Genomic DNA, 111,502 nt, shown 5'->3' with positions numbered 1-111,502 from the left:
TCGGCCCCGCGGGCCGCAGCTAGGAACGTCGTGAGCTTGGTAGGAGGGAGGAAACGCCATGCTGCTCCGGGTGGATGACGCCAGGGCCTTCGTCTTCGACCCGCGCGGGCGGGTGGAGAGCGCGGCGACGCCGCTCGCCCCGCGGCGGCCGCGGCTCGACGGGCTGCGGCTCGGCGTGCTCGACAACAGCAAGTGGAACGCCAACAAGCTGCTGCGCGGCGCCGTCGCGGCGCTGGGCGAGCGCTTCGCCTTCGGCGCGGTGAGCTACTACGTCAAGCACAGCTTCTCGAAGGATGCGGCGCCGGAGCTGATCGAGCGCATCGCGACGGAGTGCGACATCCTGCTCACCGCCATCGGCGATTGCGGCTCCTGCTGCTCCTGCTGCGTCCGCGACAGCATCGCGCTGGAGCGACGCGGCCTCGCCGCCGCCTGCATCATCACCACGGAATTCGCCCGCGAGACGGAGCTGACCCGCGCCGCGCTCGGCATGCCGGCGCTGCAGCCGGTGGTGATCGACCATCCGGTGAGCTCGATCACCGCCGAGGAGGTGGCAGCGCGGGTGCGGCAGATCGAGGCCCAGGCGGTGGCGGTCTGGACCGGGGCCGAGGCCACGGCGCGAGGCTGATACGAACGGCATGAATGGCCCATTCATGCCGAGCGCCCGAACGGGCGCCGCGCCAAGTGGCGCGTAGCCAAGGTTTGCGGAGCAAACCGCCCGGCGACTGAGGGGCCGTTGATGGGTCACCATCAACGGCCGTTCGTATGAGCCGGCCCGGCCGACCCACCGGACCGCACGCCAAAGGTCCGGCCCTTCGACCGGTCCGAGGCCCCCATGCGGTCACGCATGAGGGCCTCGGATATCAATGGAAAACCCGGCCGGCGTCGATCACCACCGTCTGGCCGGTCATCGTCTCCGAGCGCGCCATGGTCACCACCATCTCGGCGCAATCATCCTTGTCGGCGGCCTTCTTCAGCAGGGCGCCCGAGGCGGAGCGCTCGATCTGCGCCGGGCTGAGATTGGCCGTGGCCCGCGTGCCCTCCAGCAGCCCCGGCGCCACGCAATTGACCAGCACCTCCGGCGCCAGGGCGACCGCCATGCAGCGCGTCAGGTGAATCAGCCCGGCCTTGGAGACGGCATAGGCGATGGAGGAGCCCTGCGGCCCGAGCCCGGCGACGGAGGCGATGTTGACGATCCGCCCCCGCCCCTGCGCCTTCATCACCGGCGCCACCGCCTTGATGAGGCGCATCGGCCCGGTGAGGTTCACCGCCATGATCCGCTCCCAGAGCTCGATGGTCAGCCCGTCGAGATCGGCGAAAGGGACGGATTTGTTGTAGGCGGCGTCGTTCACCAGCAGGTCGATGCGGCCATGGCGCCGCATCACCGCCTCGACCAGCGCCGCCACCGAGGCCTCGTCGGTGACATCGCAGCGATGCGCCGCCGCCTCGATGCCGTATTGCGCGGCGAGCTCGCCGGCCACCGCCTCGGCCTCGGCGCGGCTCTCGGCATAGACCACGGCGATGCTCGCCCCCGCGCGCGCCAGGGCATGGCAGATGCGCTGCCCGAGCCCGCCATTGCCGCCCGTCACCACGGCGACCGCCCCCTTGAGCTCCATGGCCCATCCCTCCCTGCGGAAGCCGCGAGACTGCGGCCTCCGCCAGGGGGCGGGCAAGCCGGCGCGGCTCAGCCCGTCCCGAGCGCCAGGGCCGTCGCCACGCGCTGGGCGAAGCCGGCCGGGTCGCGCGGCGGCTCGCCATCCTGGATGCGGGCGAGGTCGAAGAGCAGCCCGGCCACCTCGCCCAGCTCCGCCTCGGCCTCCGGCCCGGCGAGGCGGCGGAGCAGCGGATGCCGCGGGTTGACCTCCAGCACCGGCAGGCCGGCCCCCATCTCGCGCCCGGCGCGGCGCATCAGGCGCTGCAATTGCAGGTCCGGCCCATGCTCCGGCGCGGCCAGCACGGCGGCGCTGTCCACCAGCCGGTCCGTCGCCCGCACCGCCGAGACGGCGTCCTTCAGCGCCTCCTGCAGCCGCGGCAGCAGGGCGGTGAGATCGGCCGCCTCCCCGCCAGCCTCCCCGGCGCCGCCCTCGCCGAGCTTCGAGAGGTCCACCGTGCCCTGGGTGATGCTGCGGATCGGCTTGCCCTCGAAGGCGTCCAGCCGCTCCGGCCAGAAGGCGTCGATCTGGTCGGTGAGCAGCAGCACCTCGACGCCGCGGGCGCGGAAGCCCTCGAGCTGCGGCGACTTGGCCAGGGCGGCGGGGTCCTCGCCGACCAGGACGTAGATCTGCTCCTGCCCCGGCTTCATGCGGGCGACGTAGTCGGCGAGCGAGGTCCAGCCCTCCACCGCCGAGGAGCGGAAGCGCAGCAGCGCGGCGACATCCTGCCGGTGCTCGGCATCCTCCCAGACGCCCTCCTTCAGGATGGGGCCGAAATTCTCCCAGAACTTGGCGTAGTCCGCGGCATCCTTGGCGCGGGTCTTCAGCTCGGACAGGACGCGGCCCGTCACGGCGCGGCGGATGCGGGCCAGCACCGGCGTCGCCTGCAGCATCTCGCGCGAGACGTTGAGCGGCAGGTCCTCGGTGTCCACCACGCCATGCACGAAGCGCAGCCAGGGCGGCAGCAGCGCCGCCTGGTCGGTGATGAACATGCGCCGGACATGCAGCCGCACCCGGCTCTCCCGCTCCCCCTCCACCGCCTGGAAGGGCTTCATGCCGGGGATGAAGAGCAGCGCCGCGAAGTCGAGCGCCCCCTCGGCGCGCCAGTGCAGCACCGCCCAGGGCGTGTCGAAGACATGGCCGAGATGGCGGTAGAACTCGGTGTAGCTCGCCTCGCTGACCTCGGCCTTCGGCTTGCGCCAGAGCGCCGTGCCCTCGTTCGCCGGCTCGTCCTTGCCGTCATGGGTGACAAGGATCGGGATGGTGATGTGGTCCGCCCATTTGCGGATGATCGCCTGCAGGCGGAAGGGCTCGAGGAATTCCTCGGCCTCCGGCTTCAGGTGCAGCACCACGTCGGTGCCCGGCTCGGCGCGCGTGGCGGGGGCGAGGGTGTAGTCCCCCTTCCCCTCCGAGGCCCAGGTCCAGGCCTCCTCGCTGCCGGCGCGGCGGGAGGTGACCTCCACCCGCTCGGCCACCATGAAGGCCGAGTAGAAGCCGACGCCGAACTGGCCGATCAGGCTCGGCCGCTCCGCCGCCGGCCGCTCGGCCAGGGCGCGGGTGAAGGCGAGGGTGCCGGAGCGGGCGATGGTGCCGAGATGCTCGGCCAGCTCCGCCTTGCTCATGCCGATGCCGGGGTCGGCGATGCGCAGCGTCCGCGCCGGCTTGTCCGGCACGATGCGCAGCGCGGTCTCGGCCGGCATGCCGAGCGCCGGGTCGGTCAGCGCCTCGAAGCGGCGCCGGTCCACGGCATCGGCGGCGTTCGCCACCAGCTCGCGCAGGAAGATCTCGCGCTCGGTGTAGAGCGCATGCACCACCAGATCGAGGAGGCGCCCCACCTCGGCGCCGAATTCGTGCCGCTCCAGGGTCTCGCCCATTCCAGCCCTCTCATGCGTTGCGGTCAGGCAGCGGCCGATATGTGCGCACGGCGGGAGGCTTGCAACGGTTGCCCCGTGGCGCCGGAGCGCGGCCGGCGGCGGCGACCGGGCGCAGGATGCCGCCCCTCCTGCAAAAAAGGGCTTGTTTTCGACTAGTCTTAGATATATCTAAATCCAGTCTTAAACAGGAACCAAGACATCATGCATTCCCATCACCACCGCCGCTTCCCGCCGCAGGGCGACCACCGGCAACGCTTCGCCCGGCACGAGCACGAGCTGCATCCCTTCGGCCGGGGCCGGCATGGCCGGGGCGGCGGCCGCTCGGGCCTCGGCCGCCTCTTCGCCCATGGCGACCTGCGCCTCGTCATCCTCGACCTCATCGCCCGCAAGCCGCGGCATGGCTACGAGCTCATCAAGGCGATCGAGGACCAGGCCGGCGGCGCCTACAGCCCGAGCCCCGGCGTGATCTACCCGACGCTCACCCTCCTCGAGGAACTCGGCTACGTCACCACCAGCCTCGCCGAAGGCGGCGCGAAGAAGCTGCACGGCATCACCGCCGAGGGAGAGGCCTTCCTCGCCGCCAACCGGCCGGCGGTCGATGCCCTGCTCGCCCGCATGGCCGAGACCAGCCGCCTGCATGCCGGCGGCCAGGCGCCGCAGATCCTGCGGGCCATGGAGAACCTCAAGCTCGCGCTGCGCATGCGCCTCGCCCGCGGTCCGCTGACCCCGGAGCAGGCCGATGCCGTCGCCGCCGCGCTCGACGCCGCCGCCCTGGCGGTGGAGCGGAGCTGAGGCCCATGCCAGGCGCCGAGGCGCGGGTGCCGACCGCCGGGGCGGACCGCCACCTGCTCCAGCTCTGCCGGCATTTCGGCCGCGCGCTGCCGACCCGCCTCGAAGCGGCGCGTGGCCGGATCGCCTTCCAGGGCGGCCGATGCAGCCTGGAGGCGGCCGGCGAGACCCTGGTCCTGCGCATCGCCGCCGAGGATCCGGCGGCGCTGGTACGGCTCAAGACGGTGCTGGCGGAGCATCTGCAGCGCTTCGCCCCGCGCGAGCCGCTCGCCATCGACTGGCGGCCGCTCGGCTGAGCGGCCGGCGCATCGCCCGCCGGCCCCGGCCTCAGGCCACCAGCGCCGGCCGCCGCTGCCGCCAGGGCGTCGCCCGCTCATAGGCATCGCCGGCCCGCAGCACCGTCGCCTCGTCGAAGAGCCGCCCGACGATCTGCAGCGAGAAGGGCAGGCCCGCGGCATCGAAGCCCATGCAGAGCGCGAGCGCCGGGTTGCCGCCGACATTGAAGGCGGTGGTGTAGCTGCGCTTGGTGAACAGCGTCTCCGGCGGCACCGGCTGCAGCGGCCGGGCCGGCTCGCCGGTCGGCAGCATCAGCACGTCCACCTCCGCGAAGGCGGCCTGCATGCGCCGCGCCAGCAGGCTGCGCTGCCGCATGGCCTGGACATAGGTCTCGGCGCGCACCAAGCCGCCGGCGATGATGCGCCAGCGCAGGCTCGCCCCGAACAGCTCGGGCGTCTCGCGGAGCTGCCGCGCATGGATCGAGAAGAGCTCGACGACGGCGATGATCTTCTTGCAGTCCTCGTACTCCTGCAGCGGCGGCAGCGAGACCGGCTGCACCGTGGCGCCGAGGCCGCGGAACACGTCGAGCGCCGCCGTCAGCGCCACCCGGGTCGGCGCCGAGGCGGGCAGGTCCTCCTCGATCCAGCGCCAGGGCACGCCGATGCGCAGGCCGCGGACATCGCCGGTCAGCGCCGCCCGGTAATCCGGCACCGGCCGGTCGGCCGAGCCGGGATCCCGCGGATCATGCCCGGCGGTGATGCCGAGCAGGATCGCCACATCCTCCACCGTCCAGGCCAGCGGCCCGGCATGGTCGTGCGAGAAGCAGTTGGGCAGCACGCCGCGGCGGCTGACGCGGCCATAGCTCGGCTTCAGCCCGGCGATGCCGTTGGCCGCCGCCGGGCCGCGGATGGAGCCGCCGGTGTCCGAGCCCATGCTGGCCAGCACCAGCCCGGCGGCGATCGAGGCGCCGGAGCCGGAGGAGGAGCCGGCCGGGTCCCGCGTCAGGTCCCAGGGGTTGCGGCAGGGCGGGAACAGCACGTCCCAGGCCGGGCCGCCATGCGCGAACTCCCAGGTCGCCGCCTTGCCGAGCAGCACGCCGCCGGCCGCCTGCAGGCGTTCCTGCGCATCGCAATCAGCCGCCGGCACATGGTCGGCGAGCTGCCTCGACTGCGCCGTGGTGCGGATGCCCCGCGTCTCGAAGATGTCCTTCAGGTTGTAGGGGATGCCGTGCATCGGGCCGCGGTAATCCCCGGCCATGATCGCCGCCTCGGCCGCCCGCGCCTCGGCCAGGGCGCGCTCGCGCGTCAGGGTGACGAAGCTGCACAGCCGCTCGTCCACCGCCTCGATCCGCCGCAGGCAATCCGCCAGCAGCTCCACCGGCGAGAGGTCGCGGCGCTCGATCCGCCGCGCCGCCTCGGCGAGGCTCAGCATCGCCGTCATGCCTCAGCCCTCGGCCCCGAAACGGGTCGGGTCGAAGACATGCGCCGGCTCATCGGCATAGGGCCGGGCCGCCGGGATGCGGGCGGCCATGCGCTCGACATGCCGCCAGGCCGCCAGCAGCTCGGCGCGGTAGGCCCCGGGCAATTGGTCGAGCCCGGCCTGCCGCGCCAGCACGGCGAGCGCCTCGGGCGTGGTCTCCTCGGACGCTCTCTCCTCGGACATCCTTTCCTCCTCAGGACAGCAGGGTGGCGCGGGCCCAACCGGGCTCGGCATCGATCACCGGCGCGCAGGCCTCGGCGATCGCCAGCAGCCGCGCATCGCCGAGCCGCGGGCCGACGAGCTGGATGCCGACCGGCAGGCCGCGCGGCCCGCGGATGCAGGGGATGGCGAGGCAGGGGACGTGCAGCAGCGTCCACATGCCGTTGAAGATCCAATCGCCGGTGGTGTGCAGCCCCTCCGGCGCCTCGCCCGGCGCCGCCGGCGTCAGCACCACGTCGAGCCGCGGCCCGAACAGCGCGTCGAAGGCCGGGCGGCAGGCATCGGCCAGCGCATAGGCGGCGAGCAGCCCGGCGGCATCGAAGGTCTCGCGCAGCTCCACCCGGGCCCGGATATCGGGCGCCAGCAGCGCATGCGCCGCGAGGTATTCCGGCAGGAAGGCGGCGCTGCCCTCATGCCGGGCGATGACGTCGCGCGCCGCGGTCAGCCCGGCGAAGGGCGCCGGCAGCTCGAGCGGCTCGACGATCGCCCCCGCCGCCTCCAGCCGCCGCGCCGCCGTCTCCAGCGCCGCCGCGCCGGCCGGCTCGATCCGCTCCCAGACCGGGCTGCGGCACAGCCCGACGCGCAGGCTGCGGACCCCCGGCGCGGGGCCCGCCCCGAGACCATGGGCACCGAGACCATGGGCGCCGAGGCCGGGCAGGCGGAAGGCCGCGGCGACCAGCGCCAGATCCGCGACCGAGCGGCCGAACCAGCCGAGCGTGTCGAGCGAGATGGCCGACATCCGCAACCCCTCGCGGCTGACCAGGCTCCAGCTCGGCTTCAGCGCATAGAGGTTGTTGAAGGAGGCGGGGCGGATATGGCTGCCCGCGGTCTGGGTGCCGAAGCCGAGCGGCACCATGAAGTCGCCCACCGCGGCGCCGGAGCCGGAGGAGGAGCCGCCCGGCGTATGCGCGGGGTTGAAGGGGTTGCGGGTCAGCGCCTTCCGCCCGCCGGCGGCGAACTCCACCGTATCCGTCTTGCCGAGGATGAGCGCGCCGGCCGCCCGCGCCACGGCGACGCAGGCGGCGTCGCGGCCGATCTGCGCCCCGGCATAGATCGCCGAGTTCTGCGTCGTCGGCATGTCGGCGGTGTCGATCACGTCCTTCACGCCGAGCGGCAAGCCGTGCAGCGGCCCGAGCGGCAGCCCCGCCGCCTGCCGCTTGTCGGCCTCCCGCGCCCGCCGCAGGGCGAGATCGGGGTCGAGGAACAGCCAGGCGCGGATCAGCGCCTCGCGCGCCGCGATGCGGTCGAGGCAGGAGCGGGTCAGCTCCTCGGCCGAGAGGCGGCGGTCGCGGATCAGGGAAGCCGCCTCGGCGGCGGTGAGCGCATGCGGCTGCATCAGGCGATGTCCACCGTGGTGAGGTCCTGCGACCAGCTCTGCGCCTGCACGAAGCCCCTGAGCCGCGGCCCCAGGGCGCGCGGGTTCAGGTCGTGCACGATGAAGGCCCAGAGCGCCTGGTCGACGAAGCCGGCATGCAGCTCGGCCAGCAGCATGTCCTGCCGCTCCGGGTCGAATTCGACCTCGCAGCGGGCCGCCAGCGCGTCCATCTGCGGGTCGTTGAACCAGCCCCAGTTCAGCCCGACCGGCGGCGCCCGCTTCGACCAGATGGCATCGATGATCGAGGAGGGCTCGGCCGAGCCGAGGGAGTTGTTCAGCCCGTGCATGCCGCGATTCTCCGGTGCCGCGGCGCCGGACCGGCGACGGCCGCGCAGCGCCTCCCATTCCAGCACCTCGAAGCGGAGGTTGATGCCCACCTCCTCCAGCCCCTGCTTGATCGCCTCGTTCATCGGCAGGGGCTGCATCTGGCCGGAGCCGCTGGTCGAGATCAGCATCGTGGCGTTGCAGGGGTTGCGCGGCCCGTAGCCGGCGGCCTGCAGCAGGCGCTTCGCCTCGCGCGGGTCGTGCCGCGCCTGGAAGCGCGGCGTGCCGAACCAGGGATCGTTCGGCGGGACGACGCCGGTCGCCGCCATGGCGGTGCCACCGAGCAGCGCGACCAGCCCCTCGCGGTCGATGCCGAGATTGATCGCCTGGCGGACGCGGACATCCTTGAACGGGCTGTCCGGCAGGCAGCTCAGCAGATAGGGCCAGACATGCGGGTAGGGGTTGGTGACGATCTGCATCCCCGCCTGGCGCAGCCGCGGGATGATGTCCGGCGAGGGCGCCTCCACCCAGTCCACCTGGCCGGCGAGCAGCGCCGCGGCGCGGGTCAGCGCATCCGGCATCGGCTGGATCACCATGCGGTCGCAGCGCGGGATGCGGGCGGCCTCCCAGTATTTGGCGTTGCGGGAGAATTCCACCCGCTCGCGCGGCGCCACCTTCTCCACCTTCCACGGGCCGGTGCCGGAGGGGTTGAGGGCGAAGCGCTCCCAGCTTCCACCGAGCTCGCGCCAGCGTGCCGGCGAGGACATGAAGACCGAGACCAGCTTGTAGGGCAGGGTCGCGTTCGGCTCCCGGGTCACGATCTCGACCGTCGAGCCATCCACGGCGCGGTAGCTGGCGATGGGCGCGACGAAGGTGGCGGCCTGCGCCGCCTGCGCGGAATCGAATTGCGGCGCCGCCTTGTTCATCACCTTGTCGAGGTTCCAGACCACCGCCGCGGCGTCGAATTCCGAGCCGTCGTGGAAGGTGACGCCCCGGCGCAGATGGAAGGTCCAGCGGGTGCGGTCGGCGGGGTCGGTCTCCCAGCGCTCGGCGAGGCCCGGGCGGAGCCGCGCCTTGATGTCGCCCCGCGACAGGTCCCAGGCGGTCAGCGCGTCATAGGCGGTGATGCCCATGAAGCGGATGCCCTCGGCGCCCTGGTTCGGCTGGCCGGTGGTGGAGGGGATGTCGGCGGCGGTCATCGCCACGCGCAGCACCTTCTCGGCGGCCTGGGCGCGGCGCGGCAGCGCCCCGGCGAAGGGCAGGGCGGCAAGGCCCGCGGTGAAATGACGACGCTCCATGGCAGCCCCCGGCGGCGGGTGGGGCCGTGTGGATGCTGCCGGCGCCTCCGGGCGCGCCATCCGCGGGAGGTGCCGGCGGCGACGTGCCGATCCCTCGGCCATGGCTGGTCCCCACGGGGCGGCGAAGCCCCGGGGCGACAGACGGCACGGCCATCAGGATCTTGGGGCAGCCCCGCGCCGTGAGAGCGCGCGCCGGGATGCCCGATGGGCAAAGCTTATTCACCCATCATGCTGCGCCGCAATAGGGCGCGGCCGGGAAAATGCCCCGGCCGCGCCGCCCTCAGCCCGCCGCCAGCGCCGCGACGGCGGATTGCGTTCACACGTGAACGCCAATCCGCTGTCGCTCCGTGTTCGTAGAGCCGATTCACGCTCCCGGGCGTTCACGCCCGTCCGCGATCTGCTCCAGCCAGACGACCGCGGCCGCCGCGCCGGCATCCGGCGTGCCGAGCGTCCGGTCGCCGAGATAGCTGGCGCGGCCAAGGCGCGGCCGCATCCCGGCGGTTGCCGCCGCCCCCTCGCGCGCCGCCCGCACCGCCGCCACCCAGGCGACGGCAGGCGGGCTGCCCCCGGCCAGCGCCGCGGCGAAGCCGGCGGCCGCCGGTTGCAGCGCATCCAGCATGGTGCGGTCACCCGGCTTCGCCCCGCCCAGCTCGGCGATCGCCGCCACCGCGGCCTCGAAGGCGCGCGCCCAGTCGGCGGGCTGCGGCGGCGCGCCCTCCGGCAGGCTGCGCGCGGCGCGCAGCAGGGCCGTCGCGTAGAAGGGGCCGGAACTGCCGGCGATCGCCCGGCGCAGCGCCTCGCCCATGGCGGCGAGGGCGCTGCGGGCATCCTGCCAGGCGCCGTCCGGCAGGGCGCGGATCGCCGCCGCGCCGCGCGTCATGCTGAGGCCGAGATCGCCGTCGCCGGCGGCGCTGTCGAGCTCGGTCAGCCGCGCCTCCGCCGCCTCCAGCGCCGCCGCCGCGGCCAGCGCCGCCCGCCGCACCGCCGCGCCATCCGGCCGCGCCGCGCCGCGCGGGGCCGGCGCGCGTTCCGGGGCGCGTTCCGGAGCGCCGCCCCCCGCCACCACCTGCCGCCGCGGCGGGATGCGGCCAGGGCCCGGCCAGGCCGGCGCCGTGCTCGGCGCATCCAGCCGCGCCAGCCGGGCCGCGTCCACCTGCATCACCGTCAGCGAGAGGCCCGGCATCTCGAGCGCCGTCAGCAGGTTGCCGCACCAGGCGCGCTCGACCACGAGGCCGCGGGCGCGCAGCCCTGCCAGCGCCGCCCTGGCCGCGACCGCCAGCTCCATCGGCGGGGTGCCGCCCAGCCCGTTCACCAGCAGGACGACCGGGGTGCCGGCGCCGAAGCCGCGATCGGCGAGGATCACCCCCAGCATCTCCTCGACCAGCGCATCGACCGGCCGCAACGGGCCGCGCCGCACGCCCTGCTCGCCATGGATGCCGAGGCCGAGCTCGATCTCCTCCGCCCCCAGGGTGAAGCCCGGCCGCCCGGCCGCCGGCACCGTGCAGGCGCCGAGCGCGACGCCCATGCTGCCCATCGCCGCCGCCGCGGCCTGCGCCTCCGCCGCCACGGCCGCGAGCGGCAGGCCGGCGGCGGCCGCGGCGCCGGCCACCTTGTGCACCAGCACCGTGCCGGCGATGCCGCGGCGGCGCGCCGGCTCGACCGTGTCGCGCAGCGCCACGTCATCGGCGACGACGACAAGCTCGGCCGGGATGCCCTCGGCCCGCGCCAACTCTGCGGCCAGGCCGAAATTCAGCCGGTCGCCGGTGTAGTTCTTCACCACCAGCAGCGCGCCCGCCGGCCCGGCGGCGGCGCGGAGGCCGGCCAGCACGGCATCGACGCTCGGCGAGGTGAAGACGTCGCCGGCGATGGCGGCGTGCAGCATCCCCTCGCCGACATAGCCCGCATGCGCCGGCTCATGCCCGCTGCCGCCGCCCGAGAGCACCGCCACCTCCCGGCGATCGGCGGGCGCCGGGAGGCCGGCGCGCACCACCACATCGGCCTCCGCGAGCAGCGCCTGGCCGGGGCAGAGATCGACCTGGCCCTCCAGCATCTCGCGCACCACGCCGCGCGGGTCGTTCAACAGCTTCTTCATGCGATCCGGGCCTTTCCTCGCCGTGGCGGGCCGCATGCTTGGCCAGCCATGGGCCGGGCACAAGCCGGGCGGCTCCTGGCGCCGCCGCCGCCCCGCCGGTAAGCTCGGCGCGGCGGCAGGGAGGGAAGGCGCGGGACCGCGCCAGGAACCGGCGTGATCGAAAAGCTGGAAATGCTGCTCGCCCTTGCCTCGGAACGGCATTTCGGCCGGGCGGCCGAGGTGGTCGGGGTGACGCAGCAGAGCCTCTCGGCCGGCATCAAGCAGCTCGAGGAGCGGCTCGGCGTGCTGCTGGTGCAGCGCGGCTCCCGCTTCCAGGGCTTCACCGCCGAGGGCGAGAAGGCGCTGGAATGGGCGCGGCGCATCGTCGGCGACGCGCGGGCGATGCGCCAGGAGGTGCGGCGCCTCAGCCGCGGCCTCGCCGGGCATCTGCGCATCGCCGCGATCCCGACCGCGCTGCCGGTCGTCGCCTCGCTGACCACGCCCTTCCGCGCCCGCCATCCGGAGGTGCGCTTCACCGTCCGCTCCACCACCTCGGCCGAGATCCTCAGCCTGCTGGCCAATCTCGAGGCGGATATCGGCCTGACCTATCTCGACAACGAGCCGCTCGGCCGGGTGACCGCCCTGCCGCTCTACCGCGAGAGCTACCGGCTGATCACCGCCGCCGATGCCCCGCTCGGGCGGCGGGAGTCCGTCACCTGGGCCGAGGCGGCCGGCGTCCCGCTCTGCCTGCTGACGCCGGACATGCAGAACCGGCGCATCGTCGACGCGCATCTGCGCGCCGCGGGCACGGAGCCGGCGACGGCGCTCGAATCCAACTCCATGATCGTGCTGATGACGCATGTGCGGACCGGCCGCTGGGCCAGCATCCTGCCGACCGTGCTGGCCGGGCTGCTCGGCCTGACGGAGCCGCTGCGCGCCATCCCGATCACGGCGCCCGAGGTCTCGCACGCCATCGGCCTCGTTGCCTTGCAGCGCGACCCGGCCCTGTCGCTGGTGAGCGCCTTCGTCGCCGAGGCGCGGGAGGCGGCGCTCGGCCTGTCCGGCAGCGAGGAGCTGCCGATCTGAGACCAGGGGCGGCACGATCGACCATGGCTGCCTGTCGGGCGACCGATCTGCTTGATTGACCCGCCGCACGACCCGGTCCCTGATCCAGGGCAAGGGAGTCCGGGAAGGAAGACGTGCCGGGTCATACCGATTGGGATGCCGCGCGCGCCGCGGCGATCATCGCCGCGCATCGGCACCGCGAGGGGGCGACCTTGCCCATCCTGCACGCGCTGCAGGACGCCTTCGGCCATGTGCCGCAGGAGGCCGTGCCCCTCATCGCCGAGGCGCTGAACCTCTCCCGCGCCGAGGTGCATGGCTGCCTCAGCTTTTATCACGATTTCCGGCGGGAGCCGGCGGGGCGCCATGTGGTGAAGCTCTGCCGCGCCGAGGCCTGCCAGGCGGTCGGCGCCGATGCGCTGCATGCCGCGCTGCGCGCCGCCTATGGCGTGGACTGGCACGGCACCACCGCGGATGGGCAGGTGACGCTGGAGCCGGTCTTCTGCCTCGGCCTCTGCGCCAACGGCCCGGCGGCGCTGGTGGATGGCGAGCCGGTGGCGCGGCTCGACGCCGCCCGCCTCGCGGCGCGGCTGGCGGCGGCATGACCCGGCTGTTCCTGCCGCGCGACAGCGTCGCCGAGGCGCTCGGCGCCGGCGCCGTCGCCCGCGCGCTGCTCGAGGGGGCCCGGCGCCGCGGCCGGCCGGTCACGCTCACCCGCACCGGCTCGCGCGGCCTGCTCTGGCTGGAGCCGCTGCTGGAGGTGGAGACGCCCGCGGGCCGCATCGCCTATGGCCCGGTCGCGCCCGAGGATGTGGAAGGGCTGCTCGATGCCGGGCTGCTGCAGGGGGCGCCGCATCCGCTCCGCCTCGGCCGGCCGGAGGAGATGCCCTTCCTGGCGCGGCAGCAGCGCCTGACCTTCGCGCGCTGCGGCCTCATCGACCCGCTCTCGCTGGACGAATACCGCGCCACGGGCGGGCTGCGCGGGCTGGAGGCGGCGCTCGCCCTCGGCGGCGCGGCGGTGGTGGAGGCGGTCGCCGCCTCCGGCCTGCGCGGCCGCGGCGGCGCCGGCTTCCCGACCGGCATCAAGTGGCGCAGCGTCCGCGCCGCCGAGGCGGCGCAGAAATACGTGGTCTGCAACGCCGATGAGGGCGATAGCGGCACCTTCGCCGACCGCCTGCTGATGGAGGGCGATCCCTTCACCCTGATCGAGGGGATGGCGATCGCCGGCCTGGCGACCGGCGCGACCCAGGGCTACGTCTATATCCGCTCGGAATACCCGCTGGCCTGGCGCAGCCTGAACGCCGCCATCGCGGTCGCCGAGGCGGCGGGGCTGCTCGGCGCCTCGGTGCTCGGCAGCGGCCGGGAATTCCGGCTCGAGGCGCGGCTCGGCGCCGGCGCCTATATCTGCGGCGAGGAAACCTCGCTGCTGGAGAGCCTGGAGGGTCGGCGCGGCATCGTCCGCGCCAAGCCGCCGATCCCGGCGCTGCGCGGGCTGTTCGGCCAGCCGACCCTGATCAACAACGTGCTCTCCTTCGCCGCCGTGCCCTGGATCCTGGCGCATGGCGCCGCCGCCTATGCCGAATGCGGCATGGGCCGCTCGCGCGGCACCATGCCCTTCCAGCTCGCCGGCAACATCCGCCGGGGCGGGCTGGTGGAGCTCGGCTTCGGCCCGACGCTCCGCGCGCTGGTGGAGGAGTTCGGCGGCGGCACGCGGAGCGGCCGGCCGCTGCGCGCGGTGCAGGTGGGCGGGCCGCTCGGCGCCTATTTCCCCGAGCGCCTGCTCGACCTGCCGCTCGACTACGAGGCGCTGGCCGGGGCCGGCGGCATGCTCGGCCATGGCGGCATCGTGGTCTTCGACGACACGGTGGACATGGCCCGCCAGGCGCGCTTCGCCTTCGAGTTCTGCGCCGCCGAATCCTGCGGCAAATGCACGCCCTGCCGCATCGGCGCGGTGCGCGGCGTCGAGGTGATCGACCGGGTGATCGCCGGCCGGCAGCCGGCGCGCAACCTCGCCTTGGTCGAGGATCTCTGCGAGGTCATGCGCGACGGCTCGCTCTGCGCCATGGGCGGGCTGACGCCGCTGCCGGTAATGAGCGCGCTCACCCATTTCCCCGAGGATTTCCGCCGCGGCGCCGCGCCGCTGGCGGCTGAGTAAGGCGACGGCGATGGGCCTGATCCGCGAGACCGATTACGGCACCCCGCTGCGCAGCGCGGCGGAGAGCGTCACCCTGACCATCGACGGCCAGGCCGTCACCGTGCCCGCCGGCACCTCGGTGATGGCGGCGGCGATGCGGTTGGGCACGAAGATCCCGAAGCTCTGCGCCACGGATTCGCTGGAGCCCTTCGGCTCCTGCCGCATGTGCCTCGTCGAGATCGAGGGGCGGCGCGGCACCCCGGCCTCCTGCACCACCCCGGCCGAGGCCGGCATGGTGGTGCGCACCCAGGGCGAGCGGCTCTCCCGGCTGCGGCGCGGGGTGATGGAGCTCTACATCTCCGACCACCCGCTCGACTGCCTCACCTGCGCCGCCAACGGCGATTGCGAGCTGCAGGACACCGCCGGCCAGGTCGGGCTGCGCGAGGTGCGCTACGGCCAGGAGGGCGCCAACCATGTGCGGCCGGACTCGCCGCTCGCCCTGCCGAAGGACACGACCAACCCCTATTTCACCTACGACCCGGCGAAATGCATCGTCTGCAACCGCTGCGTCCGGGCCTGCGAGGAGGTGCAGGGCACCTTCGCCCTCACCATCGAGGGCCGCGGCTTCGACAGCCGGGTCTCCGCCGGCGGCACCGATTTCTTCGCCTCGGACTGCGTCTCCTGCGGCGCCTGCGTGCAGGCCTGCCCGACCGCGACACTGATCGAGAACACGGTGATCGAGCAGGGCCAGCCGGAGCATTCGGTGGTCACCACCTGCGCCTATTGCGGCGTCGGCTGCTCCTTCAAGGCGGAGATGCAGGGCGACACCGTCATCCGCATGGTGCCCTGGAAGGCTGGCCGCGCGAATGAGGGGCATTCCTGCGTCAAGGGCCGCTTCGCCTGGGGCTACGCGCACCACAAGGACCGCATCACCCGCCCGATGATCCGCGCGCGGATCACCGATCCCTGGCGCGAGGTCTCCTGGGAGGAGGCGATCGCCCATGCCGCCGGGGAGTTCCGCCGCATCCAGGCGCGCCATGGCCGGGACGCGGTCGGCGGCATCACCTCCTCGCGCTGCACCAACGAGGAGACCTACCTGGTGCAGAAGCTGGTCCGCGCCGGCTTCGGCAACAACAACGTCGACACCTGCGCCCGGGTCTGCCACTCGCCCACCGGCTACGGGCTGAAGGCGACGCTCGGCACCTCGGCCGGGACGCAGGATTTCCGTTCGGTGGACAAGGCCGATGTGGTGCTGGTCATCGGCGCCAACCCGACCGACGGCCACCCGGTCTTCGGCTCGCGCATGAAGCGGCGGCTGCGGGCGGGGGCGAAGCTCGTCGTCATCGACCCGCGGCGGATCGACCTGGTGCGCTCGCCGCATATCCGCGCCGCGCACCACCTGCAACTCCGCCCCGGCAGCAACGTCGCCGTGGTCAATGCCATGGCGCATGTCATCGTAACCGAGGGGCTGGTGAACGAGGCCTATGTGCGCGAGCGCTGCGAGCTCGGCGATTTCGAGGTCTGGGCCCGCTTCATCGCCGATCCGCGCCATGCCCCGGAGGCGGTCGAGCCGATCACCGGCGTGCCGGCCGGCGAGCTGCGCGCCGCGGCGCGGCTCTACGCCACGGGCGGCCGCGCCGCCATCTATTACGGCCTCGGCGTCACCGAGCACTCGCAGGGCTCGACCATGGTGATGGCGATGGCCAACCTCGCCATGGCCACCGGCAATATCGGCCGCGAGGGGACGGGGGTGAATCCCCTGCGCGGGCAGAACAACGTCCAGGGCTCCTGCGACATGGGCTCCTTCCCGCACGAGCTGCCGGGCTACCGGCACGTGGCGGACGACGCGACGCGGGAGGCCTTCGAATCGCTCTGGGGCGTGACGCTGGAGGCCGAGCCGGGGCTGCGCATCCCGAACATGCTGGACGAGGCGGTGGAGGGCCGCTTCAAGGGCCTCTATGTCCAGGGCGAGGACATCGCCCAGTCCGACCCCGACACCCAGCACGTCACCGCCGGGCTGCGCGCGCTCGAATGCCTCGTCGTGCAGGACATCTTCCTGAACGAGACCGCGAAATACGCGCATGTCCTGCTGCCCGGCTCCTCCTTCCTGGAGAAGGACGGCACCTTCACCAATGCCGAGCGGCGCATCAACCGCGTGCGCAAGGTGATGGAACCGCTGGGCGGCCTGGCCGATTGGGAGGTGACGATGGCGCTCTCCAACGCCCTCGGCTACCCGATGCGCTATGGCCATCCCTCGGAGATCATGGACGAGATCGCCGCCCTGACGCCGAGCTTCGCGGGCGTCAGCTATGCGAAGCTCGAGGCCCTTGGCTCGGTGCAATGGCCCTGCAACGCGGATGCGCCCGAGGGCACGCCGATGATGCATGTGGATCGCTTCGTCCGCGGCAAGGGCAAGTTCATGATCACCGAATTCGTCCCGACCGAGGAGCGCACCGGGCCGCGCTTCCCGCTGATCCTGACCACCGGCCGCATCCTCTCGCAGTACAATGTCGGGGCGCAGACCCGGCGCACCGAGAACAGCCGCTGGCATGCGGAGGACGTGCTGGAGATCCACCCCTTCGATGCCGAGGCGCGCGGGGTGCGCGAGGGCGACCTGGTCGCGGTGGAGAGCCGCTCCGGCGACATCGCCCTGCGGGCGCGGATCACGGAACGGGTGCAGCCGGGCGTGGTTTACACCACCTTCCACCACGCCAAGACCGGGGCCAATGTGATCACGACCGACTATTCCGACTGGGCCACCAATTGCCCGGAATACAAGGTCACCGCCGTGCAGGTGCGGCGGACCAACCGGCCCTCCGACTGGCAGGCCCGCTTCTTCGAGGAGGACACCGCCCTGACCCGCCGCGCCGCGCCCACCCCGGCCCATGCCGCTGAGTGACACCCTTCCGGCGGGCGCGGTCCCGGCCGGGGCGGTGACGCTGCCCTTCGACGGCGCCCCCAGCCCCGGCCAGCGCCTGGTGCCGGAGGAGGTGCCGGTCAACCTCACCTACGCCACCGTGCCCTTCGCGGTGATGATGGCGACGCCGGCCGATCTCGAGGATTTCGCCTATGGCTTCAGCCTGACCGAGGGCGTGATCGCCGCGGCCTCCGAGATCCGCGGCGTCTCGGTCGCGGCCGAGGAACGCGGGCTGCGGCTGCAGGTCGATCTCGTCCCGGCCCGGCTGCACGCGCATCTGGCCCGGCGCCGCTCCATGGTCGGGCGCACCGGCTGCGGCCTCTGCGGCATCGAGGATCTGGACGACCTGCCGCAGGCCGCCTCCCCCGCCGGCCCGGCGCCGATGCTCTCCCTCGCCGCCCTCCGCCGCGCCCTCGCGGCGCTGGAGACGCGCCAGGCCCTCGGCGACGCGACGCGCGGCGTGCATGCCGCCGGCTTCGCCACCGCCGCGGGCGAGCTGGCGCTGCTGCGCGAGGATGTCGGCCGGCACAACGCGCTCGACAAGCTCGCCGGCGCCATGCTGCGCGGCGGCATCCCGGCGGCCCCGGGCTTCGTCATCGTCACCAGCCGCTGCTCCTTCGAGATGGTGGAGAAGGCGGCCGCCATGGGCGCACGTGCCCTCGTCGCCATCTCCGCCCCCACCTCCCTCGCGCTCGAGCGCGCCCGGCAGCACGACATGATCCTGCTCGCCATTGCCCGCCGCGACGCCGTCACCGCCTTCCACGGCGCCGAGCGGGTGCTGGCCGGAGGCGCCGCCGCATGAGCGCGACGCCCGAGAAGCTCATCCGCATGGCCAACCAGATCGCCACCTTCTTCCGCCCCTATCCGGAGGCGGAGGCGGTGGCCGGGACGCGCGAGCATATCCAGGCCTTCTGGACCCCCGGCATGCGCCGCGCCCTGGCCGGTCTCTGCGCCGCCGGCGCGCCGGGCATCGATGCCGTGGTGCGGGCCGCGATGCGGGACGGCGCCATCGCCGGCAGCCCGATCCACCGGGAGATGGCGGGACCCGAGACGCTCGGGCCGCTGGAGAGCGATGCCGGCTGAGGGCGGCGCCGGCCGGCCGCTGGCCCCGCGCCGCCTCGCCCCGGCGCCCGCCGCCCGCCTCTCCGTCGCCGCCGCCCGGGAGCGCGTGCTCGCCCTCGCCGCCCCCGTCCCGGGCCACGAGACCCTGCCGCTGATGGCGGCGGCAGGACGGGTGCTGGCCGAGGACCTGCCGGCCGCACGCGACATGCCGCCCTTCGACACCGCGGCCATGGACGGCTTCGCCATCGGCCCCGAGGCGCTGGACCGGGAGCCGCCCCTCCCGCTCCGCCGCCGCGCCGCGATCCCGCCCGGGCATCCGGATGCCCGGCCGCTCGCCGCGGGCGAGGCGGCCCGCGTGCTGACCGGCGCCGCGGTGCCGCCCGGCACGGCGGCGGTGATCTTCGAGGAGGGCTGCCGGCTGGAGGGGGAGCAGGTGGTGCTGCTCCGCCGGGTGTCGGCCGGGCAGCATATCCGCCCCCGCGGCGAGGATGCGGCGGCCGGAACAGTGGTGCTGCGCGCCGGGCGGCGGCTGGGCGCGGCGCGCCTCGGCCTGGCCGCGGCCGCCGGCGCCGGGCCGGTGGTGGTGCGGCGGCAGGCGCGGATCGGCATCCTCTCCACCGGCAGCGAGCTGCTGCCCCCCGGCGCCATCGGCCCCGATGGCCGCATCCCGGCCGGCACCATCCCGGATGCCAACCGCCCGATGCTGCGCGCGATCCTCGCCGATCCCTGCGTCGCGCTGCGGGATCTCGGCATCGCCCGGGACGACGACGCGGCGGTGGCCGCCTGCCTGGCGGCGGCGCGCGACCTCGACCTCGTGGTCTCGACCGGCTCGGCCGCCGGCAGCGAGGCGGACCGGCTGGGGCCGGCGATCCGGGCGCTCGGCGGCGATGTCGCGCATCTCGCCCTGGCCCAGCGCCCCGGCAAGCCGCTGCTGCTGGCCCGGCTCGGCGCCCTGCCGCTGCTCGGCCTCGCCGGCAACCCGGTGGCGGCGCTGGTCGGGGCGCTGCTCTATGCCCGGCCGCTGGTAGAGCGGATCGCCGGCCTGGCCCCGTCCGCGCTGCTCGGCCAGCCGGCCCGTCTGGCGCAGCCCCGGGAGGCCGGGGAGCGCACCGAATTCCTGCCCGCCCGGCTGGCGGGCGAGGCGGCGGGCCTGCCGCTGCTGGAGGTGCCGCGCCGCTTCGGCTCCGCCCGCCTCACCCCCTTCGCCGAGGCGGATGGGCTGGCCGAGATTCGGCCGGACGGCGCGGTGCGCTTCCACGCCTTCGAGATGCTGGCTGGCGGCTGAGGCCCCGAGAGCCCAGATGCAGACGAACCCCCTGGACCGGAGCGCGCCATGTCGAGCCAGCCCCCCCGCCTGACCGAGCTTGCCCATGGCGGCGGCTGCGGCTGCAAGCTGGCGCCCGCGGTGCTGCAGAGCCTGCTGGCCGACCAGCCGGCGATGCGGGGCTTCAGCCAGCTCCTGGTCGGGGCCGAGACCGCCGACGATGCCGCGGTCTGGCAGGTGCGGGAGGATCTCGCGGTGATCGCCACCACGGATTTCTTCATGCCGATGGTCGATGACCCGGAGGATTTCGGCCGCATCGCCGCCACCAACGCCATCTCCGACATCTACGCCATGGGCGGCACGCCGATCATGGCGCTGGCGATCCTCGGCATGCCGATCGGCAAGCTGGAGCCGGCGGTGATCCGCCGTATCCTGGCGGGCGGCGCGGCGATCTGCGCCGAGGCGGGCATCCCGGTCGCCGGCGGGCATTCCATCGATTCGCCCGAGCCGATCTACGGGCTGGCGGTGATCGGGCTCGTCCATCCGGCGCAGATCCGCCGCAACACCGGGGCGCGGCCGGGCGATGCGCTGCTCCTGACCAAGGGGATCGGCGTCGGCATCTATTCCGCCGCCATCAAGCGGGGGGCGCTGGCGGCGGACGACTATGCCGACCTGCTCCGCTCCACCACCCTGCTGAACCGCATCGGCACCGAGCTGGCGGGGGCGGAGGCGGTGCATGGCATGACCGACGTGACCGGCTTCGGCCTGCTCGGCCATGCGCTGGAGATGGCGCGCGGCGCCGGGGCGACGCTCGTCATCGAGGGCGCGGCGGTGCCGCTGCTGCCGCGGGCCGCGTCGCTGGCCCAGGCCGGCTTCGTGACCGGCGCCTCGCAGCGCAATTGGGCGAGCTATGGCGAGGCGGTCGACCTGCCGGCGGGCTGCGAGGACTGGCAGCGGGCCCTGCTCACCGATCCGCAGACCTCGGGCGGCCTGCTCGTCGCCTGCGCCGCGGAGGCGGCGGAGGGGCTGCTGGCGCGCATCGCCGCCGCCGGCTATCCCGCGGCGCGGCGCATCGGCAGCGTCGCGGCAGGGCCGGCGCGCATCCGGGTGGCATGAGGCTCCGGCAATGACGGGGCGACGGAGGCGGCGCCGCGGCGTTGGGACCGCGACCGCGATGCCGCAGAGGACGCTTCCATGCTGGCCAGACCCCTCCTCCTCGCCCTGATGATCGGCCTGCCCGGGGCCGCGCCCGGACTGGCGCAGCAGCCGACGCCCTCCGGCGCCCGCGCCGATGGCTGCCCGCCCGGCGCCCAGGCGGAGGCGGCGACGCCGCCGGCGCGCGAGAGCCGCGACGGCACCGCCCCGGGCAATGCCGGCTCGACGGGCTGGAGCGGCGGCACCGGCGGCTCGCAGATCGGCACCAACCCCCAGGGCGCCGTCTCCACCTCGCGGACCTGGCAGCCGCCGACCGCGCGCGGCCTCGACCCGCTGGCGACGCCGGCCAGCGCCCCGCAACGCTGCTGAGCGTCGTTGGAGCGTGATCGCCTGAGGTGGACTCACCGAAAAGCGTGGATCACGCGGCCAGACAACAAGCCAGACCATGGTCCGCGAACCTGTGTGAGCGGATCTGCTCTGAAAACAAAAGCCTAGGGCGCTTCCCCTGAACCGGTGTTCAGGGCAAGCGCCCTAGCCGTCTCGTGCCTCGATCCGCAGCCGCAAGCCGTCGCGGTTGAAGAACTCGCCCTCGCCCACCAGGGAACGGTCCTCGTGCAGCCGGCGCGTCAGGGCCGCCAGGCGCTGCCGGGCGAGCGCATCCTCCACCAGCCCTTCCCGCCCGGCGCGGTAGAAGACGGCGCCGGACCAGGCAACCCCGGCCTTGTCGAGCAGCGCCGCCATCTCTGGCCAGCGGGTCTCGTCGCCCATCACATGCAGATGCGCCGCGCGCAGGGGCTCGACCGTGTGCTCGGTGATGCGCAGCAGCACGATCAGCAGGGTGAAGGGACCGGTCGCGGCGAAACCCGCGGTGATCCAATCGTCGAAATCGGTCTCGCAGGCCGCGCTCATGCCGCATCCGGGGATGGCGGAAGAGAATGGGAGTCGAACCCACCCGGGACAGCCTCACTGCCCCACCCGGATTTGAAGTCCGGACGCCCCACCGGGGACGCATCCCTTCCAGAGGCCGGCCCGCCGGAGACTGGCCCTTCCGACAGGCTGAACAGATCGGCGCGGTGCGGGTTCATGCGCCGCAGATCGCCCCGGCGCAAGGTGACGCCCTGGCGGTCGAAGAAGTCGAGGATCTGGATCGCCACCTTGCGGCCGTTGTCCATGCGGTCGCGGAAGGCGGCGGCGGTGAAGACCCCGTCCGGCGCCTGCGCGGCGACATCCCGGGCGATCGCCGCCATCTCCGCCGTGGTGCGGCGGTCGAAGAAATGGTCATGCGCGATCTGGTCGACCCGGCCGAGCCGGGCGCAGGCCTTCAGCAGCCGCCGCACCTCCGTCTCCGGCACCTCGAGATCGCCGGCGAGGTCGCGCACCCGCGGCGGCCGGAAGCGCGCCGCGCCGCCGAGCCGCGGCAGGATGCGGGCGAAGAGCGCCTCATCCGCCGGGTCGAGCCGCACCGCATGGCCCGGCAGCCGGACGAAGGCCCCCTCCAGCACCAGCGCGCCCTCCCGCGCCAGCCGGGTGAGCGCGGCGAGGAAGGCCGGCCCCGGCAGGCGGGGCGTGAGCAGCAGGCGCAGCCGCTCCCGGCCCAGGCCCTGCTGGTCGGGAGTCTCCTCGTGGAAGCGGGCCAGCGTCGCGGCGAGGTCGCGCGCGAGGCCCTCCCAGCCGGGATGCGACAGCGCGTGCCGCAGCCCGCCAGCCTCCAGGATGACGGGCTCTTCCGCGGCGGCCAGCGCCGCCGCCTCACCCTCCGACAGCGCATGGTCGCGCGCGAAGCCGGTGAGCTCGACCAATCCGGGCGGCGTGGCGAGCAGCCGCGCCAACGCCTCGCCAGGGCTCGGCGCGGCCAGGGCCTCGAGCTGGGCGAGGCGTTCCGGCCCCTGGCGCCGTCGCGCCGGCGCGCGCAGGTCCAGGAATCGGCCGCCGCCGATGGTGTGCTGCGCCGAGACGTCGCGCAGGACGAAGCGGTCGCCCACCGCCGCGGCGATCGGCCGGTCGAGCACGATCTGCACCAGCCCCTGCCCGCCCTGCTGCACCGCCTCGCCGAGCGGCACCAGCCGGGCGCCGACCTCGGCGCTGGCATGGTGCAGCCGCGCCGGGAACCAGGTGCCGACCGGCTTCGGGGCGCTGGCGAGCAGGCGAAGCCGGGCATCGATCCGGTCGGTCGGCGCGTGCAGCACCGGGTCGAGCACCATGTCGCCGCGGGCGATGGCGTCCCGGCCGATGCCCTCGCCGGTGAGGTTCAGCGCGCAGCGCTGCCCCGCCAGGCCCCGTTCGGCCGGGCGGTTCTGCGCATGGATGGAGCGCACCCGCACCGGCAGCCCGCGCGGGCTCACCACCACCGCCTGGCCGGTGGCGACGGCGCCGGAGAGGACGGTGCCGGTCACGATGGTGCCGGCGCCGGCCAGGGTGAAGCAGCGATCCACCGCCAGCCGGAAGGCGCCGCCGGCGGCACGCGCGCCGGTCTCGGCGGCGAGGCCTTCCAGCGCCTCCCGCAGCGCCGGCATCCCTTCGCCGCTGCGGACCGAGACCGGCAGGATCGGCGCCGCGCCGAGCCCGCTGCCGGCCAGGGCGGCGCGGATCTCTCCCGTCACCGCCACCCGCCGCGGCGCATCGGCGAGATCGGCCTTGCTGAGGACGACGAGGCCGCGGGCGATGCCGAGCAGGTCGAGGATCGCCAGATGCTCCAGCGTCTGCGGCTTCACCCCGTCATCGGCCGCGACGACCAGCAGCGCCGCATCGATCCCGCCCGCCCCGGCCAGCATGGTGTGGACGAAGCGCTCATGCCCCGGCACGTCGACGAAGCCGATCACCGGTCCATCCGGGCGGGTGGCGAGATAGGCGAAGCCGAGCTCGATGGTGATGCCGCGCGCCTTCTCCTCCTTCAACCGGTCGGTGTCGATGCCGGTGAGCGCCTGCACCAGCGCCGTCTTGCCATGGTCGATATGGCCGGCGGTGCCGATGATCATGCCGCCGGCTCCGACGCTGCCTCGGGCAGCGGCGCCGCCGCGCACGCCGCGGCCTCCGCCTGCCCCGCCGCGTCGAGCGCCGCGCGGGCGGGGCCGAGGAAGGGCCGGGCGAGCTGGCTGCCGCCCGCCTCGGCCCGCAGCAGCCAGGCGAGCGCCGCCACCGGATCCGCCGCGATGCCGGCGCCGAGATGCAGAGCGGCGCCGAGCATGGCCTGGCCATCGGCATCGCCGCGCGCGGCGGCCTGGCACCACCAGCGCACCGCCGCCGCCGGGTCGCGCGGCACGCCCATGGCATGATGGTGCAGCATGCCGAGCCGGGTCATGGCGGCGGCGACGCCCTGGGCCGCCGCGGCCTCGGCCCAGCGCCGCGCCTCGATGGGATCGGGCGGCATCACCTCGCCCTCCAGCAGCATCCAGCTCAGCATGTCCTGCGCCAGCCCGTCCCCGGCCTCCGCGGCCAGGCGGTAGAGCGCGGCGGCGCGGGCGAAATCCGTCTCGATCCCCGGCCCGCCGCGCAGCAGCAGCCCGGCGAGGTTGCGCTGCGCCGGCGCGTAGCCGGCCTCGGCCGGCGGCGTCAGCCAGCGCAGCGCCAGGGCGGCATCCGCCGGCACGCCGAGCCCCTCGGCGAAGCAGGCGCCGATATTGCACTGGGCGCGCGGATCGCCGGCCCGCGCCGGCGCCTCCCACAAGGCGAGGGCCTGCGCATGGTCGCCGCGGCGGAAGGCGGCGAGCGCCGCCGCCATCGGGTCCTCGGCCGGCCGGCGCGGCGCCGCGACGCGGCGCAGCCGCTCAAGCCAGCCCATGCGGCACCGCGAGGCTTGCGAGATTGGCGGCAAAGCCGGCCTCGTCCTCGAGGCAGCGCAGGTCGAGCAGCAGCGCCCCATCCTGCAGCCGGCCGATCACCGGCCGCGGCAGGGCGCGCAGCGCGGCGACCAGCGCCTCCAGATCGCGCCCGCGCGGCGCCGTCACCCGCAGCCCGGCACTCGGCAGGGTCTCGAGCGGCAGGGCGCCGGAGCCGATCTGGCTGCGGCAGTCGCAGGGCGCGACGGCGAAGCCGGGCGGCAGACGCGCGGCGAGGCCGGGGGCGAGACGGCCGGCCATGGCGCCGATCTCCGCCGCCGGGCGCGTCAGCAGGCGCAGGCTGGGCAGCCGCGCCGCCAGCCGGTCCGGGTCGCGGTAGAGGCCGAGGGTTGCCACCAGCGCGGCGATGCGGATCTTGTCGAGCCGCAGCGCCCGCTTCATCGGGTTGCGGTTGATGGCGGCGATCAGGTCGCGGCGGCCCACGAGGAAGCCGGCCTGCGGCCCGCCGAGCAGCTTGTCGCCGGAGAAGGTGACGAGATCGGCGCCCTCCGCCACCGCCTCGCGCACCGTCGGCTCGCGCTGCAACCCGTAGCGCGCGAGGTCGATCAGCGTGCCGGAGCCGAGATCGTTCAGCAGCGGCACCCCGGCGCGTTTGGCGAGGGCGGCGAGGGCGGTGCCGCCGACCGCCGCGGTGAAGCCCTCGATCCGGTAATTGGAGGTGTGGACCTTGAGGATCAGCCCGGTCTCCGGCCCCAGCGCCGCCTCGTAGTCGCGCGCATGGGTGCGGTTGGTGGTGCCGACCTCGACCAGCCGGACGCCGGCGCGCGCCATGATGTCCGGCATGCGGAAGGCGCCGCCGATCTCGATCAGCTCGCCGCGCGAGACCACGGCCTCGCGGCCGGCGCCGAGGGTGTTGAGGGCAAGCAGCACGGCGGCGGCGTTGTTGTTGACCGCCGTCGCATCCTCGGCGCCGGTCAGCTCGCAGAGGAGCGCGCGCAGATGCTCGTCCCGCTCGCCGCGGCGGCCGGTGCCGAGGTCGAATTCCAGCGCCATCGCCTCGCGCATGGCGGTGGTGGCCGCCTCGATCGCCGCCTCGGCCAGCAGGGCGCGGCCGAGATTGGTGTGCAGCACCGTGCCGGTGAGGTTGAAGACCGGCCGCAGCCCCGAGGCCTGCCGCGCCGCCAGCCAGTCCTCGGCGCCGGCCAGGATCGCGGCCTCGGCGGTCGCGGCCTCGGCGCCGCCCGCGGCGCGCAGCCCGGCCAGCGCGGCGCGGATGGCGGCGGTCGCCTCGGCGCGGCCATGCGCCGCGATCAACGGCGCCGCCGCCGGGCTGCCGAGGACGCGGTCCACCGAGGGCAGGGCGCGCAGCGCCGCCTTCTCCACCATGGCCCTAATAGCCGATGAGGAAGGGATCGAAGCCGGCGCGGCGATACTCGGTGCCCTGCATCAGCAGGTCGAGGCCAAGGCTGCCGACATCATCCGCCAGCGGGTCGAGCGCCGGGTTCCTGTCCTGGTAGAGGATCTTCACCCAGGACCGGCAGGCATCGCAGGTCTCGGCCTTGATGGTCGCCGCCTCGTCCTCCGGCGCCCGGTAGCCGATGCCCTTGGTCGAGCCGCAGGCGAGGCATTTGATGCGCACCTCGTTCCAGTCCGTGCCGCAGAAGCCGCAGGCGGCATAGCGCGCGCCCTCGGCGCCCGGCCGGCCGGTGACGCAGGAGGCGAGGGGCGGGCCGCCGCAGACCGGGCAGAGCCCCGTCCCGACCGGCACCAGCCGCGCCGGGTCGAGCGCCGCCGCCTGGCGGGCGGCCTCGATCTGCAGCGCCGCGGAGAGGAAGAGATGCTCCGGCAGGGCATCGGTGGGTATGGAATCGGCGAGGACGTTGCGGCACATCGCCGCCCGTTCGGCCGGCTCGGCCAGGCGCAGCGCCGCCAGGGCCTCGGCCGCCGGCGGCGGCATGGCGAGATCGCCCATCGCCTCCAGCACCTGCGCGACCAGCGCCGGCAGACCCGGCGCATCGGCCATGGCCTGGCGGTCGAGCAGCGGCATGGCGGCGGCCCGGGCACGCTCGAGCCGGGCCTCGGGGAGCGGCGGGGCCGGCGGCAGGGCGGCGGCAATGGCGTGCTGGCGGGCGCAGAGCCCGGCGAGGAAGCGGAGATAGGGGGCCAGGTCGGACCCCGCCGCCAGCACCTCGAAGCGCTCGGCGCGCCGCCGGAATAGGGCGGCCGGGTCGGGCAGCAGCGCGAAGGGGGCTTTCGCCAGGCGCCCGATCGCGGCGGGATCGGGCTGCGGGCCTTGGAATGCGGACATGGCACCTCGGCGGGCCGGACCGGCCACGGCAGGATGTTGCGTTATTTCGCGGGCCTGGTCTTCCGCTGGCCCGCCAGCTCGCGCAGCCATTTGCGGTGGTGCCGCCAGGCCCAGCCGCCGGTGACCGTGCCGCGCGTCATCGCCCGCAGCGTGCCGCGCGTCCAGATGGCGGCGTAGACGTGCAGGATGAAGACGCAGATGATCAGCACGGCGGCGATGGAATGGACGAGCACGGCGATGCGACGGGCCGTGATCGAGAAATAGCCGGCGAAATACTGGTCCCAGATGCCGATGCCGCTGACGATCAGCAGCAGGATCAGCCCGGTCATCGCCCAGAAGATGAATTTCTGGCCAGCGTTGTATTTGCCGAGCTCGGGCAGCCTCTCCTCATGCCCACCAAGGACGTCGCGGATGCGCGACAGCCAGACGATGTCGACCCTGGAGGGCAGGTTGGCGCGCCAGAGCTGGAAGAAGAAGACGAAGAAGCTGACGAACAGCAGCACGCCGATCCAGGGATGGAAGGCGCGCGTGTTCTGGCCGCCGCCGAACAGGCCGGTGAGGAAGAACAGGCCCGGCCAGAACAGGGCCAGGCCCGAGATCGCCAGCAGAATCAGGCTGGTGGCCGTGACCCAGTGATTGAGGCGCGCGAGCGGCCCGTAGCGGTTCACCGTGACCGGCTTGCCCGGGACGATCGCGTCGCCGGGCTGGATCTCCTCGACATGGTCGCTCATCGAGGCTGCCCCGGTGGCGGCGGCGGCACCGGCCGCCCCTCGACCAGGTCCTCGGCGTGCCGCTCCTCCTCCTCGGAGACGCGGTTGGGCCGGGCGAACACGCCGTGGACGACGCTGCCCACCGCCATCAACCCCATGGCGGCGAGGCCGATATACTTGGTCACGCCCTTCCAGCTCTGCACCAGCGGCGAGATGCGCGGATTCTCCGGCAGGTCGGCATAGATGCCGGGCTTGTCGTTGTGGTGCAGCACGTACATCACATGCGTGCCGCCGACGCCGGGCGGGTCATACAGCCCGGCCTTGTCGTAGCCGCGCGACTTCAGGTCCTCGATGCGGCCGGCGGCGTGCTTCTTCATGTCCTCCTTGGTGCCGAAGACGATCGCCTGGGTCGGGCAGGCCTTGGCGCAGGCCGGGCCCTGGCCCACCGCGACGCGGTCCGAGCAGAGGGTGCATTTGTAGGCGCGGCGGTCGGTCTTGGAGATGCGGGGGATGTTGAAGGGGCATCCCTTGATGCAGTAGCCGCAGCCGATGCAGTTCTCGTGGATGAAATCGACGATGCCGTTCGAATACTGCACGATGGCGCCGGGCGCCGGGCAGGCCTTGAGGCAGCCCGGATCGGCGCAGTGCATGCAGCCATCCTTGCGGATGAGCCATTCGAGGTTGTCGGTCTCCGGGTTCACCCATTCGGTGAAGCGCATCAGGGTGAACATGTTCTCGGTGAGGTCGTGCGGGTTGGTGTAGACGCCTACATTCTCCCCGATCGCCGGCGTGGTGTCGTTCCACTCCACGCAGGCCGACTGGCAGGCCTTGCAGCCGATGCATTTCGAGACGTCGATCAGCTTGGCGACCGGCGTGAGCTGCCGCTCGGGCGGCGGCAGCCTCTCGGTCGCCGAGCGGCGCACCAGGTCGCCCGGCCCCAGGTTGCTGATCATCGACTGCGTCGGCGGGTTGCTGACCGCCGTGCGCGGGCTGTCGATCATGCCACCACCCCCGCCGGCGCCGTGCTCGGCTCGATATTGACGAGGAACGCCTTGTAGCCCGGCGTCTCGATATTCGCCTCGCCGACGAAGGGCGAGAGCGAATTCGGCCCGAAGCCCTTCTTCGCCGCGCCGACGAAGCCCCAGTGCAGCGGGATGCCGATGACATGCACCACCCGCCCGTCGCAGTGCAGCGGTCGGATGCGCTTGGTGACCACCGCCTTGGCCTTCACCGAGCCGCGCTTCGACCACACCCGCACCCAGCCGCCGGGCGTGATGCCCTTCTCCGCCGCCAGCTCCTCCGACAGCTCGACGAAGAATTCCGGCTGCAGCGCCGCATTCACCCGGTTGTGCTTGGTCCAGTAATGGAAGTGCTCGGTCAGCCGGTAGGAGGTCGCGGCATAGGGGAACTCCTCCGAGGTGCCGAATTGCGCCACGTCGTTCTGGAAGATGCGCGCCACCGGGTTGCCGCGCATCTTCGGGTTGAACACGTTCGGCACCGGCGATTCGAAGGGCTCCATATGCGCCGGGAAGGGCCCGTCGCGCATCATGCCGCGGGCGAAGAGCCGCGACACGCCCTCCTGGTTCATGATGAAGGGCCCGACCTCCTCCGGCTTTGCGTTGGGCGCGATATCCGGCACGTCGTAGCCGGTCCATTTCGCGCCGTCCCATTCCAGCAGCTTGCGCGACGGGTCCCAGGGCCGGCCCTGCGTGTCGCAGGAGGCGCGGTTGTAGAGGGTGCGCCGGTTCAGCGGCCAGGCGAAGGTCCAGCCGAGATAGGCGCCGGTCTCGTCCGGGTCGTGGTTGTCCCGCCGGGCCATGTTGTTGCCGGCCTCGTTGAAGCAGCCGGAGTAGATCCAGCAGCCGCTCATGGTGGAGCCATCGTCGCGGAGCTGCGAGAAATTCACCACCTGCTTGCCGGCCGGCACGAGGACCTTCGAGGGGTCGTTCGGGTCGGTCAGGTCCCGCAGGGCGCGGCCGTTGATCTCCTTCGCCAGTTCCTCCGGCTCCGGCTCGGTCGGGTCGTGATACTCCCAGGACAGGTTGAGGATCGGGTCCGGGAAGGCGCCACCCTCCTTGCGGTAGAGCTCGCGCATGCGCAGGAAGATCTGCGCCATGATCCAGGTGTCGTGCTGCGCCTCGCCGGGCGGCGTGCCGGCCGCCCAGTGCCACTGCAGCCAGCGCCCGGAATTGGTGAGCGAGCCCTCCTCCTCCGCGAAGCAGGTGGTGGGCAGCTGGATCACCTCGGTCTGGATGCTCTTCGTGTCGACGTCGTTGAACTCGCCATGGTTCTCCCAGAACCGGGCGGTCTCCGTCTCCAGCGGATCCATGGTGACGAGGAATTTCAGCTTCGACAGGCCGGCGACGATCTTGCCCCGGTTGGGGAAGGCCAGCACCGGGTTGAAGCCCTGGCAGATATAGCCGTTGACCCGCCCGTCATTCATCAGCTCGAACATGCGCAGGACATCGTAGGAGGGGACGTCGAGCTTCGGGATGTAGTCATAGGCCCAGTCGTTCCCGGCGGTGGCGGCGTCGCCCCACATCGCCTTCTGGAAGCTCACCATGAACTTCCGGTAGTTCTGCCAGTAGCTGGTCTGGCCCGGCCGCAGCGGCTTGAACTGCCGCGACTTCATGTAGGTCTCGAAATCCGTCTCCTTCTCCGTCGGCATGTTGAGATAGCCGGTGAGGAGATGCGACATCAGGCCGAGATCGGTCAGGCCCTGGATGTTCGAATGCCCGCGCAGCGCATTCATGCCGCCGCCGCGCACGCCGATATTGCCCAGGATGAGCTGCAGCATCGCCATGCCGCGGATGTTCTGCGCCCCATGCGAGTGCTGGGTCCAGCCGAGCGCGTACATCGAGGTCATGGTCTTGGTCGGCGAGGAGCACTCGCCGATCATCTGCGCCACCTTCAGGAATTTCTCCTTCGGCGTGCCGCAGATCCGCTCCACCATCTCGGGCGTGTAGACATCGACATGCTGCTTCAGCAGGTTCCAGACGCAGCGCGGGTGCTGCAGCGTCGGATCGGTGACGGCATAGCCGTCCTCGTCGATCTCATAGTCCCAGCTCGTGCGGTCGTAGTCGCGCTTCTCCGGGTCGTAGCCGGTGAACAGCCCGTCCTGGTAGCCGAAGCCCTCCTTGACGATGTAGGCGGCGTTGGTGAAGGCCTTGGTGTACTCCCACTGGACCTTGTCGTTCTCCATGCACCAGCGGATCACGCCCATCAGGAAGGCGATGTCGCTCCCCTGGCGGATGGGCGCGTAGAAATCCGCGACCGAGGCGGTGCGGGTGTAGCGGGGATCGACCACGATGAGCCTGGCGCCGCGATGCGCCTTCGCCTCGGTGACCCATTTGAAGCCACAGGGATGCGCCTCCGCCGCGTTGCCGCCCATGACGACGACGAGGTCGGTGTTCTTGATATCGGTCCAGGCATTCGTCATCGCACCACGACCAAAACTCGGGCCCAAACTGGACACCGTGGGGCCGTGTCAGACGCGCGCCTGGTTGTCGAAGCCGACGATCCCGAGAGCCTTGGCGACCTTGAAGGTGCACCAGGCGGTCTCGTTGGTGGTGGCGGAGGCGGCCAGCATGCCGGTGGTGGTCCACCGGTTCACCGCCGTGCCCTCCTGGTTGGAGGCGAGGAAATTTGCGTCGCGGTCGTCCTTCATCAGCCGCGCGATGCGATCGAGCGCCGCATCCCAGGAGACGCGCTCGAACTTGTCCGATCCGGGTCGTCGTACCATCGGGTATTGCAACCGCGTCGGCGCGTGCACGAAATCCTTCAGCGCCGCGCCCTTCGGGCAGAGAGTGCCAAGGTTCGTCGGGTGGTCGGCATCGCCCTCGATATGGACGATATCGGCCCGTTCCCCTTTCCGGACATCCCCCTTGGCGTAGATGATGACGCCGCAGGCGACCGAGCAGTAGGGACAGGTGTTGCGGGTCTCGGTGGTGTTGGCCAGCTTCATCGGCCGGACATGGGCGGCGACCGCCGCCTCGGCCTCGCCGAAGCCCATGGCGGCCAGCGAGGTGCCGGCCACCCCGGCTCCCGCGCCCTTCAGGAATCGGCGCCGAGATACTTCAACGTTCATGCGTTCTTCCCCGCCCCTGGGCACTGCCACTGGGATTGGCTTCGTACGACGGCGTACGTAGTAACACGGACAAATTAGCAAGCGGTAGAAGGCCCGGTTTCCGGCTTTAGGAGGGGATGGCGGGTTCGTGAACCGCCAGCCGGAAGCCCTGGATGGGGTGCCCGCCGGGCTGGACGCGGGGCGCCGGCCCCGGCACCCTGCCGCCATGCCAGGCTGGACCGTCGCCTCGGAGACCGGGCGCCTCGCCGAGGTGCTGGTCTGCCCGCCCGACCACTATCGCTGGATCCCGAGCAACACGATCGTCCGCCGCACCCTGGCGTCCGGGCAGCAGCCGGACCCGCAGGGACTGCAGGCGCAGCATGGCGAGCTGGTCGCGGCGCTGGAGCAGGCCGGCGCCCGGGTGCACCGCCTGCCGCCCGAGCCGCATCTGCCCTACATGGCCTATACCCGCGACAGCGTGGTGGTGACGCATCGCGGGCCGGTGCTCTGCCAGCTCGAGCGGCCGCAGCGCCGCGGCGAATACGCCCCGCTGCTGGACTGGCACGCGGCGCAGGGCGCCCGCTTCTGGCGCAAGAGCTCGGCCGGCACCCTGGAGGGTGGCGACGTCCATATCCTCCGCCCCGGCCTCGCCGTGATCGGCGCCAGCGGCGGCCGCACCGACCTGGCCGGGGCGGAGCAGCTCGCCGCCTGGCTCCGCGCCGAGGGCTGGGAGGTGCGGGTCGAGCCCTTCGACGAGCATTTCCTGCATCTCGACGTGCTGTTCTGCATGGCCGCGCCCGGCCTCGCCGCCGCCTGCCTGGAGGCGCTGCCGGAGGCGTTCACGGACTGGCTCCGGGCGCGCGGCATCCGCTGCCTGCCCGTCCCCTATCGGGAGACCATGCGCCTCGGCTGCAACATCCTCGCCCTGGGCGGGGACCGGGTGATCTCCGCCGCCGAGAGCCGCGACCTCAACGCCGCGCTGCGGGCCGAGGGGCTCACCGTGCTGGACCCGCCGCTCTCGCTCTTCACCGCCGGCGGCGGCGGGCCGCATTGCCTCACCTGCCCGCTGGCGCGGGAGGGGTGAGACCGGCGCGGCCGGCAGGGCCGGGCCGCGCCCGCCGGCATTTCCCGCGCCCGCCCGGCATGCTACCCGGGGGCGAGCGCGAGGAACCGCCATGAACACGATCGCTCCCCGTCCCGTCGACGCCGTCATCGCCGCCCTGCGCGAATTCCTCGGCGACCGCCTCTCCACCGCCCAGGCGGTGCGCGAGCAGCATGCCCGCGGCGAGGACCAGACCCCGCCGACCCTGCCCGACGCCGTCGCCTTCGTGGAGAGCACGGAGGAGGTGAGCCGCATCCTCACCCTCTGCCACCATCACGAGGTGCCGGTCGTCGCCTTCGGCGCCGGCACCAGCCTCGAGGGGCATGTCAACCCGGTGCGGCGCGGCATCTCGCTCGACCTCTCGCGCATGACCCGGGTGCTGGAGGTCAATGCCGAGGACATGGACTGCCTGATCGAGCCGGGGGTGACGCGGCAGCAGCTCAACGACTTCCTGCGCGACCAGGGCATGTTCTTCCCGGTCGATCCGGGCAGCGTCTGCACCATCGGCGGCATGTGCGCGACGCGGGCCTCGGGCACCAATGCGGTGCGCTACGGCACGATCCGCGAGAACGTCCTCGGCCTCGAGGTGGTGCTGGCCGATGGGCGGGTGATCCAGACCGGCGGGCGGGCGCGCAAGGGCGCCAATGGCTACGACCTGACGCGGCTCTTCATCGGCTCGGAGGGCACGCTCGGCGTCATCACCAGGATCCGGCTGCGCCTGCACGGCATTCCGGAGGCGATGAGCGCCGCGGTCTGCCAGTTCCCCGACCTCGCCGCGGCGGTGAACACCACCATCGTCACCATGCAGTCCGGCATCCCGGTCGCCCGCATCGAGCTGCTCGATGCCGACCAGATGGAGGCCTGCATCCGCTATTCGAAGCTGGAAGGCTTCCGCAACACGCCGACCCTGTTCCTCGAATTCCACGGCACCGCCGCCGCGGTGGCCGAGCAGGCCGAGGCGGTGCAGGCGATCGCCGCCGATTTCGGCGGCGAGGGCTTCACCTGGGCGACGGATACCGAGACGCGCAACCGCCTCTGGCAGGCGCGGCACGACGCCTATTGGGCGGGCATGGCGCTGAAGCCCGGCTTCCGCGGCATCACCACCGATGTCTGCGTGCCGATCTCGAAGCTGGCCGATGCCATCCTCGGCGCCAAGCAGGATGCGATCGAGGCCGGCTTCACCACCTGCATCGTCGGCCATGTCGGCGACGGCAATTTCCACCAGATCATCCTCTTCGACCCGAACGACCCGCAGGGCCTGGACAAGGCCTGGGAGCTGGACCGGAAGATCGTCGCCCGCGGCCTCGCGCTCGGCGGCACCTGCTCGGGCGAGCATGGCGTCGGCATCGGCAAGCGGGAATTCCTCGAGGTCGAGCATGGCGCCGAGGCGCTGGCGGTGATGCGCAGCGTCAAGGCCGCGCTCGACCCGAAGGGCATCCTCAACCCGGGCAAGATGTTCCGGAACTGAGGCGGCGCGGTCCCGGCCGCGCCCACAGGCAAGACCAAGGGGGAAACGTGCCGCGACCACGCGGCCCCGAGCTGCCGATCCTGGCGCTCACGCTGGGCCATGTCTTCTCCAACGCCGTGCGCACCCTGCCGGCGATCGCCGCCGACGTGCTCTCGCGCGATCTCGGCCTCACGCCGGAAAGCCTGGCGGCGCTGACCGGCGCCTTCCCGGCCGCCTTCGCGCTGGCCATGCTGCCGGTCGGCATCGGGCTCGACCGCTGGGGGGTGCGGCGCACCGCGCTGGTGCTGCTCGGCATCGGCGCCCTGGGCTGCGCCATCGCCGCCTTCGCCACCGGGCCGCTCGGCCTGCTGGTCGCGCAATGCGTGCTCGGCATCGGCTGCTCCGGCGCGCTGATGTGCCCGATGACCTATGCAGCGCGGGCCATGGACGGCCACCGCTTCGCCCTCTGGTCCGGCATCATCCAGGCCTTCGGCAATTCCGGCATGCTGCTCAGCGCCTCGCCGCTCGCCCTGCTGGTGGAATGGCAGGGCTGGCGCGCCGGCTTCTGGGCCTCGGGCGGGCTGGCGCTGCTCGCCTTCCTCGCCGTCGCGCTCACCGTGCAGCCGGCGCCGCCGCCGCGCTCCGCCCGGCGCTCGCTCTGGCAGGATGCGCGGGAGATCCTGGCGATCGCCGCCTCGCCGCGGCTGCGGGCGCTGATGGTGATCGCCTTCGCCAGCTTCGCCGCCGTGCTCGGGGTGCGCGGCCTCTGGGGCGGGCCCTGGCTGATGGAGGCGAAGGGGCTCAGCCGGGTGCAGGCGGGCAATGTGCTGCTGCTGGTGGCGGCCGCCCTCGTCATCGGGCCGGCGCTGGCCGGCGTGGTGCAGCGGCTGGTCGGGCGGCCGGTGCTGCTGCTGGCCGGCAGCCACCTGGCGGTCGCCGGGCTGATCCTGCTGCTGCCGGCGGGCGGGCCCGGCGGCTGGCTCTCGGCCCTGCTCGGCGTCCCGGCCCTGCCCGCCGGCTTCGACGCCGCCGTCATGGTGGTCTTCGGCCTGGTCATCTCCTTCCAAATCCTGGTCTTCGCCCAGGTGCGGGCGGCGGTGCCGCCGGAGCAGACCGGCCGCGCCCTCTCGGCCAACAACGTCGCCTTCTTCGGCGGCGCGGCGGTGCTGCAGGCGGTCTCCGGCCTCGCCGCGCGCTGGGGCGGCATCGGCGCGGCGCTCTCGAGCTTCGCGGTGGCGCTGGCGGTCTGCGCGCTCGGCTATCTCTGGCTGCGGCGGACGGGGCGCTGAGACGACCGCGGCCGCCCCGGGCGGCTCATAGCAAGCGCACGAGGTTCCGACCTGCGACCCGCAGGGCCGAGCGCCCGAATGGGCGCCGCGCGTCGCGCCGTCAGGCGCGCCTGACGGCGCGAAGGCCCCGGCAAACCGGAGGGTTGCACCCGGCGCTTGAGGGGCAGGACGGTGCAACCGTCCCGCGCTCGATCTCAGTGGAAGAGCCGGGGCAGCCAGAGCGACAGGGCGGGGATGTAGGTGACCAGCCCCAGCACCACCAGCATGGCGAGGTAGAAGGGCCCGCTGGTCTTGGTCGCATCCCACATCGAGACCTTGCCGACGGCGCAGGCGACGAAGAGCGCCGGGCCGACCGGCGGGGTGATCAGCCCGATGCCGAGATTGACGATCAGCACCACGCCGAACTGCACCGGGTCCATCCCCAGCGCCTTCACCACCGGCAGGAAGATCGGCGTGCCGATCATGATCAGCGGCGCCATGTCCATGAAGGTGCCGAGCACCAGCAGGATGACGTTGATCAGCAGCAGGGTGAGGATCGGGTCCTCGGTGATGCCGCGCATGACGGCGACGGTCTGCGCCGGCACCTGCAACAGCGCCATCAGCCAGCCGAAGGCGGTCGCCGTGCCGATGATGAGCATGACCATGCCGGTGGTGCGCACCGCCCCGCCCACCGCCTCCCGGAACCCCTCCCAGCCCAGGCTGCGATAGACCAGCAGGGTGACGAGCAGGGCGTAGATCACCGCGACGCAGGCGCTCTCGGTCGCGGTGAAGATGCCGCTGCGGACGCCGGCGAAGATGATGACGATCAGCATCAGCCCCGGCAGGGCGCCGATGGCGAGCCGCAGCAGCGCCGCCCAGCCCGGGAAGGCCTCGCGCGGATAGCCGCGGCGGATGGCGACCAGCCAGGCGACCACCATCAGCGCCAGCATCATGACGAGGCCGGGGATGATGCCGGCGGTGAAGAGGTCGGCGACGCTGATCGCTCCGCCGGCAGCGATGACGTAGAGAATCATGTTGTGGCTGGGCGGGATCAGCAGGTCGATCAGCGCCGCATTCGCCGTGATGTTCACCGCATAGTCCGGCGCATAGCCGCGCGCCTTCATCTGCGGGATCATGACGCCGCCGACCGCGCTGGCATCGGCGACCGCCGAGCCGGAGACGCCGCCGAACAGCGTCGCGGCGAGGATGTTCACCTGCCCCAGCCCGCCGCGCAGATGCCCCACCATCGCCGCCGCCAGCGCCACCAGCCGGTCGGCGATCTGGCCGCGCAGCATCAGGTCGCCGGCGAAGACGAAGAAGGGGATGGCCAGCATGGAGAAGACGTTCATGCCGGAGGCGAGCTGCTGGAACACCACCACCGGCGGCAGGTCCATGTAGAGCACGGTGGCAAGGGTCGCGGCGCCGAGCGCGAAGGCGACCGGCGTGCCGATCAGCAGCAGCAGCGCGAAGCCGCCGAGCAGGACGGTGAGTTCCACGGAGGCGTCCTTCTGGCTGGCGGGGCCGGGATGCCCGGCGGGCCGCCTCAGGCGTCGGTGAGGATCGTGTGCTCCGGCATTCCGGCCGGTGCCTGGCCGGTGACGGCATGCGCCAGCAGCCGCTCCAGCCCGAACAGGGCGATGAGCAGCCCGCCGAGCGCGAGCGGCAGGTATTCCACCGTGCCCGGCAGGCCGAGGGTCGGCAGCGTCGCGTCCCAGACCTCGAGCGCCAGGTCGCCGCCATACCAGGCCATCGCCGCGCCGAAGAGGGTGACGGCGAGGTCCGACAGCACCCGGAACAGCCGCGCCACCGGCGCCGGCAGCGCCTCGCGCAGCGTGTCGAAGCCCATATGGAAGCCCTCGCGCACCCCGACCGCGGCGGCGCCGAGGATCACCCAGCCGAGCAGCAGCAGCGCCGAGGCCTCGGCCCAGGCCGGCGTGTCGTTCAGCACGAAACGGCCGAAGACCCCCCAGGCGACGATGAGCACCATGGCCACCATCGCCACGCCGGAGAGGAGGATGGCGCCGCGCGCCACCAGGGCGAGCGCGCCGCCGAGGCGGCGATGCAGCGCCTGCATGGCGCTCAGGCCGCCCGGATGCGCTCGACCAGCGCCTTCAGCTTCGCGTCCTTGACGAACTGGTCGTAGACCGGCTGCACCAGCCTGGCATAGGCCGCCTTGTCCGCCTCGACGATCTGCGCGCCGCCGGCGACCACCTTGGCCAGCGCCTCCTCCTCCATCGCCACCCAGAGCTTGCGCATATGCGGCACGCTCTCCTTCGCGGCCTGGCGGATGATCTCCTGGTCGGGCTTCGCCAGCTTGTCGTAGCTGCGCTTGCTCATCGCCAGGATCTCGGGCGAGAGGCTGTGCTCGGTCTTGGTGTAGTACTTCGCCACCTCGAAATGGCGGGAGGTGTAGTAGGTGGGCACGTTGTTCTCGGCGCCGTCCACCACGCCGGTCTGGATGGCGGAATAGACCTCGCCGAAGGGCAGCGGCGTGGCGTTGGCGCCGAAGGCGCGCATCAGCGCCACCCACATGTCGCTCTGCTGCACGCGGACCTTCAGCCCCTTCAGCGCCTCCGGCTCGGCCACCGCGCGGGGCCTGGTGTAGAAGCAGCGCGCGCCGCTGTCGTAGTAGGCGAGCGTCACCAGCCCGTGCGAGGCGGTGTCCTTGCCGATATCCTCGCCGATCGGCCCGTCCATCACCGCCTGCATATGGGCGGTGTCGCGGAACAGGAAGGGCAGGCCCACCACCAGCGTGGCGGGGACCAGGTTGTTCAGCGGCGCGGTGTTGACGCGGGTGAAGTCGATGACGCCGAAGCGGGTCTGCTCCAGCGTGTCCTTCTCCTCGCCGAGCTGGCGGGAATGGAACATCTGGATCTTGATGCGCCCCTCGGTGCGCTCCTCCACCAGCCGGCCCATCAGCTTGACGCCCTCGATGGTGGGATAGCCATCGGGGTGGATGTCGGCGGCGCGGAGCGTGATGCCGGCCGCCGCGGCGCGGTTGGCCAGGAAGGGCGCGGCCAACGGGGTGGCGAGCGCGGCGCCGAGCAGGGCCCGGCGGGATGCGGTGATCGTCATCGGACCTTTTCCTCCTCGGCCGGGATGGTCTTCCGCCACGCCGGATCCGAGCATCTGCTATATCAGATAGCAGAGCCTTTCGAAACAGGCATTCACGTCATGCGGCGGCGTCGCGCCGGAGCAGGCCCCAGCCGGCCAGGAGGTCGCGCAAGGCGGCCGCCGAGCCGGGCGGCAGCGGCCAGGCCGCCGGCGGCCGCGCCGCCCCGACATCGATGCCGGAGAGGGCGAGCGCCGCCTTCACCACGGCGACATTGGCGCCGTTCTGCTCCTCCGCCCGCAGCGCCTCGAAGCCCTGGATGGCGGCGATCCCGGCATTGGCCGCGGCGAAATCGCCCTTGCGCAAGGCGGCCAGGATGGCGACGGACCGCTCCGGCAGCAGGTTGATCAGGCCCGAGGTGAAGCCCTGCGCGCCGAGCGCGGTCATCGGCGGCGCCCAGGGCTCGGCGAGGCCGCAGATGAAGGACACCTCCGGCCCGGCGCGGCGGATCGCCTGCGCCAGCACCATGAGGTTCGGCGTCGCCCATTTCACCCCGACCACGCCCGGGATCCGCGTCAGCGCCTCGATCGCCGGCAGGCCGAGGCCATCGTTGCGAAGATAGAGCACGACCGGCAGACCGGCCGCCTCGGCGATCGTCGCGACATAGGCGACGACGCCGCGCGGCGCGACGAAGGGATCGGGCGGCTGGTGCACCATGACGGCGTCGGCGCCATCGGCCCGGGCGCGCCGCGCCAGGGCGCAGGCCTCGCCGAGGCTGCGGCCGACCCCGGCGACCACCGCGGCCCGGCGGCCGACCAGCGCCGGCACCTCGGCCTGCATCCGCTCCGCCTCGGCATAGCTGAGGCCGTAGAACTCGCCGGTATTGCCGTTGATCGTCAGCGCATCGACGCCGGCGGCCGCGGCGCGGGCGATGATGGGCGCGAGGCGGGCCGGCGCGAGGCGGTCCTCGGCATCCATCGGCGTGACGAGGATGCCGGAGATGCCGGTCAGCGCGGCGCGCAGCCGGTCGGGCGGGAGGGTCATACGGGCGGCGTCCTCGTCTTCGGGCCTGGGGTCTTCAGGCCTTGGGTCTTCAGGCCGTGCGGCAGCAATCCGCCGACCTCGAGCGAGCGCAGGACATGCGCCCGCATGCGCGCCTCGGCCGTCTCGGGATCGCGCGCCTGCAGGGCGGCGAGGATGCCGGCATGCTCGGCGAGCGCCCGCGGCAATTCCTCGGGCGTGGCGTTCAGGGCACGGACGCGCCCGAAATGGTCATAGGCACGCAGCGCGGCGAGGGAGCGGATGAGGAAGACGTTGTCCGTTGCCGCATGGATCAGGGCGTGGAACCGCTCATTCGCCTCCGAGACGCGCTCCGGCCGCCCGGCCTCGGTCGCCGCCCGCATCGCCGCCAGCTGGGTCGCCAGCGCGGCCAGTGCCGCGGCATCCGCGCGCTCCGCCGCCAGCGCCGCCGCGGCGCCCTCCAGCGCGGCGCGAATCCGTCCCATCTCGGCCTGCCGCGCCGGGCCGAACTCGGCGACCACGGTGCCGCGGCGGGGCAGGGTGATGACCATGCCGTCCTGTTCGAGGCGCCGCAGCGCCTCCCGCACCGGCTGGGCGGAGATGCCCAGCGCCTGCGCCAGGCTGCGCTCGGAGACGCGGCTGCCGGAGGCGAGGGTTCCCTGGACGATGGCGTCGCGCAGCCGGCGATAGGCGCGCTCGGCGAGCGAGAGCGTGTCCTCCTCGGCCAGCCTTTCGACCGGATGCGGTGCGGCGGCGCTCATGGCCTCTGCCATAGCAGATGGCAGGATGTGAAGAAACCCACGCCGTCGTGCGAAACCCCTGTGTCCGGGATTGGCTAAAGCCGCTGGGGCAGAGTGGAGGCCACCATGGCCGAGGATATGGACGAGATGGATGGAGAGGACGGCTTCATCCTGTGGGAGGGCTGGATGTTCGGCGTGGTGATGTTCCCCGTCGCCCTCGACCAGATCCGGCAGTACCCCCCCATCAACGACAACCAAGCGGAGCGCTGACCCGCCGCCGGAACCGCCAGGGGCGTGCCGGCTTGCCGGCCTGGCGCGGCGGCGCCAGCATCCGCCCATGCAGCACATCGCCGACGCCGCCGCCGCCCTTGCCAGCGGCCGCCTCTCCGCCGCCAGCCTGGTCGATGCCGCGCTCAACCGCATCGCCGATCCGTCAGGCGAGGGAAAGCGCGCCTTCACCGCCGTGCATGCCGAGGCCGCCCGCGCCGAGGCGCGCGCCCTCGACGCGCTGCGCCATGCCGGCCGCGCCCCGAGCCCCTGGGCCGGCATCCCGGTCACGGTGAAGGACCTGTTCGACGAGGCGGGCCACCCCACCCCCGCCGGCTCCGCCGTGCTGCGGGACGCGCCGCCGGCCGCGGCGGATGCGCCGGCGGTCGCGCGGCTGCGGCGCCTGGGCTTCGTGGTGATCGGCCGCACCAACATGACGGAGTTCGCCTTCTCCGGCCTCGGCGTGAACCCGCATCACGGCACGCCGCTCAGCCCCTGGGACCGGGCGACCGGGCATATTCCCGGCGGCTCCTCCGCCGGCGCGGCGGTGGCGGCGGCCGACCATATGGGCTTCGGCGGCCTCGGCACGGATACCGGCGGCTCCTGCCGGGTGCCGGCGGCGATGTGCGGCGTGGTCGGCTTCAAGCCGACGGCGCGGCGAGTGCCCATCGCCGGGGTGCTGCCCCTGGCGCCGAGCCTCGATTCGGTGGGGCCGCTCGCCCGCAGCGTGGCCTGCTGCGCCCTGCTGGATGCGGTGATCAGTGGCGAGGAGCGGCCGCAGCCCCTGCCGCAGCGCCCCGTCGCCGGGCTGCGCCTGGCGCTGCCCCGCGGCACCTTCCTCACCGAGGAGATGGACCGCACCGTCAGCCATGCCTTCCAGCGCGCCCTGGCCCGGCTGGCGACGGCGGGCGCGCGCATCGAGATGCTCGATATCCCCGAGCTCGCCGAGTTGCCGGTGGTGAACGCGACCGGCGGCTTCGCCGCCAGCGAGGCCTGGGCCTGGCACCGCAAGCTGATCGCCGAGCGCGGCAACGCCTACGACCCGCGCATCCTCGCCCGCATCCGGCGCGGCGAGCGCATGTCGGCGGCCGACTACATCGAGCTTGTGGGCCATCGCGCCCGGCTGATCGCGGCCATCGCCCGCCGCACCGCCCCCTTCGACGCGCTGGTGACGCCGACCTGCCCGATCGCGCCGCCGAGCCTTGCCGATGTCGAGCCGGAGGCGGGCTACAACCGCCTCAACCTCCTTCTGCTGCGCAACACCGCGGTCGGCAATTTCCTCGACCGCTGCAGCATCAGCCTGCCGATCCATCGCCCCGGCGAGGCGCCGGTCGGGCTGATGCTCACCGGCGAGACGATGGGCGATGCCCATCTCCTCGCGGTGGCGCAGGCGGTGGAGACGGCGCTGGCGGCGTGAGCCGCCGCCCCGCGGGGGCTCCTACTGGGCACAGGAAGGCTTCACCTTCCTGCGCCCGCCATCAGGCCAGGACGTAGTCGCCCCAGAGCGTGACCGAGGCGACGCCGAGCAGGGTGATCGATTCGCCCGCCGCGAAATGCAGCACGGTGTTCGCGCCGGCCTGGGTCACGCTCATCCCGGGCAGTTCGGCATGGAAGGCCGAGAGCACCAGCCGGTCGGCGCCGGCGCCGAAATCGGTGACCACGACATTGCCGCAGCCGGGGGCCAGGACGAAGAGATCGGCCCCCGCGCCGCCGGTCAGGGTGTCGCTGCCCGCCCCGCCCTCGATCCAGTCATCCCCGGCGCCGCCATCGAGGCGATTGGCGCCGGCATTGCCGAAGATGCGGTTGGCCAGCGCATTGCCGGTGCCGTCGAGATTGGCGGTGCCGGTGAGGATGAGCTTCTCCAGATTGGCGCCCAGCGTGTAGCTGATGCTGCTGCGGACGACATCCATGCCCTGGTCGGCAAGCTCGACCACCAGGTCGCGCGCATCGTCGACGGTGTAGCTGTCATCCCCGGCACCGCCGCTCATGGTATCGGCGCCGCTGCCGCCATCGAGCTGGTCGCTGCCCGCGCCGCCGACCAGCGTGTCGTTGCCGCCATAGCCGTAGAGGCGCGAGCCGGCGGCATTGGCGGTGAGGCGGTTCGCCAGCTCGTTGCCGGCGCCGCCGATCACCGCCGTGCCGGTCAGCACCAGGTTCTCGAGATTGGCGCCCAGCGTGTAGCCGATCGAGCTGCTCACCGTGTCGGTGCCCTGCCCGGCCAGCTCGACCACCCGGTCGCCGAGGGCATCGACGATATAGGTGTCGTTGCCGGTGCCTCCGGTCATGGTGTCGTCGCCCGCGCCGCCATCGAGATAATCGTCGCCGGCGCCGCCATCGAGGCGGTTGGCGCCGGCATTGCCGAAGATGCGGTTGGCCAGCTCGTTGCCGGTGCCGTCGAGATCGGCGGTGCCGGTGAGGATGAGCTTCTCCAGATTGGCGCCCAGCGTGTAGGTGATGGCGCTGCGGACGAGATCGCCGCCCTGATTGGCGAGCTCGATCACCACGTCGCGCGCATCGTCGACGAAATAGGTATCGTCGCCGAACCCGCCGATCATCAGATCGACGCCGCTGCCGCCATCGAGCTGGTCGTTGCCCGCGCCGCCGACCAGCGTGTCCTCGCCGCCATAGCCGTAGAGGCGCGATCCGGCGGCATTGGCGGTGATCCGGTTCGCCAGCTCGTTGCCGGCGCCGCCAAGCGCCGCGCTGCCCGTCAGCACCAGGTTCTCGAGATTGGCGCCCAACGTGTAGCCGATCGAGCTGCTGACCGTATCGGTGCCCTGCCCGGCCAGCTCGACCACCCGGTCGCTGAGGTTGTCGACGACATAGCTGTCATCGCCCAGGCCGCCCAGCATCCGGTCCTTGCCGAGGCCGCCATCGAGGGTGTCGTCGCCGGTGCTGCCGATGAGGTAGTCGTCGCCGGCCAGCCCGAACAGCGCCGCGTGCCCCGCCTTCGCCACCAGCCGGTTGTCGAGCGCATTGCCGGTGCCGGTCAGCGTCCCGGTTCCGGTCAGCATCAGCGTGTGCAGGCCATCCGGCAGCACGGCGCTCACCGCGCTGACCAGCGTGTCGCTGGTATCGACATGCGCGGCGATGGTCTCGGCCGAGTAGGAATAGGCCCGGACATAGTCGATGGACATGTCGGCGCTGGCCCCGGCCGCCGCCGTCGCATCGCTGACGGCGAGGTTGAGCAGCATGTACATCGGGACCTGCATGTCCGCAGGCGTCAGGGTGCTGGCCACCTCGACGCCGTCGATATACCAGCGGATCTCGTCCGGCAGCCAGCTCACCGCATAGGTGTGGTAGCCCGAGGCGATGTCCGGGAAGGCGACCGGGATGCTGACCGAGCTGCGCGTCGCGCCGTTGCTGGTATGGGCGGTGACCTGGGCGGTCGGGTCCCCGGTGCCGAAGCTCTCCAGGATATCGAGCTCCGGCGGCCAGCCGCCGGTCGCCGGCAGCATCCAGAAGGCGGGCCACCAGCCCGTGCCATCCGGGATGTCGATCCGCGCCTCGAAATACCCGTAGAGCTGGCTGAAGGATCCCTGGCTGGTGATCAGCCCGGAATTATAGGGGAGGTCCAGCGCATTCTCGCCGGGCGAGGCGGTGATGACGAGGGCGCCGTCCTCGAGGCGGAAGGGCGACTGGCCGAGCGTGGCGTCGGTGAAATACTGCTTGTCGCCGTTGCCCGGATAGGCCCTGTCGCCGCCGGTATAGGTGGTCCGCCAGCCTTCGCTGCCATCCACCGACCAGACGAAGCTATCGAATTCCTCGGCGAAGGTGAGCGTCATCGCGACCGGATCGGCCGGCAGCAGGAAGTCGCCTGCGGAGAAGTCGGCGACGCTCCGGTTCAGGAAGGTGATGCCCTGCCCGCCGCCGAGATCGAGCTCCACGGTCTCGCCGTTCTGCCGCAGGGCGGCGAGGACGGCCGCAGCGGTGGCGAAGCCGTCGAAGGCGGCAAGGTGCAGGCGGTCGGTGCCGGTCTCGAAATCGGTGATCACGTCCCAGCCGCCGCCGGCCAGGAGCTGGAAGACATCGGCGCCGCCGCCGCCCGTCAGCAGGTCGGTGCCGCCGCCGCCGTTCAGGATCTGCGCGTAGTCCCCGCCCTCGATCCGGTTGTTGAGCTCGTTGCCGCCGCCATAGCCGCGATCGGCCTGGACGATCAGGTTCTCGACAGCCTCCGGCAGCGTGAAGGCATCGGCCGTTGAAATGACCGTATCGATTCCCTCATCGACCACCTCATGGACGAAGTCATAGTGGTTGCCGACCTGATAGGTGTCGTCGCCGGCGCCGCCCTCGAGCGTGAGGCGGGCGCCGGTGTCGGGCCCGGCCAGCCCGTCATCGGCCGGGCTTCCGGTGACGAGGAGCGCCTCCTGCCCGCCGATGATCCACTGCGTCGGCGTCCCGGTCCGCGGCAAGGCCAAGGCCGTCAGAAGAGCCGCGTCAGCCACGCTGATATTGGCGTCCGCCATAACGTCACCCCGAGCGGTAAGCCCCACTGCCCCCCGATGGGCCAGGCGGGCTCTCCCGTTTTGTTTCGTTCATAACGGCCTGGACACCTTATGCTGGCAATACAGTTCGTGTTCACAACGATGAGTTGTAACATCCTGAACAGCAGAAGGTCTGTCGCGCCCTGTTTCGCCCTTACGGTCCCGGCTCTGGAGCTGGACCGACCAGGCGCGGCCCCGGCGGAGAAGGTCGGACCGGCCGGTGGCAGGGCCGGCCATGGGCCGGACCCCTCGCCGCCCGCGCTGCCGCGCCATCCGGGCCGCCGCGCCCGCAGCCGGCCGCCATGGCGAGGCCCCTGGCGGGACGGGCCCGCGGGACGCATTGCTCGATTGTAAGCAGCCTCACATCTCCCGTTGAGACGGGTTGGGCGATCTTGCGCATGTCGTCCTGAAGCCCCTCGGGGTTCGGACGGACGGCGTTCGGCGGCGGCTATTTCCCGGCAAGCCGTCGCCAGACTGGTGGCCTCCGGGCCGCCAACGGGCCGGCTGGATTCGTCCGGCCGGCCCGTTTTTTTAGCTGCGCGATGGCGGGCCCTGCGCCTCCAGAAGGGCCAGCAAGCCCTCCAGCAGGCGCGTCGGGGTCGGCGGGCAGCCAGGGATGATCAGATCCACCGGCAGGGCCGCGGCGACGCCGCCCTCCACCGCATAGCTGTCCTTGAACAGGCCGCCATCCACCGCGCAGTCGCCGACCGCCACCACCCAGCAGGGATCGGGCGTGCAGGCGCGGGTGCGCAGCAGCGCCTCCTTCATGTTGCGGCTCAGCGGCCCGGTCACCAGCAGCACATCGGCATGGCGGGGCGAGGCGACGAAACGCAGCCCGAAGCGCTCCAGGTCGTAGAGGACATTGCCGAGGGCGTTGATCTCCAGCTCGCAGGCATTGCAGCTTCCGGCATCCACCTGGCGGATCGCCAGGCTGCGGCCGAGCCGCGTCTGGGCACTCTCCTCAAGCCGCTGGGCCAGCGCCTGCACGACCTCGGACGAGACGGTGGGCGGCGGATCGGTCAACGGCCGACGGGCCAGGTTGCGGGCGAGGCGCGGCCAGAGCGTCATGCGCCGTCCTCCGCGGCGGGCGGCGACGGCGCATGGAAGGTCAGCCGGTTGCCGAAGGGATCGGTCACGCTGAACGCATGCTCGCCCCAGGGCTTGGATTCGATCCCCGGCCGCGCATGGCGGTAGCGGGCCGCTGCCAGCGCCGCGTGCAGCGCCTCCAGCCCGCCCTCGCCCGACACATGGATGCGCAATGCCGCGCCCGGGCAGGCATCGCCGTGATGCTCGCTGAGATGCAGCACCAGCGCGCCGCGCGAGACCTGGGCATAGAGCGGCAGGTCCGGCGCGAAGCGATGCTCCCAGTCCCAGCTCATGCCGAGGAAGCCGACATAGAACTCCCGCGCCTTCGCCTCGTCGAAGATGCGCAGCACCGGCACGGGCGGAGAGAAGGTGACGGTCACAGGTCCACTCCGCTGTAGGAGCAGTTGAAACTCTTGTTGCAGAGCGGGAAGTCGGCGACGATGTTGCCCTCGATCGCCGCCTCCAGCAGCGGCCATTGCAGCCAGGACGGGTCGCGCGGGAAGGCGGCGCGCAGCAGCCCGGCCCCGTCGAGCGCCACCCAGTGCAGGCACTCGCCCCGGAAGCCCTCGACCAGCCCGATCCCCTCGCCGGCGCGGCGCGGCAGCGCCGTGGTCAGCTCGCCCGCCGGCAGGTCGCCCAGCCAGGCGCGCACCAGCCGCAGGGATTCACCGAGCTCGGCGACGCGGATGCGCACCCGCGCATCGACATCGCCCTGCTCGCGCACCGGCACCTCGGGCGGCAGCGCGTCATAGGGCGCATAGGGCGCGGCGGTGCGGGCATCGAAGCCGCGGCCCGCGGCGCGGCCGACATAGCCGCCGGCCGCGAAGCGGGCGGCCAGCGGCGCCGGCAGGATGCCGGTGCCGACCACCCGGTCCTGCAGGCTGGCATGGCCGTCATACACCGCGACCAGGCCGGGGATCGCCGCCTCCACCAGCGCGAGGGCGGCGAGGATCGCCTCCGCGCCGCCGGGCGCGAGATCCTCGGCCACGCCGCCCGGCACCACCCGGTCCATCATCAGCCGATGACCGAAAGCCGCGGCAATGGCGCGCAACACCCCCTCGCGCAGCACGCCGCATTGCGCATGCGGCCAGGCGAAGGCGGCGTCGTTGCAGACGAAGCCCCAGTCGTTCAGGTGGTTGTGGATGCGCTCCAGCTCCGCCATCACGCCGCGCAGCGCGATGGCGCGCGGCGGCGGCGTGACGCCGAGCGCCGCCTCCACCGCCCGCGCGAAGGCCCAGCCATGCGCGACGGTGCTGTCGCCGGAGAGCCGCGCGACGAGCCGCGCCGCCGCCGCCGGCGGCTTGCCCAGCATCAGGCCGATCAGCCCCTTATGGACATAGCCGAGCCGCTCCTCGAGCCGCGCGACGGTCTCGCCCTGGACATGGAAGCGGAAATGCCCCGGCTCGATGATGCCGGCATGCACCGGCCCGACCGGGATCTGGTGCACCCCCTCGCCCTCGACGCCAAGGAATTCCGGCTGCGGCACCGGCGCGGCATTCGCCTCCGGCCGCGGCGCGAGCGGCGCCGTGACGGGCCAGCGGCCATGGTCCAGCCAGGGGCGGAGATCGACCGCCCCCTCGGCGACATGCCCCCAGAGATCGTGCAGCATGCGCTCGAAGCGCACGGCGCCCGGCCGGGCGGGCGAGAGCGCGGGGAAGCGGCCATCGGCGGCCGGGCAGGAGGCGAGCAGCATCGCCCCCTCCCCCGCCAGCCAGAAGCCGGCATGCACCATGCCTGGCTCGGCCCAGAGCGCCAGCAGCGCCGGTTCCGGCGCGGCGGCCAGGGCCTCGGCCATGGCGCCCCATTGCGGCCGGGTCAGCAGGAAGCGCGGCCAGGGACGGCACTCCTGCGGCGCGCCGCGGCGGATGATCTCGACGGCGCTCATCCCGGGATCCTCGCCGCGGCGGCGAGCAGGGCGGCGAAGGGCGCCGGCAGGGCAAAGCCGAGCAGCAGGGCGAGGCCGAGATGCGCCCAGATCGGGCCGAGCGTGGTGCGCCCCGTCCAGCCCGGCGGCGCCGTCGCCGCATCCGGCGTCGGCTCGCCGAGGCAGAGCGCCTGCAATATCTGCAGCTTGGCCGCCGCCGCCGTCAGCAGGCCGAGGCCGAGCGGCAGGATCAGCCACCAGCGCGAGGCGGCGGCGTCGGAGACGATGAGAAATTCGCTGGCGAAGAGCGCGAAGGGCGGCAGGCCGGCGACGGCGCCGATGGCCAGCGCCAGCCCCCAGCCGAGGCCGGGATGGCTGGCGGCGAGGCCGCCGATCGCCGCGGTCTTCTGCGATCCCTTGAGCTGCGCCGCATGGCCGACGCCGAAGAAGACGGCGGATTTGCAGAGCGAATGGCCGAGCATGTGCAGCAGCCCGGCGAGGTTGGCGGTGGGCCCGCCGAGCCCGAAGGCGAAGGCAGCGAGGCCCATATGCTCGATGCTCGACCAGGCGAAGAAGCGCCGCGCGTCGCGCCGCCGCCACAGGGTGAAGGCCGCGAGCAGCAGCGAGGCGAGGCCGAAGGCGATAAGGAAGGGCCCCGGCGACACCGCGCCGGGATGCACCCCGACGACCGCCTTGGCGCGGATCACCGCATGCAGCGCCGCGTTCAGCAGCAGGCCCGACAGCACGGCGGAGATGGCGATCGGCCCCTCCGCCTCGGCATCCGGCAGCCAGGAATGCAGCGGCACCAGCCCGGCCTTGGTGCCGTAGCCGACGAGGAGGAAGACAAAGGCGAGGTTCAGCACGCCGGGGTCGCAGCGCTCGGCGAGCCCGTGCAGCACCGTCCAGGACAGGCCGGAATCGCCGTGCCCGACGAAGGGCTGCGCCGCGAGATAGAGGATGATGGTGCCGAAGAGCGCGAGGGCGATGCCGACGCCGCAGAGGATGAACAGCTTCCAGGCCGCCTCGATCGCCGCCGGCGTGCCGTGCACCGCGACGATGAGCACGCTGGCGAGCGTCGCGATCTCGATCGCCACCCACATAACGCCCATGTTGTCGGCGAGCAGCGCCAGGGCCTGCGCGCCCATGAAGACCTGGAAGGCGACATGGTAGGCGCGCAGCCGCAGCGCATCGAACCGCTCCGCCCCGACCGCGCCGAGCGAGAAGATGGCGGTGGTGAGCCCGATGACGAAGGAGAGCAGGACCAGCGGCAGGTTCAGCGCATCGACATGCGTCCAGCCCTCGACGCCGCCCGGATGCCGGAGCAGGAACAGCGCGAGGCCGAGGCTCGCCGCCGAGACGGCGATGTTGGCGAGCGCCGCCGGCCGCTCCCGCGGCAGCAGGGCGAGCAGCAGCGCCCCGGCCCAGGGCAGGAAAACCACGGCCCAGGAGAGCGGCATCACTCCGCCTCCCCGCGATGCCGCTCGAGGAAGCCGGTGTCCACCGTGTCGAAGCGCTCCCGGATCTGGAAGACGAAGACGCCGCCGACGACGAGCAGCATCATCACCAGGGCGGCGGTCGAGAGCTCGACCACCAGCGGCATGCCGGCGACGCCGACCGCGGCGAGGATCAGCCCGTTCTCCAGCGTCATCAGCCCCGCCACCTGCAGGATGGCGTTGCGGCGGGTGATCATCATCAGCATGCCGAGCAGCACCACCGAGAGGGCGAGCGCCAGGTCCTCCCGCGCGATGGCGCGGCTGCCGGCGGTGATCGGCAGCACCACCAGGATGGCGAGCGCGACCAGCGCGACGCCGGCGACGAGGCTCGGCCCAATGCCGAGCGCCGTCTCCACCGTGCGGTGCAGGTCGAGCCGGCGCAGCAGGGTGCGGAGCGCGAGCGGGATCAGCACCGCCTTGGCGCCGAAGGCGATCAGCGCCGTCAGGTAGAGCTGCGGCGCGCCCTGCACCAGCGCCTGCCAGGCGGCGGCGAGGGCGAGGATGCCGCCCTGCAGGGCGAGGGCGTTGATCACCGCGCCGACGCGGCGCTGGTAGAGCAGCACGAAGGAGAGCAGCAGCATGCCGCCGCCCAGCAGGTGCGAGACGTCGTAGGGAAGCTGGCCGAAGCTCATGCCAGCCCCGTGCTGACGAAGAGCAGCGCCGCGCCGAGCAGGGCCAGCAGCAGCGCGGCGCCGAGGAACTCCGGCACCCGGAACACCCGCATCTTGGCGATCGCGCTCTCGAACCACGCCAGGGCGAGGCAGAGCACGCCCATCTTCAGCAGCCAGGCCAGCAGGCCGATCGCCCAGGCGAGCGGCCCGCTGCCCGCCGGCGCGGCGCCGAAGGGGACGAAGATGGCGGCGATGAGGGAGAGCCAGAGCGTCAGGCGCAGCGCCGCGCCATAGTCCCAGAGTGCGAGGTGCCGGCCGCTGCTCTCCAGCAGCATCGCCTCGTGCACCATGGTGAGCTCGAGATGCGTCGATGGGTTGTCGACCGGGATGCGGCCATTCTCGGCGATGGCGACCGCCAGCATGGCCATGGCGGCGAGGCCGAGCGAGACGCGCAGGCCGAGCGCGCCGTCGCGGAAGGTGGCGGCGATCAGGTCGAGATTGGTGTTGCCCGCCAGGATGGTGAAGTTCAGCACCGAGAGCAGCAGCGCCGGCTCGGCGAAGGCGGCGAAGCTCATCTCCCGCGCCGCGCCCAGCCCGCCGAAGGCGGTGCCCACATCCATGCCGGCCAGCGCCAGCGCCATGCGGGCCAGCGCCAGCAGCCCGGCCAGCAGGATGAGGTCGGCGAAGGGGGCGAAGGCCATGCCGTGGCTGAAGCTCGGCACCAGCGCGGCGGCGAGCAGGCAGGCGGCGAAGGCGACATAGGGCGCCGCCTCGGAGACGATGGAGGCGTTCTCCGCCAGCACCGGCCGCTTGCGCAGCAGCTTGTCGAGGTCGCGCAGGGGCTGCAGGGGCGAGGCGCCGCGCCGCCCCATCAGCCGCGCCTTCAGCCAGCGGGTGACGCCGAGCAGGAGCGGCGCCGCCGCCAGCATGAGCAGCAGGTGCAGGAGCTGCGTCAGGATGGCCCCGAAGACCTGCACTCAGCGGGCCTCCAGCCAAGCCAGCAGCGCCAGCAGCCCGACCAGGGTGGCGAAGCTGAGGGAGAGGCAGCGACGGATGGTGAGGTGACGCAGCCGGTCCGCCTCGGCGGCGATGCGGTCGCGCAGCCGCGCGACCGGCGCCAGCAGCAGCGGGCCCGAAGGGTCGGTGAAACCGGCGGCATAATGGCCCGGCCGCGTCTCGCCCGGCGCCGGCATGTCAACCGTCTCCCCGGCCCGCAGCAGGGACTCGCCGAGCATGCGGCGGAGGGGCTGGGCGATGCCGGCCGCCCCCGGCTGGGTCAGCGGATCGCCGAAGGGCAGGTGCGGCGGCGGCTCGACGAAGCCGCAATTCCAGACCGGCCCGCGCGCGGTCGCGGCCGGCGAGCGGCGGCGCACCAACATCCAGGTGATGCCGAGCAGCAGCGCCAGCAGCAGGGCGATGACGAGCGGCGCGTAGCCGGTGGCGCCCTCCCCGGCCGCCAGCCAGGTGCCGCGCGCCGGCACCCGGATGACGGGCCCGACGAGCCCCTGCAGCGCCGGCGCGGCGAGGCCGAGCACGAAGCCCGGGAACAGGCCGAGCAGCACGGTCAGCCCGGCCGGCAGCAGCAGGGCGGCGCGCTCGAAGATTGGGGCCTCGCGTGCCCCGGCGCCGCGCGGGCTGCGCGGCCGGCCGAGGAAGACGAGGCCGAAGAACCGCAGCATGGCCGCCGCGGCGAGCGCCGCGGCCATCGCCGCGACGGCCGCGCCGGCGGCGGCCAGCACCTGGAAGCCGATATCGCTCACCCGCCAGCCGGCGAGCAGCGCCTGCAGCAGCAGCCATTCGCTGGCGAAGCCCGAGAGCGGCGGCAGCGAGGCCGCGGCCGCGACGCCGATGAGCGCCGCGAGGGCGGTGACCGGCATGGCGTGGATCAGCCCGCCCAGCCGGTCCAGCCGGCGGCTGCCGGCGCCGTGCAGCACCGCGCCGGCCATCAGGAAGAGGCCGGTCTTGAAGACGCCGTGGTTGAGCGCATGCAGCAGCGCCGCCCCGGCGGCGAGCGCCGCCAGCGGGCCGAGATCGGCGCCGCGGAAGGCCAGCGCCAGGCCGAGGCCGATGGTGATGAGGCCGACATTCTCGATGGTCGAGCAGGCGAGCAGCGTCTTGGCGTCGTCCTCGAGGTTGGCGCGCAGCGCGCCGAGCAGGGCCGAGGCGGCCCCCAGCACGAGCAGCGGCACGCCCCACCAGGAGGGCTGCGCCGGGCCGCAGAGATCGAGCAGCAGCCGCGCCAGCACGTAGAGCGCGATCTTGGTCATCGCCCCCGACATCAGGGCCGAGACATGGCTGGGCGCCGCCGGATGGGCGAGCGGCAGCCAGGCATGCAGCGGCACCAGCCCGGCCTTGGCGCCGGCGCCGAGCAGGCCGAGCAGCAGCACCGCGGCGGCGCGCCAGCCCTCCGGCGGCGCGGCGCGCATGGCGGCGAAGTCGAGCGCGCCCGCGCTGCCGGCCAGCAGCCCGAAGGCGGGCACCAGGCAAGCGCCGGCGAGCACCGCGAAGCCGAGATAAAGCCGCGCCGCGGCGCGGTTCTCCGGCCGCTCATGCTCGGCCGCGACCAGCGCCCAGGAGGCGAGGGACATCAGCTCGAAGCCGAACAGCAGCAGGAAGGCGTCGGTCGCGGCGAGCGTCAGGGCCATGCCGGCCAGGAAGAGCGGGAAGGGCGGCAGCGCGCGCGGCGGCAGCGGGTGGCCGCTGGCCCCGTCATCCATGGCGAAGAGCGAGGCGGCGCTGCCGGCGATGCCGAGCAGCAGCAGGAACCAGGCCGACAGCCCGTCGAGGCCGAGGCGGGTCGGCGCCCAGGGCGGCCCGAAGGGCAGGGGCTGCGACTCGACCGGCTCGCCGGTCAGCAGCACGCCCAGCGCCACGGCGACAAACCCGAGCGATGCGATCAGGCATCCCGCATGGAGGACCAGCCCCGCCCTGGCATGGCGACCGAGCGGCACCGCCACCGCCGCGAGCAGGACCAGGACCCAGAGACAGAGCGCGAAGAGCGTCAGCACGGGAACGGGAGGCGGGCCATCACGTCCACGAGCTTAGTCCTCCATCGCCGCTGCGGCGAGGGGGGATCGGCCCAGAAACGGCACGATTCCCGCTCTTAACAAGCACGCAACAAGAGGTTAGTTAGGCCGGTCCCGCTTGCCGTCATGGCGCGGGCGCAGCGGGAGCCAGCACAGACACATGGATCGTCGTGGATTCATCGCCGGCGGGGCCCTTGCCGGAACCGCCGCCTTGGCTACTCCTGCCCTCGCGCAGGGCGCGCTGCCGGAGGTCCGGTGGCGCTGCGCCTCCTCCTTCCCGCGCTCGCTCGATACGATCTTCGGCGCGGGCGAGCATGTGGGGAAGCGCGTCGCGGCGCTGACCGACGGCAAGTTCCAGATCCGCGTCTTCTCGGCCGGCGAGTTGGTGCCGGGGCTGCAGGTGGCCGATGCGGTCCAGGGCGGCACGGTGGAATGCGCCCATACGGCGAGCTACTACTTCGTCGGCAAGGACCCGACCTTCGCCTTCGACGCCACCATCCCCTTCGGGATGAACACGCGGCAGATCAATGCCTGGCTCTATGCCGGCGGCGGCCGCGAGCTGCTGCAGGAATTCTTCGCCGGCTACAACATCCACTCCATCCCCTGCGGCAGCACCGGGGCGCAGATGGGCGGCTGGTTCCGCAAGGAAATCAAGACGGTCCAGGACCTTTCGGGCCTGAAGATGCGCATCGCCGGCATCGCGGGCAACATCATGCAGAAGCTCGGCGGGGTGCCGCAGCAGATCGCCGGCGGCGACATCTACCCGGCGCTCGAGAAGGGCACGATCGACGCCGCCGAATGGATCGGCCCCTATGACGACGAGAAGCTCGGCTTCAACCGCGTCGCGCCCTACTACTACTATCCGGGCTGGTGGGAAGGCGGGCTGAACCTCTCCTTCTACGTGGCCAAGGCCAAGTACGACGAGCTGCCGCAGGTCTACAAGGACGTGCTGGAGAGCGCCTGCCGCGACGCGACGCTCGAGACCATGGCCAAGTACGACGTGCAGAACCCGCAGGCGCTTCGCCGCCTGGTGGCGGGCGGCGCGCAGCTTCGCGTCTTCCCGCGCGAGGTGATGCAGGCCTGCTACAAGGCGGCCTTCGAGCTCTACGAGGAGACGGCGGCGAAGAACGCCGCCTTCAAGAAGGTCTACGAGCCCTGGAAGGCCTTCCGCGACCTCGAATACCAGTGGTTCCGGGTGGCCGAGAGCACCTTCGACAATTTCGTCTATCTGATGCACGCTCAGGAACAGCAGCCGCGCCGCTGAGACGCTGCGTCCATAAACGCGCCCCATCCCTTTTCGCCAGTGGGTGGGTGCGCCAGGGAGGTAACACGCGCCCATGGGTCCCCTGCTCGCCTTCAGCCGTGGCGTGGACAGGCTGAACGCCGCGATCGGCAAGCTGGCCGACTGGGCCGTGCTGCTGTCCTGCGCCATCTCCGCCGGCAATGCCTTCGTGCGCTACGGCATCTCCTACTCCTCGAATGCCTGGCTGGAGGTGCAGTGGTACCTCTTCGGCGCCACCGTCATGCTCGGCGCCTCCTACACGCTGTTCCGCAACGAGCACGTCCGGGTGGACCTGCTCTATTCCAGCCTGTCCGAGCGGGCCCGGCTCTGGGTGGATGTCTTCGGCTTCACCTTCTTCATGCTGCCGGCGGTCACGCTGCTCGCCTGGATGACCTGGCCCTTCTTCCTCGACAGCTTGGTGCGGTCGGAGGGCAGCCCGAATGCCGGCGGCCTGCTGCGCTGGCCGGTGAAGATCCTGCTGCCGATCGGCTTCTTCCTCCTGATGCTGCAAGGCATCTCCGAGCTCATCAAGCGCGTCGCCCTGCTGCGCGGCGTCTCCCCGCAGGCCGAGGTGGTGGTCGAGTACCACCGCCCCGAGCAATAAGACCCTCGCCAGGACCCGCGCCCCTATGACCATCGACATGGACGTGATGGCGCCGCTGATGTTCGGCGGCCTGGTCGTCTTCCTGCTGATCGGCTTCCCGGTCGCCTTCAGCCTCTCCGCCGTCGGCCTGTTCTTCGGCTTCCTCTCGATCGAGCTCGGCTTCTTCACGCCGGCCTATCTCGGCAACCTGCCGCTGCGGGTCTTCGGCATCATCGCCAACGACCTGCTGCTGGCCATCCCCTTCTTCACCCTGATGGGGGCGATCCTCGAACGCTGCGGCCTGGCGGAGGATTTGCTGGAGGGCACCGGGCAGCTCTTCGGCAAGGTGCCGGGCGGCCTCGCCTATGCGGTGATCCTGGTCGGCGCCGTGCTCGGCGCCATCACCGGCACGGTCGCCGCCTCGGTCATCGCCATGGGCATGATCAGCCTGCCGATCATGATGCGCTACGGCTATGACATGCGCATCGCCACCGGCGTCATCGCGGCCAGCGGCACCATCACCCAGGTGATCCCGCCGAGCCTCGTCCTCATCGTGCTCGGCGACCAGCTCGGCAAGTCGGTCGGCGACATGTATGCCGGCGCCATCGGCCCCAGCATCCTGCAGGTGCTGCTGTTCATCGGCTTCATCGTCGTCGTCAGCATCTTCCAGCCGCATCGCGTGCCGCCGCTGCCGGACGAGGCGCTGACGCAGCGCGGCTGGGCGCTCTGGTGGCGGGTGCTGAAGGGCATGGTGCCCTCCGTCGTCCTGATCTTCCTCGTGCTCGGCACCATCTTCCTCGGCCTCGCCACGCCGACCGAGGCGGGAGCGATGGGCGCGGTCGGCGCCGTCGTCCTCGCGGTGGTGAACCGCCGCTTCAGCTGGGACCTGCTTTGGCAGGCCACCCAGAACACCATGCGCATCACCGCCATGGTCATCTTCATCCTGATCGGCGCCACGGTGTTCAGCCTGGTCTTCCAGGGCGTGGACGGGGCGATCTGGATCGAGCACCTGCTCTCGAAGCTGCCGGGCGGCCAGGTCGGCTTCCTGATCTTCAGCCAGATCTTCATCTTCTTCCTGGCCTTCTTCCTCGACTTCTTCGAGATCGCCTTCATCATCATCCCGCTGCTCGCGCCGGTGGCGGCGAAGCTCGGCATCGACCTCGTCTGGTTCGGCGTGCTGATCTGCGTGAACATGCAGACCAGCTTCATGCACCCGCCCTTCGGCTTCGCCCTCTTCTACCTCCGCGGCATCGCCCCGAAGGAGGTGCGCAGCCGCGACATCTACTGGGGCGCCATCCCCTGGGTCGGGCTGCAGCTCATCCTGGTCGCCATCGTGATCTTCTGGCCGGCGAGCGTGACCTACTGGCTCGACAAGAGCACGGGCGTCGACCCGAGCACGGTCCGCATCGAGGTGCCGCTGCCCGACCTGCCGGAGGATGACGCGCCGCCGGTCTTCAAGTAGCGCCGGCGCCGGCGGCGCCCTCCCGCCGGCCCCCTCCCACCGGTTCCCAACCCGGGCGGCCCCGAACGGGGGCCGGCCACGGGCGTTGCCCCCCCCCGGGGCGCCGGCCAGGCGCCGGCCAGGCTCAGCCCGCGGCCGGTGCCGGTCGCGGGTCGATCGGGGTCGGCATGGGATAGGCGGCCTCGATCGCCTCCGCCGCCGCCAGCGCCAGGTCCTCCCGCCAGCGCGGCGCCACCACCTGCACCCCCATCGGCAGCCCCTCGGCGAGGCCGGTCGGCACCGAGACGCTCGGCAGGCCGAGCAGCACGGTCGGGAAGAGCGGCGCCTGGGCCCGGATCACCCGCGGGAAATCCCGCTCGTCCAGCGCCTGCGGGAAGGGCGGCTCGGCCGAGACCGGGATGACCAGCAGCGGCCGCTCCTGCAGGAACTGCGCCCAGGCGCGCTGATGCGTGGCGCGGCGGGCCAGCAGCCGCATCCAGTCGGGCAGCGCCGGCAGCGCCCGCTCGCCCATCTCGGCGAAGATCGCCCGGGCGGCGGGATCGGCGAGCTGCTCGAAGCCCGCCTTCATGAAGACCGTCGCCTCGGCATGGATGAAGGCGTCCCAATCGGCCGCGACCTCGGCGAAGCCGGGCGGCTCCGCCTCCTCCACCGCATAGCCGGCGGCCGCCAGCGCCTTGCCGGCCGCCTGCACCGCCGCGGCCACCGCCGGATGCACGCCCTGGTGGGACGGGTCGGCGCAGAGGGCGACGCGGATCGGCCCCGGCAGCGGCGGCCCCTCCAGCAGCACCGGCGCCTGCCAGGGGTCGCGCCAGTCGGGCGCCGCCATGGCGGCCAGCGCAAGCCGCAGATCGGCGACGCGCCGGGCCAGCGGCCCCTGGGTGGAGAGCAACTGGCCGGAGAGGGAGCGCTCCTCCTTGGCCGAGGGGTTGAAGGCCGGGATGCGGCCGGCCGAGGGGCGCAGCCCGGCGATGCCGCAGGCATAGGCCGGGTAGCGGATGGAGCCGCCGATGTCGTTGCCATGGCCGATGGCGCCGATGCCGGCCGCGGTGGCCGCGCTCGCCCCACCCGAGGAGCCGCCCGGGGTGTGCCCGGCGCTCCATGGGTTGAGCGTCCGGCCGTGCAGGGCATTGTCGGTGAACCAACGCCAGGAGAAGGCCGGGGTGTTGGTGCGGCCGATGACGACCGCGCCGGCCTTGCGCATGTTGCCGATGACGGCGCTGTCGGCGGGCGCGATCATGTCGCGGAAGGCGACGACGCCGTTGGTGGTGGCGCGGCCCGCCATGTCGGCATTCACCTTCACGGTGACCGGCACGCCGTGCAGCGGCCCGAGCGCCTCGCCGCGGGCGCGCGCCGCATCGGCGGCATCGGCGGCGGCGAGCGCCAGCTCGGGCAGCGGATCGACCACGGCGTTGATGGCCGGGTTCACCGCATCGAGCCGGGCCAGCGCCGCCTCTGCCGCCTCGCGGGCGGACAGGGCGCCGAGGCGGATGGCGCGGGCGATGTCGACGGCATCCCAGCGCCAGGTCTCGGAGGGCAGATGCTGCATGGCGGCTCCTTCGCGTTCCGGCGGCGAGGGTAGAGCCGTTCGCCCCGGCCTGCGAAGCCGCTGCCGCTATGCCTCCGCGGCGGCGAGCCGCTTCCAGGTGATCACCAGCACGTCGCGGCAGGAGGGCAGCGCCGGATCGGCCGGCTGCACCGGCGTCACGCCATGCATCACCCGCCGGTCATCCATGAAGGCGCAGTCGAGCCGGTCGAGCAGGGTGAAGCGCGCCAGCGCCTGCCCGGCCTCGTCGGTGACCAGCGTCTCGCCGCCGGTGAGGTTGGTGCGCGCGATCATGCCGATCAGCACGTAGTCGACGCCGTCATGGTGCACGCCCTCCGGCGTCGGGAAGCCCGGCGCGCCGGCCACCGCCTCGATGCGGAACTGGTGCGCCTCGACGAACCAGTCCGTGCGCGGGCTGCGCGCATCGGCGACGCCGCGGCCGAGCGCGAGCAGCGCCTGCAGCGGTGCGCTCTCGGCCACCGCATCCTCCATCGGCCCGAACCAGCGCTCGACGCCGCCATTGAGGCTGTTGTGCACCACCGCCTGGAAATGCGGCCGGTGCGGCCCGCGGACATGCCCGGGCTGGCCGGCGCGGGCGGTGAAATTGGCGTGCCGCCGGCGGCGATAGCGGCCGCCATCGGCCATGAAGCGGTCCGTCTCCAGCCGCTCCCAGCTCGCGGCGAAGGCATCGAGCGCGGCCGGCATCCCGGCCGGGCCGAGCCGCGCCGCCATCTCCGGGCCGCGCAGCAGCGCGAAGCCCTCGGCCTCGATCGCCCCGAGCAGCGGCTCGGTCGGCGTCACCTGCAAGGCTGCGCTCATTCCGTGTCGCCGATCGCCGGCGCCTCCCCGGTGCGGCCGGCCAGCACCTCGGCGACATGGCGCACCTTCACCGGCGTGCCTTCGCGCTTCAGCCGGCCCGCCATGTTCAGCAGGCATCCCATGTCGCCGGCGAGCAGCGTATCCGCCCCGGTGGAGGCGATGGAGCGCGTCTTGTCGGTGACCATGCGGGTGGAGATGTCGGGATACTTCACGCAGAAGGTGCCGCCGAAGCCGCAGCAGATCTCGGCATCCGGCATCTCCTTCAGCGTCACGCCCGGCATGGAGCGCAGCAGCTTGCGCGGCTGCGCCTTGACGCCGAGCTCGCGCAGCCCCGAGCAGCTGTCGTGATAGGTGATCACGCCGTCATAGCGGGCCTTCACGGCGTCGAGCCCCAGGGTGTCGGTCAGGAAGGAGACCAGCTCGTGCGTCTTCGCCGCCAGCGCCTCGGCCCGGCCGCGATACTGCGGGTCGTCGGCGAAGAGGCCGGGATAGTGGTGCGAGATCATGCCGCCGCAGGAGCCGCTCGGGACCACGGTGTAGTCGTAGGGCAGGAAGGTATCGACCACGCCCCGCGCCAGATCCTGCGCCGTCGCCCGGTCGCCGGTGTTGTAGGCGGGCTGGCCGCAGCAGGTCTGGGCGTCCGGCACCTCGACCAGGCAGCCGGCCTCCTCGAGCAGCGCGATGGCGGAGAAGCCGACATTCGGCCGGTAGAGATCGACGAGGCAGGTGACGAACAGGGCGACGCGCGGCCGGGTCTGGAGCATGCGGGCAATCTAGCAGATGGCGCCGGCGCGGAAATGGCCTGGACCAGGATCCGCCCGCAGGGGGGCACGGACCATGGTCCAGGCCGTTCTTCGATCGCCGGATGTACGCCCTTCGGTGATGCCGCCGCGCGCGGGCCGGCGACGGTGCGACGGAGCCGGAATGCCTCCCCCAGCCCGCCGGGGAACGGGAGCGCCGCCGGGCCCGGCAGCCCGGCACCCGACGCCACCGCCTGCCGCGACGCCGGCTCAGCGGCGCTCCGCCAGCAGGACGGGCCCGCCCGGCTGCGGATCGGCATAGGCGACGATGGGCTGGCCATCCATGGCGCCGATCACGGTCAACGGCCCGCGACCGACGCTGCCGCGCGGCAGGCCGGAATAGGCGACGCCATAGCCCGTGCCGGAGGCGACCAGCCGCGCCGCGCCGTTCTGCCAGCCGCTGCCGCCGTCGCGGACCGCGGCCTGCCGCATCGCCTCCGCGACGCCCTGCAACCCCTCACCCTCGCTGCCCTCCGCCCGGCCTGCCAGCGGCGCGAGCAGGGCGAGGCCCAGCACCAAGGCCAGGTTTCCGATCTTGCGCATGTCGTGATCCTTCTCGCATAGTATGAGACGAGAAGAATGCCGTGGTGGCGTCCGGGCGTCTGTGCGCCCGGCTACGATGGGTTTCGCCCTCGATCCGCTCTGGGCCGCGTTAGGTCTGGGCCGCGTCAGGTCTGGGCCGCGTCAGGGCGCGGCGCCCTCGCGCGGCACCAGCACCATCATCGTCACCGGCGCCTGCATCAGCCCCGCCCGCGCCGCGGCCTCCTCGCCCCAGCCGAAGAACAGGTCGCCGCGCGCCGCGCCGCGGATGGCGCCGCCCGTGTCCTGCGCCTGCACCAGGCGGCGGATTGGCCGGCCGTCCAGCGGGTCCTGCGTCACGATCCAGACCGGCGCGCCGAGCGGGATGAAGGCCGGATCGACCGCCAGCGACCGCCCCGGCGTCAGCGGCACGCCGAGCGTGCCGGGCGGCCCCTCATCCGGACGCAACGCCTCGTCGCGGCGGAAGAAGACGTAGGAGGGGTTCTCCCGCAGCAGCGCCGCCGCCGCCGGCGGCGGGGCGGCCGCCAGCCAGGCGCGGATCGCCTGCATGGATATGGCCTCGCGGGCAATGGCGCCGCGCTCGATCAGCAACCGCCCGATCGCCCGGTAGGGATGGCCGTTCTTGCCGGCGTAGCGCAGCCGCAGCAGCCCGCCCTCCGGCAGGGTGACGCGCCCCGAGCCCTGGATCTGCAGGAAGAAGCCCTCGACCGGATCGACATGGACCAGGATGGGCGCGATCCCGTCCAGCGCCCCGGCCTCGATCGCGGCCCGGTCGGGCAGCAGGCCGCCCTCCGCCGCCGCCGGCGGCAGGCCGTGCAGCGGAGTCGGATGCGCCGCATCCGGCGTCAGGCGGCCGGAGAGCTCCGGCTCGTAATAACCGGTCAGCAGCCCGGTGCCGACCGGCACCGGTTCCAGCCGGCGTTCGAGGAACGCCCGCTCCGCCCCCGCCGGCAGCGCCAATGCCTCGGCGCAGAGCAACGCCCAGGCGGCGGGGCGGCCGGCACGCGCCGCGAGCAGGGGCTGGCCCCCGAGAGGGGCCTCCGGATCGCGGCGGGCCAGCTCGCGGCAGGTGGCGCGGAAGGGCACGAGTGCCGCCGCGGCATCCTCCTCGGCCCAGCCGGGCAGGCTGTCGAGCCCAGGCGGCGCGGCCCAGGCAAGGCCGGCGGCGCCGCCCAGCAGCAGCGCCGACAGGAGCAGCCGCCGGCAACCCGCGGCCCAGGCCGGGCCCGCCATCCCCGGCTCAGGCGTGGCTCGTGCTGGTCAGCTTCCAGGTGGGGTCGGAGGCGGTGACGTCGCGCTGGAAGGTCCAGATATCCGTCAGCTCTGTGATCGCGTCGCTGCCGGAGATGACCTCGCCGCCCCGCCCGGTGGTCATGTTCACCTGGTCGGTGACGAAGCGGACCACGATCTCGGCGATGCTGCCGCGCAGGTCCGCGCCCTCGATGGCCAGCTCGTGCACCTCGCGGATCTCGGTCCGCTGCTGCTCGCCGGCCTGCTCGCGCGCCGTGATGGCCGCCTCGAAGCCGGCATAGGCGCCGTCGTTCAGCAGGCTCCGCAGGGTCTGCCGATCGCCCGCCGCGAAGGCCGCGACGATCATGCGGAAGGCGCCCTCCGCGCCGTCGAGGAAACGGTCGGGGTCGAAGCTGCGATCCGCCGCGGCGATGCGCCCGAGCGCCTGGCCGGGCGGGGTGCGGGGATCGGGCACGACATGCCGCGTGCCGCCGGGGGCCGGGGCGGCGCGCACCTCCTCGGCGGCGCCCTCCACCACCCGGCCGCCCCGCGGATCGAAGCCGGCCGGACGAGGCTCCGCCGCCGGCGGTCTCTCGAATCCGGTGCGTCGGCCGAGCACGCTCCGCAGCCGCAGGACCAGGAAGGCCGCGACCATGGCGAAGAGGATCAGGTCGAGCGGAAAGCCACCCGTCATCGTTAACTCCTTTTCACCTACTTAAGGTCGCGAGGGGCCGATCGCAACGCCGCCCGGCCCGGCGCGCCGCCTCCGCCGGGCTTGCCGGTCCGGAGCGGGGCCGGTACGCCCTGTCCCGTCCCTCCCCCCAATGGCAAGCGGCGATGATCCTCCTTCGGCACGGTCAAAGCGAGTTCAACCTGCGCTTCACCGCGACGAAGCGGGACCCCGGCATCCCCGACCCGATGCTGACGCCGCTCGGCCAGGCCCAGGCGGAGGAGGCGGCCGAGGCGCTGGCCGATGAGGGGCTGCGGCGCATCATCGCCTCCCCCTACACCCGCGCCCTGCAGACCGCAGCGCCGCTCGCCCGCCGGCTCGGCATCCCGGTGCATGTGGTCCCCACGGTGCGCGAGCGCTACGCCTTCTCCTGCGACATCGGCTCGCCCTGCTCGCAACTCGCCCTCGCCTGGCCGGAGGTGGATTTCCGCCATGTGGACGAGGTCTGGTGGCCGGCGATCGAGGAGCCGGACCATCAGGTGGAGGCGCGCGCGGCGCTGTTCCGGGCCGAGATGGCGGCGCTGCCGGACTGGCGGGACACGCTGGTGGTATCGCATTGGGGCTTCATCCTGGCGATGACCGGTGAGAGGCTGATGAACGGCCAGTGGGTGCGCTGCGACCCCAACGCGCCGGCGCCGCGGGATATCCTGTGGCGGCAATACCAGCCGCCGGCGAAGCGCTGACCGGCGGGGCCACCGGCGCTGTTCCGCGCCGGTCGGGCATGCTACCCCGCGCGCCCCTTCTCCGGGATGCACCCTGCCATGTCCGACGCCTCCGCCGCCCCGCCGATGCCCCAGGGCCCGCTCGTCCTGAACCTGCAATACACCAAGGATCTCTCCTTCGAGGTGCCCGGCGCGCCCGAGATCTTCGCCACCCTGCGCGAGCAGCCGCGCGTCGACCTGCAGCTCGATGTCCAGGCCCGCCCGGTGCAGGAGGGCGGCAATGTCTACGAGGTCTCGCTGCAGATCCGCGCCGACGCCCAGGCCGAGGGTCGCGCCTGCTTCATTGCCGAGCTGGTCTATTGCGGCATCTTCACCGTGACGGTGGAGCAGGAGGTGCTCGAGCCGGTGCTGCTCGTCGAGTGTCCGCGCCTGCTGTTTCCCTTCGCCCGCAACATCCTGGCCGATGTCACGCGCGATGGCGGCTTCCCGCCGGTGATGCTGGCACCTATCGACTTCGTCGCCCTCTGGCAGTCGCGCCGCGGCGAGCCGCAGGGGCCGGTCGGCACGGCCTGAGCGCCGGCCAGGACCCTTTCGTTCAGATTGCGCATCAAAAAGGTGTTGCGCGGACCGGTTGATCACTCGATTGTCATAGCGGAACAACCCGGATTTCCGCATGACGCCCGCCGAGGCTGCGTCCCGACCCGGTCCCGTGCTCGCCTTTCCCCTGCCCCTGCGGGCGCGCGAGGACGTGCCGGCGACGGCGGCGGGCGGGGAGCGCATCCTGCTCTCCCCGCCGCACCTGACGGGCGCCGAGCCGGCGGCGCTGCAGGCCGCGCTCGACAGCGGCTGGATCGCGCCGGCGGGCCCGATGCCGGCCGCCTTCGAAGCGGCGATCGGCGAGGCCACCGGCTTCGCAGCGGTGCTCGCCACCACCAACGGCACCGCCGCGCTGCATCTCGGCTACCGCCTGCTCGGCGTCGCGCCGGGGGACGAGGTCTGGACCAGCACGCTCACCTTCATCGCCACCATCGCGCCGGCGGTGCAGATGGGCGCGGTGCCGCGCTTCCTCGACGTCGCCGAGGAGAGCTGGACCCTCGATCCCAACCTGCTCGAGCGTGAGCTCGCCCGCGCCGCCCGGCGCGGCCGCCTGCCGCGCGTCGTCGTGCCGGTCGACCTCTTCGGCCAGTGCTGCGACCTCGACACCATCGCCGCGCTCTGCGAGCGCTGGGGCGTGCCGGTGCTCTGCGACAGCGCCGCGGCCCTCGGCGCGACCCAGCGCGGCCGCCATGCCGGGCGCGGCGCCCGCCTCGCCGCCTTCAGCTTCAACGGCAACAAGATCGTCACCACCGGCGGCGGCGGCGCGCTGGCCTCGGACGACGCCCGGCTGATCGAGCGCGCCCGCATGCTGGCGACGCAAGCGAAGGAACCGGCGCCGCACTACCAGCACGAGACCACCGGCTTCACCTATGGCCTCTCGGCCCTGCTCGCCGCGGTCGGGCTGGCGCAGCTCCCGGCGCTGGCCGAGCGGGTCGCGGCGCGGCGGGCCATCTTCGCCCGCTACCGCGAGGCGCTGGGCGACCTGCCGGGCCTCGGCTTCATGCCGGAGCCCGGCTGGGGCCGCGCCAATCGCTGGCTCAGCGTCGCGCTCTTCCTGCCACGCCTCGGCGCGCCGGACCGCGAGGCGGTGCGGCGCCACCTGGCGCTGCGCGGCATCGAGAGCCGCCCCGTCTGGAAGCCGCTGCACCTGCAGCCGGCCTTCCGCGGGGCGCCGCGCAGCGGCGGCGGCATCGCCGCGCGGCTGTTCGAGACCGGGCTCTGCCTGCCCTCCGGCAGCGGCCTCACCCCGCCGCAGCAGGCGCGCGTCGCGGCCGCGATCCGGGAGGCGGCGGCCGGGTGATGCGCATCCTCTACCTGCACCAGCATTTCTCCACGCCCGAGGGCGCCACCGGCACGCGCAGCCATGCCATGGCCCGCGCGCTCGCGGCCCGCGGGCATGCGGTGACCATGGCCTGCGGCCAGTATGCCGGGGCGGTGACGGGCCTCGCCGGCGGCTTCCGCCGCGGCCGGCGGGAGGGGCCGGTGGATGGCTTCCGCGTCGTGGAATGGGCCATCCCCTGTGGCAATGCCATGCCGCTGCGGCGGCGCGCCGGCGCCTTCCTCCGCTATGCGGCGCAGGCCGGCCGGCTGGCCCTAGCCGAGGAATGGGATCTCGTCATCGCCAGCTCCACCCCGTCGAGCGTCGCCCTGCCGGCGCTCGCCGCCTGGCGGCTGCGCGGCATCCCCTTCCTCTACGAGATCCGCGATCCCTGGCCGGAGCTGCCGCGCGCCATGGGCATCGGCTCGCCGCCGCTGTGGTGGGCGCTCGACCGGCTGGCCGACGCCGCCTGCCGCAACGCCACCGCGGTGATCGCGCTGTCCGACGGCATGGCGGAGACGGCCCGGGCGCATGGCGCGCGCGTGATCGCCGTGCTGCCGAATGGCTGCGACCTCGACCTCTTCGGCCCCGGCATCGCCCCCTGGCGACCCCCCGGCCTGCCGCCGGACGGGATGCTGGCCGTCTATGCCGGGGCGCAGGGGCCGGCCAACGGCCTCGGCCTGCTGCTGGACGCCGCGGCGCTGTTGCAGGCGGCGCGGGCGCCGCTGACGCTGGTGCTGGTCGGCGAGGGGGCCGAGACGCCGCGGCTGCGGGCCCGGGCGGAGACGCTCGGGCTGCGCAACCTGCGCTTCCTCGCCCCGCTGCCCAAGCGCCGGCTGGCGGCGCTGCTGGCGGGCGCCGATATCGGCCTGCAATGCCTGGCGCCGGTGCCGGAATTCGCCGAGCTCACCGCGCCCAACAAGCTGATGGACTACCTCGCCGCCGGCCTGCCGGTCGTCGCCAACCTTGGCGGCGCCGCGGCGCGGCTGCTGGCCGGCGGCCGGCACGGGCCGGTCGGCATCGCGGTGGCGCCGGCCGATCCCGCGGCGCTCGCCGAGGCGCTCGGCGCCCTGGCCCGGGACCCGGCCCGGCGGCGGGCCATGGGCCGCGCCGCCCGGCAGCTCGCCGAGCGCCGCTGGGACCGGCGGCTGCTGGCGGCTCGCTTCTGCGAGCTGGCCGAGGCGGCGGCGCCGCCCCGGCCGCGGCTGGCCCTGGCCTGACCGGCGCCGCCGCCCCCCATGCTGGCTCCGGGCGAGATGCATCTCGTCGCCGCGGCGCGGCCGAACCTGCCGAAGCTGGCGGCGCTCTGGCACGCCTTGCCGCCGGCCCGCCTGCCGCTGCGCCCGGTGCTGCTGCACACCGGCCAGCACCAGGACCCGGCCATGTTCGGCGACCACCTGGCCGAGCTCGGCCTGCCGGCGCCGGAGATCGCGCTCGGCGTGCCCGGCGGCAACCATGCCGAGACCACCGGCCGCACCATGATGGCGCTGCACGCCGCCTGGGCGGGGCGGCGCCCGGCCCTGGTCGTGGTGGCCGGGGATGTCGACGGCTCGCTCGCCGCGGCGCTGGCCGCGCGCAAGCTCGGCCTGCCGGTCGCGCATCTCGAGGCCGGGCTGCGCGGCGGCGAGGCGGACATGCCCGAGGAGATCAACCGTCGCGCCATCGACGCCGTTGCCACCCTGCTCTGGGCGCCGGACGAGGGCAGCGCCGCCCGGCTGCTGGCCGAGGGGGCGCCGCCCGCCGCGGTGCGCGCCGTCGGCAATGCCATGATCGACACGCTGCGGCGCAACCTCGACGCCGCGCGGGCACGCGGGCTGCCCGATGGGCTGGCGCCGGGCGGCTACGGCCTCGTCACCCTGCACCGGGCCGGCAATGTCGACGACCCGGCGCGCCTCGCCGCGCTGCTGCGGGGGCTCGGCCTGGCGGCGCGGCGCCTGCCCCTGGTCTGGCCGCGGCATCCCCGCACCGCCGCCCGGATGGCCAGGGCCGGCCTCGCCCCGCCGCCGGGCCTGCGGGTCCTGCCGCCGCAGCCCTATCTCGCCTTCCTCGGCCTGCTCGCCGGCGCCCGGCTGGTGGCGACCGACAGCGGCGGGGTGCAGGAGGAGGCGACGGCGCTCGACCTGCCCTGCCTGACGCTGCGGCCCTCGACCGAGCGGCCGGTGACGCTCGCCGCCGGCAGCAGCCGGCTGGTGACGCCGGCCGGCCTGCCCGATGCGGTGGCGGCCGTGCTGGCCGGCGACTGGCCGCGGGCGCGGCCGATCCCGCTCTGGGACGGCGCCGCGGGGCCGCGCATGGCGGCGCATCTCGCCGAGCTGCTGCGGCGATGAACGCCCTCGCCCCACCCCCGCTGCCGCCCCTGCCACCGCCCCTGCCGCCGGTGGTCCTGGGCTCGCCCGCGCCGCCGCTGGTGCTGATGCTCTCCGCCGCGCATCCGCCGGACGACATCCGGGTGGTGCGCAAGGAGGGCGCGGCCCTGGCCGCCGCCGGCTGGCGGGTGGCGCATCTCGCCCCGGCCCGCGAGGCGATGCCGGCGAGGGTCGCGGGCGTGGCGATCGAGGGCTTCGCCCGCCGCCCCGGCTGGGCCGGCCGGCTCGCCGCCCTGCCCGGCCTCGCCCGGCTGGCGGCGGCGCGCGGCGCCGCGGTGATCCATGCCAGCGAGCCGGATGCCTGGCTGGCCGCGCTCTGGGCCGGGTGGCGCAGCGGGGCGCGGGTGGTGCTCGACGTGCACGAGCATTATCCGAGCCGGCTCGACAGCCGGTTGCCACGCCCGCTGCGGCCGCTGGCGCGGGCGGCGCTGCGCCTCGCCTGCCGCCTCGCCGGGCGCGCCGCCGATGCGGTGGTGGTGGCCAAGGACGGGCTGGCCGGGGATTTCGCCGGCGCGCCGCGGCTGCTCGCGGTGCGCAACTACGCCATGCCGGCCGCGGTCGCGCCGCGCCGCCACGCCGCCGGGCCGCTGACGCTGGTGCATGCCGGCGCCATGGGCCGCAGCCGCGGCTGGCCGGTGCTGCTGGAGGCGATGGCGCTCGGCCCGCCGGAGGACCGGCTGCGGCTGATCGGCCGCTTCACCGATGGCTCGGAGCCGGAATTCCTCGCCCGGGCCGCCGCGCTCGGCCTCGCGGCGCGGATCGAGCGCCTGCCCTGGCTGCCGCATCCCGAGGCCATGGCGCGGCTCGCCGAGGGCGACATCGCCCTGGTGCTGTTCCAGCCGGGCGAGGAGAATCACCGCCTCGCCCTGCCGCACAAGCTGTTCGACGCCATGCAGGCCGGGCTGCCGGTGATCGCCCCGGCCTTCGCCACCGAGGTCGCCGGCATCGTCGCCGGGGCCGGCTGCGGCGCCCTGGTCGACAGCGCCGATCCGCGCGCCGTCGCCGCCGCCATCGAGGGGCTGCGGGACCCCGCGCGGCGGGCGGCGCTCGGGGTGGCGGGCCGCGCCGCGGCGGCGGCGCGCTTCGGCTGGGCGGGGGAGGCGGCGCGGCTGGCCGGGCTCTACCGGGCGCTCGCTCCTCTGCCCGCCATCGCCCCGAGCGGGGTGCCGGCGCCCTGATCGGCCCTCCCCTGGTGGCGCCCGCAGTGGCGCCCATGGTGGCGCCCTGGGGCGGACCGTCCTATAGCCGGCGGATGGCCCGCCGCGCGCCGCACCGCATCCTTCTCAACCTCGCCCTCGATTCCGCCATCGCCTGCCTGGCCCTGCCGGTGGCGATGCTGCTCGATGCGCCCGGCGCCTGGCCTGCCGCGGGTTGGTGGCTCGGCGCCCTGCCCGGCGCGGTCCTGGCGCTGCTCGCCGCCGGGCTGCCGGTGCGGCTGCCGCAGCAATACTGGCGCTATGCCGGGCTGCCGGACCTGCTCGGCATCGCCGGCGCGGCGATCGGCGCGGCGATCCTGTTCTGGGGCGGGCTGCGCCTGGCCGGGGCCTGGACGCCGCCCAACCCGGCCTTCCCGGCCATCCATGCGCTGGCGCTCGGCATCCTGCTCGGCGCGCCGCGCATCGCCGGGCGGCTGCACCATGGCCGCCGCGCGCATGAGAGCATCACCCCGCAGCCGGTGCTGCTGGTCGGCGCCGGCGACGGGGCGGACATCTTCATCCGGGCGCTCGCCGCCGAGCGGCAGCCGGCCTTCCGGGTGATCGGCATCCTCTCCATGCGCACCCGCCAGGCGGGGCGGCGCATCCAGGGCCATCCGATCCTCGGCACGGCGGACGAGATCGCCGCGGTGCTGGACGCGATGCGCGAGGAGGGGCGGCTGCCCGCCCTGGTCGTGCTCACCACCCACCATGTGCAGGGCCTGGCGCTGGAGCGGCTGCTGGATGCCGCCGACCGGCACGGCATCCCGGTGCGGCGGGCGCCCTCCGTCACCTCCCTCGACCCGGCGGCGAAGCGCATGGCCGGCGCGCTGGAGGAGAAGGCCGGGCAGCGGCTGAAGCTCGACCCGGTGGCGATCGAGGATCTGCTGGACCGGCCGCAGGTGCCGCTCGACCGCGAGGGCATGGCGCGGCTGATCCAGGGCCGGCGGGTGCTGGTCACCGGCGCCGGCGGCACCATCGGTGGCGAGCTGGCGCGGCAGGTGGCGAGCTTCGGCCCCTCGCAGCTCACCCTGCTCGACCATGGCGAGTTCGCCCTCTACGAGATCGACCTGGAGCTGCGCGAGCGGCACCCGGACGTGCCGCGCCGCGCCGTGCTCGCCGATATCCGCGACGAGCCGCGCATGCGCCGCCTGCTCGAGGAGCTGCGGCCGGAGCTGGTCTTCCACGCCGCGGCGCTGAAGCACGTGCCGATGGTCGAGAACAACCCGCTGGAAGGGCTGCTGACCAACGCCCTCGGCACCCGCATCGTCGCCGATGCCGCCGCCGCGGTCGGCTGCCGGGCGATGGTCTTCATCTCGACCGACAAGGCGGTGAACCCGACCAGCGTCATGGGCGCGAGCAAGCGGCTGGCCGAGATGTACTGCCAGGCGCTCGACATGTCCGCCCGCGCGGCGAGCCGGGACCCGCTGCGCGCCGGCGGGCACGGCATGCGCTGCGTCACCGTGCGCTTCGGCAACGTGCTCGGCTCCACCGGCTCGGTGGTGCCGCTGTTCCGCCGCCAGCTCGAACGCGGCGGGCCGCTGACGGTCACCCATCCCGACATGCGCCGCTACTTCATGACGGTGCGCGAGGCGGTCGGCCTGGTGCTGCAGGCGAGCGTCGTCGGCGCCGAGGACCGCGAGGACCAGCCACGGGAACTGGCCGAGGGCGGCATCTTCGTCCTCGACATGGGCAAGCCGGTGAAGATCGTCGACCTGGCGCGGCGCATGATCCGCCTCGCCGGTCTGCGGCCCGAGGAGGATGTCGAGATCCGCTTCACCGGGCTGCGTCCCGGCGAGAAGCTCTACGAGGAGCTGTTCCACGGCCAGGAGCCGCCGCGGCCGACGCAGTTCCGCGGGCTGCTGGTGGCGACGCCGCGCACCGCCGACCCGGCGCTGGTCGGGCGCGCGATCGACGAGATCGCGGCGGCGGCGCGGGCGGGCAATCCGCGCGCGGCGCTGGCCCAGCTCGGCCGGCTGGTGCCGGAGTTCGACCACAATGCCGACGGGGCCGAGGTGCAGGCGGCGCGGTAGGGCGGCCGGCTCGCCGGCCAGCCGCCGCGACGGCGCGCGGCCTGTGACCGGCGGCACAGCCGGGCCGGGCGCCGGCGGCTACAGCCGGCTCGCCGGGCCAGGACCGGCGCCCATCCCGGTATCCTTGTCGCGACCGGAATGGCGCCGCCGTGGTTTCGTGCCAGGCGGCTATCCGGTGTAGGTCTCGGCCATGGGGTGGCATCGCCCGGGGGCGGCCGAGGGCCGCTCCGGGCCAGAACGGCCATGCAGGCCAGGAGACCTTCATGCACCGCAGGACCCTGACCGCGGCGGGGCTCGCCCTCGCCGCTCTCCCGGCCCGCCTCCGCGCCGCGGAGGAGCCGCTTCGCTGCGCGGTCGGCCCCGTCCAGCCGACGGCCGAGGAGACACGCCGCCTCTACCGACCCTTCTTCGCCCATCTGGCGGAGGCGGTCGGCCGGCCGCTCGACCTCACCGTCACCCCGGACTGGGCCGGCATCGCCCTCGCCCTGGCGACCAACCAGGTGGATCTCGCCTGGATGGGCCCCTGGAGCTACCTGCTGGCCAAGGAGCGCGCCGGCGCCGAGGCGCTGGCGGTGGTGACCTATCAGGGCAAGCCCACCTACCAGGCCCTCATCCTGGCCCGGCAGGCGTTGAAGATCGGGCACTTCCCGGAGGATGCGAAGGGGCTGTCCATCGCCTTCGCCGATGCCGGCTCGACTAGCGGCTGGCTGATCCCGCATTACTGGTTCCGCCAGCACGGCATCGATCCCACCGCCTATTTCCGCTACCAGGACGGCAATTCACACGCCGCCAACACATTGGCTGTGGCGAATGGGCAGGTCGACCTCGCCACCGACGACGAGCGCAGCCTGGCGACCATGATCGCGGCCGGGCGGCTCCGGCCCAACCAGCTCCGCATCGTCTGGCGCTCCGACCCGTTGCCGAACGATGCGCTGGCGGTGCGGGCCGGGCTCGATCCGGCGCTGAAGGCGCGGCTGCGCGAGGCGGCGCTGGCGATCGACGAGGCGAAGGCGGCGCAGGTGATGCCGCCCGGCTATACCGGCTGGGTGGCGGCGCGCCCCGACAGCTATGCCGTGATCGAGACCGCCGGCCGGACGCTGCTCGGCAGCAGCGGCGCCGGCTGAGGCTGCAGGCGGCACCGCGGCTGTTGCACCGCGACACGCGCCTTGATTTTGCGCCCTGCGATCCCCGGGTCTAGAGCAGGGGCGGCAGGGCGGCCCCTCCGCGCCGCCCGCCAGGGATGATCCGCGGCCGGACCGCCCAGCCTTCGTCCGCACCGCGCCCCCCGCCGCTGGAACGAGACCGCGCATGAGCACCACGAGCCACGCCCAAGGCCGCCCCCAGGGACGCCCCCAGGGACGCCCCGTCGCCTTCTTCGACATGCAGGCGCAGCAGGCGCTGATCCGGGCCGAGATCGATGCCGGCATCGCCCGCATCCTCGCGCATGGCCGCTTCATCCAGGGCCCCGAGGTGGATGCCATCGAGGCGAAGCTGGCCGAGTTCAGCGGCGCGAAGCATGCCGTCGGCGTCTCCTCCGGCACCGATGCGCTGCAAATCGCCATGATGGCGGAGGGCATCGGGCCGGGCGATGCGGTGTTCCTGCCGGCCTTCACCTATACCGCGACCGCCGAGGTGCCGCTGGTGCTCGGCGCCACGCCGATCTTCGTCGATGTCGAGCCGGGCAGCTTCAACATCGACCTCGTCGATCTCCGGCGCCGCCTGGCGCTGGTCACGCATGAGCGGCGGCTGCGGCCGCGGGCGGTGATCGGCGTCGATCTCTACGGCCTGCCGGCGGACTGGCCGGCGATCCGGGCGCTCTGCGCCGAGCACGGCATGTTCGCGCTCGACGACGCGGCGCAGGCCTTCGGCGGCGCGCTGGATGGGCGCCGGCTCGGCACCCAGGCGGATGCGACCGCGCTCAGCTTCTACCCGACCAAGACGCTCGGCTGCTACGGCGATGGCGGCGCCATCCTGACCGACGATGCCGACCGGGCCGAGCTCTATCGCTCGCTCCGCACCCATGGCGAGGGCAAGTCCCGCTACGAGGTGCTGCGCACCGGCATGAACGGGCGGCTGGATTCCATCCAGGCCGCCATCCTGCTGGCCAAGATGCCGCTGCTCGCGGGGGAGCTGGCGGCGCGGCGGCGGGCGGCGGGCTGGTACGAGGCGGCGCTCGGCGGCCGGGTGGCGACGCCGCAGGTGCGGGAGGGCGCCGAGAGCGCCTGGGGCATCTACACCATCCTGCTGCGGGACGCGGCCGGGCGCAGCCGGGTGCAGGCGGCGATGCAGGCGGCCGGGCTGCCCTCGGCCATCTATTATCCCAGGCCGCTGCACCGCCAGCCCGCCTATGCCGCGGCGCATGCCCGCGGGATCGAGGCCGGGGCGCCGCCGCTGCCGGTCAGCGAGGATCTCTGCACCCGCTGCCTGTCCCTGCCGATGCATCCCTATCTGACGGAGGAGGATGTCGGCCGGGTGGCGGCGGCGGTGCTCGCCGGCCTCTGATCGCGCCGAGGCCGCCAGACGCCTGATCGCCTGAGGCGGAATCACCCGACCAAACACCGCGCTGGACCATGGTCCGCGAAGCGGCGTGAGCGGATCGCGGTCTAGAGCAGATCCCGATCAGGTGGACTCACCTGATCGGGTGAAGATGCTCTGAAAACAGTAGCCTAGGGCGCTTCCCGTGAACCGGTGTTCACGGGAAGCGCCCTAGTCACGGGTGCGGGTTGTACAAGGCCGGGGACCGCAATCGGTGGTCCCTGGCCCGATCACCTCTGCGCGCCGTGAGGTTCCTTGTTGAACTCGGGGGCGAGACCGCGCTTCCATGACGGATCGCGTCATGGATGGAGGCTGCGGCTCATGCACCGTCGCTCCCTGCTGGCGGTCGGGGCCGCCGCGCTGACCACGGCCCCGGTGCTGCGGCCGCGCCCGGCCCGGGCGGACGGCGATCCGGTCGATGTCCTGCTGGTGCTGGCGGTCGATGTCTCCCGCTCGGTCGATGACGACGAGGCGCGGCTGCAGCGGGAGGGCTACCGCGCCGCCGTCTCCGACCCGCAGGTGGTGGAGGCGATCCGCGGCGGCATGATCGGCGCCATCGGCATCGCCTATGTCGAATGGGCCGGGGCCGAGTATCAGCGCCTGGTGCTGCCCTGGATGCGCGTCTCCGGCATGGCGGAGGCGCAGGCCTGGTCCGAGAGGTTGGCCGAGGCGCCGCGCGCCTCGCTCTCCTGGACCTCGATCTCGAGCGGGCTCGACTTCTCCCGCACCGTGCTGCAGCAGGCGCCCTTCGACGGCACGCGGCAGGTGATCGACGTCTCGGGCGACGGCGTGAACAACAGCGGCGGGCCGGTCGAGGCGGCGCGCGACCGGCTGGTCGCCGAGGGCGTGACGATCAACGGGTTGCCGATCGTGAACGACCGGCCGACCTTCGGCCGCATGCCGCCCATTCCGCTCGACGACTATTACCGCGACAGCGTGATCGGCGGGCCCGGCGCCTTCGTCATCGTCGCGGAGGATTTCCAGAGCTTCGGCAACGCGGTCAAGCGCAAGCTGATCCGCGAGGTGGCCGGCCTGTCCGGGCCGCTGACCGGCTGAGGGGGCGGCCGGCCCGAGGGGCTACTTCTTCGGCCCGTTGACCAGCGCCTCGATCCATTTCGGGCTGTTCTGCTTGACGATCTCGACCTCGGACTTGTTCTGCTGCCGCAGGTCCTGGAAGAGGGCCGCGGCCTCGGCCTCCTTCATGGGCGCGCTGCAGACCGTGCCGGTCAGCACGACGTATTGGCACACGACTGCGAGCATCCGGTCGCTCCCTGTTTCACCGCAACGGATCCAGAGGACTACAGGATGCCGGGCCGGCAAGGCCAGCCGCGTCGCGGGCCCGTGCGGAGGTGTGAAGCGCGGGCGCGTGAAGCGAGGGCGCGTGAGGCGCGGGCCGGCGATGCACCGGCCCCGCCCTGGCCTGCCTCGCCTCCCTCACTCCGGCGGCATGGCCCAGGCCAGCTCCTCCGCGCCCGGGGCGTAGACCAGGTTGGTCACCGCCGGGTTGCGGTTGACCAGCCGCCGCATGAAGAGCGGATGGGTCATCGACCGGCACTCATGCTCCACCTCGAAGAGCAGCCGGCCGTTGTCCGGATCGACGAGGCGGATGAAGCGGTACTGGAACTGGCTGTCCTCCTGGCTGATCAGGCCACGCTCGGACAGCCGGGCATGCACCCCGCCGAAATCGACGAAGGCGAGCTGGATATGGTGCCCGTCATAGGCCGGCTGCGGCCGGTCGGTCTCGCGGAAGGTGAGGTACTGGCCGGGCGCGACCAGCGCCTTCGCCACCCCGTCCTCGATCCGCGCCGGCGCCTGCACGATCTCGCGGTAGAACCGGACGATGCCGTCCAGGGTGCCGGGCGCCACGTCGAACTCGACATAGGGGATGCCGAGCTGGATGCGGCCGAAGCGCTCGGCCTCCGGCGCATGGCAGCGGAAGCGGTTGCCCCAGGGGCAGGTGACGGCGATGTGGTCCGCCGCCTCCTCGAAGCCGTAGCGCGTGCCCTCCAGCCAGCGGCGCGCCGTCTGCAGCCGGTGCAGGAGCTGGGCGCGGTCCGGCAGCACCAGCCCGATCGTGCCGCGCAGCAGCTGCGCCTGGCCATGCGGCAGGTGGAACTGGCTGACCCCGGCATTGGCCCACATGTTCTCGACGCCGGTCAGCAGGAAGGGGTCGCGCGTCAGGCCGAGGGCGGAGATGTAGAAGGCGGTGGCGAGGCGCTGGTCCGGCACGCGCAGGTTCACGTGCTGCAGCTCCACCGAATTGCCGAGCGATTCCGCCGCCCGGTTCCAGGGGCATTCGACCTTGCTCATGCCGTCCATTGCTTGCGGTCCTCCGTCAGGGGCTGCGGGCGGCGTGCGGCAGCCCGCCCATCCAGGCGCACGGGGCCCGCGGCGGGACGGAAGGAGGGCCGGACGGACGGCGCGCGACCCGGCGCGCGGTCCCATGGCGGCGGCGATCCTGCATCATCCCCTCCCCGGGGTCGTTGCCGGGGAGGTTCGCATGCGCCCCGGCCGGCCGTAAAGCGGCGCGGCCAGGGCGGTGTGGCCAGGGCGGTGTGGCCAGGGCAATCCCGTCAGTCGGCGTACTGGCCGGCGGCCTGGATGATCGGCTTCCACTTGGCGATGTCGGCGAGCCAGAATTTCCGGTGCGCCGCCGGCGTCGCCATCTCCTGCGCCACCGGCGTGGTGCCGAGCTCGGCGAAGCGGGCGATCAGCTTCGGGTCGCGCAGCGCCACCTGCAGGGCCTGGGACAGCCGCGCCGTCACCTCGGCCGGGGTGCCCTTCGGGGCGTAGAGCCCGTGCCAGATGCCGACCTGGAATTCGGGCAGGCCGGCCTCGGTGCTGGTCGGCACGTTCGGCAGCGCCGGCAGCCGCTCGGGCGTCGTCACCGTGAAGACCTTCACCGCGCCGCTGTTGATCTGCTCGGTGGTGTTGGTGGTCTGGTCGCACATCAGGTCGATGCGGCCGGCGAGCACCTCCTGCATCGCCGGGCCGGTGCCGCGGAACGGCACGGTGGTCATCGGCGCGTCCACCGCCTTCATCAGCAGCAGGCCGCAGAGATGGCTGGCGGCGCCGATGCCGGCATTGGCGTAGTTGAGCTTCTCCTGGTCGCGCCGGATGACCTTGACCGCCTCGGCGAGGGTGGTCGCCGGGAAGTCCTTCTTGGCGATCAGGGTCATCGGCACCTCGGTGACGAGGCCGATCGTCTCGAAGCCGCCGACCGGGTCATAGGCCAGGCGGCGGTAGAGGGTCGGGGTGGTCGCCATGCCGATATGGTGCAGCAGCAGGGTGTAGCCGTCCGGCTTCGCCTGGGCGACGCGCTGGGCGCCGATGGTGCCGCCGGCGCCGCCGGCATTCTCCACCACCACGGTCTGGCCGAGGTCGCGGCCCATGGATTCGGCGACGAGGCGGGTGACGGTGTCGGTCGGGCCGCCCGCGGCGAAGGGCACGACCACGGTGATCGTGCGGCTGGGGAAGGAGTCCGCCGCGGCGGGACGGCCAAGCCCGAAAGGAACGAGGGCGGCGAGCGCAAACAGGGCACGCCGGGCGAAACGGGACATGAACAGGACCTCCTGCGGACGTGGCCGATCCGGGCGCTTCGGCCTGACGCAACGGCGCGCAAGTCAGGCGACAGCCGCTTGATGTCAAGCCGGCAATGTTGCCTTCATTCGCCCGAAAAGCGGAATCAACTGTGCCGCTCGCGCTGGCTGCCGGGGGATGGGCGGGCGGTTCGTTTCGCGGCGGGCCGGCGGGCCATGCCGCCGCCTCAGGCCGGGATCGCCTGCCGCAGCGTCGCGACGGCGGCCTCGACGCCCGCGATCAGCGTCCGCAGCTCGGTCTCGGCCGCCGCGGTGGCCGCCGCCCGCTCCAGCCGCTGCGCCGCGCGCCCGGCCGCCATGGCGCCCACCGAGAGCAGGCCACCGGCCATCCGGTGCGCCAGGAAGCGCAGCTCCGCCGGCTGCGACAGCAGGTCGCCGCAGCGGCCGAGTTGCTCCGTCGCGTCGGCCAGGCTCTGGGCGATCATGGCATCGCGCTCGGCGCGGCCAAGCAGCCGGTCGATCTCGGCGATGACGGCATGGTCGAGGGTGGGCATGGTATCCTCCTTCTGCGGCGGCGCCGCGGGGCTTCCGGCAACGGCGGCGAGCAGCGCCGCCGGCGGGGCCGGCTTGCTCAGGACCGCGTTCATGCCGGCCTCCTGCAACCGGAGGCGCTGCGCCGCGGAAACATCGGCGGTCAGCGCGATGATGGGTGTCCCGGCATTCGGGCCGCCGGCACGGATCCGCCGTGCCGCCTCGGGCCCGTCCATGACCGGCATGTGGACATCGAGCAGGATCAGGTCGAAGCGCTGGCGCGCCGCGGCATCCACGGCGCCGCTGCCATCCACGGCCAGGGTCACCGCATGCCCGGCCCGTTCGAGATGCGTCCGCACCAGGATGCGGTTGGCCTCGACGTCGTCCACCACCAGCACCCGCCGCGGCGCCACGGCGGCGGGCGCCGCGGCCACGTCGGGCGCCTCCGCCGGCGCGGCGCCGGCCGGGGCGAGCGGCACCTCGAACCAGAAGCGGCTGCCCTTGCCCGGCACGCTCTCGACGCCGATCCGCCCCTGCATCGCATCCAGCAGGCGCCGACAGATCGCAAGGCCGAGGCCGGTGCCGCCGAAGCGCCGTGCCGGCCCCGCCTCGGCCTGCTCGAACATGGTGAAGAGGCGGGGCAGCGTCTCGGGCGCGATGCCGATCCCGGTATCGACGACCTCGACGCGCAGCAGGCTCCCCCCCGGCGCCGGCCCGCCGCGGGCGCTGGCACGCAGGGTGATGCCGCCCGCCTCGGTGAATTTCACCGCGTTGCCGATCAGGTTGTCGATGACCTGGCGCAGCCGGATGGGATCGCCGCTGACCAGCGGCGGCAGGTCCGGCGCCAGCTCCAGCGCCATGTCCAGCCCCTTCCGGGCGGCCAGCGGCCGCGCCAGGTCGAGGGATTGCCGCAGCAGCTCGGTCGGCCGGAAGGCGACGCTCTCGATGCTGACCTTGCCCGCCTCGAGCTTGGCGAGATCGAGCAGGTCGTTGACCACGGCCAGCAGCACCTTGCCGCTGTGCAGCACGGTCTCGGCATGGCGGTGCGATTCCTCGGGCAGCGCCGCGGTGGCGAGCAGCTCGGCGAAGCCGATCACGCCGGTCAGCGGGGTGCGGATCTCATGCGCCATCACCGCCAGGATCTCGGAGCGCTGCCGCGCCAGGCGGTCGGCGGCCTGGGCGCGGCCCTCGGCGAGCTGCCGGTTCTCCTCCTCCAGCGCCTGGGCCCGCTCGGCCAGCGCGCGCCGCTCCTCGGCCAGGGCGTGCGCCTGCATCGCGGCGTCGCGGGCGGCGGCGGCGGTGATCGCGGCGTTGCGGGCGGCCGCCTCGGCGAGGCGGCGGCGGCCGAAATCGCGCTGCATCAGGGTGGTGGCGGCGGCCAGGCCGAGCAGCAGCAGCAGCGTCGCGCCGCCGGTGATCCAGGCCTGCCGCCGCCAGGGGGCGTCGATCTCGGTGGTGGCGACGGAGGCCATCAGGAAAAGCGGCGCGCCCTCGATCCGGGACACGACCTGCAGCCGCTCCGCCCCGTCGCGCCGGGCGAAGCCGACGAACTCCTCATCGCCGCTCGCCGCCGCCAGCATCTCCCGCGGCAGGTCGCGCCAGGCCCCCGGCGCCTCCCGCTCCGGCAGCCGCAGCAGGGTGGCGCCGTCCTCGCGCAGCAGGGTCAGCGACCCCGCCAGGCCCAGCTCCATCCGCTCGAGCAGCGGCCGCAGCGTGGCGAGCGGCAGAGCGATGGCCAGGATGCCACGGCAGGTCCCGTCGGCGCCGCCGATGGCGCGGCTGACCGGCACCACCCAGTCCGCCTGGGGGCCGGCCCGGCTAGGGCGGCCAATATGCAGGCGGCCGTCGGGGTGCTCGCGATGGAAGCGGAGGCCATCCTCGCCGATGAAGCCGGCCTCGCCCGGCGACGCCCCGGCGGCGAGCAGCAGCACCCGGCCGGGCCCGGGCGCGCCCGCTCCGGCAGGCCCGGCGCAGCCCGGCTCGAGCCGCAGCACGGTATCCGCCTCCTCGCCCTCGGCCGCGGCGGCCTGCAGGATCAGATCGACGCCCTGGATGGTCCGCGCCAGCTCCGAGGCGACGGCGCGGCTGGCGTTGCGGGCGGTCAGGATCGCGCGGTTCCAGCTCTCCTCGCGCGCCTCCAGCAGCATTTCCGCAACGACCGCGCCGAGCGCGAGGCCGGCGAGCAGGATGGCGATGCCAAGCGTCCTCGCCCTGCGGAGATCGATTCGGGATGCCATCGCGCTGCTTGCTGGTCCGGGTACCGCAGACCCGGAAGCGAGCCCGGCGGGGACCTAGCTTATCGGGAGAATGAATGACTCATTAGTATCCCGAATAGTTGATTGTTCGGCTCGACCAATGCCGGCCCGACCCCCGCGCCCCGGGGCCGGCATGCATCAGGCATCCATCTTGAGGGCGGCGATGAAGGCGCTCTGCGGAATTTCGACCTTGCCGAACTGCCGCATGCGCTTCTTGCCCTCCTTCTGCTTCTCCAACAATTTGCGCTTGCGCGTGATATCGCCGCCATAGCATTTGGCGGTGACGTCCTTCGACAGGGCGGAGATGGTCTCGCGCGCGATGACCCGGCCGCCGATCGCCGCCTGGATCGGGATCCTGAAGAGCTGGCGGGGGATCAGCTCCTTCAGCTTCTCGCAGATCTGCCGGCCGCGGCGCTCGGCGGCGGAGCGGTGCGCCATGAAGGACAGGGCATCGACCGGCTCGTTGTTCACCAGGATGGAGATCTTCACCAGGTCGCCCGGCTCGTAGCCGTCCATGGCGTAGTCGAAGCTGGCATAGCCGCGGCTGACCGATTTCAGCCGGTCGTAGAAGTCGAACACCACCTCGTTCAGCGGCAGGCGGTAGACCGCCATGGCGCGGCTGCCGACATAGGTGAGCTCCACCTGCTGGCCGCGGCGCTCGTTGCACAGCGTCAGCACGGCGCCGAGATAGTCGTCCGGCACCATGATGGTGGCCTTGATCCAGGGCTCCTCGATCTCCTCGACCAGGCTGCCGTCCGGCATGTCGGCCGGGTTGTGCAGGTCGATCTTCTCGCCATTGGTCTTGGTCAGCTTGTAGACGACGGAGGGGGCGGTCGCGATCAGGTCGAGGTCGAACTCGCGCGACAGCCGCTCCTGCACGATCTCGAGGTGCAGCAGGCCGAGGAAGCCGCAGCGGTAGCCGAAGCCGAGCGCCGCGGAGGTCTCCGCCTCGTAGTGGAAGCTCGAATCGTTCAACCGCAGCTTGCCGAGGCTCTCGCGCAGCTTCTCGAAATCGTCGGCATCGACCGGGTAGAGGCCGCACCAGACGACGGGAATGGAGGGCTTGAAGCCCGGCAGCGGCTCCTCGGCGGGGCGGCGGTCGTCGGTGATGGTGTCGCCGACATTGGTGTCGGCCACCGTCTTGATGGCGGCGGTGACATAGCCCATCTCGCCCGGCCCGAGGCTCTCGACGGCGGCCATCTTCGGGGTGAAGACGCCGACCTGCTCGATGGTGTGGACGGCGCCGTTCGACATCATGCGGATCTTCTGGCCCTTCCGCAGATGCCCGTCCTTCACCCGCACCAGCACCACCACGCCGAGATAGGCGTCGTACCAGCTATCGACCAGCAGCGCCTTGGTGGTGCCGGCGGGGTCGCCCTTGGGGGCCGGCAGGCGCGTCACGATCGCCTCCAGCACGCCCTCGATGTTCAGCCCGGTCTTGGCGCTGATCTCGACCGCGTCCGAGGCGTCGAGGCCGATCACGTCCTCGATCTGCTGCTTCACCCGCTCCGGCTCGGCCGCCGGCAGATCGACCTTGTTGAGGACCGGGACGATCTCGTGGTTGGCATCCAGCGCCTGGTAGACATTGGCCAGGGTCTGCGCCTCGACGCCCTGGGAGGCATCGACGACCAGCAGGCTGCCCTCGCAGGCCGCCAGGCTGCGCGAGACCTCGTAGGCGAAGTCCACATGGCCGGGCGTGTCCATCAGGTTCAGCGTGTAGACCTGCCCGTCCTTCGCCTGGTAGTTCAGCCGGACGGTCTGCGCCTTGATGGTGATGCCGCGTTCCCGCTCGATCTCCATGTTGTCGAGCAGCTGCTCCTTCATCTCCCGGGCGGTCACCGCGCCGGTGACCTGGATCAGCCGGTCGGCGAGGGTCGACTTGCCGTGGTCGATATGGGCGATGATGGAGAAGTTGCGGATGCGGTCGAGCGGGGTGTCGGGCATGCGGGTTCCGGCGGCCATGGAGGGGGCGTGACGGTCCCCGGCGGGGCGCCCGGCCTTCTGCTCCCCGGGAGATAAGGCAGGCCCGCGCCGAATCAAAGCGCCGGCTGGCGGCGACCCGTCCTTCCGCCCGCGCTCCGGCGGCCGCCGGCCCCCTGCCGCGCCGCCGCGCCGCCGGCGCCCGTGGTTACGGCCGAACGCGACCGGCGCCGGTGTCCCGCCCGCGCGGTTCCTGGGTTGACCCACGAGCCTCGCCGGCCATCAGGCCACTGAACACAAAGGGGTCTAGCGGACCACGACATTGGTGGCGCCGCAGGCGTTGAGGTTGCGCCGCTCCTCCACCTTGCCGCCCAGCCAGACCCAGCGGAGGTTGTAGAGGCATTCGCCCCGGGGCAGTTGCACCGGCACGGACTGGCCGGGCTGGACCAGGTTGCCCTCCCCCAGCCGCTCCGGCCCCCAGCCCTGCGCCGAGACGGGGAAGGCATAGACCTCCCCGATCGCCCGCTCGCCCCGGTTCACCAGGTTGAAGGAGGGATTGCCCTGCGGCGCGTTGCGCGCCGCCGCGCCGCCGCCGCCGAGGACCAGGTCGGCGAGGCCGCAGGCATCGAGGCCCCGCCGCTCCTCCGCCCCGCCCTGCTGGTAGACCACGCGGACATCGTAGAGGCAGTCGCCGCCCGGCAGACGGATGAGCTGGCGGCCGCCCGGCGGCACGACATCCGCCCCCAGCCGGTCATGCCCCCAGCCCGGCGCCGAGACGGGGGAGGCATAGACCTCGTTGACCACCTTCAGACTGTTGTTGACCACCCGGAAGGAGGGATCGCCCGATTGCGCCCAGGCCGACGCTGCCGGCAGGAGGACGAGGGCGAGGAGGAGGAACCCGGGCCGGGCCGGCCGCGGCGAGAGGGGTGGGTGCACGGAAGCCATACTGAAACCAGGGTGGAGAATACCAAGCCAGCAACTCTGCCGCGTGGAGATGGCCCGCCCCGTGGGGCCAGCCCCGCGCGGTGCGGTCAGCCCGGCCGCACCTCGATCAGCGCCCGCGCCACGAGATCGTCCGCCACCGGCCGCGTCGCCTCGGGATGCGGCTTGCGGGGCCCGGCCGGCCGCCTCTCCCAGACCACCGCCTCGGCCACCGTCACCTCGAAGCCGGCGCGGCGGAAGCGCCCCACCATGGCGGAGAGCCCCAGCCGGTTGACATAGATCCCGGCGCGGCCGACCAGCGGGCTGGCCCAGAACTGGTCGCTGAAGCGCAGGTGCTGCAGCCCGCCGCCGAGATGGTCCTGGAAGTCGATGCCATGCAGCCCGATGCCGTCCGGCGCGGTGACGCGGCGGAGCTGCTGCAGCAGCGGCGCCATGTCGTCCCGCCGCACATGCTCGAGCACCGCCTCGCTGACCACGAGATCGACGGCGCCGTCCGGGATGGAGGCGAGCGCCGAGGGCCCGCCGATCAGCAGCGACGCGCCGCAACGGGCCAGGGCGGTGCCGCGGTCCCGGCAGCCGGCGAGGTCGGGCGCCGGCAGACCCTGCGACCGGGCGAGCTCGGCCGCGGCCCGATAGGGGGCGAGGCCGGCCGGCGCGCTGTCCGCCGGATCGGCGAACCAGACCCGCCGCAGGCCGAGGCCGGCCAGGACGGGGGCCCGCACCACCATCCCGCCGGGGCCGATCTCCAGCATGGTGCGCGGCCGGCGGCCGATCAGCGCCTCCGCCCGGTCGAGCCAGGCGCGCGGCACCTCCACCAGCTTGGCCGGCGTGGCGGCGTCGAAGGAGGGGCGCGCCAGGCCGAGCGCCCGCGCCCGGCCGCCATGCACGCCGATGGCCGCGAGGCTCAGCTTCATGCCGAGCTTCACCCACCATGGCACCGGCGCGCCACGGGACAGGCCGGGCGGTGCCGGCACCTCGCGCCGCGGCCGTGCCGCTTCCTCGATGCGCTGTTCCATGGGCGTAAGGCCGTTGCCTCCTGATTCCCCCAGGCATAGAGCAGATCGCCCCTCCGCGGAAACGCCCGGGACGGGCAATCCGCTCCCGAAACACTGCGCGAGCGGCGTTTGCGTCGCGCCGCCACGGCCCCGATACTGCCGGGCACCGCCGGCGCCGCGTCGGATGGCGGGCCCCGGGCCGGCGCCGCGGGCAGGAGTGGCGACGTGACCCCGATCGAGCATATCCGCGGCTTCCAGGACCAGCTCACCGCCTGGCGCCGCGACTTCCATGCCCATCCCGAGACCGGCTTCGAGGAGCAGCGCACCGCGGCCCTGGTGGCCGAACGGCTGGAGTCCTGGGGCATCGAGGTGCATCGCGGCATCGGCCGCACCGGCCTGGTCGGGGTGCTGCGCAACGGCCATGGCAACCGCGCCATCGGGCTGCGCGCCGACATGGACGCGCTCGACATGCCGGAGGCGAACGGCTTCGCGCATCGCTCCACCGTGCCGGGCAAGATGCATGGCTGCGGCCATGACGGGCACACCACCATGCTGCTCGGCGCCGCCCGCTACCTGGCCGAGACGCGGCGCTTCGACGGCATCGTCCATTTCATCTTCCAGCCCGCCGAGGAAGGCCAGGGCGGCGCCCGGGCGATGCTGGAGGACGGGCTGTTCGAGCGCTTCCCCTGCGATGCGGTCTACGCCCTGCACAACCGGCCCGGCCTGCCGGTCGGCCACTACGCCATCCGCCCGGGCGCGATGATGGCCGGCTGCGCCTTCTTCGACCTCGCCATCGAGGGGCGCGGCGGCCATGCGGCGCGGCCGGAGAGCACGGTCGACCCGGTGGTCTGCGGCGCCCAGATCATCTCCGCCTGGCAGAGCATCGTCGGGCGCAACGTCGCGCCGAACGACACCGCGGTGATCAGCGTCACCGGCTTCGCGGCCGGCACCGCCTACAACGTCATCCCCGAGCGGGTGGCGCTGCGCGGCACGGTGCGCGCCTTCCGCAGCGAGACGATGCGGCTGCTGGAGGCGCGGATGCGGGCGCTGGCCGAGAGCATCGCCGCCGGCTTCGGCGGCACGGCGCGGCTCGACTTCCGCGAGATCACCGTCCCCGTCGTCAACGCCCCCGAGCAGACGGCGATGATCGCCGATGCCGCCGCGGCGATGGTGGGCGAGGCGCGGGTGGACCGCGACCGCATCGCCGCCATGGGCAGCGAGGATTTCTCCTGGATGATGGCGGAGCGGCCGGGCGCCTACATGCTCGTCGGCAACGGCGCCGGCGAGGGCGGCTGCGAGGTGCACAACCCCGGCTACGACTTCAACGACGCCGCCATCCCCTATGGCGCCGGGGTGCTGGCCGCGGTGGTCGAGCGGGAGCTGCCGCCCGGCTGAGCCCGCCCCCCGACGCCCGACGCCTAACGCCCCGCAATATCGCATGACGCGGCGCGCCGCCCCTGCGTAAGCTTCCCCCGGGCGGCGAGAACAAGCCGCCGGCGGGAGGAACACCATGACCCGATACGGGACGACGCGGCGCGGAGCGCTGCGGGCGGGCATCGCCGGTATGGCGGGCGCCGCATTGCCGCTTTTCCATGTGCAGGGCCAGGGCTCGGCGGGCGTGCTGCGCTGCGGCTTCTGGGACCATTGGGCCCCGGCCGGCAACGGCGCGTTGGCCGCGCTCTGCAAGGAATGGGGCGAGAAGAACCGGGTCGATGTGCAGATCGACCTCGTCACCTCGGTCGGCAACCAGAACGTGATGACCATCGCCTCCGAGGCGCAGTCCCGCAACGGCCACGACATCCTCGCCTTCCCGCCCTGGGAGCCCTCCTCGCATGCCCGGCTGCTCGAGCCGGTGGACGACGTCATGGCGCGGCTGCAGCAGAAATACGGCCGCGTCACCCCGGCCGCGGAATACCTCGCCAAGCGCGACGGCGCCTGGCGCGCCGTGCCGGCGGTGGCCGGCACCCAGACCAAGCCGCCCTGCGTGCGCTACGACCTGCTCGAGGAGCATGCCGGCATCGACATCCGCGCCATGTGGCCGGCCGAGGCGCGGCAGGGGCCGGGCGCCGAGAGCTGGACCTGGGACACCTTCCTCACCGCGGCGCAGAAATGCCATGCCGCGGGCTATGCCTTCGGCCTGCCCATGGGGCAGTTCCCCGATGCGGTGGACTGGCTCGGCGCGCTGTTCCGCAGCTTCGGCGCCAGCATGATGGACGAGGAAGGCCGCGTGACGCTCCGCGGCAACGAGAAGGTGAAGCAGGTCATCGACTACGCGGTGCGGCTCTCGCAATACCTGCCGCGCGATGTCTGGGCCTGGGACGACGCCTCGAACAACCGGGCGCTGATCGCCGGCAAGTCGGCCCTGATCCTCAACCCGCCCTCCTCCTGGGTGGTGGCCAAGCGCGACAACCCCGCAGTCGCCGAGAAATGCTGGTACGCGCCGATGCCGAGCGGGCCGGCCGGCCGCTTCACGCCCTACAACCCGGCCTTCTGGGGCATCTGGAGCTTCGGGAAGAACAAGCCGGCCGCCAAGGCGCTGCTCGAGCACATCTCGGACCGCGCCAGCGCGGAGCGGCAGGTGGCGGCCACCAGCGGCTTCGACCTGCCGCCCTTCCAGAGCATGTCCGACTTCAAGACCTGGGAGACCGAGGGGCCGCCCAAGGGCTTCGCCTTCAACTATCCCGACAAGCCGCACCATCAGGCACAGCTCTGCATCGCCTATGCTCCGGCGCCGGCCGAGGCGGCGGTGCAGGCCTATACCCAGGCGATCAGCAGCAAGATGATCGCCCGCGTGGCGCAGGGCGGGCAGAAGCCCGAGGAGGCCATGGCCTGGGCCGAGGGCGAGCTGAAGAACTTCGCCCGCGGCTGAGGGAGGTCCGACAGACAAGGGCTTGGGGCCGCGCCACCGGGCGGCCCCCCGATCCTTGGCCCGCCGCCCTATGCGCCGGGCCGGTGCCGCGCCGCCGCCAGCAGCGGCGGCCGGTGCCAGGCGCGACAATCCTCGGCCGCCACCGGCGCCTCCTCCAGCCGGACGAACCCCATCCCCGCCGCCCGCAGCGCCGCAACGCCCGCCGCGACCCCGGCCCCGCTCGGCCGCTCGGGATGGTTCAGATGCGCGATGATGACCTCGTTGCCCCGCGCCGCGGCGATCCGCCGCGCCACCGCGGCGGCCGGCAGCGAGGCGCCCTCATCGGCATTGAGCGAGAAGCCGGCGACCCGCAGGCCCATCGTCTCGATCAGCGTCACCGCCTCCGGGCTGTAGAGCGCGGTCGCGCCCCGGTACCAGCGGGGCGGCGGCAGCCCGGCCTCGACCAGCGCCGCCGCGCCGCCCGCCACCTCCGCCTGCACCGCCGCCAGCGTGCCGGCCGGCGCCAGTCCGTAGACCCGGCCGGGGCCGAGCACCGCCGGCAGGTGCCGCGCGCCGTGGTTCTGCAGGCCGAACAGCGCCGGATGCGCCCGCAGCAGGGCGAGCGCGGCGGCATTGCCGTGCACCCAGCGGGCGGTGGCGAAGATGGTCGACGGCACCTCCAGCCGCAGCAGCGTCTCCAGGATGCGCATGTCCACCCGGCCGTCGCAGGCATCGAGGGTCAGCGCCACGCTGCGCGGCGCCGAGGGCGGCAGGGCGAGGCCGAGGCGCGGCTCGACCAGCGTCGCGGCCGGCAGGCCCGGGCAGGCACCGGCCGCCGCGGGCAGGGCCGCCGGCAGCAGCCCGGCCAGCAGGGCGCGGCGCGGCAGGCCGGCACGGGAATGGGGGCAGTGACGGCACACGGTCCGTGGCGGCTCCGGGCTTGGGCGGGAGGGCAGGCCGTAGCATCCTCCGCGACCTGCGTCGAAGGGAGGGGAGCGATGACGGAAGGCGAGGCAGGGCAGCCGCCGGCCCTGCGCATGGTGTTCGACCCGGCGCCGCCGCCCGGCTTCCGGGCCGAGCTCGGCCAGCGGATCAACGCCTTCCATGCCGAGACCGTGCCGCATCGGGCCGACCGCTTCGCGCTGCGGCTGGAGGATGCGGCAGGCGGCCTCGTCGGCGGGCTCAGCGGCATGCTGTCCTGGGGCTGGCTCTTCATCGACGCGGTCTGGGTGGATCCGGCGCGGCGCGGCAGCGGCGCCGGGCGGGCGCTGATGGCGGCGGCGGAGCGGCATGCGGCGGCGGCCGGCTGCCACTCCGCCTGGCTCGACAGCTTCCAGGCCCGCGGCTTCTACGAATCCCTCGGCTATGCGGTGTTCGGCGCGCTGGAGGACTACCCGGAGGGGCAGACCCGCTGGTTCCTGCGCAAGCGCCTCGCCCGGGGCTGAGCCAGGGCGAGACCGCGCCGCCTTATAGCCGGCGCACGAAATTCCAACCTGCGGCCCGCAGGGCCGAGCGCCCGAATGGGCGCCGCGCCGAGTGGCGCGAAGCCAAGCTGCCGGAGGCAGCGCCCGGCGTTTGAGGGGCGCGAAGGCGAAACCTTCGTGCGCCGGGTATCAGACCAGTGGGCAGCCGCCCTCCGCCATCGGCCGGAAGGCCTGATCCCCGGGCACCGTCCGCAGCACCTTGTAGTAGTCCCAAGGGCCGCGGCTCTCGGCCGGGGATTTCACCTCGACCAGATAGGCCGGATGCAGCTTGCGCCCATCGGCGCGGATGCGGCCGGGCCCGAAGGCGTCGTCATCCGTCGGCAGGGCCTTCATCCGCGCCACGGCATCGGCGCCGCTGGCCTTGGCCGCCGCCGTGCCCATGGCGGCCGCCGCCTTCAGGTAGTGCAGCACCACGCCGTAGCAGCCGGCCTGCACCATGGTCGCGGGCGGCGCGCCGAAATTCTGCTTCATCCGCTGCGTCAGGGCGCGCGTGCGGTCATTGGTGTCCCAGTAGTAGCTCGTCGAGCAGACCAGCCCCTTCGCCGTCTCGAGGCCCATCGAATGCACCTCGGAGATGAAGAGGATCAGGGCGGCGAGCCGCTGCCCGCGCTTCTGCAGCCCGAACTCGGTCGCCTGCTTCACCGCATTGGCCATGTCGGTGCCGCCGAAGGCGAGGCCGATCACCTTCGCCTTGCTCGCCTGCGCGCGCAGCAGGAAGGCGGAGAAATCCGTAGTGCCGGGAAAGGGGAAGCGGGCGCTGCCGAGCACCTTGCCGCCCTCGGCACCGATGATCTTGCCGCCCTCGACCTCCATCGAATGGCCGAAGGCATAGTCGGCGGTGACGAAGAACCAGCTGTCCCCGCCCTCGCGCACCATGGCCCGCGCGGTGGAGTTGGCGAGCATCCAGGTGTCGTAGGTCCACTGCACCGTGTTCGGGCTGCATTGCGCGCCGGTGAGCTCGGAGGTACCGGGGGCGGAGGCGAGGAAGACCTTGTTCTTCTCCCGCACCACCGCATTCACCGCGAGCGCGGCGGAGGAGGCGGGGACATCGACCAGCGCGTCCACGCCCTCCCGGTCGAACCACTGCCGGGCGATGTTCACCGCGATGTCCGGCTTGTTCTGGTGGTCGGCGGCGACGACCTCGACCTTGAGGCCGAGCGACGCCGCATCCTGCACCGCCTGGCGCACCGCGAGCACGGCATTCGGGCCGGAGAGGTCGGCGAAGGCGCCGCTCATATCGGTGATGATGCCGAGCCGGATGGTCTGCTGCGCCTGGGCCCGGGCCAGCCGCGGCAGCGCCCCGAAGGCCGCGCCGCCGAGCAGCAGCGCGCGTCGGTCGAGGATCATTCTTCGTCCCTCCCGGCGGCTCGGTCTGCCGGGAGCTTCGCAGCCGCCATGCGTCGCGCCCGGCCCGGATGCGTCCGGGCGCCCTGTCCCTTGGCGCGTGATCGCTTGCGGTGGCCTCACCGGAAGCGTGAATCACGCGATCAAACGATGACCCGGGCCCGGCGCGCCCCGTGCCGCCTGGGCGGCAGGCGGGCGCACCGGTTCATCGGGGATCCCATGTCGGACTGCGGCCAGTCCCGGAGCTGGTTCCGGGGGCTGGTCCCGCGACGAGGGCCGGCTCAGCCCTGGCTCTGGCCCTGCGGCGGGTCGCAGGGCTTGGTCGCCATGTCGCCGGGGATCGACAGCTCGAGGATTTCGACATCGTCCGAGGTGGCGATCTCGTTGTGCTTCATGCCGCCGGGGATGAGGACGGCATCGCCCTGGCCGCTGCGGGTGCGGGTGCCATCCTCGAATTCCAGCTCCACCCAGCCCTTCAGGATGTAGATGAACTGCGCCTCGCACTGATGCGTGTGCCAGCCGGTGGGTTCGGTCATGCCGGTGATCGCTTCCATCACCTGCGCCCGCAGCTTGCCGCCGGTCGCGGCCTGCACGCCGAGATCGCGGTAGCGGAAGAATTTCCGCCGCCCCTTCACGAAGGGCTGGTCGGCCTTGTTCGAGACGGTGAGCTTGATCTCGGGGCGCGTGGCGCCGGCAACGCTGCCATCCATGGTCCGTCCTCCTTGCGGTCTCTCCGAACCGTAAGGAACAGGCTACACCCCGGCAGGGATGCGGCAAGGCAAAATCCGGCGGGGTGGCCGGCCCGGCTTTGCCTTCCCCTGCCGGCCCGGGCCCGGTCCGCCCGCCCCGCCCGACCGGCACCTCCGACCGGCATTCCCGACCAACACCCTGGCGCAACGGATCTGGCGGCGCCGCGTTGCGCGGAGGTGGCCGATCCCCGGCCCGAGGTCACCAATAGCGGCATGCCCCAGACGCCTCCCCCGTTCTCCCCTCCCTCACCGCCCCGGGGCGTCGCCGCCGCCGGCGTGCCCGGCAACGGCCTGCATGTCCTGCAGGGCGTGATCCTGATTATCGCCATCCTCTATTTCGGCCGCGAGCTGCTGATCCCGCTCGTCCTGGCGATGCTGCTCTCCTTCGTCCTCGCGCCGGTGACGCGGGGGCTGCGGCGGCTGCACCTGCCGCGCCCGGCCTCGGTCCTGGTGGCGGTGGTCCTGGCCGGGGCGCTGATCCTCTCGATGTTCGGCCTGGTGGGGCGGCAGGCGACCTCGCTCGCCGAGAACCTGCCCGCCTACCAGCAGGCGATCACCGAGAAGCTCGGCCGGCTGCAGGCTTCGGGCGGGCTGATCGACCGGGTGGTCAGCACGCTGCAGGAGATGGGCCGCAGCGCTGGCGGCCGCGACAAGGCGGCCACGGCAGTGCCCTCGCGGCTGCCCAGCCAGCCGGTGACCGAGCCCATCCCGGTCGAGATCCGGTCGCCCGACCCCACGGCCTTCGAGATGCTGCAGCGCGTCGCCGAGCCGCTGCTCGGGCCGCTGGCGACGGCGGGCATCGTCGCCATCCTGGTGATCTTCATCCTGCTCTACCGCGAGGACCTACGGGACCGGTTGATCCGCCTCGCCGGCGCGCGCGACCTGCACCGCACCATGGCGGCGATGGACGACGCCGCCTACCGGCTCTCCCGCTACTTCCTGGCGCAGACCGGGATGAATTTCGGCTTCGGCCTGGTGATGACCGGGGTGCTCTGGCTGGTCGGCATCCCCAACCCCTTGCTCTGGGGCTTCGTCGCCGGGCTGATGCGCTTCGTGCCCTTCATCGGCAGCTTCATCGCCGCCGGCTTCCCGGCGCTGCTCGCCCTCGCCGTCGATCCGGGCTGGGGCACGCTGGTCTGGGTGCTGGTGCTCTTCGCCCTCGGCGAGGCGGCGATGGGCCAGGTCTTCGAGCCGCTGGTCTTCGGCCATTCCACCGGCCTCTCGCCGATCGCGGTCATCGCCGCGGCGACCTTCTGGACCTGGCTCTGGGGCCCGATCGGCCTGCTGCTGGCGGTGCCGCTCACCGTCTGCCTGGTGGTGCTCGGGCGGCATGTCGACCGGCTGGAATTCCTCGAGGTGATGCTCGGCGACAGTCCGCCGCTGGACCCGGAGGAGACCTTCTACCAGCGTGCCCTCGCCGGCGATGCCGATGCGCTGGCCGAGCAGGCCGAGCGCTGCCTGAAGGAGAAGTCCCTGGCCGACTATCTCGACGCCATCGCCCTGCCGGCGCTGCGCCTGGCCCAGGCCGATGCGGTGCATGGCGCGCTCTCGCCCGAGCGGCGCGAGGCGATGCAGGGCAGCATCGAGCAGCTCATGGAGGATCTGGAGGAGGCCGAGGACCCGGAGCCGGAGGAGGCCGGTGCGCTGGCCGCGCTGCCGGCGGCCTGGCAGGCGCCCGGCACGGTGCTCTGCCTGCCGGGCCGCGGCCCCTTCGATGCGCTGGCGGCGACGATGCTCGCCCAGGTGCTGCAGCGCCGCGGCTTCGGCGTGCAGGTCGCCACCACCGCCGGCCCCGCCGCCCCGCCGAAGCTGCTCTGCCTCTGCTTCATCGAGGGGGGCAGCAGCGCCGCCACCGCCCGCTACCTGCTGCGCCGGGCACGCCGGCGGCTGCCGGCCACGCCGGTCCTCGCCCTGGCCTGGGCCCCGGCCGAGGCCGAGGCCCGCACCGGCGGCGCGGCGGCCGGCATCCTGGCGCCGGCGCTGCGCGCGGAGAGCCAGCAGGTCCCGCTGCTGCTGGCGGCGAGCCTGGTCGAGGCGGGCGAGCTGGCGGTGGAGCAGGCCGTTTCCACCCAGCCGCCGCTGCTGACCGAGCCGACCCCCCGGCCGGAGCCGCCCGCCATCGGCATGGCCCCCGCGCCAGCATGAGGGGGCGCCCCAAGAGGAGACTCAGGGCGCGCCATAGCGGGCGCCCCTCGGGGCCGCCGCCCGCCCATGCGGTTCCCTGACCGTCGCGCGGCCCCTGGCCCCTCGCCGCGGGGCGAAGGCCGCGCGCCGGTCCGGTGCGGGGCGCCCGCCACGGCGGTTGCGACCCCCTGTGCCCTGGCGTAGGAGGGCGCGCATGAGCGCCCCCCGCACCGCCAGCATCGCCCGGACCACGGCCGAGACCGAGATCCGCGTCACGCTCTCCCTCGACGGCACGGGCGAGGTGCGGGCGGCGACCGGCATCGGCTTCCTCGACCACATGCTGACCGCGCTCGGCCGCCATGCGCTCCTCGACCTGTCGGTCGAGGCGAAGGGCGACCTGCATATCGACTATCACCACACCACCGAGGATGTCGGCATCGTGCTCGGCCAGGCGCTGAAGCAGGCGCTCGGCGACAAGCGCGGCATCCGGCGCTACGGCCAGGCGCTGCTGCCGATGGACGAGGCGCTGGCCGAGGCGGCGATCGACATCTCCGGCCGCCCCTTCCTCGCCTGGTCCGTGCCCTTCGCGCGCGACAAGGTGGGCGAGATGGACACCGAGCTGTTCGAGGAGTTCTTCCGCGCCTTCGCCTTCAACGCCGGCATCACCCTGCACATGACCTTGAAGGCCGGCACCAACGCGCACCATGTCGCTGAGGCCTGCTTCAAGGCGCTGGCCCGGAGCCTCCGCATGGCCGTGGAGACGGACCCGCGCTCGCCGACTGCGGTGCCCTCGACGAAAGGGGTCCTGGAAGCCTGATGCGCATCTGGACCGTCCATCTGCCGCGCAGCGCCCGGAGCGCCGCGCGCGTCCCGGATGCGGCCCTGCCGCGCGAGCCCATCCTGGTCCGGGAGGGGTTTTCCTGGGGGGCCTTCCTGTTCGGCCCGCTCTGGCTGCTGCGGCACCGCCTCTGGCTGGAGGCCGCCGCCTGGATCGGGCTGGCCCTGCTGCTGGCCATCCTGGTGCCCGCCCCCTGGCGCCTGCCGGTGCTGCTCGCCCTGCAATTCCTGCTGGGCGCGGAGGCGCAGGATCTGCGCCGCGCCGCGCTCGGCCGCCGCGGCTGGCGCGCGGCGCATGTCGTCGCCGCGCCGGCCGAGGAGCTGGCGCTGGCCCGCCTGTTCGAGGCACGGCCCGAGCTGCTGCGGAGCCTGGCGGCATGAGCGGGGCGATGCGCGTCGCGGTGGTCGATCCGGGCTCGGGCAACCTCGCCTCGGTGCTGCGCGCCCTCACCCGCGCGGCCGCGGATGCCGGCATCGCCCTCGAGGCGGCGGTGACCCGCGACGCGGCGGAGGCGGCGGCGGCCGACCGACTGATCCTGCCCGGGCAAGGGGCCTTCGCCGCCTGCATGCGCGGCCTCGCGGCCCTGCCGGGCATGATCGGGGTGCTGGAGCGCCGCGTCGCCGAGGGCACGCCGCTGCTCGGCATCTGCGTTGGCATGCAGATCATGGCGGAGCGCGGGCTGGAGCATGGGGTGACGCCGGGACTCGGCTGGATCCGCGGCGAGATGGCGCCGATGGCGCCGCGCGGGCCGGATGGCGCGGCGCTGCCCCTGCCGCAGATGGGCTGGAACACGCTCGACTTTCCCGCCGGAGGGCATCCACTTCTTGCGGGAATAAGACCTGGAGAGCACGCTTATTTCGTTCATTCCTACGCGCTGAGCGACTATGATGCCGGCGAGGTGCTGGCGACCACCGATTACGGCGGCCCGGTCGTCGCCATCGTCGGCCGCGGCAACCTGGCCGGCACGCAATTCCATGTGGAGAAGAGCGCCGCGGTGGGCCTGCGCATCCTCGCCAATTTCCTCCGGTGGACCCCGTGAGCGCGCCGAAGGTGCCGATCGGCCTGGCCGAGCCCAGCACGCCGCGCCAGCCCGAGCTCTCGGTCGAGCGGGTGACGGAGCTCGACGACCACGACATGGCCGAGCTCTGCGAGGCCACGGATGCCGCCATCATCGAGGGCGGCGGCTTCGGCTGGATCGAGCCGCAGGGCCGGGTGGCGCTGCAGCGGCATTTCCGCGGCGTGATGCTGGTGCCGGAGCGCGAGCTCTTCGTCGCCCGGCTGGACGCGGTGGTGGTGGGCAGCGCCCAGCTCGTCCGGCCGCCCCGCAACAACGAGGCGCAGGCCTTCGGCGCGACGCTGACGCATGCCTATATCGCGCCCTATGCCCGCGGGCACGGGCTGGCGCGGCTGATGATCCGCCGCGTCGAGGAGCGGGCCGCCTCGCTCGGCCACCGCGTCGTGAACCTCGACGTGCGGGAGACCCAGACCACCGCCATCGCCCTGTTCGAGACGCTGGGCTATGAGCGCTGGGGCACCCATCCCGCCTATGCCCGGGTGAACGGCCGGACGGTCGCGGGGCACTACTACTACAAGCTGCTCGAACCCGGCCGCGGCCGCAGCACCGGGAAGGTGATGGGGCGCTGATCCGCCCGGACCTCAGGACAGGCGCCCGATGCCACTCACGCTCTACCCCGCCATCGACCTCAAGGGCGGCCAGGTCGTCCGCCTCAGGCGCGGCGACATGGCCCAGGCCACGGTCTATTCCGCCGACCCGGCCGCCCAGGCCCGGGCCTTCGCGGCGCTCGGCTTTCCCTGGCTGCACGTGGTCGATCTCGACGGCGCCTTCGCCGGGAAGCCGGCCAATTCCGCCGCGGTGGAGGCGATCCTCGCCGCCATCCCGGCGACGCCGGTGCAGCTCGGCGGCGGCATCCGCACCATGGCGACGGTCGAGGCCTGGCTCGGGCGCGGTCTGCGCCGCGTCATCCTCGGCTCGGCGGCGGTGAAGGACCCGGAATTCGCGCTGGCCGCCTGCAAGGCCTGGCCCGGCCGCGTCGCGGTCGGCATCGATGCCCGCAACGGCATGGTGGCGACCGAGGGCTGGGCGGAGGTGAGCACCATCCTCGCCACCGATCTCGGCAAGCGCTTCGAGGATGCCGGGGCGGCGGCCATCATCTACACCGATATCGAGCGCGACGGCATGCTCGGCGGGGTGAACCTGGAGGCGACGCTCGCCATGGCCCGCGCCGTGCGGCTGCCGGTCATCGCCTCGGGCGGCGTCGCCTCGCTCGACGACCTCGCCGCCCTGGCCGGCCTCGCCGGCGAGGGGATCGAGGGCGTGATCATCGGCCGGGCGCTCTATGACGGCCGGATCGACCCGGCGGCGGCGCTGGCCCTGGCGGCACGCTGACAGCCGCCGGGGCGATGGGCCCCGGCGCCTCCGCGGCCCGACCGCCGGCCCTACCGCTCCGCGGCCAGCAGCCGGTCCAGGATGCGCGCCTCGAGCGCCGCCAGCGCGGCATCGCCATGCCGGCGCGGCCGCGGCAGGTCGATCGGCACGTCCATCGCCACCCGCCCCTGCTCGAGCAGGATCACCCGGTCGGCCAGCGCCACCGCCTCGCCCACGTCATGCGTCACCAGCACCGCGGTGAAGCCCTCGGCGCGCCACACCGCCTCGACCAGCGCCTGCATGCCGATCCGGGTGAGCGCATCCAGCGCGCCGAGCGGCTCGTCGAGCGCCAGCAGGCGCGGCCGGCTGACCAGGGCGCGGGCCAGCGCCACGCGCTGCTTCTGGCCGCCCGAGAGCACGGCGGGCCATTCCGCCGCCCGCTCGGCGAGCCCCACCTCGGCCAGCGCCGCCCGGGCCCGGGCCGCCCGCTCCGCCGCCGCCAGGCCGCGCGGCAGCCCGACCTCGACATTGCCGCCGATGCTCGACCAGGGCAGCAGCCGCGGCTCCTGGAACATCAGCCGCACCGCCGCGGCGGGAGCGAGCAGATCCTGCCCCGCCCGCAGGGTCAGGCTGCCGCCGCCCGGCTGCTCCAGCCCGGCGATCAGGCGCAGCAGGGTCGACTTGCCGCAGCCGCTGCGGCCGACCACGGCGAGGAACTGGCCCGCCGGGATGTCGAGATCGATGCCCTGCAGCACCGCCGGCCCGCCGAAGGCCTTGCGCAACCCGCGGATGCCGACCGCGACCCCCGCGGCGCGCGCCGGCGCCTGCACCATGCCGTCCATCACGCGCTCCGATAGGCCGGGTTCCAGGAGAGGCAGAGCCGCTCCAGCAGCCGCGCCAGGCTGTCCGCCAGCTTGCCGAGCAGGGCGTAGACCAGGATCGAGAAGACGACGACATCCACCAGCATGAACTCGCGGGCGTGCATCGCCATGTAGCCGATGCCGGAATTCGCCGCGATCGTCTCGGCGACGATCAGCGTCAGCCACATGATGCCGAGCCCGTAGCGCAGCCCGACGAAGACCGAGGGCAGCGCGCCCGGCAGCACGATGCGGCGGAACAGCGTCGGCGCGTCCATGCCATAGGCGCGGCCCATCTCGACGAGTTGCGGATCGACCGAGCGCACGCCATGCATGGTGTTGACATAGACCGGGAAGAAGCTGCCCAGCGCGACGAGGAAGAGCTTCGCCGCCTCGTCGATGCCGAACCACAGGATCACCAGCGGGATCAACGCAAGGTGCGGGATGTTGCGCAGCATCTGCACGCTGGAATCGAGCAGCCGCTCGCCAAGCCGCGACAGGCCGGTGAGGACCCCGAAGCCGAGGCCGAGCCCGCCGCCGATGGCGAAGCCGGTGAGGGCGCGCCAGGTGCTGACCTCGATGTTGCGCAGCAGCTCGCCCGAGCGCGCCAGCTCCCACCCCGCGGCGAGGACGGCGGAGGGCGCCGGCAGCACCTCCTCGGCGATCCAGCCGGCCATGCTGCCGGCCTGCCAGGCGAGCAGCAGCAGCGCCGGCAGCAGCCAGGGCAGCGCGGCCCGGACCAGGCCGCGCCAGGCGGGTCCGAGGCGGCCGGCCGCGGGCGCCGCCAGCCCCGCCGGGGCGAGGACCGCCCCGCTCATGCCGCCAGCGTCCCGTAGCTGCCGCCGGTGGTCACGAAATCCCGCGCCGCCACCTGCGGCGCCGCGACGCCGCCGAGGCCGAGGCGCGGGAAGAGCAACTCGGCCACCCGATAGGCTTCCTCGAGATGCGGGTAGCCGGAGGCGATGATGGTGGAGACGCCGAGCGCCTGGTACTCGCGCAGCCGCGCCGCCACCGTCTCCGGGCTACCGACCAGCGCCGTGCCGACGCCGGCCCGCACCAGGCCGACGCCCGCCCAGAGGTTGGGCGAGACCTCCAGCCGGTCGCGGCGCCCGCCATGCAGCTCGGTCTGCAGCCGCTGGCCGACGCTGTCGCTGTCCTCGGCGCGCCGCTGCTGCACCGCGGCGATGGTGGCGTCGTCGAGATGGGCGATCAGCCGCTCCGCCGCCGCCCAGGCCTCGGCATCGGTCTCGCGAACGATGAGGTGCACGCGCAGCCCGAAGCGCAGCTGCCGCCCCGTGATGGCGGCGCGGGCGCGCACCGCCTCCAGCTTCGCCGCCACCTGCGCCGGCGGCTCCCCCCAGGTAAGGTAGGTGTCGACATGCCGCGCCGCGACCTCGATCGCCGGCGCCGAGGAGCCGCCGAACCAGAGCGGCGGATGCGGGCGCTGCACCGGCGGGAAATGCTGCTTGCCGCCGCGCGAGGAGAGGTACTCGCCGCTGAAGTCCACGCCCGCCTCGGTGAAGAGGCCGCGGAAGATGGTGAGGAATTCCTCGGTCTGCGCGTAGCGCTGCGCATGGTCGAGGAAGATGCCGTCGCCGGCCAGCTCCTTCGGGTTGGCGCCGGTGACGACGTTCATCAGCAGCCGGCCGTTGCTGATGCGGTCGAAGGCCGCGGCCTGGCGGGCCCATTGCGCCGGGGTCTGCACGCCGGGCCTGAGGGCGAGGAGGAATTTCAGCCGCTGCGTCCAGGGCGCGATGGCGGCGCCGGTGATCCAGGGATCCTCGCACTGGTTGCCGGTCGGCAGCAGCACGCCGCCATAGCCGAGCCGGTCGGCGGCCATCGCCACCTCGCGCAGATAGCCGAAATCCTGCGGCCGGGCGCCCTGGCGGCTGCCGAGATAGCGGCCATCGCCGGAGGTGGGCACGAACCAGAAGAGGTCGAGGGGGGTCTCGGTGGACATGGGGGATTCCTTGGGGCGGGCGCGGCTCAGGCCGCCGGCGGCTGCCAGACGATGTCGCGCACGGTGACGGCGCGGGGGATCAGCTTCAGGCGGTGGAAGCGGTCGGCGACGCGCTGCTGCTGCGCGACGATGGCGTCCGAGAGCGGCACCACCTCGAAGGCGGTGCGCTGCGCCGCGCGGCGCATGGCCTCGATGGGCAGGCCGGTCGCCTCGGCGCCGAGCTGCGCGACCTCGGCGCGGTGCGCCGCCGACCAGGCGCCGATCTCGGCCAGCACCGCCACCACCTGCGCGACCAGCCGCGGATGCGCCTCGGTGAAGCCGCGATGGGCGAGGAAGTAGCTGCTCTGCGGCTCCACATCCTCGCCGGCGGCCAGCACCCGGGCCTGGCGCTGGATCTCGGCCAGGGCGAAGAAGGGGTCCCAGATGCTCCAGGCATCGATGTTGCCGCGGGCGAAGGCGGCGCCGGCATCGGCGGGCGGCAGCTCGACCGGGGTGAGGTCGCCCCAGGCGAGGCCGGCCTTCTCCACCGCGCCGACCGCGAGGCTGTGCGCGGAGGAGCCGCGGGCGAAGGCGAGCCGCTTCCCCTTCAGGTCCTGCACCGAGCGGAGCGGGCTGTCCTGCGGCACCAGGATCGCCTGGCTGGCGCCGCGGCTCGGCGTCGCCGCCACGTAGAGCAGCTTCGCCCGCGCCGCCTGGGCGAAGATGGGCGGGGCGTCGCCGACCGCGCCGAAATCGATGCTGCCGACGTTCAGCGCCTCGAGCAGCGGCGGGCCATAGGTGAATTCCAGCCAACTCACCGCGATGCCGAGCGGCGCCAGGGCGCGCTCGATGGCGCCGTTCTGCCGCGCGACCAGCAGCGGGCCGGATTTCTGGTAGCCGATGCGGAACTCGCGCGGCTGCCCCTCGGCCCGGCCGGGACGGGGGCTGGCCAGCGGGGCGAGGGCGGGGGCGGCGAGGACGGCCGTGAGCAGGGCACGGCGCGAGGCCGCGGCATGGATGGGCATGCGGATGGGTCTCCGGGCGCGCTGGGGCGCGCCGCTCGGGGAAGGACGAGGGACGGGAGGGGCCTCTGGCGACGCTCAGCGTCGACAGGGCAGCCCGCCGCCAGGCACGGCTCGGCCGGCCATGATCCGCAGGCGGTCCCGCCAGGCGGCGCCGCAGGGCCGTGATCCGGACGCGGCCCCGCCGGAGACGGAACGGCGCTTTAGCTCTTGGTGACGCGGTGCAAGCTGCATGGGTCAAATCCCGCGGTGCCGGCGCAAGATACGCCGGCGGCGGCCGCCATTAACTACATATGAAAGTGGTACGTCAACTATGGGACGGGATTTATGCGTGAATTATGGGAAACCCCCGTCCCTTCCGAGCAATCGCCGCCGGGGCAACGCGGCCGGCCCGCTGGCCGCCGCCCCATCCCAGCCCCGCCGAATCCGCGCTTGACCCCCGGCGCATTCGGACGCAAGCGCAGCAACCCGCGCCGCCTCGGCGCCTTCCTCTGCCGGAGGTGGTCCCATGCTCGCCCTGCGCGTCATCCCCTGCCTCGACGTGAAGGAGGGCCGCGTCGTGAAGGGGGTGAATTTCGTCTCGCTCCGCGATGCCGGGGACCCGGTGGAGCAGGCCCGCGCCTATGACCGCGAGGGCGCCGACGAGGTCACCTTCCTCGATATCGGCGCGACGCACGAGAACCGCGACACGATGTACGACGTGGTCTCCCGCACCGCCGCCGAGGTCTTCATCCCGCTCACCGTCGGCGGCGGCGTCCGCTCGGTGGAGGATGTCCGCCGCCTGCTGCTCGCCGGCGCGGACAAGGCGAGCATCAACAGCGCCGCGGTGGCCGAGCCGGCGCTGGTCAGCCGCGCCGCCGAGGCCTTCGGCAGCCAGGCGATCGTCGTTGCCGTCGATGCCCGGCGGGTGGCCGAGGGCCGCTGGGAGGTCTTCACCCATGGCGGCCGCAAGGCCACGGGCATCGAGGCGGTGGGCTGGGCGCGGCGCATGGCCGAGGCCGGGGCGGGGGAGCTGCTGGTGACCTCCATGGACCGGGACGGCACCAAATCGGGCTTCGATCTCGACCTGCTGCGGGCCATCCGCCGCGCGGTCCGGGTGCCGATCATCGCCTCCGGCGGCGTCGGCACGGTGCAGCATTTCGTGGAGGGGGCGGCGGCCGGGGCCAGCGGGCTGCTGGCCGCCAGCGTGTTCCATTACGGGGAGTTCCGCATCGCGGACGCCAAGGCAGCCCTGGCCGCGGCGGGCCTGCCGGTGCGCCCCCTGGCGGAGGCCGCCTGAGCATGGCGAAGAGTACCGACAAGACCACCAAGCGGAAGCCGACCAAGGCGCGGACCGGCCTGCCCCTTCCGGCCGGGGTGCCGGCCAAGGCCAAGAAGGCGCCCAAGGCGGTGCGGAAGGCGGAGTCGCGGCATCTCCGGCCGCTCGATCTCGGGGCGGCCGGGGGCGATGCCGGCGTGCTCGACGATCTCTGGCGGACGGTGGAGGCGCGGCGGACGGCCGGCGACGTGGCGCACAGCCACTCCGCCCGGCTGCTGGCCCGCGGCACGCCGAAGGTCGCCCAGAAGCTGGGCGAGGAGGCGGTGGAATGCGTCATCGCCGCCACCATGGGCGAGCGTGGCGAAACGATCCTGGAGAGCGCCGACCTGCTCTACCACCTGCTGGTGGTCTGGGTGGATGCCGGCATCCGGCCGGAGGAGGTCTGGGCCGAGCTGCGCCAGCGCGAGGGCATCAGCGGCATCGTCGAGAAGGCGGCGCGCCCGAAGGGCATCGTGCGGGCGGCGCGGACGACCAAGCTGCCCTGATCCCGGCGGCCGCGGCGGGCGACCCGCCCCGGGGGCTTGATGCCGCGGGCGGGCGCGGCCATGACGACAGGAGGATTGCAGCAAGGGGACGCCCGCCATGTCGGTGACCGGCAAGCCGCCCTATGACGACGCCAACATCTTCGCCCGCATCCTGCGCGGGGAGATTCCCTGCAAGACGGTGGCGGAGGATGCCCATGCCCTCGCCTTCCACGACATCGCGCCGCAGGCGCCGCTGCATGTGCTGGTGATCCCGAAGGGCCGCTGGGTCAGCGCGGCGGATTTCCATGCCGAGGCCCCGGCGGAGGCCATCGCCGGCTTCTGGCGCCTCGTCACCATGGTTGCCCGCGACCTCGGGCTGGAGGAGAGCGGCTACCGCATCCTCTCCAACATGGGAGCCGATGCGGGGCAGGAAGTGCCGCATTTCCATGTCCATATCTTCGGCGGCCGGCGGCTCGGCCGCATGGTGCCGGCGGCGCCGCCGGCCTGAACGCGCGGCCCTTGCGGACCGCCGCCCGAGTGAGGAGAGTCCGGCCATGGCCACCAGCCCCCAGGACGAGGCCCGCGCCGCCCTCGCCGCCGCCGGCCAGCTCCCCGATGCGGAGATCGATCTCGCCGCCGTGGCGCTGCAATTCGCCCGCATCGATGCGCCGGAGGCCGACTGGCACGCCGCCGCCGCCAGCCTGACGGAGCTCGCCCAGGCCGCCGTCGCCGCCGCCACCGCCGATCCGGAGGCCGACGCCGGCGATGCCGACCGGCGGCGGGAGGTGCTGGCCACGGTCATCCATGGCCGCTTCGGCTATGCCGGCGACACCGAGCATTACGACGACCCGGCCAATGCCAACCTGATCCGGGTGTTGGAGCGCCGGCGCGGCCTGCCCGTGGCGCTCGGCATCCTCTGGCTGCATGCGGCCGAGGCGGCGGGCTGGACGGCGCATGGCATCGACTTCCCGGGGCATTTCCTGCTGGCGGTCGAGGGCGGCCGCGGCCAGGCGCTGGTCGATGTCTTCGCCGGCGGCACCGGCCTGGCGGCGCCCGAGCTGCGGGCGCTGATCAAGCGGATCGAGGGCGAGCGGGCGGAGCTGCGGCCGGGGCTGCTGCGCGGCATGGACAAGCGCTCGGTGCTGCTGCGGCTGCAGAACAACATCAAGCTGCGCCGGCTGCGCGGTGGCGACCTGACCGGGGCGCTGGCCTGCACCGAGGACATGCTGCGCCTCGCCCCCGAGGCCGCCCTGCTCTGGCGCGAGGCCGGGCTGATGAACCAGCGGCTGGACCGGATCGGCGCCGCGCTCGGCTGCCTCGACCGCTCGCTCGAGATCGAGCCGGAAGGCGAGACGGCACGGCGCATCCGCAGCGTGGTGGAGGAGCTGCGCCACCGGCTGAACTGAGGGCGGCGGCCTCGCCTCCTCGCCCTCTCCCCCCTGGCGCCCGGCCGCCCTCTCTGCCAACACAGGCGGCCGAGACACCCGCCCCGGGGAGGGAGAGAGCCATGGCCCTGCGCGTCGCGGTCCAGATGGACCCGATCGAGAGCATCAACATCGATGCCGACAGCACCTTCGCCCTGATGCTGGAGGCCCAGGCGCGCGGCCATCAGCTCTGGCACTACCATGTCCGCAACCTCGCCCTGCATGGCGGCCGGGTGACCGCGCTCGGCGAGCCGGTGACGGTCGAGCGCAAGCGGGGGGCCCACTGGTCCTTCGGCCCGCGCGAGGAGATCGACCTCGGCGGCATGGACGTGGTGCTGATGCGCCAGGACCCGCCCTTCGACATGGCCTACATCACGGCCACCCACATCCTCGAGCACATCCACCCGAAGACGCTGGTGGTGAACGACCCGGCCAGCGTGCGCAACGCGCCGGAGAAGCTCTACGTCACGCATTTCCCCGAGCTGATGCCGGAGACGCTGGTCACCGCCGATCGCGGCCAGATCATGACGTTCCGGGAGAAGCACGGCGACATCATCGTCAAGCCGCTCTTCGGCAATGGCGGCGCCGGCGTCTTCCACCTGAAGCCGGGCGATTCCAACCTCAACAGCCTGATCGAGATGTTCACCGAACGCTCGCGCGAGCCGCTGGTGATCCAGAAATACGTCCCCGCCGTCCGCCAGGGCGACAAGCGCATCATCCTGGTGGATGGCGTCGCCATGGGCGCCATCAACCGCGTCCCCGCCGAGGGCGAGGCGCGCAGCAACATGCATGTCGGCGGCCGGCCGGAGCGGACCACGCTGACCGAGCGGGAGCAGGAGATCTGCGCCCGGATCGGGCCGGAGCTGAAGCGGCGCGGCATGATCTTCGTCGGCATCGACGTGATCGGCGGCTACCTGACCGAGATCAACGTCACCTCCCCGACCGGGCTGCAGGAGATCGCCCGCTTCGACGGGGTGCATCTGGAAAAGGCGATCTGGGACGCCATCGAGGCGAAGCGCCGGGGCGGCTGACCGGCCGCCGGGCCGTATCCGGGCCGGGGGCTTCCCTCACTCCCTTGGCAGCGCCGCCTCGTATTCGGCGCGGAAGGTGGCCAGCGAGCTCGCCAGCACCGTCGCCGCGCCGTCCACCAGCCCGCAGCGGCCGCTGCCGGGCAGCATGTGCGAGAGGTTGGCCAGCGCCGCCAGGTCGCCCGGCCGGCCGGCGCCGGTGTCCAGCCGCTCCAGGATGCGCGCCACCTGATGCGTGCCGATCTTGCAGGGCGGGCACTGGCCGCAGGAGTTGTTGGCGAAGAAGGAGACGTATTCCGCCGTCTTGCGCAGGATGCTGGTCCCCTCCCCGACCACGATCATCGCCCCGGTGCCGAGGCGCGAGCCGCGCGCCCGCAGGCTGTCGAAATCGAGCGCCACGTCGAGATCGGCCGCCGTCAGCAGGGTGTTCGAGGGGCCGCCGGTGAAGACCGCCTTGAAGGGCCGCTCCGCCAGCATGCCGCCGCCATGGGCGAAGACCAGCTCCCGCAGGCTGGTGCCCATGGGCAGCTCGTGCAGCCCCGGCCGCAGCACGTCGCCCGAGAGGGAATAGAGCTTGGTGCCCACCGCCTCGCCCAGGCCGAGGCCGCGATACCAGCCCGCCCCATGCCGCAGGATGTGCGGCACATGCGCCAGGGTCTCGACATTGTTGACCAGGGTCGGGGCGCCATGCACGCCCTGCTCGGCCGGGAAGGGCGGCTTGAGGCGCGGGAAGGGGAAGCCGCCCTCGACGCTGGCGACGGCGCCGCTCTCCTCGCCGCCGATATAGAGGCCCGAACTCTCCACCACGCGCAGCGCCAGCGCCTGCCCGGTCGCCGCCGCGACGGCCGCGACCAGGGGATGCGCCTGCCAGGCGGCGAGCGCCGCGCGGCAGGTCGCCACCGCCTCGGCCTCGCGCGGGTTGACGTAGAGCACGAGCCGCGACGCCCCCACCGCCAGGGCGGCGATCAGCGCCCCCTCGATCACCTGATGCGGCGTCTCGGCCAGCAGGAAGCGGTCCTTGAAGGTGCCCGGCTCGTCCTCGTTGCCGTTGCAGAGCACCCAGCGCTCCGGCCCGGGCTGGGCCGCGACGGCCGCCCATTTGCGATGCGTCGGGAAGCCGGCGCCGCCGAGGCCGCGCAGCCCGGCCTGCTCCAGCAGCGGGACGATGCCGGCGGGATCGGCCAGGGCGCGGCCGAGCCCCTCGCCGCCGCCCTGCGCCAGCCAGGCGGCGAGATCGGCGCCGGTGCGCCGCGCGGGATCGGTGAGCACCCTCATGCCGCATGCCCCAGCAGGCCCTCGGCCGTCACATGCCCATAGGGCGGGAAGAGCATCGGCCCCTTGCGCCCCAGGCCGATGCCGGCGGCGAGCAGGCCGCGCCGCCAGCCGGCGAGGTGGTTGAGGCCGAGGTTGCGCGGCCGCTCGGCCCGGGCATCGGCGGCCGCGGCAGCGCCGGCGCGGCGGCCGAAGGCGACCAGCTCCAGCAGGGCGTTGCCCATCATGCGGTTGCGGCCATGCAGCCCGCCGGTCACCTCGCCCGCCGCCAGCAGGCCCGGCAGGGTGGTGCGCCCCGCCGGGTCGATGACCACGCCGCCATTCTGGTAGTGCAGCGTCGGCCGCACCAGGAAGGGCTCGCGCGCCGGGTCGAAGCCGGCGCGATGCGCCAGGTGCGAGAGCGTCAGCAGCCGCTTGCCGAGGATGCCGGGCTGCTCCCGCTCCAGGCTCGGCGTATCGAGGAACAGGCCCGTCCCGCCGTCATGCCGCACGCCGCGCCCCTCGGCCAGCTCGCGCAGCATGGCGGCGGCGACCACGTCGCGCGGCGCCAGCTCGGCGACGAAGCGCTCGCCCCGGCCATTCACCAGCCGCGCCCCGGCCGCGCGCGCCGCCTCGCTGACCAGCGCGCCTTCCAGATGCGGCGGCCAGGCGATGCCGGTCGGGTGGAACTGGAAGCTGTCCATCTCCCGCAGCCGCGCCCCGGCGCGATGGGCCAGCACCAGCCCGTCCGCCGTGGCACCGTAATGGTTGGAGGTGGGGAAGCCGGCGAGGTGCAGCCGCCCCGCCCCGCCGGTCGCCAGCAGGGTGGCGCCGGCGCGGACCAGCACCAGCCGCCCCTGGCCGAGATCCTGCAGCACCGCGCCGCCGCAGCGGCCACGGTCATCGGTCAGCAGCTCCAGCGCCGGGTGCCGGTCCAGCACCGTGATCCCGGGGGTGAGCAGCACCGCCTCGCGCAGCGCCCGCATCATCTCGAGCCCGGTGAAGTCGCGGTAGGAGAGCAGCCGCGCCGCCGTCGCCCCGCCCGGCATCTTGCGCAGCAGGGTGCCGCCCATGCGCTGCCGGTCGTCGCCGAGGTCGAAGCCCATGCCCTCGCGGATCAGCCAGCGGATGCAGTCCGGCCCGTCGCCCACCAGCGCCGCGACCAGCGCCCGGTCGGCGGCGAAATGCCCGGCCCGCAGCGTATCCTCGAAATGCCGTTGCAGGCTGTCCTCGGCGCCGATGGCGGCCTGGATGCCGCCCTCGGCCATCACCGTGTTGCCGTCGCCCATGCGCAGCTTGGTGGCGAGCAGCACCCGGGCCCCCGCCCGCGCCGCGGTCAGCGCCGCCACGCAGCCGGCGCCGCCGCCGCCCAGCACCAGGACATCGGCATCGCGGATCGGCGCGCCTGCGATGTCGATATCGTCGAGCAGCGAATCCGAGAGCAGCAGCACCGCCAGCTCCGCCGGGCAGGCGGCGCCGGCGCTCGGCCCGGCCTGCAGCGTGACCATCCCGCCCGGGCGGTGATCGGGGTGGAAGCGCCGCAGCAGCTCCGGCACCGGCAGGTCGCAGGCGCGCTCGGCGGCCGGGGCCGCCGCCGTCCAGGCGGCCAGCGCCGCGGCCAGGGGAATGCCGCGGATCTCCGGGGCGCCAGGCTCGGAGGCCCCGGGCTCGGGGGCACCGGGCTCGGGGGCACCGGGCTCGGGGATGCCATGCTCGGGGGCGCCGGTCATGCCGGCGGCGCGTCCGGGCGGGCGCCGGGCGCCTCGGGATCGATCGCCTGCCCGCCCTGCTCGATCTCGTGCAGCCGCTGCATGAGGTCGGCCGGGCGGAGGGTCAGGGCGGCGCTCATCCGGCGGGTGAACTGGCCGAGATGCGCCGGGTCGATATGCTCCGGGCAGGCGGCGACGCAGAGATTGCACATGACGCAGTGGTCGAAGAGCTCGGCCGCGGCGAAGACCTGCCCGGCGGCGGCGAGGTTGACCATCCGCTGCACCTCGATGCCCTTGGGGCAGGCGCGGTCGCAGCCGCTGCAATGGCGGCAATGCCGCGCCTCGGGGAAGACGCGGTCGATCTGCTCGGGGATCGACCAGCTGTCGCCGAGCGCCGCGAGATCGTAGGCATGCGGCCGGTGGGCGGGGAAATGGTCGATGAAGGCGACCTGCATCCCCGCCTCCACGGGCACCTCGCAGGCCAGGGCGGTGCCGGCGATGCGCTGGCCGGGCCGGCGCACCAGCACCCGGCAGGCGCCGCAGACCCCCTGGCCGAGGCAGCCGACATTCTCGGTGAGCGGCAGGCCGGCCGCGATCCAGGCCTGCAGCAGGGAGAGGCCCGGCCGGCTCACCACCGCATGGCCATCGAGGACCAGCCTTACGCCGTCGTCATCCGACCCGCTTGCCGCCATGCCTGCCTCGCCATCCCTCTCCCCCGCCTCCGGGCGTCACCCGGGCAGGGGCGATCCGAAGCGGAGCCGGCCGCGACCATCCGGATGCAGGGTCGCACCCCCACCAACGAGGGACAACGGCCAAGCGTTCACGCGCCGCCCGCTCCATCGAGGCGCGGGCGCCCTCGGCACCAAACGGCGGGAAAGGCCGGGACGCGCAGGCCGGGGACGAAAAAAGGCGGGCCGGCACCAAGGCACCGGCCCGCAGTCTGGAAAAGGAATGGACCCCGGCATCCTGAGGCGGGACGGCCGGCCGCGCCTGTGCCGTGGCGCACAGCGCGCGCGCCGGCTCCGACCCGTCCCGGTGCCAGGCGCCACGCCGGGTGGGCGATGGCAGGGCCGGCTTGCCGGCGGCGCGGGGCCTCGTCTACCGTCGCCGCAGGCCGCACCGACGCAGCCCAGGGCACATGCCAGGGCGCACACCAGAACGACAACGGGCGGCCCGTGCAGCCATCCACGCGGCACGACGGGACCGGCCTGGCCGCGCTGCCGTCGGCGACCAGGAGACGTCCCCATGCCCCGGCTCGGTTTCGGTGCCTTCCTCGCCCCCCATCACCCGATCGGCGAGCACCCGATGCTGCAATTCCGCCGCGACCTCGACCTGGTCGAGCATCTCGACCGGCTCGGCTACGACGAGTTCTGGTGCGGCGAGCATCATTCGAGCGGCTGGGAGATGATCGCCTCGCCGGAGATGTTCCTCGCCGCGGCCGGCGAGCGCAGCAAGCGCATCAAGCTGGCGACCGGCGTGGTCTCCCTGCCCTACCACCATCCCTTCAACGTCGCGCAGCGCATGGTGCAGCTCGACCACATGACCGGCGGGCGGGCGATCTTCGGCTCCGGCCCCGGCGCGCTGGCCTCCGACGCGCATACGCTCGGCATCGACCCGATGCTGCTGCGCGACCGGCAGGACGAGGCGATCGGCATCATCCGCCGGCTGTTCCAGGGCGAGCGCGTCACCTATCGCGGCGACTGGTTCGAGCTGAACGACGCGGCGCTGCAACTCCTGCCATTGCAGGAGGAGATGCCCTTCGCCGTCGCCTCGCAGATCAGCCCCTCCGGCATGACGCTCGCCGGCAAGCACGGCATCGGCATCATCTCCATCGGCTCCCTCTCGACCGAGGGGCTCAACTCGCTGCCGACGCAATGGGGTTTCGCCGAGGCGGCGGCGCGCAAGCACGGGACCGTTGTGGACCGCAGGAACTGGCGCGTGCTGCTGAGCTGGCACATCGCCGAGACGCGCGAGAAGGCGCGGGCCGAGGCGCGCGACGGCCTCATGCGCCACCACAACGAATACATCACCGGCACCCTGCAGCGGCCCGGCGCCAAGCCTTTCACGGATCCGGACGAGGCGGTGGAGAAGACCGCCTACGGGCCCGGCGCCGTCGCCACCATCGGCACGCCGGACGACCTCGTCACCCGCATCAAGGAGGTGCTGGCGCTGAGCGGCGGCTTCGGCACGGTCGTCGGCTTCGTGCATGACTGGGCCAATCCGGAGAACACCTTCCGGAGTTGGGACATGGTGGCGCGCTACGTGGTGCCGGAGATCAACGGCTATCTCGCCGGCCTGCGCAAGTCGCGGGAGTTCGTCGCCACGAACCGCGCCTATTTCGACCGCGCCAAGGAGGCGGTGATGGCCAAGATCACCGAGAACGAGGCGGCGGCCGAGGCGCTGAAGGTCACGAAGTCGCAGATGCTCGCCGCCTCCTCCAGCAACGTCCCGGATTTCGACCGCCGCCGCGGCTAGGCCATCCATCACGCAATCCAGGCGCGCACTCACCGCGCCTCGATCATCTGCCCGATGCGCTCCGTCATCTCCTCGAAGAACGGGTTCGAGGACATGCGGATCAGCCCATCGAGCGGCACGCGCAGCGCCCCGCGCTCGCCCCGCGGCGCGATGGTGCCGAACTGCACGCCGAACGCCTCGTCCGCCGGATCGGGCGCGATGCCATAGAGCGAATCGCCCGGCGGAAAGGGCAGGGCGACATGCGAGAGGGAGTAGACGCCCTCCGGCCATCGCGCCCGCAGCGGCAGGTCCCGGGATTGCGTGGCGCCCGGCTCGGTCACCCGCGCGACCATAGCATCCTCCCCCTCCCCGGCATTCGTCACCGCGATGGTCCGGTAGCGCCGGATGGCCGGCGGCAGGATGCGCCCGAGCGCCGTCTCGGAGGCGGTGCGGAACAGGATGCCCAGCATGCTGTTGCGGTTGATGTCGAACAGCACCAGCTCGCTGCCGTTGTCCGGCAGCAGCGCATAGAGCCCGTTGACCACCGCCGGCGTGCTGACGGTGAAATCCAGGACCGATTGGAAGGTGAGCACCGGCGGCAGCCCCTCCAGCCGTCCCGCCCGCGTGCGGCGGTCGAGCTCCGCCTGCAGCGCCCGCGTCAGCCGCCAGGACTGCCGCGCGCCATTCACCGGGAAGGAGTTGTACTTGAAGGGGTTGAATTCGGCGACGATGCCGAGCCAGGCCGCCTTGGTGAAGCTGGGCAGCATCGCGGGCAGGCCGGCCAGCCCGGCGAAGCGGGCGAATTCGGTGATCCCGATCATCGGCGAGATCAGGATGAGCCGGTCCGGCCGGCCGCGGCCCGGGTCGTCCAGCGCCTCCATCGCCTGCTTCATGGCCAGCGCGCCGCCATTGCTGAAGCCGACGAGGTGCAGCGGCCCCGCGGGCACCCGGCGGCGCGCCTCGCGCACCGCCAGATGCGTAGCCGCCATCCAGTCCTCCCATCGCGCCACCGTCAGGCCCGCCGGCACCGTGCCATGGCCGGGCAACCGGATGCCGAGCGCGAGGAAGCCGTGCGACTGGTACAGCCGGGCGATGTGCCGCAGGCTGTAGGGCGTGTCGGTCAGCCCGTGCAGCAGCACCACGGCGCCGCGCGGCGGCCCCTCCGGCAGCAGCAGGTAGGAGCGGTTCCAGTCCTGCCGGAAGCGGGGCGGATAGACCGGGCTGCCCTCGAAGTAGCGGTTCAGCGGCGTGCGGTCCTCCGGTTCGAGCCGCTCCGTCACGTTGCGCCGGACGGACTCGAACAGGGCGGCTTCGGCCGCGAGGTAGCCGGCCCAGTCCATGCCCTCGATCTCGGCCGCATGCAGGTCGGCGGGCACGAAGCGGTGCCAGGCCTGCAGGGCCGGGCCGTTCTGGGTTTGCCAGACGCGCAGCCCCAGCAGCCCGATGCCGATGCCGAGCAGCAGGAACAGCAGGTTGCGCAGCAGCCTTCGGGCGCGGGCTATCCGCAAGGGCAGGATCTCCGGGGCATCGGTCGACGGCGCGTCGCGGCGGGTGCGGCGGTCCGGCAGGCCGATGCGGAAGGACACTCTCGACCGGAGGCCGGCCGGCGTAAATCGGGGGCCGGGGCCCGGGCTGGCCGCGCCGCTGTCCCCAAAGCTTCACTGTACCGAAACGGCCGCAGGGGCCAGTTCGCCAGCATCACTGCGGCAGGGTCCGGCGATGCGGCGAGTGGTTGTGACCGGCATGGGGATCATCTGCCCCCTCGGCGCCGGCGTGGACACGGTATGGCAGCGCCTGGTCGAGGCGCAGTCCGGGATCGGCGCCGTCACCGCCTTCGACAGCCGCGACCTGCCGAGCCGCATCGCCGGCCAGGTTCCCGCCGCCGCGCTGCCCGGGCCGCAGGCGGAGGAGAACCGCGCTGGCCAATTCGCCATGGTGGCGGCGCAGGCGGCCATCGAGGATGCGGGCTGGCGCCCCGTCGGGCCGGAGGCGGAGGAGATGGCCGGCATCTGCCTTGGCTCCGGCTGCGGCCGGCTGAAGGCGCTGCACGCGCATGCCCAGCAGCACCACGGCATCCCGGGGGGCCTGGCCGCGCTGCCCTTTCCAGAAGCGGCCATGATCCATGAGCTCGCCTGCGAGGTGGCCCGCCGCTTCGATCTGCGCGGCCCCCGGCGCGCCGTCTCCACCGCCTGTTCGAGCGGCGCGCATGCCATCGGCGATGCGGCGCGGATGATCGCCTGCGGCGATGCCACGGTGATGCTGGCCGGCGGCGCCGAGGCGGCGATCTGCGAGCTCGGCATGGCGGGCTTCGCCGCGACGCGGGCGCTCTCCAGCGCCTTCAACGACCGGCCCGCCGAGGCCTCCCGCCCCTGGGACCGCGCCCGGGACGGCTTCGTCATGGCGGAAGGGGCGGCGATGGTCCTGCTCGAGGAGTATGAGCAGGCGCGGCGCCGAGGCGCGCCGATCCATGCCGAGCTCGCCGGCTACGGCATGTCCGGCGATGCGCACCACCCGACCGCCCCGGCCGAGGGTCATGCCGGCGCCTACCGCGCCATGGCGCATGCCCTGCGGCGCGGCGGCCTGGCGCCGGCGGAGGTGCAGTACATCAATGCGCACGGCACCTCGACGCCGCTCGGCGACGACCTGGAGATCGAGGCGGTGGAGCGGCTGTTCGGCGATGCGGCGGCAGGGCTGGCGATGTCGTCGACCAAATCGGCGACCGGCCACATGCTCGGCGCGGCCGGGGCCGCGGAGGCGATCTTCGCCATCCTGGCCCTGCGCGACGGCATCGCGCCGCCGACGTTGAACCTCGATGCCCCGAGCCGCCGCACGGTGATCGACCGCGTCGCGCGGACGGCGCAGCGGCGGCCGATCCGCGCCGTCCTCTCCAACAGCTTCGGCTTCGGCGGCACGAATGCCAGCCTGCTGTTCCGTGCGGCATGACCGGCGACGCCGCCGCCGGCCTGCCCGCCATCTGCCGTCAGGAATGGAAGACGTAGTCGCCTGCGACGAGGGTGTGGCCTGTGGCGGCGGAGACGGGGTCGAGCTTGAGGGCGATGACGTCGACGCGGTTGACGTCCTCGGTGCCTGGGGTGGCGTAGACGGCGTAGTACTGGAGGCCTGCGACCTTGGCGGAGGCGCCGATGAACTCGAGATGGGCGTCGGGGCCGTAGTTGAGGA

General features: G+C 73.3%; 98 protein-coding genes, 1 tRNA gene and 1 pseudogene. 46 read left to right on the top strand and 54 right to left on the bottom strand.

All coding sequences use genetic code 11. The features are described from left to right. The first annotated feature begins 58 nt into the window (after positions 1–58). Complete coding sequence (locus tag DOO78_RS17440; RefSeq protein WP_111471141.1) at positions 59–625, top strand: UGSC family (seleno)protein; 567 nt, start codon at positions 59–61, stop codon at positions 623–625. Positions 626–860: 235 nt separating this feature from the next. On the opposite strand, the gene DOO78_RS17435 is transcribed toward DOO78_RS17440, so the two are convergent. Together DOO78_RS17435 and htpG are read right to left on the bottom strand one after the other, a co-directional pair. Continuing rightward, a complete protein-coding gene (locus tag DOO78_RS17435) occupies positions 861–1,613 on the bottom strand; it encodes an SDR family NAD(P)-dependent oxidoreductase (protein WP_111471140.1) in 753 nt (250 codons plus the stop codon). A gap of 68 nt (positions 1,614–1,681) precedes the next feature. Next, positions 1,682–3,523 (bottom strand): molecular chaperone HtpG, encoded by a 1,842-nt coding sequence (gene htpG, locus DOO78_RS17430; protein WP_111471139.1) that lies wholly within the window; start codon positions 3,521–3,523, stop codon positions 1,682–1,684. A 201-nt stretch (positions 3,524–3,724) separates the two neighbouring features. On the opposite strand from htpG, the gene DOO78_RS17425 reads away from it, so the two are divergent. Further along, a complete protein-coding gene (locus tag DOO78_RS17425; protein ID WP_111471138.1) occupies positions 3,725–4,315 on the top strand; it encodes a PadR family transcriptional regulator in 591 nt (196 codons plus the stop codon). A gap of 5 nt (positions 4,316–4,320) precedes the next feature. Then, positions 4,321–4,608 (top strand): DUF2218 domain-containing protein, encoded by a 288-nt coding sequence (locus DOO78_RS17420; RefSeq protein ID WP_111471137.1) that lies wholly within the window; start codon positions 4,321–4,323, stop codon positions 4,606–4,608. Positions 4,609–4,639: 31 nt separating this feature from the next. On the opposite strand, the gene DOO78_RS17415 is transcribed toward DOO78_RS17420, so the two are convergent. From DOO78_RS17415 to DOO78_RS17395, 5 genes are all read right to left on the bottom strand, one after another. After that, complete coding sequence (locus tag DOO78_RS17415) at positions 4,640–6,028, bottom strand: amidase (RefSeq protein ID WP_111471136.1); 1,389 nt, start codon at positions 6,026–6,028, stop codon at positions 4,640–4,642. Positions 6,029–6,031: 3 nt separating this feature from the next. After that, complete coding sequence (locus DOO78_RS17410; protein WP_111471135.1) at positions 6,032–6,250, bottom strand: hypothetical protein; 219 nt, start codon at positions 6,248–6,250, stop codon at positions 6,032–6,034. Positions 6,251–6,260: 10 nt separating this feature from the next. Continuing rightward, positions 6,261–7,622: an amidase gene (locus tag DOO78_RS17405; RefSeq protein WP_111471134.1), complete on the bottom strand. Its 1,362-nt coding sequence runs from the start codon at positions 7,620–7,622 to the stop codon at positions 6,261–6,263. Continuing rightward, positions 7,622–9,223 carry an ABC transporter substrate-binding protein gene (locus DOO78_RS17400; RefSeq protein ID WP_165838951.1) on the bottom strand — a complete coding sequence of 534 codons (1,602 nt, stop codon included), beginning with the start codon at positions 9,221–9,223 and terminating at the stop codon, positions 7,622–7,624. Before DOO78_RS17400 ends, DOO78_RS17405 begins: the two co-directional genes overlap by 1 nt. Positions 9,224–9,587: 364 nt before the next feature. Then, positions 9,588–11,315: a dihydroxyacetone kinase family protein gene (locus DOO78_RS17395; protein ID WP_111471132.1), complete on the bottom strand. Its 1,728-nt coding sequence runs from the start codon at positions 11,313–11,315 to the stop codon at positions 9,588–9,590. Positions 11,316–11,468: 153 nt separating this feature from the next. On the opposite strand from DOO78_RS17395, the gene DOO78_RS17390 reads away from it, so the two are divergent. The 9 genes from DOO78_RS17390 to DOO78_RS17350 all read left to right on the top strand — a co-directional run bounded on the left by DOO78_RS17390 (position 11,469) and on the right by DOO78_RS17350 (position 21,257). Next, positions 11,469–12,380, top strand: coding sequence for a LysR family transcriptional regulator (locus tag DOO78_RS17390; protein ID WP_111471131.1), 912 nt, complete (start codon positions 11,469–11,471; stop codon positions 12,378–12,380). Between the two features lie 113 nt (positions 12,381–12,493). Further along, positions 12,494–12,961, top strand: a complete 468-nt coding sequence (locus DOO78_RS17385) for a formate dehydrogenase subunit gamma (protein WP_111471130.1) — start codon at positions 12,494–12,496, stop codon at positions 12,959–12,961. Continuing rightward, entirely contained in the window at positions 12,958–14,511 is a 1,554-nt protein-coding gene (locus DOO78_RS17380) for a formate dehydrogenase beta subunit (protein ID WP_111471129.1), read from the top strand. The genes DOO78_RS17385 and DOO78_RS17380 overlap by 4 nt, the downstream gene beginning before the upstream one ends. A 10-nt stretch (positions 14,512–14,521) precedes the next feature. Continuing rightward, positions 14,522–17,389, top strand: a complete 2,868-nt coding sequence (fdhF, locus tag DOO78_RS17375) for a formate dehydrogenase subunit alpha (RefSeq protein ID WP_111471128.1) — start codon at positions 14,522–14,524, stop codon at positions 17,387–17,389. Beyond that, positions 17,376–18,209: a formate dehydrogenase accessory sulfurtransferase FdhD gene (gene fdhD, locus DOO78_RS17370; protein WP_111471127.1), complete on the top strand. Its 834-nt coding sequence runs from the start codon at positions 17,376–17,378 to the stop codon at positions 18,207–18,209. The genes fdhF and fdhD overlap by 14 nt, the downstream gene beginning before the upstream one ends. After that, positions 18,206–18,490 (top strand): formate dehydrogenase subunit delta, encoded by a 285-nt coding sequence (locus DOO78_RS17365; protein WP_111471126.1) that lies wholly within the window; start codon positions 18,206–18,208, stop codon positions 18,488–18,490. The genes fdhD and DOO78_RS17365 overlap by 4 nt, the downstream gene beginning before the upstream one ends. Continuing rightward, positions 18,480–19,754: a molybdopterin molybdotransferase MoeA gene (locus tag DOO78_RS17360; protein WP_165838950.1), complete on the top strand. Its 1,275-nt coding sequence runs from the start codon at positions 18,480–18,482 to the stop codon at positions 19,752–19,754. Before DOO78_RS17365 ends, DOO78_RS17360 begins: the two co-directional genes overlap by 11 nt. Positions 19,755–19,802: 48 nt before the next feature. After that, complete coding sequence (gene selD, locus DOO78_RS17355) at positions 19,803–20,849, top strand: selenide, water dikinase SelD (protein ID WP_111471124.1); 1,047 nt, start codon at positions 19,803–19,805, stop codon at positions 20,847–20,849. 78 nt (positions 20,850–20,927) lie between these two features. After that, the gene (locus DOO78_RS17350) at positions 20,928–21,257 is read left to right on the top strand and encodes a hypothetical protein (RefSeq protein ID WP_111471123.1); all 330 of its coding nucleotides are present in this window, start codon (positions 20,928–20,930) and stop codon (positions 21,255–21,257) included. Positions 21,258–21,419: 162 nt separating this feature from the next. Here the strand turns inward: DOO78_RS17350 and DOO78_RS17345 are convergent, their stop codons facing one another. From DOO78_RS17345 to fdnG, 9 genes and pseudogenes are all read right to left on the bottom strand, one after another. Further along, the gene (locus tag DOO78_RS17345; RefSeq protein WP_111471122.1) at positions 21,420–21,797 is read right to left on the bottom strand and encodes a hypothetical protein; all 378 of its coding nucleotides are present in this window, start codon (positions 21,795–21,797) and stop codon (positions 21,420–21,422) included. Positions 21,798–21,811: 14 nt separating this feature from the next. Further along, a tRNA-Sec gene (locus tag DOO78_RS17340) sits at positions 21,812–21,907 on the bottom strand. A gap of 123 nt (positions 21,908–22,030) precedes the next feature. Continuing rightward, positions 22,031–23,863: pseudogene (selB, locus tag DOO78_RS17335) on the bottom strand (selenocysteine-specific translation elongation factor); the annotation flags it as partial. Beyond that, complete coding sequence (locus DOO78_RS17330; protein ID WP_111471121.1) at positions 23,860–24,666, bottom strand: tetratricopeptide repeat protein; 807 nt, start codon at positions 24,664–24,666, stop codon at positions 23,860–23,862. The pseudogene selB and the gene DOO78_RS17330, both read right to left, overlap by 4 nt. After that, positions 24,653–26,050 (bottom strand): L-seryl-tRNA(Sec) selenium transferase, encoded by a 1,398-nt coding sequence (selA, locus tag DOO78_RS17325; protein WP_111471120.1) that lies wholly within the window; start codon positions 26,048–26,050, stop codon positions 24,653–24,655. The genes DOO78_RS17330 and selA overlap by 14 nt, the downstream gene beginning before the upstream one ends. 4 nt (positions 26,051–26,054) lie before the next feature. Further along, the gene (gene fdhE, locus DOO78_RS17320) at positions 26,055–26,972 is read right to left on the bottom strand and encodes a formate dehydrogenase accessory protein FdhE (RefSeq protein ID WP_111471119.1); all 918 of its coding nucleotides are present in this window, start codon (positions 26,970–26,972) and stop codon (positions 26,055–26,057) included. 41 nt (positions 26,973–27,013) lie between these two features. After that, on the bottom strand, positions 27,014–27,703 hold the full coding sequence (locus DOO78_RS17315; protein WP_111471118.1) for a formate dehydrogenase subunit gamma: 690 nt from the start codon (positions 27,701–27,703) through the stop codon (positions 27,014–27,016). Next, entirely contained in the window at positions 27,700–28,683 is a 984-nt protein-coding gene (gene fdxH / locus DOO78_RS17310; RefSeq protein WP_111471117.1) for a formate dehydrogenase subunit beta, read from the bottom strand. The genes DOO78_RS17315 and fdxH overlap by 4 nt, the downstream gene beginning before the upstream one ends. Further along, the gene (gene fdnG, locus DOO78_RS17305; protein WP_165838949.1) at positions 28,680–31,769 is read right to left on the bottom strand and encodes a formate dehydrogenase-N subunit alpha; all 3,090 of its coding nucleotides are present in this window, start codon (positions 31,767–31,769) and stop codon (positions 28,680–28,682) included. The genes fdxH and fdnG overlap by 4 nt, the downstream gene beginning before the upstream one ends. A 205-nt stretch (positions 31,770–31,974) precedes the next feature. Between fdnG and DOO78_RS17295 the strand changes: the two genes are divergently transcribed. The 3 genes from DOO78_RS17295 to DOO78_RS17285 all read left to right on the top strand — a co-directional run bounded on the left by DOO78_RS17295 (position 31,975) and on the right by DOO78_RS17285 (position 35,586). Beyond that, positions 31,975–32,832, top strand: a complete 858-nt coding sequence (locus DOO78_RS17295) for a dimethylarginine dimethylaminohydrolase family protein (protein ID WP_111471164.1) — start codon at positions 31,975–31,977, stop codon at positions 32,830–32,832. Positions 32,833–32,923: 91 nt separating this feature from the next. Next, positions 32,924–34,318, top strand: coding sequence for an FAD-binding oxidoreductase (locus DOO78_RS17290; RefSeq protein ID WP_111471114.1), 1,395 nt, complete (start codon positions 32,924–32,926; stop codon positions 34,316–34,318). 47 nt (positions 34,319–34,365) lie between these two features. Next, positions 34,366–35,586 (top strand): MFS transporter, encoded by a 1,221-nt coding sequence (locus DOO78_RS17285; protein WP_165838948.1) that lies wholly within the window; start codon positions 34,366–34,368, stop codon positions 35,584–35,586. Positions 35,587–35,780: 194 nt separating this feature from the next. Here the strand turns inward: DOO78_RS17285 and DOO78_RS17280 are convergent, their stop codons facing one another. The 5 genes from DOO78_RS17280 to DOO78_RS17260 form a co-directional block, all read right to left on the bottom strand. Further along, the gene (locus tag DOO78_RS17280) at positions 35,781–37,061 is read right to left on the bottom strand and encodes a TRAP transporter large permease (RefSeq protein WP_111471112.1); all 1,281 of its coding nucleotides are present in this window, start codon (positions 37,059–37,061) and stop codon (positions 35,781–35,783) included. A 47-nt stretch (positions 37,062–37,108) separates the two neighbouring features. Beyond that, positions 37,109–37,639 carry a TRAP transporter small permease gene (locus DOO78_RS17275; RefSeq protein WP_111471111.1) on the bottom strand — a complete coding sequence of 177 codons (531 nt, stop codon included), beginning with the start codon at positions 37,637–37,639 and terminating at the stop codon, positions 37,109–37,111. Positions 37,640–37,644: 5 nt separating this feature from the next. Next, on the bottom strand, positions 37,645–38,640 hold the full coding sequence (locus DOO78_RS17270; RefSeq protein WP_111471110.1) for a TRAP transporter substrate-binding protein: 996 nt from the start codon (positions 38,638–38,640) through the stop codon (positions 37,645–37,647). A gap of 97 nt (positions 38,641–38,737) precedes the next feature. After that, positions 38,738–39,661: a dihydrodipicolinate synthase family protein gene (locus DOO78_RS17265; RefSeq protein ID WP_111471109.1), complete on the bottom strand. Its 924-nt coding sequence runs from the start codon at positions 39,659–39,661 to the stop codon at positions 38,738–38,740. After that, on the bottom strand, positions 39,658–40,398 hold the full coding sequence (locus DOO78_RS17260; protein ID WP_111471108.1) for a GntR family transcriptional regulator: 741 nt from the start codon (positions 40,396–40,398) through the stop codon (positions 39,658–39,660). The genes DOO78_RS17265 and DOO78_RS17260 overlap by 4 nt, the downstream gene beginning before the upstream one ends. Positions 40,399–40,503: 105 nt before the next feature. On the opposite strand from DOO78_RS17260, the gene DOO78_RS27590 reads away from it, so the two are divergent. Next, positions 40,504–40,647 carry a hypothetical protein gene (locus tag DOO78_RS27590; protein WP_165838947.1) on the top strand — a complete coding sequence of 48 codons (144 nt, stop codon included), beginning with the start codon at positions 40,504–40,506 and terminating at the stop codon, positions 40,645–40,647. A 67-nt stretch (positions 40,648–40,714) separates the two neighbouring features. Further along, the gene (locus DOO78_RS17255; protein WP_111471107.1) at positions 40,715–42,061 is read left to right on the top strand and encodes an amidase; all 1,347 of its coding nucleotides are present in this window, start codon (positions 40,715–40,717) and stop codon (positions 42,059–42,061) included. A 61-nt stretch (positions 42,062–42,122) separates the two neighbouring features. On the opposite strand, the gene DOO78_RS17250 is transcribed toward DOO78_RS17255, so the two are convergent. The 8 genes from DOO78_RS17250 to DOO78_RS17215 form a co-directional block, all read right to left on the bottom strand. Beyond that, on the bottom strand, positions 42,123–45,056 hold the full coding sequence (locus tag DOO78_RS17250) for a family 16 glycosylhydrolase (RefSeq protein WP_165838946.1): 2,934 nt from the start codon (positions 45,054–45,056) through the stop codon (positions 42,123–42,125). 603 nt (positions 45,057–45,659) lie between these two features. Next, the gene (locus DOO78_RS17245) at positions 45,660–46,196 is read right to left on the bottom strand and encodes an NADH-quinone oxidoreductase subunit B family protein (RefSeq protein WP_111471105.1); all 537 of its coding nucleotides are present in this window, start codon (positions 46,194–46,196) and stop codon (positions 45,660–45,662) included. Next, the gene (locus DOO78_RS17240) at positions 46,193–46,594 is read right to left on the bottom strand and encodes a glyoxalase superfamily protein (protein ID WP_111471104.1); all 402 of its coding nucleotides are present in this window, start codon (positions 46,592–46,594) and stop codon (positions 46,193–46,195) included. Before DOO78_RS17240 ends, DOO78_RS17245 begins: the two co-directional genes overlap by 4 nt. Continuing rightward, positions 46,591–48,099: a hydrogenase large subunit gene (locus DOO78_RS17235; protein ID WP_111471103.1), complete on the bottom strand. Its 1,509-nt coding sequence runs from the start codon at positions 48,097–48,099 to the stop codon at positions 46,591–46,593. The genes DOO78_RS17240 and DOO78_RS17235 overlap by 4 nt, the downstream gene beginning before the upstream one ends. Next, complete coding sequence (locus DOO78_RS17230) at positions 48,096–49,535, bottom strand: hydrogenase 4 subunit F (protein WP_111471102.1); 1,440 nt, start codon at positions 49,533–49,535, stop codon at positions 48,096–48,098. The genes DOO78_RS17235 and DOO78_RS17230 overlap by 4 nt, the downstream gene beginning before the upstream one ends. Next, complete coding sequence (locus DOO78_RS17225) at positions 49,535–50,203, bottom strand: hydrogenase-4 component E (protein ID WP_111471101.1); 669 nt, start codon at positions 50,201–50,203, stop codon at positions 49,535–49,537. The genes DOO78_RS17230 and DOO78_RS17225 overlap by 1 nt, the downstream gene beginning before the upstream one ends. Then, on the bottom strand, positions 50,200–51,159 hold the full coding sequence (locus tag DOO78_RS17220) for a respiratory chain complex I subunit 1 family protein (protein ID WP_243634582.1): 960 nt from the start codon (positions 51,157–51,159) through the stop codon (positions 50,200–50,202). The genes DOO78_RS17225 and DOO78_RS17220 overlap by 4 nt, the downstream gene beginning before the upstream one ends. Then, positions 51,160–53,190, bottom strand: a complete 2,031-nt coding sequence (locus DOO78_RS17215; protein WP_111471100.1) for a proton-conducting transporter transmembrane domain-containing protein — start codon at positions 53,188–53,190, stop codon at positions 51,160–51,162. Between the two features lie 229 nt (positions 53,191–53,419). On the opposite strand from DOO78_RS17215, the gene DOO78_RS17210 reads away from it, so the two are divergent. From DOO78_RS17210 to DOO78_RS17200, 3 genes are all read left to right on the top strand, one after another. Next, positions 53,420–54,472, top strand: coding sequence for a TRAP transporter substrate-binding protein (locus tag DOO78_RS17210; protein WP_456309609.1), 1,053 nt, complete (start codon positions 53,420–53,422; stop codon positions 54,470–54,472). Positions 54,473–54,545: 73 nt separating this feature from the next. Next, positions 54,546–55,094 (top strand): TRAP transporter small permease subunit, encoded by a 549-nt coding sequence (locus tag DOO78_RS17205; RefSeq protein WP_111471098.1) that lies wholly within the window; start codon positions 54,546–54,548, stop codon positions 55,092–55,094. A gap of 25 nt (positions 55,095–55,119) precedes the next feature. Then, positions 55,120–56,535: a TRAP transporter large permease gene (locus DOO78_RS17200; protein WP_207802950.1), complete on the top strand. Its 1,416-nt coding sequence runs from the start codon at positions 55,120–55,122 to the stop codon at positions 56,533–56,535. A gap of 124 nt (positions 56,536–56,659) precedes the next feature. Here DOO78_RS17200 and DOO78_RS17195 read toward each other — a convergent pair whose 3' ends face one another. From DOO78_RS17195 to DOO78_RS17170, 6 genes are all read right to left on the bottom strand, one after another. Next, positions 56,660–58,081: an amidase gene (locus DOO78_RS17195; RefSeq protein ID WP_111471097.1), complete on the bottom strand. Its 1,422-nt coding sequence runs from the start codon at positions 58,079–58,081 to the stop codon at positions 56,660–56,662. Positions 58,082–58,147: 66 nt separating this feature from the next. Beyond that, positions 58,148–58,897, bottom strand: coding sequence for a 2OG-Fe dioxygenase family protein (locus tag DOO78_RS17190; RefSeq protein ID WP_111471096.1), 750 nt, complete (start codon positions 58,895–58,897; stop codon positions 58,148–58,150). Further along, positions 58,894–59,661, bottom strand: coding sequence for a (Fe-S)-binding protein (locus tag DOO78_RS17185; RefSeq protein ID WP_111471095.1), 768 nt, complete (start codon positions 59,659–59,661; stop codon positions 58,894–58,896). Before DOO78_RS17185 ends, DOO78_RS17190 begins: the two co-directional genes overlap by 4 nt. Before the next feature lie 246 nt (positions 59,662–59,907). Further along, the gene (locus DOO78_RS17180; protein ID WP_111471094.1) at positions 59,908–60,240 is read right to left on the bottom strand and encodes a hypothetical protein; all 333 of its coding nucleotides are present in this window, start codon (positions 60,238–60,240) and stop codon (positions 59,908–59,910) included. Positions 60,241–60,381: 141 nt separating this feature from the next. Then, entirely contained in the window at positions 60,382–61,470 is a 1,089-nt protein-coding gene (mltA, locus tag DOO78_RS17175) for a murein transglycosylase A (RefSeq protein WP_111471093.1), read from the bottom strand. Positions 61,471–61,477: 7 nt separating this feature from the next. After that, positions 61,478–62,161 (bottom strand): Tim44/TimA family putative adaptor protein, encoded by a 684-nt coding sequence (locus DOO78_RS17170; RefSeq protein ID WP_111471092.1) that lies wholly within the window; start codon positions 62,159–62,161, stop codon positions 61,478–61,480. Positions 62,162–62,304: 143 nt separating this feature from the next. On the opposite strand from DOO78_RS17170, the gene DOO78_RS17165 reads away from it, so the two are divergent. The 10 genes from DOO78_RS17165 (at position 62,305) to DOO78_RS17120 (ending at position 73,957) form a co-directional block, all read left to right on the top strand. Continuing rightward, positions 62,305–62,880 (top strand): histidine phosphatase family protein, encoded by a 576-nt coding sequence (locus DOO78_RS17165; RefSeq protein ID WP_111471091.1) that lies wholly within the window; start codon positions 62,305–62,307, stop codon positions 62,878–62,880. A 78-nt stretch (positions 62,881–62,958) separates the two neighbouring features. Next, positions 62,959–63,432, top strand: a complete 474-nt coding sequence (gene secB, locus DOO78_RS17160; protein ID WP_111471090.1) for a protein-export chaperone SecB — start codon at positions 62,959–62,961, stop codon at positions 63,430–63,432. A 136-nt stretch (positions 63,433–63,568) separates the two neighbouring features. After that, a complete protein-coding gene (locus tag DOO78_RS17155; RefSeq protein ID WP_243634581.1) occupies positions 63,569–64,756 on the top strand; it encodes a DegT/DnrJ/EryC1/StrS family aminotransferase in 1,188 nt (395 codons plus the stop codon). Next, positions 64,756–65,994, top strand: coding sequence for a glycosyltransferase family 4 protein (locus DOO78_RS17150; protein WP_111471088.1), 1,239 nt, complete (start codon positions 64,756–64,758; stop codon positions 65,992–65,994). The genes DOO78_RS17155 and DOO78_RS17150 overlap by 1 nt, the downstream gene beginning before the upstream one ends. 36 nt (positions 65,995–66,030) lie before the next feature. Continuing rightward, a complete protein-coding gene (locus DOO78_RS17145) occupies positions 66,031–67,101 on the top strand; it encodes a UDP-N-acetyl glucosamine 2-epimerase (protein ID WP_111471161.1) in 1,071 nt (356 codons plus the stop codon). Further along, positions 67,098–68,318, top strand: a complete 1,221-nt coding sequence (locus DOO78_RS17140) for a glycosyltransferase (protein WP_111471087.1) — start codon at positions 67,098–67,100, stop codon at positions 68,316–68,318. The genes DOO78_RS17145 and DOO78_RS17140 overlap by 4 nt, the downstream gene beginning before the upstream one ends. Before the next feature lie 74 nt (positions 68,319–68,392). Next, positions 68,393–70,366 (top strand): polysaccharide biosynthesis protein, encoded by a 1,974-nt coding sequence (locus DOO78_RS17135; RefSeq protein WP_111471086.1) that lies wholly within the window; start codon positions 68,393–68,395, stop codon positions 70,364–70,366. A 263-nt stretch (positions 70,367–70,629) separates the two neighbouring features. Beyond that, positions 70,630–71,490 carry a phosphate/phosphite/phosphonate ABC transporter substrate-binding protein gene (locus DOO78_RS17130; protein ID WP_111471085.1) on the top strand — a complete coding sequence of 287 codons (861 nt, stop codon included), beginning with the start codon at positions 70,630–70,632 and terminating at the stop codon, positions 71,488–71,490. Positions 71,491–71,674: 184 nt separating this feature from the next. Then, the gene (locus tag DOO78_RS17125) at positions 71,675–72,868 is read left to right on the top strand and encodes a DegT/DnrJ/EryC1/StrS family aminotransferase (protein WP_111471084.1); all 1,194 of its coding nucleotides are present in this window, start codon (positions 71,675–71,677) and stop codon (positions 72,866–72,868) included. A gap of 354 nt (positions 72,869–73,222) precedes the next feature. Beyond that, a complete protein-coding gene (locus DOO78_RS17120) occupies positions 73,223–73,957 on the top strand; it encodes a DUF1194 domain-containing protein (protein WP_111471083.1) in 735 nt (244 codons plus the stop codon). A gap of 21 nt (positions 73,958–73,978) precedes the next feature. Here the strand turns inward: DOO78_RS17120 and DOO78_RS17115 are convergent, their stop codons facing one another. From DOO78_RS17115 to DOO78_RS17085, 7 genes are all read right to left on the bottom strand, one after another. Continuing rightward, a complete protein-coding gene (locus DOO78_RS17115; RefSeq protein ID WP_111471082.1) occupies positions 73,979–74,161 on the bottom strand; it encodes a hypothetical protein in 183 nt (60 codons plus the stop codon). A gap of 174 nt (positions 74,162–74,335) precedes the next feature. Next, positions 74,336–75,211 (bottom strand): VOC family protein, encoded by an 876-nt coding sequence (locus DOO78_RS17110; protein ID WP_111471160.1) that lies wholly within the window; start codon positions 75,209–75,211, stop codon positions 74,336–74,338. 263 nt (positions 75,212–75,474) lie between these two features. Continuing rightward, on the bottom strand, positions 75,475–76,461 hold the full coding sequence (locus tag DOO78_RS17105) for a tripartite tricarboxylate transporter substrate-binding protein (protein ID WP_111471081.1): 987 nt from the start codon (positions 76,459–76,461) through the stop codon (positions 75,475–75,477). A 206-nt stretch (positions 76,462–76,667) separates the two neighbouring features. Continuing rightward, the gene (locus DOO78_RS17100; protein ID WP_111471080.1) at positions 76,668–79,208 is read right to left on the bottom strand and encodes an ATP-binding protein; all 2,541 of its coding nucleotides are present in this window, start codon (positions 79,206–79,208) and stop codon (positions 76,668–76,670) included. Positions 79,209–79,364: 156 nt separating this feature from the next. Next, positions 79,365–81,170 (bottom strand): translation elongation factor 4, encoded by a 1,806-nt coding sequence (gene lepA, locus DOO78_RS17095; protein WP_111471079.1) that lies wholly within the window; start codon positions 81,168–81,170, stop codon positions 79,365–79,367. A gap of 282 nt (positions 81,171–81,452) precedes the next feature. Next, positions 81,453–82,091 (bottom strand): hypothetical protein, encoded by a 639-nt coding sequence (locus DOO78_RS27585; RefSeq protein ID WP_111471078.1) that lies wholly within the window; start codon positions 82,089–82,091, stop codon positions 81,453–81,455. Between the two features lie 86 nt (positions 82,092–82,177). Next, on the bottom strand, positions 82,178–83,104 hold the full coding sequence (locus tag DOO78_RS17085) for a class I SAM-dependent methyltransferase (protein ID WP_165838945.1): 927 nt from the start codon (positions 83,102–83,104) through the stop codon (positions 82,178–82,180). Positions 83,105–83,308: 204 nt separating this feature from the next. On the opposite strand from DOO78_RS17085, the gene DOO78_RS17080 reads away from it, so the two are divergent. Continuing rightward, positions 83,309–84,478: a M20 aminoacylase family protein gene (locus DOO78_RS17080; protein ID WP_111471077.1), complete on the top strand. Its 1,170-nt coding sequence runs from the start codon at positions 83,309–83,311 to the stop codon at positions 84,476–84,478. A 115-nt stretch (positions 84,479–84,593) separates the two neighbouring features. After that, positions 84,594–85,952 (top strand): ABC transporter substrate-binding protein, encoded by a 1,359-nt coding sequence (locus tag DOO78_RS17075; RefSeq protein ID WP_111471076.1) that lies wholly within the window; start codon positions 84,594–84,596, stop codon positions 85,950–85,952. A gap of 68 nt (positions 85,953–86,020) precedes the next feature. On the opposite strand, the gene DOO78_RS17070 is transcribed toward DOO78_RS17075, so the two are convergent. Beyond that, complete coding sequence (locus DOO78_RS17070; RefSeq protein WP_207802949.1) at positions 86,021–86,851, bottom strand: polysaccharide deacetylase family protein; 831 nt, start codon at positions 86,849–86,851, stop codon at positions 86,021–86,023. A gap of 78 nt (positions 86,852–86,929) precedes the next feature. On the opposite strand from DOO78_RS17070, the gene DOO78_RS17065 reads away from it, so the two are divergent. Next, positions 86,930–87,376, top strand: coding sequence for a GNAT family N-acetyltransferase (locus DOO78_RS17065; RefSeq protein ID WP_207802948.1), 447 nt, complete (start codon positions 86,930–86,932; stop codon positions 87,374–87,376). Between the two features lie 168 nt (positions 87,377–87,544). On the opposite strand, the gene DOO78_RS17060 is transcribed toward DOO78_RS17065, so the two are convergent. Together DOO78_RS17060 and DOO78_RS17055 are read right to left on the bottom strand one after the other, a co-directional pair. Then, positions 87,545–88,762: an ABC transporter substrate-binding protein gene (locus tag DOO78_RS17060; RefSeq protein ID WP_111471073.1), complete on the bottom strand. Its 1,218-nt coding sequence runs from the start codon at positions 88,760–88,762 to the stop codon at positions 87,545–87,547. A gap of 278 nt (positions 88,763–89,040) precedes the next feature. Further along, on the bottom strand, positions 89,041–89,469 hold the full coding sequence (locus DOO78_RS17055) for a cupin domain-containing protein (RefSeq protein ID WP_111471159.1): 429 nt from the start codon (positions 89,467–89,469) through the stop codon (positions 89,041–89,043). Positions 89,470–89,784: 315 nt separating this feature from the next. On the opposite strand from DOO78_RS17055, the gene DOO78_RS17050 reads away from it, so the two are divergent. From DOO78_RS17050 to hisA, 6 genes are all read left to right on the top strand, one after another. Then, positions 89,785–91,653, top strand: a complete 1,869-nt coding sequence (locus DOO78_RS17050; protein WP_165838944.1) for an AI-2E family transporter — start codon at positions 89,785–89,787, stop codon at positions 91,651–91,653. A gap of 193 nt (positions 91,654–91,846) precedes the next feature. Further along, entirely contained in the window at positions 91,847–92,449 is a 603-nt protein-coding gene (gene hisB, locus DOO78_RS17045; RefSeq protein ID WP_111471071.1) for an imidazoleglycerol-phosphate dehydratase HisB, read from the top strand. After that, on the top strand, positions 92,449–92,850 hold the full coding sequence (locus tag DOO78_RS17040) for a DUF2628 domain-containing protein (RefSeq protein WP_111471070.1): 402 nt from the start codon (positions 92,449–92,451) through the stop codon (positions 92,848–92,850). Before hisB ends, DOO78_RS17040 begins: the two co-directional genes overlap by 1 nt. Before the next feature lie 8 nt (positions 92,851–92,858). Then, entirely contained in the window at positions 92,859–93,509 is a 651-nt protein-coding gene (gene hisH / locus DOO78_RS17035) for an imidazole glycerol phosphate synthase subunit HisH (RefSeq protein WP_111471158.1), read from the top strand. Between the two features lie 95 nt (positions 93,510–93,604). Continuing rightward, positions 93,605–94,114, top strand: coding sequence for a GNAT family N-acetyltransferase (locus tag DOO78_RS17030; RefSeq protein WP_111471157.1), 510 nt, complete (start codon positions 93,605–93,607; stop codon positions 94,112–94,114). A 28-nt stretch (positions 94,115–94,142) separates the two neighbouring features. Then, the gene (hisA, locus tag DOO78_RS17025; RefSeq protein ID WP_111471069.1) at positions 94,143–94,877 is read left to right on the top strand and encodes a 1-(5-phosphoribosyl)-5-[(5-phosphoribosylamino)methylideneamino]imidazole-4-carboxamide isomerase; all 735 of its coding nucleotides are present in this window, start codon (positions 94,143–94,145) and stop codon (positions 94,875–94,877) included. A 50-nt stretch (positions 94,878–94,927) separates the two neighbouring features. Here hisA and DOO78_RS17020 read toward each other — a convergent pair whose 3' ends face one another. The 4 genes from DOO78_RS17020 to DOO78_RS17005 are packed head-to-tail and all read right to left on the bottom strand — an operon-like array spanning position 94,928 to position 98,677. After that, positions 94,928–95,698: an ATP-binding cassette domain-containing protein gene (locus DOO78_RS17020; protein ID WP_111471068.1), complete on the bottom strand. Its 771-nt coding sequence runs from the start codon at positions 95,696–95,698 to the stop codon at positions 94,928–94,930. Further along, positions 95,698–96,531 (bottom strand): aliphatic sulfonate ABC transporter permease SsuC, encoded by an 834-nt coding sequence (gene ssuC / locus DOO78_RS17015; protein ID WP_111471067.1) that lies wholly within the window; start codon positions 96,529–96,531, stop codon positions 95,698–95,700. Before ssuC ends, DOO78_RS17020 begins: the two co-directional genes overlap by 1 nt. Further along, positions 96,528–97,673, bottom strand: a complete 1,146-nt coding sequence (gene ssuD, locus DOO78_RS17010) for an FMNH2-dependent alkanesulfonate monooxygenase (protein ID WP_111471066.1) — start codon at positions 97,671–97,673, stop codon at positions 96,528–96,530. The genes ssuC and ssuD overlap by 4 nt, the downstream gene beginning before the upstream one ends. Before the next feature lie 26 nt (positions 97,674–97,699). Next, positions 97,700–98,677 (bottom strand): aliphatic sulfonate ABC transporter substrate-binding protein, encoded by a 978-nt coding sequence (locus DOO78_RS17005; protein ID WP_111471065.1) that lies wholly within the window; start codon positions 98,675–98,677, stop codon positions 97,700–97,702. 505 nt (positions 98,678–99,182) lie between these two features. Here DOO78_RS17005 and hisF point away from each other — a divergent pair. The 5 genes from hisF to gshB all read left to right on the top strand — a co-directional run bounded on the left by hisF (position 99,183) and on the right by gshB (position 102,911). After that, positions 99,183–99,953 carry an imidazole glycerol phosphate synthase subunit HisF gene (hisF, locus tag DOO78_RS17000; RefSeq protein WP_111471064.1) on the top strand — a complete coding sequence of 257 codons (771 nt, stop codon included), beginning with the start codon at positions 99,183–99,185 and terminating at the stop codon, positions 99,951–99,953. Positions 99,954–99,955: 2 nt separating this feature from the next. Then, entirely contained in the window at positions 99,956–100,477 is a 522-nt protein-coding gene (locus DOO78_RS16995) for a phosphoribosyl-ATP diphosphatase (RefSeq protein WP_111471063.1), read from the top strand. Positions 100,478–100,574: 97 nt separating this feature from the next. Next, a complete protein-coding gene (locus tag DOO78_RS16990; protein WP_111471062.1) occupies positions 100,575–100,964 on the top strand; it encodes a histidine triad nucleotide-binding protein in 390 nt (129 codons plus the stop codon). A gap of 46 nt (positions 100,965–101,010) precedes the next feature. Continuing rightward, positions 101,011–101,862, top strand: a complete 852-nt coding sequence (locus tag DOO78_RS16985) for a SirB1 family protein (protein WP_111471061.1) — start codon at positions 101,011–101,013, stop codon at positions 101,860–101,862. Between the two features lie 101 nt (positions 101,863–101,963). After that, positions 101,964–102,911 carry a glutathione synthase gene (gshB, locus tag DOO78_RS16980; RefSeq protein WP_111471060.1) on the top strand — a complete coding sequence of 316 codons (948 nt, stop codon included), beginning with the start codon at positions 101,964–101,966 and terminating at the stop codon, positions 102,909–102,911. A 36-nt stretch (positions 102,912–102,947) separates the two neighbouring features. Here the strand turns inward: gshB and DOO78_RS16975 are convergent, their stop codons facing one another. The 3 genes from DOO78_RS16975 to DOO78_RS16965 are packed head-to-tail and all read right to left on the bottom strand — an operon-like array spanning position 102,948 to position 106,560. Further along, a complete protein-coding gene (locus tag DOO78_RS16975) occupies positions 102,948–104,183 on the bottom strand; it encodes a complex I 51 kDa subunit family protein (protein WP_111471059.1) in 1,236 nt (411 codons plus the stop codon). After that, a complete protein-coding gene (locus DOO78_RS16970; protein ID WP_111471058.1) occupies positions 104,180–105,889 on the bottom strand; it encodes an FAD-binding protein in 1,710 nt (569 codons plus the stop codon). The genes DOO78_RS16975 and DOO78_RS16970 overlap by 4 nt, the downstream gene beginning before the upstream one ends. Next, entirely contained in the window at positions 105,886–106,560 is a 675-nt protein-coding gene (locus tag DOO78_RS16965) for a 4Fe-4S dicluster domain-containing protein (RefSeq protein ID WP_111471057.1), read from the bottom strand. Before DOO78_RS16965 ends, DOO78_RS16970 begins: the two co-directional genes overlap by 4 nt. 553 nt (positions 106,561–107,113) lie before the next feature. On the opposite strand from DOO78_RS16965, the gene DOO78_RS16960 reads away from it, so the two are divergent. Then, complete coding sequence (locus tag DOO78_RS16960) at positions 107,114–108,343, top strand: LLM class flavin-dependent oxidoreductase (protein WP_111471056.1); 1,230 nt, start codon at positions 107,114–107,116, stop codon at positions 108,341–108,343. Positions 108,344–108,372: 29 nt separating this feature from the next. On the opposite strand, the gene DOO78_RS16955 is transcribed toward DOO78_RS16960, so the two are convergent. Further along, positions 108,373–109,908, bottom strand: coding sequence for an alpha/beta hydrolase (locus tag DOO78_RS16955; protein WP_243634579.1), 1,536 nt, complete (start codon positions 109,906–109,908; stop codon positions 108,373–108,375). Positions 109,909–110,041: 133 nt separating this feature from the next. On the opposite strand from DOO78_RS16955, the gene DOO78_RS16950 reads away from it, so the two are divergent. Continuing rightward, a complete protein-coding gene (locus DOO78_RS16950; RefSeq protein ID WP_111471055.1) occupies positions 110,042–111,265 on the top strand; it encodes a beta-ketoacyl-ACP synthase II in 1,224 nt (407 codons plus the stop codon). A 37-nt stretch (positions 111,266–111,302) separates the two neighbouring features. On the opposite strand, the gene DOO78_RS27580 is transcribed toward DOO78_RS16950, so the two are convergent. Next, the coding region (locus DOO78_RS27580; RefSeq protein ID WP_165838943.1) for a hypothetical protein at positions 111,303–111,502 on the bottom strand (200 nt) is incomplete at its 5' end.

This window comes from Roseicella frigidaeris (assembly GCF_003258945.1).
GTDB lineage: Bacteria > Pseudomonadota > Alphaproteobacteria > Acetobacterales > Acetobacteraceae > Paracraurococcus > Paracraurococcus frigidaeris.
Note: the sequence above shows the minus strand (reverse complement) of the source record. Positions and strands in the feature narration are given on the sequence as shown.

What these genes read in the sequence shown, in the direction of transcription:
- DOO78_RS17440 (WP_111471141.1), top strand. Translation starts at nt 59, where the DNA reads ATGCTGCTCCGGGTGGATGACGCCAGGGCCTTCGTCTTCGACCCGCGC.
- DOO78_RS17435 (WP_111471140.1), bottom strand. Translation starts at nt 1,613, where the DNA reads ATGGAGCTCAAGGGGGCGGTCGCCGTGGTGACGGGCGGCAATGGCGGG.
- htpG (WP_111471139.1), bottom strand. Translation starts at nt 3,523, where the DNA reads ATGGGCGAGACCCTGGAGCGGCACGAATTCGGCGCCGAGGTGGGGCGC.
- DOO78_RS17425 (WP_111471138.1), top strand. Translation starts at nt 3,725, where the DNA reads ATGCATTCCCATCACCACCGCCGCTTCCCGCCGCAGGGCGACCACCGG.
- DOO78_RS17420 (WP_111471137.1), top strand. Translation starts at nt 4,321, where the DNA reads ATGCCAGGCGCCGAGGCGCGGGTGCCGACCGCCGGGGCGGACCGCCAC.
- DOO78_RS17415 (WP_111471136.1), bottom strand. Translation starts at nt 6,028, where the DNA reads ATGACGGCGATGCTGAGCCTCGCCGAGGCGGCGCGGCGGATCGAGCGC.
- DOO78_RS17410 (WP_111471135.1), bottom strand. Translation starts at nt 6,250, where the DNA reads ATGTCCGAGGAGAGAGCGTCCGAGGAGACCACGCCCGAGGCGCTCGCC.
- DOO78_RS17405 (WP_111471134.1), bottom strand. Translation starts at nt 7,622, where the DNA reads ATGCAGCCGCATGCGCTCACCGCCGCCGAGGCGGCTTCCCTGATCCGC.
- DOO78_RS17400 (WP_165838951.1), bottom strand. Translation starts at nt 9,223, where the DNA reads ATGGAGCGTCGTCATTTCACCGCGGGCCTTGCCGCCCTGCCCTTCGCC.
- DOO78_RS17395 (WP_111471132.1), bottom strand. Translation starts at nt 11,315, where the DNA reads ATGAAGAAGCTGTTGAACGACCCGCGCGGCGTGGTGCGCGAGATGCTG.
- DOO78_RS17380 (WP_111471129.1), top strand. Translation starts at nt 12,958, where the DNA reads ATGACCCGGCTGTTCCTGCCGCGCGACAGCGTCGCCGAGGCGCTCGGC.
- fdhF (WP_111471128.1), top strand. Translation starts at nt 14,522, where the DNA reads ATGGGCCTGATCCGCGAGACCGATTACGGCACCCCGCTGCGCAGCGCG.
- fdhD (WP_111471127.1), top strand. Translation starts at nt 17,376, where the DNA reads ATGCCGCTGAGTGACACCCTTCCGGCGGGCGCGGTCCCGGCCGGGGCG.
- DOO78_RS17365 (WP_111471126.1), top strand. Translation starts at nt 18,206, where the DNA reads ATGAGCGCGACGCCCGAGAAGCTCATCCGCATGGCCAACCAGATCGCC.
- DOO78_RS17360 (WP_165838950.1), top strand. Translation starts at nt 18,480, where the DNA reads ATGCCGGCTGAGGGCGGCGCCGGCCGGCCGCTGGCCCCGCGCCGCCTC.
- selD (WP_111471124.1), top strand. Translation starts at nt 19,803, where the DNA reads ATGTCGAGCCAGCCCCCCCGCCTGACCGAGCTTGCCCATGGCGGCGGC.
- DOO78_RS17350 (WP_111471123.1), top strand. Translation starts at nt 20,928, where the DNA reads ATGCTGGCCAGACCCCTCCTCCTCGCCCTGATGATCGGCCTGCCCGGG.
- DOO78_RS17345 (WP_111471122.1), bottom strand. Translation starts at nt 21,797, where the DNA reads ATGAGCGCGGCCTGCGAGACCGATTTCGACGATTGGATCACCGCGGGT.
- DOO78_RS17330 (WP_111471121.1), bottom strand. Translation starts at nt 24,666, where the DNA reads ATGGGCTGGCTTGAGCGGCTGCGCCGCGTCGCGGCGCCGCGCCGGCCG.
- selA (WP_111471120.1), bottom strand. Translation starts at nt 26,050, where the DNA reads ATGGTGGAGAAGGCGGCGCTGCGCGCCCTGCCCTCGGTGGACCGCGTC.
- fdhE (WP_111471119.1), bottom strand. Translation starts at nt 26,972, where the DNA reads ATGTCCGCATTCCAAGGCCCGCAGCCCGATCCCGCCGCGATCGGGCGC.
- DOO78_RS17315 (WP_111471118.1), bottom strand. Translation starts at nt 27,703, where the DNA reads ATGAGCGACCATGTCGAGGAGATCCAGCCCGGCGACGCGATCGTCCCG.
- fdxH (WP_111471117.1), bottom strand. Translation starts at nt 28,683, where the DNA reads ATGATCGACAGCCCGCGCACGGCGGTCAGCAACCCGCCGACGCAGTCG.
- DOO78_RS17295 (WP_111471164.1), top strand. Translation starts at nt 31,975, where the DNA reads ATGCCAGGCTGGACCGTCGCCTCGGAGACCGGGCGCCTCGCCGAGGTG.
- DOO78_RS17290 (WP_111471114.1), top strand. Translation starts at nt 32,924, where the DNA reads ATGAACACGATCGCTCCCCGTCCCGTCGACGCCGTCATCGCCGCCCTG.
- DOO78_RS17275 (WP_111471111.1), bottom strand. Translation starts at nt 37,639, where the DNA reads ATGCAGGCGCTGCATCGCCGCCTCGGCGGCGCGCTCGCCCTGGTGGCG.
- DOO78_RS17270 (WP_111471110.1), bottom strand. Translation starts at nt 38,640, where the DNA reads ATGACGATCACCGCATCCCGCCGGGCCCTGCTCGGCGCCGCGCTCGCC.
- DOO78_RS17265 (WP_111471109.1), bottom strand. Translation starts at nt 39,661, where the DNA reads ATGACCCTCCCGCCCGACCGGCTGCGCGCCGCGCTGACCGGCATCTCC.
- DOO78_RS17260 (WP_111471108.1), bottom strand. Translation starts at nt 40,398, where the DNA reads ATGAGCGCCGCCGCACCGCATCCGGTCGAAAGGCTGGCCGAGGAGGAC.
- DOO78_RS27590 (WP_165838947.1), top strand. Translation starts at nt 40,504, where the DNA reads ATGGCCGAGGATATGGACGAGATGGATGGAGAGGACGGCTTCATCCTG.
- DOO78_RS17255 (WP_111471107.1), top strand. Translation starts at nt 40,715, where the DNA reads ATGCAGCACATCGCCGACGCCGCCGCCGCCCTTGCCAGCGGCCGCCTC.
- DOO78_RS17245 (WP_111471105.1), bottom strand. Translation starts at nt 46,196, where the DNA reads ATGACGCTCTGGCCGCGCCTCGCCCGCAACCTGGCCCGTCGGCCGTTG.
- DOO78_RS17235 (WP_111471103.1), bottom strand. Translation starts at nt 48,099, where the DNA reads ATGAGCGCCGTCGAGATCATCCGCCGCGGCGCGCCGCAGGAGTGCCGT.
- DOO78_RS17230 (WP_111471102.1), bottom strand. Translation starts at nt 49,535, where the DNA reads ATGCCGCTCTCCTGGGCCGTGGTTTTCCTGCCCTGGGCCGGGGCGCTG.
- DOO78_RS17225 (WP_111471101.1), bottom strand. Translation starts at nt 50,203, where the DNA reads ATGAGCTTCGGCCAGCTTCCCTACGACGTCTCGCACCTGCTGGGCGGC.
- DOO78_RS17205 (WP_111471098.1), top strand. Translation starts at nt 54,546, where the DNA reads ATGGGTCCCCTGCTCGCCTTCAGCCGTGGCGTGGACAGGCTGAACGCC.
- DOO78_RS17200 (WP_207802950.1), top strand. Translation starts at nt 55,120, where the DNA reads ATGACCATCGACATGGACGTGATGGCGCCGCTGATGTTCGGCGGCCTG.
- DOO78_RS17195 (WP_111471097.1), bottom strand. Translation starts at nt 58,081, where the DNA reads ATGCAGCATCTGCCCTCCGAGACCTGGCGCTGGGATGCCGTCGACATC.
- DOO78_RS17190 (WP_111471096.1), bottom strand. Translation starts at nt 58,897, where the DNA reads ATGAGCGCAGCCTTGCAGGTGACGCCGACCGAGCCGCTGCTCGGGGCG.
- DOO78_RS17185 (WP_111471095.1), bottom strand. Translation starts at nt 59,661, where the DNA reads ATGCTCCAGACCCGGCCGCGCGTCGCCCTGTTCGTCACCTGCCTCGTC.
- DOO78_RS17180 (WP_111471094.1), bottom strand. Translation starts at nt 60,240, where the DNA reads ATGCGCAAGATCGGAAACCTGGCCTTGGTGCTGGGCCTCGCCCTGCTC.
- mltA (WP_111471093.1), bottom strand. Translation starts at nt 61,470, where the DNA reads ATGGCGGGCCCGGCCTGGGCCGCGGGTTGCCGGCGGCTGCTCCTGTCG.
- DOO78_RS17170 (WP_111471092.1), bottom strand. Translation starts at nt 62,161, where the DNA reads ATGACGGGTGGCTTTCCGCTCGACCTGATCCTCTTCGCCATGGTCGCG.
- DOO78_RS17165 (WP_111471091.1), top strand. Translation starts at nt 62,305, where the DNA reads ATGATCCTCCTTCGGCACGGTCAAAGCGAGTTCAACCTGCGCTTCACC.
- secB (WP_111471090.1), top strand. Translation starts at nt 62,959, where the DNA reads ATGTCCGACGCCTCCGCCGCCCCGCCGATGCCCCAGGGCCCGCTCGTC.
- DOO78_RS17150 (WP_111471088.1), top strand. Translation starts at nt 64,756, where the DNA reads ATGCGCATCCTCTACCTGCACCAGCATTTCTCCACGCCCGAGGGCGCC.
- DOO78_RS17145 (WP_111471161.1), top strand. Translation starts at nt 66,031, where the DNA reads ATGCATCTCGTCGCCGCGGCGCGGCCGAACCTGCCGAAGCTGGCGGCG.
- DOO78_RS17140 (WP_111471087.1), top strand. Translation starts at nt 67,098, where the DNA reads ATGAACGCCCTCGCCCCACCCCCGCTGCCGCCCCTGCCACCGCCCCTG.
- DOO78_RS17135 (WP_111471086.1), top strand. Translation starts at nt 68,393, where the DNA reads ATGGCCCGCCGCGCGCCGCACCGCATCCTTCTCAACCTCGCCCTCGAT.
- DOO78_RS17130 (WP_111471085.1), top strand. Translation starts at nt 70,630, where the DNA reads ATGCACCGCAGGACCCTGACCGCGGCGGGGCTCGCCCTCGCCGCTCTC.
- DOO78_RS17125 (WP_111471084.1), top strand. Translation starts at nt 71,675, where the DNA reads ATGAGCACCACGAGCCACGCCCAAGGCCGCCCCCAGGGACGCCCCCAG.
- DOO78_RS17120 (WP_111471083.1), top strand. Translation starts at nt 73,223, where the DNA reads ATGCACCGTCGCTCCCTGCTGGCGGTCGGGGCCGCCGCGCTGACCACG.
- DOO78_RS17115 (WP_111471082.1), bottom strand. Translation starts at nt 74,161, where the DNA reads ATGCTCGCAGTCGTGTGCCAATACGTCGTGCTGACCGGCACGGTCTGC.
- DOO78_RS17110 (WP_111471160.1), bottom strand. Translation starts at nt 75,211, where the DNA reads ATGAGCAAGGTCGAATGCCCCTGGAACCGGGCGGCGGAATCGCTCGGC.
- DOO78_RS17105 (WP_111471081.1), bottom strand. Translation starts at nt 76,461, where the DNA reads ATGTCCCGTTTCGCCCGGCGTGCCCTGTTTGCGCTCGCCGCCCTCGTT.
- DOO78_RS17100 (WP_111471080.1), bottom strand. Translation starts at nt 79,208, where the DNA reads ATGGCATCCCGAATCGATCTCCGCAGGGCGAGGACGCTTGGCATCGCC.
- lepA (WP_111471079.1), bottom strand. Translation starts at nt 81,170, where the DNA reads ATGCCCGACACCCCGCTCGACCGCATCCGCAACTTCTCCATCATCGCC.
- DOO78_RS27585 (WP_111471078.1), bottom strand. Translation starts at nt 82,091, where the DNA reads ATGGCTTCCGTGCACCCACCCCTCTCGCCGCGGCCGGCCCGGCCCGGG.
- DOO78_RS17085 (WP_165838945.1), bottom strand. Translation starts at nt 83,104, where the DNA reads ATGGAACAGCGCATCGAGGAAGCGGCACGGCCGCGGCGCGAGGTGCCG.
- DOO78_RS17075 (WP_111471076.1), top strand. Translation starts at nt 84,594, where the DNA reads ATGACCCGATACGGGACGACGCGGCGCGGAGCGCTGCGGGCGGGCATC.
- DOO78_RS17065 (WP_207802948.1), top strand. Translation starts at nt 86,930, where the DNA reads ATGACGGAAGGCGAGGCAGGGCAGCCGCCGGCCCTGCGCATGGTGTTC.
- DOO78_RS17060 (WP_111471073.1), bottom strand. Translation starts at nt 88,762, where the DNA reads ATGATCCTCGACCGACGCGCGCTGCTGCTCGGCGGCGCGGCCTTCGGG.
- DOO78_RS17055 (WP_111471159.1), bottom strand. Translation starts at nt 89,469, where the DNA reads ATGGATGGCAGCGTTGCCGGCGCCACGCGCCCCGAGATCAAGCTCACC.
- hisB (WP_111471071.1), top strand. Translation starts at nt 91,847, where the DNA reads ATGAGCGCCCCCCGCACCGCCAGCATCGCCCGGACCACGGCCGAGACC.
- DOO78_RS17040 (WP_111471070.1), top strand. Translation starts at nt 92,449, where the DNA reads ATGCGCATCTGGACCGTCCATCTGCCGCGCAGCGCCCGGAGCGCCGCG.
- hisH (WP_111471158.1), top strand. Translation starts at nt 92,859, where the DNA reads ATGCGCGTCGCGGTGGTCGATCCGGGCTCGGGCAACCTCGCCTCGGTG.
- DOO78_RS17030 (WP_111471157.1), top strand. Translation starts at nt 93,605, where the DNA reads ATGGCCGAGCTCTGCGAGGCCACGGATGCCGCCATCATCGAGGGCGGC.
- hisA (WP_111471069.1), top strand. Translation starts at nt 94,143, where the DNA reads ATGCCACTCACGCTCTACCCCGCCATCGACCTCAAGGGCGGCCAGGTC.
- DOO78_RS17020 (WP_111471068.1), bottom strand. Translation starts at nt 95,698, where the DNA reads ATGGACGGCATGGTGCAGGCGCCGGCGCGCGCCGCGGGGGTCGCGGTC.
- ssuC (WP_111471067.1), bottom strand. Translation starts at nt 96,531, where the DNA reads ATGAGCGGGGCGGTCCTCGCCCCGGCGGGGCTGGCGGCGCCCGCGGCC.
- ssuD (WP_111471066.1), bottom strand. Translation starts at nt 97,673, where the DNA reads ATGTCCACCGAGACCCCCCTCGACCTCTTCTGGTTCGTGCCCACCTCC.
- DOO78_RS17005 (WP_111471065.1), bottom strand. Translation starts at nt 98,677, where the DNA reads ATGCCCATCCATGCCGCGGCCTCGCGCCGTGCCCTGCTCACGGCCGTC.
- hisF (WP_111471064.1), top strand. Translation starts at nt 99,183, where the DNA reads ATGCTCGCCCTGCGCGTCATCCCCTGCCTCGACGTGAAGGAGGGCCGC.
- DOO78_RS16995 (WP_111471063.1), top strand. Translation starts at nt 99,956, where the DNA reads ATGGCGAAGAGTACCGACAAGACCACCAAGCGGAAGCCGACCAAGGCG.
- DOO78_RS16990 (WP_111471062.1), top strand. Translation starts at nt 100,575, where the DNA reads ATGTCGGTGACCGGCAAGCCGCCCTATGACGACGCCAACATCTTCGCC.
- DOO78_RS16985 (WP_111471061.1), top strand. Translation starts at nt 101,011, where the DNA reads ATGGCCACCAGCCCCCAGGACGAGGCCCGCGCCGCCCTCGCCGCCGCC.
- gshB (WP_111471060.1), top strand. Translation starts at nt 101,964, where the DNA reads ATGGCCCTGCGCGTCGCGGTCCAGATGGACCCGATCGAGAGCATCAAC.
- DOO78_RS16975 (WP_111471059.1), bottom strand. Translation starts at nt 104,183, where the DNA reads ATGAGGGTGCTCACCGATCCCGCGCGGCGCACCGGCGCCGATCTCGCC.
- DOO78_RS16970 (WP_111471058.1), bottom strand. Translation starts at nt 105,889, where the DNA reads ATGACCGGCGCCCCCGAGCATGGCATCCCCGAGCCCGGTGCCCCCGAG.
- DOO78_RS16965 (WP_111471057.1), bottom strand. Translation starts at nt 106,560, where the DNA reads ATGGCGGCAAGCGGGTCGGATGACGACGGCGTAAGGCTGGTCCTCGAT.
- DOO78_RS16960 (WP_111471056.1), top strand. Translation starts at nt 107,114, where the DNA reads ATGCCCCGGCTCGGTTTCGGTGCCTTCCTCGCCCCCCATCACCCGATC.
- DOO78_RS16950 (WP_111471055.1), top strand. Translation starts at nt 110,042, where the DNA reads ATGCGGCGAGTGGTTGTGACCGGCATGGGGATCATCTGCCCCCTCGGC.